General features: G+C 63.2%; 97 protein-coding genes, 4 tRNA genes and 1 riboswitch (2 of these 102 running past the window's edge). Of the genes, 51 read left to right on the top strand and 50 right to left on the bottom strand.

Annotation, left to right across the window (positions count from 1 at the left end):
- The 5 genes from LZA78_RS04280 to LZA78_RS04260 all read right to left on the bottom strand — a co-directional run.
- Positions 1 to 616, bottom strand: the 5' portion of a protein-coding gene (locus LZA78_RS04280; protein ID WP_233675700.1) for a monovalent cation:proton antiporter-2 (CPA2) family protein. The gene continues 1274 nt to the left of window position 1, outside the view; 616 of the gene's 1890 nt are visible here — the first part of the coding sequence; the start codon lies at positions 614 to 616; the stop codon falls past the left edge of the window.
- 151 nt (positions 617 to 767) lie between these two features.
- Positions 768 to 3461, bottom strand: coding sequence for a type II secretion system protein L (locus LZA78_RS04275; RefSeq protein ID WP_233675699.1), 2694 nt, complete (start codon positions 3459 to 3461; stop codon positions 768 to 770).
- 153 nt (positions 3462 to 3614) lie between these two features.
- Positions 3615 to 4898, bottom strand: a complete 1284-nt coding sequence (locus tag LZA78_RS04270; RefSeq protein ID WP_233675698.1) for an O-acetylhomoserine aminocarboxypropyltransferase/cysteine synthase family protein — start codon at positions 4896 to 4898, stop codon at positions 3615 to 3617.
- Between the two features lie 80 nt (positions 4899 to 4978).
- Complete coding sequence (locus LZA78_RS04265) at positions 4979 to 5974, bottom strand: GT-B fold glycosyltransferase domain-containing protein (protein ID WP_233675697.1); 996 nt, start codon at positions 5972 to 5974, stop codon at positions 4979 to 4981.
- A gap of 118 nt (positions 5975 to 6092) precedes the next feature.
- Positions 6093 to 6176: transfer RNA gene (locus LZA78_RS04260), tRNA-Tyr, on the bottom strand.
- A gap of 194 nt (positions 6177 to 6370) precedes the next feature.
- On the opposite strand from LZA78_RS04260, the gene rlmB reads away from it, so the two are divergent.
- Together rlmB and LZA78_RS04250 are read left to right on the top strand one after the other, a co-directional pair.
- The gene (gene rlmB / locus LZA78_RS04255; protein WP_233675696.1) at positions 6371 to 7153 is read left to right on the top strand and encodes a 23S rRNA (guanosine(2251)-2'-O)-methyltransferase RlmB; all 783 of its coding nucleotides are present in this window, start codon (positions 6371 to 6373) and stop codon (positions 7151 to 7153) included.
- A gap of 186 nt (positions 7154 to 7339) precedes the next feature.
- Positions 7340 to 7759, top strand: coding sequence for a CoA-binding protein (locus tag LZA78_RS04250; protein ID WP_233675695.1), 420 nt, complete (start codon positions 7340 to 7342; stop codon positions 7757 to 7759).
- 77 nt (positions 7760 to 7836) lie between these two features.
- On the opposite strand, the gene LZA78_RS04245 is transcribed toward LZA78_RS04250, so the two are convergent.
- Genes LZA78_RS04245 through LZA78_RS04230 form a run of 4 tightly spaced genes read right to left on the bottom strand, consistent with a single transcriptional unit; the run spans position 7837 to position 11856 of the window.
- Positions 7837 to 9141 carry an NAD(P)/FAD-dependent oxidoreductase gene (locus tag LZA78_RS04245; RefSeq protein WP_233675694.1) on the bottom strand — a complete coding sequence of 435 codons (1305 nt, stop codon included), beginning with the start codon at positions 9139 to 9141 and terminating at the stop codon, positions 7837 to 7839.
- Positions 9142 to 9145: 4 nt separating this feature from the next.
- Positions 9146 to 10513 carry a glutamine synthetase family protein gene (locus LZA78_RS04240; protein ID WP_233675693.1) on the bottom strand — a complete coding sequence of 456 codons (1368 nt, stop codon included), beginning with the start codon at positions 10511 to 10513 and terminating at the stop codon, positions 9146 to 9148.
- 39 nt (positions 10514 to 10552) lie between these two features.
- On the bottom strand, positions 10553 to 11173 hold the full coding sequence (locus LZA78_RS04235; RefSeq protein WP_233675692.1) for an FMN-binding negative transcriptional regulator: 621 nt from the start codon (positions 11171 to 11173) through the stop codon (positions 10553 to 10555).
- Between the two features lie 2 nt (positions 11174 to 11175).
- The gene (locus tag LZA78_RS04230) at positions 11176 to 11856 is read right to left on the bottom strand and encodes a type 1 glutamine amidotransferase (protein ID WP_233675691.1); all 681 of its coding nucleotides are present in this window, start codon (positions 11854 to 11856) and stop codon (positions 11176 to 11178) included.
- A gap of 199 nt (positions 11857 to 12055) precedes the next feature.
- Here LZA78_RS04230 and LZA78_RS04225 point away from each other — a divergent pair, with 199 nt between their 5' ends.
- The 4 genes from LZA78_RS04225 (at position 12056) to LZA78_RS04210 (ending at position 15501) form a co-directional block, all read left to right on the top strand.
- Positions 12056 to 12496: a hypothetical protein gene (locus LZA78_RS04225; RefSeq protein ID WP_233675690.1), complete on the top strand. Its 441-nt coding sequence runs from the start codon at positions 12056 to 12058 to the stop codon at positions 12494 to 12496.
- Between the two features lie 115 nt (positions 12497 to 12611).
- Positions 12612 to 13706, top strand: coding sequence for an ABC transporter substrate-binding protein (locus LZA78_RS04220; RefSeq protein WP_233675689.1), 1095 nt, complete (start codon positions 12612 to 12614; stop codon positions 13704 to 13706).
- A complete protein-coding gene (locus LZA78_RS04215) occupies positions 13703 to 14758 on the top strand; it encodes a FecCD family ABC transporter permease (protein WP_233675688.1) in 1056 nt (351 codons plus the stop codon). Before LZA78_RS04220 ends, LZA78_RS04215 begins: the two co-directional genes overlap by 4 nt.
- Entirely contained in the window at positions 14758 to 15501 is a 744-nt protein-coding gene (locus tag LZA78_RS04210; RefSeq protein WP_233675687.1) for an ABC transporter ATP-binding protein, read from the top strand. Before LZA78_RS04215 ends, LZA78_RS04210 begins: the two co-directional genes overlap by 1 nt.
- Positions 15502 to 15524: 23 nt before the next feature.
- Here LZA78_RS04210 and LZA78_RS04205 read toward each other — a convergent pair whose 3' ends face one another.
- The 10 genes from LZA78_RS04205 to hisA all read right to left on the bottom strand — a co-directional run bounded on the left by LZA78_RS04205 (position 15525) and on the right by hisA (position 23118).
- Positions 15525 to 16856 (bottom strand): glutamine synthetase family protein, encoded by a 1332-nt coding sequence (locus LZA78_RS04205; protein ID WP_233675686.1) that lies wholly within the window; start codon positions 16854 to 16856, stop codon positions 15525 to 15527.
- Between the two features lie 4 nt (positions 16857 to 16860).
- Positions 16861 to 17688, bottom strand: a complete 828-nt coding sequence (locus LZA78_RS04200) for an ABC transporter permease (RefSeq protein ID WP_233675685.1) — start codon at positions 17686 to 17688, stop codon at positions 16861 to 16863.
- Positions 17685 to 18566: an ABC transporter permease gene (locus LZA78_RS04195; protein WP_233675684.1), complete on the bottom strand. Its 882-nt coding sequence runs from the start codon at positions 18564 to 18566 to the stop codon at positions 17685 to 17687. The genes LZA78_RS04200 and LZA78_RS04195 overlap by 4 nt, the downstream gene beginning before the upstream one ends.
- A gap of 45 nt (positions 18567 to 18611) precedes the next feature.
- Entirely contained in the window at positions 18612 to 19322 is a 711-nt protein-coding gene (locus LZA78_RS04190; RefSeq protein ID WP_233675683.1) for a transporter substrate-binding domain-containing protein, read from the bottom strand.
- A 35-nt stretch (positions 19323 to 19357) separates the two neighbouring features.
- Positions 19358 to 20134, bottom strand: coding sequence for an ABC transporter ATP-binding protein (locus tag LZA78_RS04185; RefSeq protein WP_233675682.1), 777 nt, complete (start codon positions 20132 to 20134; stop codon positions 19358 to 19360).
- A 133-nt stretch (positions 20135 to 20267) separates the two neighbouring features.
- A complete protein-coding gene (locus LZA78_RS04180) occupies positions 20268 to 20714 on the bottom strand; it encodes a tellurite resistance TerB family protein (protein ID WP_233675681.1) in 447 nt (148 codons plus the stop codon).
- Between the two features lie 40 nt (positions 20715 to 20754).
- Positions 20755 to 21057 carry a DUF1330 domain-containing protein gene (locus tag LZA78_RS04175; RefSeq protein WP_233675680.1) on the bottom strand — a complete coding sequence of 101 codons (303 nt, stop codon included), beginning with the start codon at positions 21055 to 21057 and terminating at the stop codon, positions 20755 to 20757.
- Positions 21058 to 21182: 125 nt separating this feature from the next.
- Positions 21183 to 21494 carry a phosphoribosyl-ATP diphosphatase gene (locus LZA78_RS04170; RefSeq protein ID WP_233675679.1) on the bottom strand — a complete coding sequence of 104 codons (312 nt, stop codon included), beginning with the start codon at positions 21492 to 21494 and terminating at the stop codon, positions 21183 to 21185.
- Positions 21495 to 21506: 12 nt separating this feature from the next.
- On the bottom strand, positions 21507 to 22265 hold the full coding sequence (hisF, locus tag LZA78_RS04165) for an imidazole glycerol phosphate synthase subunit HisF (RefSeq protein ID WP_233675678.1): 759 nt from the start codon (positions 22263 to 22265) through the stop codon (positions 21507 to 21509).
- A 133-nt stretch (positions 22266 to 22398) separates the two neighbouring features.
- Positions 22399 to 23118 (bottom strand): 1-(5-phosphoribosyl)-5-[(5-phosphoribosylamino)methylideneamino]imidazole-4-carboxamide isomerase, encoded by a 720-nt coding sequence (hisA, locus tag LZA78_RS04160; protein ID WP_233675677.1) that lies wholly within the window; start codon positions 23116 to 23118, stop codon positions 22399 to 22401.
- Positions 23119 to 23254: 136 nt separating this feature from the next.
- On the opposite strand from hisA, the gene LZA78_RS04155 reads away from it, so the two are divergent.
- Positions 23255 to 23638 carry a DUF2147 domain-containing protein gene (locus tag LZA78_RS04155; RefSeq protein ID WP_233675676.1) on the top strand — a complete coding sequence of 128 codons (384 nt, stop codon included), beginning with the start codon at positions 23255 to 23257 and terminating at the stop codon, positions 23636 to 23638.
- Between the two features lie 31 nt (positions 23639 to 23669).
- Here LZA78_RS04155 and hisH read toward each other — a convergent pair whose 3' ends face one another.
- Together hisH and hisB are read right to left on the bottom strand one after the other, a co-directional pair.
- Positions 23670 to 24308 carry an imidazole glycerol phosphate synthase subunit HisH gene (gene hisH, locus LZA78_RS04150; protein WP_233675675.1) on the bottom strand — a complete coding sequence of 213 codons (639 nt, stop codon included), beginning with the start codon at positions 24306 to 24308 and terminating at the stop codon, positions 23670 to 23672.
- Entirely contained in the window at positions 24308 to 24895 is a 588-nt protein-coding gene (gene hisB, locus LZA78_RS04145) for an imidazoleglycerol-phosphate dehydratase HisB (RefSeq protein ID WP_218628455.1), read from the bottom strand. The genes hisH and hisB overlap by 1 nt, the downstream gene beginning before the upstream one ends.
- A gap of 130 nt (positions 24896 to 25025) precedes the next feature.
- Between hisB and LZA78_RS04140 the strand changes: the two genes are divergently transcribed.
- Positions 25026 to 25451, top strand: a complete 426-nt coding sequence (locus tag LZA78_RS04140) for a DUF2214 family protein (RefSeq protein ID WP_233675674.1) — start codon at positions 25026 to 25028, stop codon at positions 25449 to 25451.
- Positions 25452 to 25499: 48 nt separating this feature from the next.
- Here LZA78_RS04140 and LZA78_RS04135 read toward each other — a convergent pair.
- From LZA78_RS04135 to LZA78_RS04120, 4 genes are all read right to left on the bottom strand, one after another.
- Positions 25500 to 25574 (bottom strand) — tRNA-Gly (locus LZA78_RS04135).
- A 21-nt stretch (positions 25575 to 25595) separates the two neighbouring features.
- Positions 25596 to 25670: transfer RNA gene (locus tag LZA78_RS04130), tRNA-Gly, on the bottom strand.
- 104 nt (positions 25671 to 25774) lie between these two features.
- Positions 25775 to 26143 (bottom strand): MAPEG family protein, encoded by a 369-nt coding sequence (locus LZA78_RS04125; protein ID WP_233675673.1) that lies wholly within the window; start codon positions 26141 to 26143, stop codon positions 25775 to 25777.
- A gap of 49 nt (positions 26144 to 26192) precedes the next feature.
- The gene (locus tag LZA78_RS04120; protein WP_233675672.1) at positions 26193 to 29627 is read right to left on the bottom strand and encodes a pyruvate carboxylase; all 3435 of its coding nucleotides are present in this window, start codon (positions 29625 to 29627) and stop codon (positions 26193 to 26195) included.
- A gap of 221 nt (positions 29628 to 29848) precedes the next feature.
- Between LZA78_RS04120 and LZA78_RS04115 the strand changes: the two genes are divergently transcribed.
- Positions 29849 to 31297, top strand: a complete 1449-nt coding sequence (locus LZA78_RS04115) for a TrkH family potassium uptake protein (protein ID WP_233675671.1) — start codon at positions 29849 to 29851, stop codon at positions 31295 to 31297.
- Between the two features lie 25 nt (positions 31298 to 31322).
- Here the strand turns inward: LZA78_RS04115 and LZA78_RS04110 are convergent, their stop codons facing one another.
- Positions 31323 to 33080, bottom strand: coding sequence for a serine protease (locus LZA78_RS04110; protein WP_233675670.1), 1758 nt, complete (start codon positions 33078 to 33080; stop codon positions 31323 to 31325).
- 176 nt (positions 33081 to 33256) lie between these two features.
- Between LZA78_RS04110 and LZA78_RS04105 the strand changes: the two genes are divergently transcribed.
- From LZA78_RS04105 to glmM, 8 genes are all read left to right on the top strand, one after another.
- Entirely contained in the window at positions 33257 to 34195 is a 939-nt protein-coding gene (locus LZA78_RS04105) for a glycine--tRNA ligase subunit alpha (protein ID WP_233675669.1), read from the top strand.
- Positions 34192 to 34668, top strand: a complete 477-nt coding sequence (locus LZA78_RS04100) for a DUF6446 family protein (protein ID WP_218628449.1) — start codon at positions 34192 to 34194, stop codon at positions 34666 to 34668. The genes LZA78_RS04105 and LZA78_RS04100 overlap by 4 nt, the downstream gene beginning before the upstream one ends.
- Before the next feature lies 1 nt (position 34669).
- Positions 34670 to 36955: a glycine--tRNA ligase subunit beta gene (gene glyS, locus LZA78_RS04095; protein WP_233675668.1), complete on the top strand. Its 2286-nt coding sequence runs from the start codon at positions 34670 to 34672 to the stop codon at positions 36953 to 36955.
- Between the two features lie 125 nt (positions 36956 to 37080).
- Complete coding sequence (locus tag LZA78_RS04090; protein ID WP_233675667.1) at positions 37081 to 39624, top strand: putative PEP-binding protein; 2544 nt, start codon at positions 37081 to 37083, stop codon at positions 39622 to 39624.
- 224 nt (positions 39625 to 39848) lie between these two features.
- Positions 39849 to 40526 carry a cell wall hydrolase gene (locus LZA78_RS04085; protein ID WP_233675666.1) on the top strand — a complete coding sequence of 226 codons (678 nt, stop codon included), beginning with the start codon at positions 39849 to 39851 and terminating at the stop codon, positions 40524 to 40526.
- A gap of 88 nt (positions 40527 to 40614) precedes the next feature.
- Positions 40615 to 41532 (top strand): dihydroneopterin aldolase, encoded by a 918-nt coding sequence (locus tag LZA78_RS04080; RefSeq protein ID WP_233675665.1) that lies wholly within the window; start codon positions 40615 to 40617, stop codon positions 41530 to 41532.
- Positions 41533 to 41570: 38 nt separating this feature from the next.
- Positions 41571 to 42590: a dihydropteroate synthase gene (folP, locus tag LZA78_RS04075; protein WP_233675664.1), complete on the top strand. Its 1020-nt coding sequence runs from the start codon at positions 41571 to 41573 to the stop codon at positions 42588 to 42590.
- Entirely contained in the window at positions 42587 to 43933 is a 1347-nt protein-coding gene (gene glmM, locus LZA78_RS04070) for a phosphoglucosamine mutase (RefSeq protein WP_233675663.1), read from the top strand. The genes folP and glmM overlap by 4 nt, the downstream gene beginning before the upstream one ends.
- Positions 43934 to 43966: 33 nt before the next feature.
- Here the strand turns inward: glmM and LZA78_RS04065 are convergent, their stop codons facing one another.
- Together LZA78_RS04065 and ilvC are read right to left on the bottom strand one after the other, a co-directional pair.
- A complete protein-coding gene (locus tag LZA78_RS04065; RefSeq protein ID WP_233675662.1) occupies positions 43967 to 44353 on the bottom strand; it encodes a hypothetical protein in 387 nt (128 codons plus the stop codon).
- Positions 44354 to 44433: 80 nt separating this feature from the next.
- A complete protein-coding gene (gene ilvC, locus LZA78_RS04060) occupies positions 44434 to 45456 on the bottom strand; it encodes a ketol-acid reductoisomerase (protein ID WP_233675661.1) in 1023 nt (340 codons plus the stop codon).
- A 125-nt stretch (positions 45457 to 45581) separates the two neighbouring features.
- On the opposite strand from ilvC, the gene LZA78_RS04055 reads away from it, so the two are divergent.
- From LZA78_RS04055 to urtE, 15 genes are all read left to right on the top strand, one after another.
- Positions 45582 to 46040 carry an Lrp/AsnC family transcriptional regulator gene (locus tag LZA78_RS04055; protein WP_233675660.1) on the top strand — a complete coding sequence of 153 codons (459 nt, stop codon included), beginning with the start codon at positions 45582 to 45584 and terminating at the stop codon, positions 46038 to 46040.
- Positions 46037 to 46495 (top strand): Lrp/AsnC family transcriptional regulator, encoded by a 459-nt coding sequence (locus LZA78_RS04050; protein ID WP_233675659.1) that lies wholly within the window; start codon positions 46037 to 46039, stop codon positions 46493 to 46495. The genes LZA78_RS04055 and LZA78_RS04050 overlap by 4 nt, the downstream gene beginning before the upstream one ends.
- A 141-nt stretch (positions 46496 to 46636) precedes the next feature.
- Positions 46637 to 47452 (top strand): urease accessory protein UreD, encoded by an 816-nt coding sequence (locus LZA78_RS04045; RefSeq protein ID WP_438811052.1) that lies wholly within the window; start codon positions 46637 to 46639, stop codon positions 47450 to 47452.
- Positions 47453 to 47465: 13 nt separating this feature from the next.
- A complete protein-coding gene (locus tag LZA78_RS04040) occupies positions 47466 to 47768 on the top strand; it encodes an urease subunit gamma (protein ID WP_233675658.1) in 303 nt (100 codons plus the stop codon).
- Positions 47769 to 47779: 11 nt separating this feature from the next.
- Positions 47780 to 47974, top strand: a complete 195-nt coding sequence (locus LZA78_RS04035; RefSeq protein ID WP_233675657.1) for a hypothetical protein — start codon at positions 47780 to 47782, stop codon at positions 47972 to 47974.
- Positions 47971 to 48276, top strand: a complete 306-nt coding sequence (locus LZA78_RS04030) for an urease subunit beta (protein ID WP_233675656.1) — start codon at positions 47971 to 47973, stop codon at positions 48274 to 48276. The genes LZA78_RS04035 and LZA78_RS04030 overlap by 4 nt, the downstream gene beginning before the upstream one ends.
- The gene (ureC, locus tag LZA78_RS04025; RefSeq protein ID WP_233675655.1) at positions 48276 to 49982 is read left to right on the top strand and encodes an urease subunit alpha; all 1707 of its coding nucleotides are present in this window, start codon (positions 48276 to 48278) and stop codon (positions 49980 to 49982) included. Before LZA78_RS04030 ends, ureC begins: the two co-directional genes overlap by 1 nt.
- Positions 49983 to 49990: 8 nt before the next feature.
- A complete protein-coding gene (locus tag LZA78_RS04020; protein WP_233675654.1) occupies positions 49991 to 50485 on the top strand; it encodes an urease accessory protein UreE in 495 nt (164 codons plus the stop codon).
- Positions 50472 to 51116 carry an urease accessory protein UreF gene (locus tag LZA78_RS04015; protein WP_233675653.1) on the top strand — a complete coding sequence of 215 codons (645 nt, stop codon included), beginning with the start codon at positions 50472 to 50474 and terminating at the stop codon, positions 51114 to 51116. The genes LZA78_RS04020 and LZA78_RS04015 overlap by 14 nt, the downstream gene beginning before the upstream one ends.
- Positions 51113 to 51748: an urease accessory protein UreG gene (gene ureG, locus LZA78_RS04010; protein WP_233675652.1), complete on the top strand. Its 636-nt coding sequence runs from the start codon at positions 51113 to 51115 to the stop codon at positions 51746 to 51748. Before LZA78_RS04015 ends, ureG begins: the two co-directional genes overlap by 4 nt.
- A 260-nt stretch (positions 51749 to 52008) precedes the next feature.
- Positions 52009 to 53271, top strand: a complete 1263-nt coding sequence (gene urtA, locus LZA78_RS04005; RefSeq protein WP_438811055.1) for an urea ABC transporter substrate-binding protein — start codon at positions 52009 to 52011, stop codon at positions 53269 to 53271.
- Positions 53272 to 53332: 61 nt separating this feature from the next.
- Complete coding sequence (gene urtB / locus LZA78_RS04000; protein WP_233675651.1) at positions 53333 to 55321, top strand: urea ABC transporter permease subunit UrtB; 1989 nt, start codon at positions 53333 to 53335, stop codon at positions 55319 to 55321.
- Positions 55322 to 55324: 3 nt separating this feature from the next.
- The gene (gene urtC / locus LZA78_RS03995) at positions 55325 to 56554 is read left to right on the top strand and encodes an urea ABC transporter permease subunit UrtC (RefSeq protein WP_233675650.1); all 1230 of its coding nucleotides are present in this window, start codon (positions 55325 to 55327) and stop codon (positions 56552 to 56554) included.
- Positions 56551 to 57291: an urea ABC transporter ATP-binding protein UrtD gene (gene urtD, locus LZA78_RS03990; RefSeq protein ID WP_233675649.1), complete on the top strand. Its 741-nt coding sequence runs from the start codon at positions 56551 to 56553 to the stop codon at positions 57289 to 57291. The genes urtC and urtD overlap by 4 nt, the downstream gene beginning before the upstream one ends.
- Before the next feature lie 2 nt (positions 57292 to 57293).
- On the top strand, positions 57294 to 57989 hold the full coding sequence (gene urtE, locus LZA78_RS03985; RefSeq protein ID WP_233675648.1) for an urea ABC transporter ATP-binding subunit UrtE: 696 nt from the start codon (positions 57294 to 57296) through the stop codon (positions 57987 to 57989).
- Between the two features lie 145 nt (positions 57990 to 58134).
- Here urtE and LZA78_RS03980 read toward each other — a convergent pair whose 3' ends face one another.
- The 3 genes from LZA78_RS03980 to LZA78_RS03970 form a co-directional block, all read right to left on the bottom strand.
- On the bottom strand, positions 58135 to 59340 hold the full coding sequence (locus LZA78_RS03980; RefSeq protein ID WP_233675647.1) for a UbiH/UbiF family hydroxylase: 1206 nt from the start codon (positions 59338 to 59340) through the stop codon (positions 58135 to 58137).
- A 65-nt stretch (positions 59341 to 59405) separates the two neighbouring features.
- Positions 59406 to 59624: a hypothetical protein gene (locus LZA78_RS03975; RefSeq protein ID WP_233675646.1), complete on the bottom strand. Its 219-nt coding sequence runs from the start codon at positions 59622 to 59624 to the stop codon at positions 59406 to 59408.
- 103 nt (positions 59625 to 59727) lie between these two features.
- A complete protein-coding gene (locus LZA78_RS03970) occupies positions 59728 to 60378 on the bottom strand; it encodes a pyrimidine 5'-nucleotidase (protein WP_233675645.1) in 651 nt (216 codons plus the stop codon).
- Between the two features lie 115 nt (positions 60379 to 60493).
- On the opposite strand from LZA78_RS03970, the gene LZA78_RS03965 reads away from it, so the two are divergent.
- A complete protein-coding gene (locus LZA78_RS03965; RefSeq protein ID WP_233675644.1) occupies positions 60494 to 61132 on the top strand; it encodes a GntR family transcriptional regulator in 639 nt (212 codons plus the stop codon).
- Here the strand turns inward: LZA78_RS03965 and LZA78_RS03960 are convergent.
- Positions 61092 to 63020: a glycosyltransferase gene (locus tag LZA78_RS03960; protein ID WP_233675643.1), complete on the bottom strand. Its 1929-nt coding sequence runs from the start codon at positions 63018 to 63020 to the stop codon at positions 61092 to 61094. The two genes, LZA78_RS03965 and LZA78_RS03960, sit on opposite strands and share 41 nt — an antisense overlap.
- Positions 63021 to 63154: 134 nt before the next feature.
- On the bottom strand, positions 63155 to 64321 hold the full coding sequence (carA, locus tag LZA78_RS03955; RefSeq protein WP_233675642.1) for a glutamine-hydrolyzing carbamoyl-phosphate synthase small subunit: 1167 nt from the start codon (positions 64319 to 64321) through the stop codon (positions 63155 to 63157).
- Positions 64322 to 64491: 170 nt separating this feature from the next.
- Here carA and LZA78_RS03950 point away from each other — a divergent pair, with 170 nt between their 5' ends.
- A complete protein-coding gene (locus LZA78_RS03950; protein WP_233675641.1) occupies positions 64492 to 64950 on the top strand; it encodes a GatB/YqeY domain-containing protein in 459 nt (152 codons plus the stop codon).
- A gap of 252 nt (positions 64951 to 65202) precedes the next feature.
- Positions 65203 to 65820, top strand: coding sequence for a hypothetical protein (locus tag LZA78_RS03945; protein ID WP_233675640.1), 618 nt, complete (start codon positions 65203 to 65205; stop codon positions 65818 to 65820).
- A gap of 37 nt (positions 65821 to 65857) precedes the next feature.
- Here LZA78_RS03945 and LZA78_RS03940 read toward each other — a convergent pair whose 3' ends face one another.
- Positions 65858 to 66343 (bottom strand): DUF2244 domain-containing protein, encoded by a 486-nt coding sequence (locus LZA78_RS03940; protein ID WP_233675639.1) that lies wholly within the window; start codon positions 66341 to 66343, stop codon positions 65858 to 65860.
- Positions 66344 to 66474: 131 nt separating this feature from the next.
- Between LZA78_RS03940 and LZA78_RS03935 the strand changes: the two genes are divergently transcribed.
- A complete protein-coding gene (locus tag LZA78_RS03935) occupies positions 66475 to 66849 on the top strand; it encodes a hypothetical protein (protein WP_233675638.1) in 375 nt (124 codons plus the stop codon).
- Positions 66850 to 66900: 51 nt separating this feature from the next.
- Here the strand turns inward: LZA78_RS03935 and ctaD are convergent, their stop codons facing one another.
- The 3 genes from ctaD to lipB all read right to left on the bottom strand — a co-directional run bounded on the left by ctaD (position 66901) and on the right by lipB (position 69963).
- Positions 66901 to 68571, bottom strand: a complete 1671-nt coding sequence (ctaD, locus tag LZA78_RS03930) for a cytochrome c oxidase subunit I (RefSeq protein WP_233675637.1) — start codon at positions 68569 to 68571, stop codon at positions 66901 to 66903.
- 195 nt (positions 68572 to 68766) lie between these two features.
- Positions 68767 to 69171 (bottom strand): c-type cytochrome, encoded by a 405-nt coding sequence (locus LZA78_RS03925; protein WP_233675636.1) that lies wholly within the window; start codon positions 69169 to 69171, stop codon positions 68767 to 68769.
- Between the two features lie 117 nt (positions 69172 to 69288).
- Positions 69289 to 69963, bottom strand: coding sequence for a lipoyl(octanoyl) transferase LipB (gene lipB, locus LZA78_RS03920; protein ID WP_233675635.1), 675 nt, complete (start codon positions 69961 to 69963; stop codon positions 69289 to 69291).
- A gap of 186 nt (positions 69964 to 70149) precedes the next feature.
- On the opposite strand from lipB, the gene LZA78_RS03915 reads away from it, so the two are divergent.
- The 5 genes from LZA78_RS03915 to LZA78_RS03895 all read left to right on the top strand — a co-directional run bounded on the left by LZA78_RS03915 (position 70150) and on the right by LZA78_RS03895 (position 74104).
- A tRNA-Leu gene (locus LZA78_RS03915) sits at positions 70150 to 70236 on the top strand.
- Between the two features lie 521 nt (positions 70237 to 70757).
- A riboswitch (SAM-I-IV-variant riboswitch) is annotated at positions 70758 to 70860 on the top strand.
- Positions 70861 to 70959: 99 nt separating this feature from the next.
- Positions 70960 to 71322, top strand: a complete 363-nt coding sequence (locus LZA78_RS03910; protein ID WP_233675634.1) for a DUF3293 domain-containing protein — start codon at positions 70960 to 70962, stop codon at positions 71320 to 71322.
- Between the two features lie 84 nt (positions 71323 to 71406).
- Complete coding sequence (gene metK, locus LZA78_RS03905) at positions 71407 to 72603, top strand: methionine adenosyltransferase (protein ID WP_233675633.1); 1197 nt, start codon at positions 71407 to 71409, stop codon at positions 72601 to 72603.
- 3 nt (positions 72604 to 72606) lie between these two features.
- Complete coding sequence (locus tag LZA78_RS03900) at positions 72607 to 73377, top strand: DUF8840 domain-containing protein (RefSeq protein ID WP_233675632.1); 771 nt, start codon at positions 72607 to 72609, stop codon at positions 73375 to 73377.
- Positions 73378 to 73417: 40 nt separating this feature from the next.
- Positions 73418 to 74104: a hypothetical protein gene (locus LZA78_RS03895; protein WP_233675631.1), complete on the top strand. Its 687-nt coding sequence runs from the start codon at positions 73418 to 73420 to the stop codon at positions 74102 to 74104.
- A gap of 719 nt (positions 74105 to 74823) precedes the next feature.
- On the opposite strand, the gene LZA78_RS03890 is transcribed toward LZA78_RS03895, so the two are convergent.
- The 8 genes from LZA78_RS03890 to LZA78_RS03855 all read right to left on the bottom strand — a co-directional run bounded on the left by LZA78_RS03890 (position 74824) and on the right by LZA78_RS03855 (position 85868).
- The gene (locus tag LZA78_RS03890) at positions 74824 to 78306 is read right to left on the bottom strand and encodes an AAA family ATPase (RefSeq protein ID WP_233675630.1); all 3483 of its coding nucleotides are present in this window, start codon (positions 78304 to 78306) and stop codon (positions 74824 to 74826) included.
- 2 nt (positions 78307 to 78308) lie between these two features.
- Positions 78309 to 79556 (bottom strand): metallophosphoesterase family protein, encoded by a 1248-nt coding sequence (locus tag LZA78_RS03885; RefSeq protein WP_233675629.1) that lies wholly within the window; start codon positions 79554 to 79556, stop codon positions 78309 to 78311.
- 48 nt (positions 79557 to 79604) lie between these two features.
- The gene (locus LZA78_RS03880; protein WP_233675628.1) at positions 79605 to 79877 is read right to left on the bottom strand and encodes a hypothetical protein; all 273 of its coding nucleotides are present in this window, start codon (positions 79875 to 79877) and stop codon (positions 79605 to 79607) included.
- Positions 79877 to 80854, bottom strand: coding sequence for a metallophosphoesterase (locus LZA78_RS03875; RefSeq protein WP_233675627.1), 978 nt, complete (start codon positions 80852 to 80854; stop codon positions 79877 to 79879). The genes LZA78_RS03880 and LZA78_RS03875 overlap by 1 nt, the downstream gene beginning before the upstream one ends.
- Before the next feature lie 169 nt (positions 80855 to 81023).
- A complete protein-coding gene (locus tag LZA78_RS03870) occupies positions 81024 to 81728 on the bottom strand; it encodes a hypothetical protein (protein WP_233675626.1) in 705 nt (234 codons plus the stop codon).
- Between the two features lie 915 nt (positions 81729 to 82643).
- Complete coding sequence (locus LZA78_RS03865) at positions 82644 to 84683, bottom strand: VIT domain-containing protein (protein ID WP_233675625.1); 2040 nt, start codon at positions 84681 to 84683, stop codon at positions 82644 to 82646.
- Entirely contained in the window at positions 84683 to 85033 is a 351-nt protein-coding gene (locus LZA78_RS03860; RefSeq protein WP_233675624.1) for a helix-turn-helix domain-containing protein, read from the bottom strand. The genes LZA78_RS03865 and LZA78_RS03860 overlap by 1 nt, the downstream gene beginning before the upstream one ends.
- Before the next feature lie 394 nt (positions 85034 to 85427).
- A complete protein-coding gene (locus LZA78_RS03855) occupies positions 85428 to 85868 on the bottom strand; it encodes a hypothetical protein (protein WP_233675623.1) in 441 nt (146 codons plus the stop codon).
- Between the two features lie 331 nt (positions 85869 to 86199).
- Between LZA78_RS03855 and LZA78_RS03850 the strand changes: the two genes are divergently transcribed.
- Positions 86200 to 86493 (top strand): hypothetical protein, encoded by a 294-nt coding sequence (locus LZA78_RS03850; protein WP_233675622.1) that lies wholly within the window; start codon positions 86200 to 86202, stop codon positions 86491 to 86493.
- 414 nt (positions 86494 to 86907) lie between these two features.
- Here LZA78_RS03850 and LZA78_RS03845 read toward each other — a convergent pair whose 3' ends face one another.
- The 4 genes from LZA78_RS03845 to LZA78_RS03830 all read right to left on the bottom strand — a co-directional run bounded on the left by LZA78_RS03845 (position 86908) and on the right by LZA78_RS03830 (position 90620).
- On the bottom strand, positions 86908 to 88665 hold the full coding sequence (locus LZA78_RS03845; RefSeq protein ID WP_233675621.1) for a DUF5906 domain-containing protein: 1758 nt from the start codon (positions 88663 to 88665) through the stop codon (positions 86908 to 86910).
- Positions 88662 to 89615 (bottom strand): bifunctional DNA primase/polymerase, encoded by a 954-nt coding sequence (locus LZA78_RS03840; protein WP_233675620.1) that lies wholly within the window; start codon positions 89613 to 89615, stop codon positions 88662 to 88664. Before LZA78_RS03840 ends, LZA78_RS03845 begins: the two co-directional genes overlap by 4 nt.
- Positions 89605 to 89838 (bottom strand): helix-turn-helix transcriptional regulator, encoded by a 234-nt coding sequence (locus LZA78_RS03835; protein WP_233675619.1) that lies wholly within the window; start codon positions 89836 to 89838, stop codon positions 89605 to 89607. The genes LZA78_RS03840 and LZA78_RS03835 overlap by 11 nt, the downstream gene beginning before the upstream one ends.
- A gap of 104 nt (positions 89839 to 89942) precedes the next feature.
- A complete protein-coding gene (locus tag LZA78_RS03830) occupies positions 89943 to 90620 on the bottom strand; it encodes a hypothetical protein (RefSeq protein WP_233675618.1) in 678 nt (225 codons plus the stop codon).
- Positions 90621 to 91032: 412 nt separating this feature from the next.
- Between LZA78_RS03830 and LZA78_RS03825 the strand changes: the two genes are divergently transcribed.
- From LZA78_RS03825 to LZA78_RS03805, 5 genes are read left to right on the top strand one after another with little or no spacing between them, the layout of a single operon-like run.
- A complete protein-coding gene (locus LZA78_RS03825; protein WP_233675617.1) occupies positions 91033 to 93984 on the top strand; it encodes a DEAD/DEAH box helicase in 2952 nt (983 codons plus the stop codon).
- A gap of 4 nt (positions 93985 to 93988) precedes the next feature.
- Positions 93989 to 98914, top strand: coding sequence for an N-6 DNA methylase (locus LZA78_RS03820; RefSeq protein ID WP_233675616.1), 4926 nt, complete (start codon positions 93989 to 93991; stop codon positions 98912 to 98914).
- Between the two features lie 22 nt (positions 98915 to 98936).
- Positions 98937 to 99884 (top strand): hypothetical protein, encoded by a 948-nt coding sequence (locus LZA78_RS03815; protein WP_233675615.1) that lies wholly within the window; start codon positions 98937 to 98939, stop codon positions 99882 to 99884.
- A gap of 14 nt (positions 99885 to 99898) precedes the next feature.
- Complete coding sequence (locus tag LZA78_RS03810; RefSeq protein WP_233675614.1) at positions 99899 to 106303, top strand: DEAD/DEAH box helicase; 6405 nt, start codon at positions 99899 to 99901, stop codon at positions 106301 to 106303.
- Positions 106300 to 108468 carry a UvrD-helicase domain-containing protein gene (locus tag LZA78_RS03805; RefSeq protein ID WP_233675613.1) on the top strand — a complete coding sequence of 723 codons (2169 nt, stop codon included), beginning with the start codon at positions 106300 to 106302 and terminating at the stop codon, positions 108466 to 108468. Before LZA78_RS03810 ends, LZA78_RS03805 begins: the two co-directional genes overlap by 4 nt.
- A gap of 76 nt (positions 108469 to 108544) precedes the next feature.
- Here LZA78_RS03805 and LZA78_RS03800 read toward each other — a convergent pair whose 3' ends face one another.
- Positions 108545 to 109714 carry a tyrosine-type recombinase/integrase gene (locus LZA78_RS03800; RefSeq protein ID WP_233675612.1) on the bottom strand — a complete coding sequence of 390 codons (1170 nt, stop codon included), beginning with the start codon at positions 109712 to 109714 and terminating at the stop codon, positions 108545 to 108547.
- Between the two features lie 552 nt (positions 109715 to 110266).
- On the opposite strand from LZA78_RS03800, the gene LZA78_RS03795 reads away from it, so the two are divergent.
- The 4 genes from LZA78_RS03795 to LZA78_RS03780 form a co-directional block, all read left to right on the top strand.
- The gene (locus LZA78_RS03795) at positions 110267 to 111370 is read left to right on the top strand and encodes an ABC transporter ATP-binding protein (protein ID WP_233675611.1); all 1104 of its coding nucleotides are present in this window, start codon (positions 110267 to 110269) and stop codon (positions 111368 to 111370) included.
- Between the two features lie 87 nt (positions 111371 to 111457).
- Positions 111458 to 112531, top strand: a complete 1074-nt coding sequence (locus LZA78_RS03790; protein ID WP_233675610.1) for an ABC transporter substrate-binding protein — start codon at positions 111458 to 111460, stop codon at positions 112529 to 112531.
- Between the two features lie 112 nt (positions 112532 to 112643).
- A complete protein-coding gene (locus LZA78_RS03785) occupies positions 112644 to 113894 on the top strand; it encodes an ABC transporter permease (protein ID WP_233675609.1) in 1251 nt (416 codons plus the stop codon).
- Between the two features lie 11 nt (positions 113895 to 113905).
- On the top strand, positions 113906 to 114563 hold the 5' portion of the coding sequence (locus LZA78_RS03780; protein WP_233675608.1) for an ABC transporter permease. The gene runs 302 nt beyond the window's last position; 658 of the gene's 960 nt are visible here — the first part of the coding sequence; the start codon lies at positions 113906 to 113908; its stop codon lies beyond the right edge, outside the window.

Here is a 114563-nt window from a genome sequence, read left to right as displayed (position 1 = left end):
CCGCCCCAAGCGTGATCAGCGTCACCCCCCAACCCGGCAGCCCGTCTATGAAATGCGCCACCGCATGGTCCGAGACTTCGGCCTTCGATAGCGCCCGCGCCCCGGGCAGCGCCAAGAGCGGCATCAGCGCCAGCATCGGGATGACGGCGATATCCTGCGTCAGCAGCACCGCGAAGGCCGAACGCCCGCCCGCCGTCTGAATCAGCCGCTTTTCATTCAGCGTTTGCAACACGATGGCGGTTGAGGAGAGCGCAAAGATCATCCCAAGCGCCAGCGAGATCCGCAGCGGTTGCCCCAAAAGCATCGCCAGCGTCGTGACCGCCGCGACCGTCACGATCACCTGAAGCCCGCCAAGGCCCAGCAACTTGTCGCGCATGGCCCAAAGTGCGCGCGGTTCAAGCTCGAGTCCGATCAGGAACAGCATCATGACCACGCCGAATTCGGCGAAATGCTGAAGATCGGTCATCTCCGAGCCGGACAGCCCCAGAACCGGGCCGATCAGGATGCCCGCGATCAGATAGCCCAGAACCGACCCAAGCCCCGCGCGCGAGGCAAGCGGGACAGCGATGACCATCGCGAAAAGGTAGAGTGTGGCTTGAAGCAGGAAGCCTTCCATCGGGTGTACTATCTGGTTTGGTCACGCGACGCGCGGCGCGAATGGGGGAGGAAAAATGGTGGACCGGCTCTAAGCCTAGAGAATGCTGGATCGGGTGCAAGGCGAAACGGGCCATGTTTCGAGCCTGTTACCCAAGTTGATCCGGTTCCCCTCAGCTTCCTTTCAGAAGCGTCAGGGTATAATTGCGCGAGCCCTTCTGATAGGTCAGCTGGCCGCTGCCGATGGCGGTCACCTTGCCGCCGTCCAGCCTGTCGCCGACCGAGACCTTGACGAACTTTCCGTTCGACAGACGCACTAGCGCGCGTCGGTTCACTGACGAACCATAAACCCCGATTAGATTGATTTCCTTGAGGTTAATGACGTCTTTCAGCGTTGCCTGCTTGGCCACCGAGGCAGAGGTGGGCAGTTTGGGCGCGACCGAGACGGGCTCGGGCTCGTCCAGTTCCTCGGGGGGCGGCTCGATCGCGGTCTGGCGCGCCGGGGCTGCGGCAACCTGGACTGCGGGGGCGGGGGCCGGGGCGGGTTCGGCGGCGATCGCCGCGGCTAGCGCGTTCTCGACCGAGGCGGTGAAGTTGCGCGGCTTTGCGGGGGGACGGCGCGATACCGAGATTGCCCGGTCGGATGCGCTTGCAAGGGCGGCGGTTTGCGCCTCGGCGGCACGGGCGGCCTCGGCTGCGGCGGCTTCTTCGGCGGCGCGGGCCGTTTCAAAGGCACTGGTGATCGACGCCGGGCGCGCCTTCGGCTTCGACCCCTCCAGAAGCGCAAGGCGGCTGCGTTGCTCGGGCGTCAGCGCTGCGCCATCGTCGGTTGGCGGGGTCGTCGCTTCGGGGGCCGGTTCCGACGCGGCCTTCTGCGCCGCGGCCTCAACCGAGGCGGGGCGCGCCTTGGGCCGCAGGCCAGCCAGTGCCGGGTCGGCATAGGGGGCGGGTTCCTCGGCCACGGTCGGGGTTTGGGGCGCGCCAGCGGCTGCCAGTGCGGCGGCGGTAACAGATTCAGGGCGCGGCGCGGGAAGCTGCGGCGGCTTGCCTGCGTAAAGCGTGAAGCCGCCCGGCATGACCACGCCCTGCGGCGTGGGCTGAATGTCGCCCTCGGGCGTCAGCCGCGCGAGCTGATCGAAGGGCGGCGGCGGCGGCGGCATGACGGGCTGGCTGTCGGCCAGGCTCTCGGCCGGGGGCAGCGTCGCCGTGGCGGCGGTGTCGCGCAGCGCCGGATCTGCCGTCGAGATCGCCGAGAGCGATAGGTTCGGCGCGGGCACAAGCTCGGGGCTCGACTGGCTCGGCTCGGCGGGTTGGGGGACCGCCGGGGCTGGCTCTGCCGTGGCTTGTTCCGTTGCGGGCTCGGCGGCCTCGGGGGCGGCCTGTGCGACAGGAGCGGTGACCGCGGGTTCCGGGGCGGGTGCCTGCGTTTCCTGGCTTGCGACCTCAACGGGTGGCGCATCCTCGCCCAGGAAGCTTGACCAGAGCGCGACGATAGCCAGGAAAAGCACCAATCCCGCAGTCAGCATCAGCCCGAAATGCTTCGGTTTCCCACCAATCGGGGCGGGCTGGAAGGTTCCGAACGGGCTTGCAGCGGGTTCAGCCTCCGCCGGAGCGGCGGCGGGTTCGTCGTCCTGCTTGGGTTTAAGGCTCTTGGCCAGCGCCTTGCCTGCGCTGTCGCCCAGTTTCGCCGTGCCGCGCGCGGCCTTGTCCAGCCCGGCTTTCGCGGCGCGTTTGAGCGTTTCGGCGGCGCCGCGCAGATCCGTTTCGGGCAGCGCAAGGCCGGGTGAAGTAACCCCGGCCGTGCCGCTTTGCATCAGCTTGGCCTTCTGCTCGGGAGGCATGGTGCGCGGGGGCATCGGATGCAGCCGCGCCGCGCCGCCCAAGCGGGGCGTCACGCCGAGATCATCGGCGCGCGCGGCCAGTTCCGGCGTGCGACGCGAGCTAAACGCCGGAACGGGTGCCTGGGGTTCTTCCGGCTGCTCGAGTTCTGCCTGCGGCTCGGGGCCTTCCTGCGGCTCGGGTTCCTCAAGCGTGATGTCCGGCACAGAGGGTTCTTCCGGCGCTTCGGCCAGCGACAGCTCTTGCGGCGCCTCCTCGGCGGGCGGCAGGTCGGGCACGAAAGGCGCATTCAGCGCCAGTTCCAGATCGGTGAGAGCCTCTTCATCGTCGGTATCCTCCGGCTCAGCCAGCGGCGCGGCGGGGGCCTCCGGCTCGGAAGAAAGGGCGACCGGAACCTCCGGTGCGGCGTCTTCATCTATTGGCTCGGGCGCGGGTTCGACAATCGGCTCTTCGGTCGCGGCCAGGAACTCTTCCAGGCTGACCTGTTCGACCACGCGCACCGGGTCCTGGTCGCGGTCAACGCGCGCGCCCTCGGGCAGGTGCTGGGCGGCATTGGCGGTGAGGCCGAACCATGGCTCGCCGCCGAACTGCCCCGGCTCGGGGAGGGCGACGAAGGAGATCGGGCAAAAGCCGTGCGACTCGGCGAAAGCCTCGGCCTCTGCCAGGGTCTCGCGCGCGACAATGGCCACCTGCACGGTCTCGCCATTGCCGGACCAGTCGAAAATGAGATCCTCGACGGGGTAGGGTGTCATCCCCTCAAGCGCGGCGGCGATCTGGCTGCGGCGCTGCGCAGTGCGCGGGCCGGGGGCGCGAACCTCGGTATAGAGGATTTGCGACGCCGGGATGACCAGTTTCGAGGTCAGTCCGCGCGGCTCGGCCAGCAGCGCCGCACGGCGCAAGCCAGTCAGCGCGTCTTGCAGATCTTCGACCTCAAGCGAGACCTCGCCCAAGCGTGCCCAGCCATCGGCCCGGCGATGCAGAAGGCCAATGCCGTCAAGCGAGAGATTGAGCGCGAAGCTGGGTTTCATTCCGGTGGCTCTGGCTGATCGAAAGGGGCGCGGATTCACCCGTCGCGACCCTTCGTAAAGCAGTTTGCCGCCTGTGAAAAGCGCCCCGCCCGAAAGGGGCGGGGCGATGGTCGGGTTTTCGCCGGTCGCGGGCGCGAACTGCCCGCAAAGGCATCACGCCGTGGCGACGGCCAGCGCCTGATCCAGATCGGCGATCAGGTCGGCGGCATTCTCGATGCCGATCGACAGGCGCACCACGTTCGGCGCGGCGCCTGCGGCAACCTGCTGCGCCTCGGTCAGCTGGCGGTGCGTGGTCGAGGCCGAGTGGATGATCAGCGAGCGCGCATCGCCTAGGTTCGCCACATGGCTGAACAGTTTGAGATTGTTCACCAGTTTCACGCAAGCGTCGTAGCCGCCCTTGACCGCCACGGTGAACAGCGCCCCCGCTCCCTTCGGGCAGACGCGGTTCGCGCGCTCATGCCAGGGGGAGCTTTCGAGGCCCGCATAGGTCACGTAGTCGATGCGCGGATCGGCTTCGAGCCAGGCGGCGACGGTCTTGGCGTTGGCGACATGCTTGTCCATGCGCAGGCTCAGCGTCTCGATCCCCATGAGCGTGTAATGCGCGCCCTGCGGGTTCATCGTCATGCCCAGATCCCGCAGGCCGATGGCGATCGAGTGGAAGGTATAGGCCATCGGGCCGAGCGCCTCGTGGAATTTCAGACCGTGATAGGCGGGCTCGGGTTCCGATAGCGAGGGGAACTTGCCCGAGGCCGACCAGTTGAACTTGCCCGAGTCGACGATGACGCCGCCGGTGACGGTGCCGTTGCCGGTCAGGTACTTGGTCGCCGAATGCACGACCAGGGTCGCGCCATGCTCGATCGGCCGGCACAGGTAGGGCGAGGCCAGCGTGTTGTCGACGATCAGCGGCAGGCCCACCTTGTCGGTCACGGCCGAAACGGCGGGCAGGTCGGTCACATAGCCGCCGGGGTTCGAGATCGACTCGCAGAAGATAGCGCGGGTGTTGTCGTCCACCGCGGCCTCAAGCGCCTCCAGATCGTCGAAATCGACGAATTTCGCCGACCAGCCGAAGCGTTTGATGGTCTGGCTGAACTGGGTGATCGTGCCGCCGTAAAGGCGGGTCGAGGCGATGATATTGCAGCCCGGCATCATCAGCGGGAAGAGCGCCATGATCTGCGCGGCGTGCCCAGACGAGCAGCAGACTGCACCGACGCCGCCCTCAAGCGCGGCCACGCGATTGGCCAGCGCCGAAACGGTCGGGTTCGTCAGGCGCGAGTAGATGTAGCCCACCTCTTGCAGGTTGAAGAGGCGCGCGGCGTGCTCGGCGTCTTTGAAGACATAGGCGGTGGTCTGGTAGATCGGCACCTGGCGCGCGCCGGTCGCCGGATCGGGCTCGGTCCCGGCATGCACTTGCAGGGTGTCGAAAGAATAATCGGTCATGGGCCCCTCCCTAAACGAAATCGCAGGGAGCCTAGCCGTGGCCCCGATGGGCTTCAATCACATTCGATTGCACGCATGTTTTAGCGCAGCCAAAGCCCCTCGCGGCGGATCGCGTTGCGCAGCGCCTGCTCGCGCCGGGGCAGGGCGTCGCGGTCGAAAATGGCCCGCAGATCGCGGCCTTTTCCCTGATAGATCAGTTTCTTGGCGGGCTCATAGGTCTTGAGGATCTTCTTCACCGGATTGGGGGCGCAGACCTGCTCGACCATCTCGACAGCGGCATCGCTTTCACGCGCGTAAAGCAGCGGCAGGGCACGGTAATGGCAAGTAACCGCGCCATCGAGCCCCGCCAGTTCGGGCCCCGGACGACCGCCTCCGAACGAGTGGATCACGAGCGGCAGGGCGATCTGGTCGAGCCAGGGATCGAGCGACTGGCAGGCGAGTTCATCGGGCGTATCCCAACGGATCGCGTGGGCGTAATGCAGGAAACGCTCGCCAAAGGCCTGCGCATCGGCGCCAAAGAACCAGCCCGCGTTGAAGTAGAGATACCGCTCCCAATATTCGTCGAACTGGCTCAGATCGAGCGAGCTTTCGAAATCCAGCCCAAAACGGTCGTAAAGCGCCTTCCAGATCCCGGCATAACCGGGGCCGTAGAGCGGCGGTTCCGGCCATGTCCCCTCGCGCCGCATCGAGGCCGAGGGGCGGTTGAAATCGAACCCGACCGCGGCAAGCGGGCCGGTGAACACCGTATCCGTGTCGAAAAAAACGAAGGGCGCGGCGGGCAGGGCGGCCATCGCCTCGATCTTGTTGCCCTGCGGGTAGGACTCGCCAAAGTGCCGGTTCTCGAAAGGAATGAACTCGACCCCCTCGGCCAGCAGCAGTTCGCGCACCGGGCCCGAGATCAGTGTGGGCTGTGACCAGCGCGCTCCCGAGGGCTCGGCCATCAGCAAGCGGCCCTGAAAATCCGGGTTCGCCGCGCGGAACGAGCGCGCGAAGATGATCGCCTCATATTCCAACCGCCCTGCCTGAACGACGCAGAAAACGTTGTAATCGAGAGGGTTGTCCGCCGAAGAGCCCATGGGTCCGCAGTCCTGAATGCAGCGGCACTATAGCGGAATTCGGCAGTGGGAAAAGGCACGCATCAGCCGCGAACGGCAGGGCCTAGGCCCTGTGTGATCACCATTCCTGAGAGGGGGATGGTGGGTGACCCTGGAATCGAACCAGGCATGGGTCTCCCCGGCGGAGTTACAGTCCGCTGCCGCACCTTGCAGCTCGTCACCCGACGTGGGGCGGGGAATACCGAAGGGGGCGGGGGGCGTCAAGGGGGGCAGAACTCGGGGCGCGAAGAAAATCGCGCACATCGGTCGGGGGCCCAAATTTGCCCCGGGAACCCGCCAGATCGACACACGCATCGGCGGCAGGCTTGCGATTTTGCGCATTTGCGCGCATCAACGGCGGCAATGCAGGAGTAAGACATGAAAAAGCCGACCTGGGTAATCGACAAGGAACGCGCCAAACGCGCCGCCGCCGCCGAGACGGTTTGGCTTTTCGGCCTGCACGCGGTGCGTGACGCGCTGATGAACCCCGCGCGGCAAAAGCTGCGCCTCGTGCTGACCAAGAACGCCTCGGACAAGCTGCTCGAGGCGATCGCGGCTAGCGGGGTCGAGCCCGAGATCGTCGATCCGCGCAAGTTCGACAACCATGTCACCCTAGCCCCCGATTCCGTCCACCAGGGCGCGGCGCTTGAGGTCAAGCCGCTCAACTGGGGATCGGTCGAAGAGGTCTGCCTGACGGGCCGCGGAGCGCCGCTGGTGGTGCTGCTGGATCGCGTGACTGACCCGCATAACGTCGGCGCGATCCTGCGCTCGTCCGAGGTCTTCGGTGCGCGCGCGGTTGTCGCACCTGCGCGCCATTCCGCCCCCGAAACCGGGGCGCTGGCGAAAACCGCCTCGGGGGCGCTGGAGCGCCAGCCCTACCTGCGCGTCACCAATCTTGCCGACGCGATGGAGGAACTGCGCGCTATGGGATTCGTGCTGCTCGGCCTTGCGGGCGAGGCCGAAATGACCTTGGCAGAGGGTCTTGCCGAAGTAGGCACCCGGCCCGTTGCACTGGTGCTGGGCGCCGAGGGGCCGGGCCTGCGCGAAAAGACGCGCGAGACCTGCGACAAGCTCGTCAAGATCCCCTTCGCGGGCGAATTCGGCTCGCTCAACGTCTCGAACGCGGCAGCGATCTCCCTCTATGCCGCAGCGAACCGCTGAGTTCACAAGCGCGAGAGATCACCGTGAGGCCCTTTAATCGGGATTTTACATCCCTATCTCATAAGAGTGGAAGCGCGGTTGCGGAACCTCCGCGCTTCAGTTCACTGTCCCTCGTTCCGCCACTTGGCGCCCGGCTCTTTGCTTGGGCGCCTTTTTCTTTAGTGTCGCACCAAAACGGAGCGCGCCATGCAAGACCCTGAAATCCGAAAGATTCTGACCGAAACCCGGAGCATCGCGGTGGTAGGCTTTTCCGCCGATCCCGGCCGCCCCTCGCATTACGTGGCCGAGTTCCTTCAGGCGGCGGGCTACCGCATCATTCCCGTCAATCCCGGCCTCGCAGGTCAGGTGATTCTGGGCGAGACCGTCTACGCCGACCTCGCCGCGATCCCCAAGGAGATCGCCGTCGACATGGTCGATATCTTCCGCCAGTCAAGCGCAGTGCCCGCTATCGTCGAGGCCGCACTGACGAACCTGCCCGCGCTGCGCACCATATGGATGCAAATCGGCGTTCAGCATGACGCAGCGGCTGAAACCGCAATCGCCTCGGGCAAATCCGTGATCATGAACCGCTGCCCCAAGATCGAATACCGCCGCCTGATGGCGTGATCCTTTTCTTCTTGGGCAAAATTCCTTGTAGGGGTGAATGCTCCGTAGGAGCAGAGGGGGGCGCATAGCCCCCCTTCTCAGATACCCAACTTGTCGCGCAGCCCGTAGAAGGTCATCCCCGCCACAAGGATAGGCCAGCGCAGATAGCCGCCGCCGGGGAAGGGATAGGTCGGCACCGAGGCCATCACGTCGAACCCGTCGCCCGTTGCGGTCACCGCCTGCGCCATCAGCTTGCCCGCCAGCGTCGCCATCGCCACCCCATGCCCCGAGAACCCCGATGCCGAGAGGCAGTTCGGCGAAGGCCGCCCGAAATAGGGCATCCGGTTGAGCGTGATCGCCAGCGTCCCGCCCCAGGCATGGGTGATCTTGACGTCACGCAGCTGCGGATAGACCTGCAACATCGGCACCCGCGCCTTGGCAGCGATATCGCGCGGAAAGCGATAGGTTACCGACTCGCCGCCGCCGAACAGCAACCGGTCCTCGTGCAGGCGCCAGTAATTCACCACGAACTTGGTGTCATGCGCGGCGATGTTTTCCGTCAGCACCTCGCGCACCCGGTCGCCCAAGGGTTCGGTGGCAACGATGTAGTTGTTGAGCGGCATCACCCGTGCGGTCACCTTCGGCTCCAGCCGGTCGAGATACCCGTTCGCGGCCAGAATCACATGCTCGGCCTCAACATGGCCCTGCGCGGTCAGAACGCGGCTTTTCTGCGTGCCGGTGCCATGTTCGATCCCGGTCGCGACCGAGTTCTCATGGATCATCGCGCCCGCGGCCTCGGCCAAGCGCGCCATGCCAAGCGTCAGGTTCAACGGATGCACATGGCCCGCACCACGGTCGATATCGCCGCCGATGTAGCGGTCGGACGGGATCAGCGCACGCAGTCCGTCACGGTCGAGCGGCGTGATTTGATCATATCCGTAATGCGTCGCCAGATGCTCGGCCATCTCATGGGCATGGGCCACCTCGGAGGGCTTCAGCGCCGCATGGGCGATGCCGCGATAGGTGGGCACGCCTGCGCGCGCCGCCAGATCATAGGTCAGCGCCTTGGCCTCTTCGGCCAGATCCCACAGCCGCCGGGCGGCGGGCTTGCCCAACATCTTCTCAAGCTCGGTCACCTCGAGCCGCTGGCCCGAGCCGATCTGCCCGCCGTTGCGCCCCGAGGCGCCAAAGCCCACGCGGTGCGCCTCAAGCAGAACCACGCGCCGCCCTGCCTCGGCCAGATGCAGCGCGGCGGATAGCCCCGTGTAGCCCGCGCCGACGATGCAGACATCGGCCTGCACCGCCCCTTTCAGCGCCGCCCGATCGGGCGCTCCATCCCGCGTATCGGCGTAAAAGCTCGCCGGGTAGTGGCCCGGTTTGTCATTCGCGAAAAGCAGGTTCATGACATCACACGTTCAGCAGCAGGTGCTCACGCTCCCAGGGCGAGATCACTTGCAGGAACTCCTTGTATTCGTTGCGCTTCACCGCCTCGTAGACGGTGCAGAACTCGATCCCCAGCACCTCGCGCACCGGCGCGGAATCGGCCAGGATGTCCAGCGCGTCGCCCAAGTTGTAGGGCAGGTCGGTGTCGCCCATATAGGCGTCGCCCAGGCATTCGGGGCGCGGCATCTTGCGCTCCTTGAGGCCCAGATAGACGCAGGCCAGCGTCGCCGCGAGCCCGAGATAGGGGTTGCAGTCCATCCCCGCCAGACGGTTCTCGACCCGCCGCGCGGCCGGGCCCGAAATTGGCACACGCAGGCCGGTGGTGCGGTTGTCGCGGCCCCATTCGAGGTTGATGGGCGCGGCGAAATCCGGAACGTAGCGGCGGTAACTGTTCACGTAAGGAGCGAGCAGCGCGATCACCGCCGGCAGGTGGTTTTGTAGCCCCGCGATGGCATAGAGGAACTCTTCGCTCTCACCGCCATCGGCTTCCGAGAAGATATTCTCGCCGGTCTTGGTGCTTACGATCGACTGGTGGATATGCATGGCCGAGCCGGGCTCGCCCTCGATGGGCTTGGCCATGAAGGTGGCGAAACAGTCGTGGCGCAGCGCTGCCTCGCGGATCAGGCGCTTGAAGAAAAAGATCTGGTCGGCCAGCGCGACGGGGTCGCCATGGGCGAGGTTGATCTCGATCTGACCCGCGCCGCCTTCCTGCAGGATGCCGTCAATCTCGAAACCCTGCATTTCGGCGAAGTCGTAGATGTCGTCGATCACCTTGCCGTATTCGTCCACGGCCGACATCGAATAGGCCTGCTTGCCCGCGGCGCGGCGCCCCGAGCGGCCCATCGGCGGGATGATCGGCTGGTTCGGGTCAAGGTTGCGCGCGACGAGGAAGAACTCCATCTCGGGGGCGACGATCGGCTTCCAGCCCTCGGCCTCGTAGAGGCTGACGATATGCTTGAGCACGTTACGTGGCGCGATTGGCACCGGGTTGCCCTGCTGGTCGTTCACGTCATGGATCACTTGAAGCGTGACGTCGGCGGTCCAGGGCGCGGCGGTCGCGGTCGAATAATCCGGGGTCAGGATCATGTCGGGCTCGGTGAAGGCGCCAATCGGGTTGTCGGCCCACTCGCCGGTGATGGTTTGCAAGAAGATCGAGTTCGGCAGGAAGAAGCGGTCCTGGAACTGGAATTTCGAGGCGGGCATGGCCTTGCCACGGGCAACGCCCGCGATATCGGCGACGATGCATTCCACCTCATCAAGGCGGCGCCCGGCGACATAGTCACGGGCAGCTTGCGGAATTTGATCGAGCCAGTTGTCGGTTTGCGAAGACATTTTTCATAACTTTCCAATGGTTTGCGTGAAGGGTGAACTTCACGGACCAGGATCGGGCATGAGACGGGCGAGAGGGTCGCCTTCGGCCATCATGCCCGCGCGCACTCCGGCGCGGTCTTGCGCGGGCCGGTTTTGCGACAGTTTGAGCTTGCCCTCCATCGTCTCGACAAGGATCTCGAGCCCGACAATCCCACGCATCTGCGCGGCAACAAAACTTTCGGGCGCGTCCGAAACGGCCCAGGGCTCGGCCCGCACGCCTTCTTGCTGGTCGGTCAGGGCGTCCAACTGGTCGCGCAGGAAATCGGTGCTGGTATCAAGGAGCGCCTGTCCGCGCACCTGCACCATGGCGTAGTTCCAGGTCGGCACGACCTTTCCGGTCTCGGCCTTGGTGGGATACCAGGAGGGCGTGACGTAGCTGTTGCCCGCCTGAAACACGACCAGCACCTGCGGCGCGGCGGCCAGTTCCGCCAGTTGCGGGTTGGCCCGCGCCAGATGCGCGCGCAAAACGTGGCCGCCCGCGCGCTCCTCGATCAGGAAGGGGATCGGGTTCGCCATCACGCCCGCCGGACCCGAGGTGATCAGCAGCCCCAGCGGGGCCTGCGCGATCAGCGCGCTCAGCTGCTCGGGGTCGGACTCGGCGAAGGCGGGCAGGCGATACATGATCAGCCCCGCGGTTTGTGGAAGAAATCCGCGATCCGGTCAGCAATGGTTGCGGATTGGTTGGGCTGGTTGAGGCGCGCGCGCGCGGCTTCCATCAGCGGATCTGGCACGAGGCCCTTGCCGCGCGTATGCATCAGGCCATCGACGAAGCTGTCCTGAAACTCGGGGTGGGCCTGCACGGTGAAGGCGGTGTCGCCATAGACCAGCGCGGCGTTCTCGCAGAACTCGTTGCAGCCGGCGACTTCGGCCGCCTCGGGGCGCTCGGTTACCTGGTCGCGGTGCCAGGCGTTAAGGGTGATCTTCTCGCCGCCGAAGTCGTAATCCTGCGGGCCGACCGCCCAACCGCCGTCGAACCGCTCGACCTTGCCGCCCATCGCCTGCGCGATGATCTGGTGGCCAAAGCAGATGCCAACCAGCGGCACCTTTGCCGCGACGACCTTGCGGATGAAGGCTTCGAGCGGCGCGATGAAGGGGTGATCCTCATAGGCGCCGTGGCGCGAGCCGGTGATCAGCCAGCCCTCGCACTCATGGATATCGGCCGGGAACTCCATGTTCTCGACGTGATAGGTGCGGAAGGTCAGGTCGCGATCCGCCAGAAGGCGCGCGAACATGTCGGGGTAATCGCCCGACTCGTCCCGAAGAATATCGGGGGATTGGCCGGTTTGCAGGACGCCGATCAGCATTGTCGTCTCATTGCTTGGATGGGCAAAGCCTAGCCGGGACGATCCCATGCGGCAAGGGGGCTTGCTGAATGATTTGATCAAATATTTTCGACCGGGCGGATAGGGGCCGTTGGCGGGGGCGCGTCGGACCGCCGCAGGGCGGCCAAGAGGCTTGAGGCGGGGCGCCTTCCTGCGTAACCCTATGTGGCTGGAAGGTTATATGCGACAGGTAAAGGCGCATCACCCTCGCTCCACCGGCCCCCGCAAGCTGCGCGGCTTCGCGGTGCGCGCGGTATTTGCGCCTTTGGTGCCGATGCTCCTGCTGGTGTCGATGTTCCTCTCGGGGATCGTCCCGCAGGGGATGATGCGGGTGGCGGATGCCGACTCGACCCGGTTGGTGCTGTGCACGCCCGAGGGACCACGCGATATCTGGATGCGGGCCGATGGCTCGGTCAGCGATCAGGCGCCGCTTCCCGAAGAGAACCACGAGGTTTCGAAATGCCTTGCGGTGACGCTGGCGCTGGCGGCCGTGGAGGATGCGGCGCTTGCCACGCATCGCCATGCGAGTTTCGCGCCCTTCGTTCCCGATCTTGCAACGCCTCGGCCCGTTGCCGCCGCCGAATGGCGCCCGGCGCAACCGCGCGCGCCTCCTCTCGTTTGATCCGCTGAACTGCCGCTGTCGGGCGAGTCCTCGTGACCGCCGTCTTGTAGCGTGCTCATCGCGCATATCGGTGCCGCCACGCCTGCGGCGCCGCGATCAAACCAAGGAAATCGAAATGAAACTCGTCAAATTCGCGGCGCTGTCGGCGCTGCTCATGTCCACGGCCCCCGCCATGGCTGAAATCACCGTGACCGACCTCGACGGGCGCAGCGTGACCCTCGAAAGCGTCCCCGAGCGTGTGGCGCTTGGCTTCTATTACGAGGATTACCTGGCCGTGACCGGCGCCGAGGGGGCGGGTAAGATCGTCTCGCTCTCGCGCGCGCCCTGGGCCGATTGGCGCCCGGGCCAGTGGCAGCGCTACACCGCCGCCTTCCCGGCGCTGGAAACCCTGCCCGATTTCGGCAGCACCGATGACAACAGCTTTTCGGCCGAGGCGCTGATTGCCTCAAAGCCCGATGTGGCGCTTCTGGCAAGCTGGCAGACGGCGTCCCTGGGCGAGCCGGGCGTGAAGCAGCTTGAGGACGCGGGCATCAAGGTCATCGCGCTTGATTACAACGCGCAGACGCTGGAGCGGCACCTGATGTCCTCCCGCGTTCTGGGCGCCGTCATGGGCCAGCCCGAGCGCGCCGAGGCGCTGGCGCGGATGTATCAGGCCAAGACCGAGGACACCGCCGCGCGCATCGCCAAGGCGGGGCCGTCGAACAAGAAGATCTATGTCGAGCTGGCGCAGAAGGGCCCCGGCGAAGTGGGCAACAGCTATGGCAAGGGCATGTGGGCCGGTGTGATCGACCTTGTCGGCGGCGCCAATATCGCCAAGGGCCAGATCGAGAACTGGGGGCCGCTCTCGCCCGAATATGTCATCGCCGAGCAGCCCGACGTGATCCTGTTGGCAGGGTCGGAATGGCTCAACAAGCCCGAGGCGGTGCTCTTGGGCTTTGGCGCCTCGGATGAGGCCGCGCAGCCGAAGATGGCGGGTTACGCCGGACGCGCTGGTTGGGCCGATCTGCCCGCCGTGCGCAACAAGCAGGTCTATGGGATCTACCACGGCGGCAACCGCACGCTGTCGGACTTTGTCTATGCCCGCGCGATCGCCAAGGCGCTTTATCCCGAGGCCTTCGCCGATGTCGATCCGGCGGCCGAGCTGAGCGACTACTACGCCAAGTGGATGCCGGTCGCTGCGGACGGGCTGTTCGTGACGCAGCTGAAATGAGCATGCAGGACCGCCTCGACACTTCGGTTCGGGCGTGGCGGGCGCGGTCTGCGCGGCGCGGGGCGGCGGTTGGCGCCGCCCTGCTTCTGCTGGCCGGGCTGGTGCTGGCCGATCTGATGACCGGCCCCTCGGCGATGTCGCCGGGGGTGCTGTGGCAGACCTTTCTGGCCGGGCCGCAGGGCGCCGACCGGGCGGCGGCGGCGATCCTGTTCCAGATCCGCCTGCCGCAAACGGTGATGGCGCTGATCGTAGGCGGCGCGCTTGGGCTGGCGGGGCTGATGATGCAGACGATCCTCGCGAACCCGCTCGCCTCGCCCTTCACGCTGGGGTTCTCGGCGGCGGCGGGGTTTGGCGCGGCGCTTGCGATCATGTTCGGCTCGGCGCTCGCTGTGCCGGTGCCCGGCTGGCTGCTGGCACCCGCCTGCGCCTTCGTGGCAACACTTAGCGCGACCGCGCTTGTCTGGCTGGTGGCGCGCCTCAAGGGCAGCCAGCCCGAGGTTCTGGTGCTGGCGGGCATCGCGGTTTTGTTCTTCTTCCAGTCGCTGCAATCGCTGGTGCAGTTCATGGCCTCGCCCGAGGTCTTGCAGCAGATCGTCTTCTGGCTGTTCGGCTCTCTGCTCAAGGCGAACTGGACGGCGATCAAGAGGGCGGGGGCGATCGTTGCCCTCTGCCTGCCGCTGATCGCGCGTGAGACCTGGGCACTGACCACGCTGCGCATGGGCGAGGCCAATGCCGAGAGCCTTGGCCTTGATACCGACGCGCTGCGCCGCCGGGTCTTCCTGATCACCGCCGCGCTGACGGCGGCGGTGTCCTTCACCGGCACGATCGGCTTTGTCGGGCTGATCGCGCCGCATGTGGCCCGCGCCATGGTGGGCGAGGATCACCGCTTCGCGCTGCCCTTCGCGGCACTGACTGGGGCGCTGATCCTGGTGTCGGCCTCGGTCGTGTCCAAGCTTCTGTCCTCGGGCGCGGCGATCCCGGTCGGGATCGTGACCGCCGTGGCGGGTATTCCGATGCTGGCCGCCGTCATCCTGACCCATAGGAGGAGCTGATGTTCGAAATCACCCTTCCGGCGCTGCGGCGTGGACGCAGCCTGGTTCTGCAACCGATGGAGCTGCGTCTGCCCGCAGGGTCGCTGACCGGTATCGTCGGGCCGAACGGTGCGGGCAAGTCGACGTTATTGCGCGCCATCGCGGGGCTATCGGCCGAACGCGCGATCTTGCGGCGCGAGGGCCGCGTGCTTGATCGCTCCGCAGTTGGCTTCCTGCCGCAAAGCTTCACCGTGCGGGCCAATCTGTCGGTCCTCGATTGCGTCTTGCTGGGGCGACGCGAGGGCTTGGGCTGGAGCGTCCCGCCCGCGATGATCGCGCAGGCGCGCGATATCCTTGCGTGCTTCGGGTTGGCCGATCTGGCCGCGCGCGGGATGAACTCGCTGTCGGGCGGGCAACAGCAACGCGTTCTTCTGGTGCAGCGGCTGTTTCGCAACCCGCAGCTTCTGGCGCTGGACGAACCTACCTCGGCGCGGGACCTGCATCATCAACTTGGCGCGCTTGCCGCGTTGCGCGCCCATGCGCGGCAAAGCGGTACCGCTGTGATCGCGGCACTGCATGACCTGACGCTGGCCGCGCGCTTTTGCGACCGCGTTCTGGTGCTGGGCGAGGGGCGGCTGATCTGCCAAGACACCCCCGAGGGCGCGCTCACGCCCGAGCGTGTCGCGGCGCATTGGCGCGTGACCCCCGAGCTGCTGCGCGACCGCGATGCCTGTCTGGTCGTGGTGCCGCATACGGTCGAGTAAGCGGCCCAGACCCTGCGCGTCAGTCAGACCGTGTCGAGGTAAAGCTCGGTCTGCTCTTCGTCCGACAGCTCGGCCATGTAATGGACCTCCTGTCGCTTGGTCATCAGGAAGTTCGCGACCAGCTCCTCGGGGAAGATGCGCTTGATGTAATCGCAATTCGCGAAGGTCTCGATGGCGAGGTTCCAGGTCGCGGGCAGTTGCGGCAGGTTCTGCTCATAGGCGTTACCTGCGATCGGATCGTCTGGCTTCATCTTGTCCTCGATCCCGACCAGCGCGGCGCCCAGAACGGCTGCGATCATCAGGTAGGGGTTCACGTCGCCCCCGGCCACGCGATGCTCGATTCGCCGCGCGGCAGGCCCCGAGGCGGGAATGCGCAGCGCCGCGGTGCGGTTCTCATAGGCCCAGCCGATGCCGGTGGGCGCATGGGCATTGGGCACCAGCCGGTCATAGCTGTTTTCATGCGGCGCGAAGATCAGGGTCGAGCCGGGCAGGGCGGCCAGACAACCCGCCACCGCATGGCGCAGCGCGTCCGAGCCCTTTTCGCTGCCGTCGTTGAAGATGTTCTTGCCAGCCTTGTCGAGGATCGAGAAATGCATGTGCATCCCGTTGCCCGACCACAGGTCATAGGGCTTGGCCATGAACGAGGCGGCAAAGCCATGGCTGCGCGCCAGCCCCTTGACCAGCATCTTGAAAAGCCACGCATCGTCGGCCGCCTTCAGCGCATCGTTCGAATGCATCATGTTGATCTCGAACTGGCCCGGCCCGGCCTCGGAAATCGCGGTGTCGGCGGGAATGTCCATCAACTCGCAGGCTTCGTAGAGCGCGGTGAAGTAGCTGTCGAAAGCGTCTAGCGCGCGCAGGGACAGGATCTCGCCCCCGGTGCGGCGCTTGCCCGAGCGGGGCGAGGGCGGCACGCGCAGCGTCTTGCCCGAGTCGTCGATCAGGAAGAATTCCAGCTCGGTCGCGACCACGGGGGTCAGGCCAAGCGCCTTGTAGCGGTCCACCACGCGCGCCAGAACCTGCCGCGGATCGCCGTCATAGGGGCGGCCGTCCATGTGGAACATCCAGATCGGCAAAAGCGCGGTCGGCGCCTCAAGCCAGGGCATCGGCATGAAGCCTCGCTCGGTCGGCATCAGAAGGCCGTCGCAATCGCCGGTCTCGAAGACAAGCGGGCTTTCCTCGATGTCCTCGCCCCAGATGTCGAGGTTCATCACCGAGAAGGGGAAGCGCGTGCCGTCGGTGAATACCTTGTTGGTAAACCGCGAGGGGATGCGCTTGCCCCGTGCCACCCCGTTCAGATCCGCCGCAGCCACGCGAATGGTGCGCACTTCGGGGTGCTCTTTCAGCCAGTCCATATCTTCACCTGATAAGTTGCGGCCTGACCTTCAGCTTGGGGCGGCTTGCGCCCGGGAGGTGCCGGTTCAGGCGGCGGTTGATCACCCCGAAAATCGTGATCAGGACCAGCGTCAGACAGACAAAGTAGAAGGCCGCGATCGGGTAGGGGATGAATGGGTTGAAAGTCTTATCGGCGAAGAACTTCGCGTAATAGAGCGCGTCGCCGCGTTGCTGGAAGGCCGGGAAACCCGAGAAATAGACCAGCGTTGTGGCGTGGAAGAGAAAGATCGCCTCGTTCGTATAGGCGGGCCAGGCAAGCCGCAGCATGGTCGGCCAGACGACCTTGCGGAACTTCTTCCAGCCGGTGAAGCCATAGGCGTCGGCGGCCTCCAGATCGCCCTTGGGGACTGAGCGCAGCGCGCCGTAGAAGATCTCGGCGGCATAGGCGGAGGTGTTGAGGAACAGCACGAACAGCGCCCCGGCCCAGGCCTTAGTCGTCCAGGCGGTCTGGATCGTGATGCCGAACACCTCGATCCCGGCCTTGGGCAGCAGCACCAGGGCCTCATAGGCTAGGAAGAACTGGATGAAGAGCGGCGAGCCACGGAAGACGAAGATGAACCACTCGGCCGGTTTGCGCAGCAGCGGGTTCGACGCGGCCTTGGCCAGTGCGAGGCTGGTGGCCATGAAAAAGCCCAGTGCCAGGGCGAGGAGGCCGAAATAGAGGTTCCAGATCAGCCCCGAACCGATCAGCGTGAACTGGTGGCACAGCGTGAAATCCGAGCGCGGCAGGATCCGCTCACCGATTCCGAGCGAACGCAGGCCGTAATCGGCGATGATGTCATAGCAGCTCATGCGCCCGCCTTTCGCATCGCTTCACCGGCCATCGTGGCCTGCCCGCGCGAGAGCCGCGCTGACAGACGGCCAAGGTAGATCTCGGAAATCCGGGTCATGCCGAGGTAGTAGAACAGCAGCACAAGGAAATACCAAACGCGCCAATCGGGGTGCGGGTAGTCGTAGATCGCGGATTTGGTCGAGCCGAGTTCACGCGCCCAATAGACGATGTCCTCGACCCCCAGCAGGAACAAAAGCGGCGTGGCCTTGATCAGGATCATCCAGAGGTTCGACAGGCCGGGCAGCGCATAGGTCCACATCTGCGGGATCAGGATGCGGCGGCGCACCTGCTTGGGCGACATGCCATAGGCTTCGGCGGTTTCCAGCTGCGCGCGGGGCACGGCGTTCATTGCGCCGTAGAGCACGTTGGCGGCAAAGGCGCCGAACACGATCGAGAAGGCGATGACCGCAAGGGCGAAGCCATAGGCCTCGTGCCAGACTTGCGGGCTGGTCGAGAGCGGCAGCTTGGCCGCAGCGCAGACGTTGAATTCGTTATTGGCCCAGATCGGCGCGTCCGAGGGCGGGCATTTATAAAGGTTGCGCAGGTATTCGAGGCCCTGGTCCATCGCCACCGGCACGAAAAGAAAGAAGATGATGTCGGGCACGCCGCGCACCATCCCGGTATAGCCCTTGCCCAGCCAGCGCAGCGGGGTCACATGGCTGCGCGCGGCCAGCGCCCCGCCAAAGCCGAACATGAGCGCCACCGGCGCCGTGATGACCATCAGGGCCATGACGACTAGGAACGAGGTATAGAACAGCATGTGCTTGCCCGAGGTCAGGTAGCACATGAGCCAGCTCAGGCCCTCGAGTTGGGATGGATCAGCGCAGCTTTCGAACATCGCGGGAACCGGGCAGGCGGCGCAGGGGCCGCCCGCCCATCACTCTCAGAACACGGTGGCTTCGTCGCCGAACCACTTCTTGATCATGGCGTTGAGCGTGCCATCGGCCTTCAGTTCGGTGATCACGGCGTCGAACTTGCCCTTCAGTTCGGTGTCCGACTTGCGCATGCCGATGCCGACGCCGCCGCCAAGCGGAACGTCAGCGCCCGCCCAAGACATGTCGCTGCCCACGAAGGGCGCCAGCGCGTCCTTGTCGGCGAATACCGCGTCGGCCTCGCCGTTCTTCACGGCGGCGACAGTGTCGTCGAGGGTGGCGAATTCCAGCAGGGTCGCGCCCGATTTGGCGACGTAATCGGCCTGGATGGTGCCTACCTGTGCGGCGACAACGCCCGACAGGTCGGCATCAGCGGCCAGCGCCGCATAGGCCGAAGCCGCAGGCGGAATGTAGTTCTGGGTGAAGTCGATGGTCTGCATGCGCTCGTCGGTGATGCTCATGCCGGCGATGATGGTGTCATAGTTGCCCGAGAGCAGGTTCGGGATGATCGAGTCCCACTCGTTCGTCACCCACTCGCAGGTCACACCGACCTTCTCGCACAGCAGGTCGCCCAGTTCGCGCTCGAACCCGTCGACCTCGCCCTTGTCGTTGATGAAGTTGTAGGGAGGGTAGGCGCCCTCGGTGCCCATGCGCACCGTTTCAGCCATCGCAAATCCGGTGCTGAGCGCCAGCGCGGCGGCCGTCAGGATCAGCTTCTTCATAGTCAAGACTCCACTGTTGAGTTTGTTTTGTTGGCTCACGCCGGCGCGGTGGCCGACAGGAACTGTTGCAGGCGTTCGGATTTCGGCGCGCCGAAGAGAGTGGCGGGCGGGCCTTCCTCTTCAATGCGGCCTTGGTGCAGGAAGACGACGTGATCCGACACATCGGCGGCCAGCCGCATGTCGTGGGTCACGAGGATCATCGTGCGGTGCTCGGCCGCGAGATCCTTGATCACCTTGACCACTTCCTGCTGCAATTCCGGGTCAAGTGCCGAGGTCGGCTCGTCGAACAAAAGCGCCTCGGGCTGCATGCAGAGCGCGCGCGCGATGGCGGCACGCTGCTGCTGACCGCCGGAAAGCTGCGCGGGCCAGTTGTCGGCCTTGTCGCCAATGCCCACCTTGTCGAGGAGGCCGCGTGCAAGCGCCTCAACCTCGGCGGCGGGGCGGCCCAGAACGGTAACCGGGGCCTCCATCACGTTTTGCAGGATGGTCATGTGGGACCACAGGTTGAACTGCTGGAACACCATTGACAGGTTGGTGCGGAAGCGCGTGACCTGCGCGCGGTCCGAAGGGTGGCGGCGCAGGCCTTCGCCCGCCCATTTCACGGCCTCGCCCTCGAACAGGATCTCGCCCTTCTGGCTGTCCTCAAGCAGGTTGCAGCAACGCAGAAGCGTCGATTTCCCCGACCCCGAAGAGCCGATAAGGGAGATGACCTGGCCTTTTTCGGCGCGGATGGAGACGCCTTTCAGCACCTCGAGCTGGCCATAGCTTTTGTGGAGATCGCGGATCTCGATGACGGGCGCGGTGTTGGTCACTTGTGGGCTTCTCTTTGTCCGTTCGATCAAGTTGGCGCGATTTCCTGTGCGATTGCAACGGCACAATGAAAGGTGACGCGAGGGTATTGATCAAAAGTTCAGCTTTTGCTGGTCAAATTGACCAAAGGCCTCTTCATTCACCAAGCCGCGCGATGACGCGCTGCCGGGCCAATGCCGAATCGCGGTCGTTGATGCCCAGAAGGTTCGCGGCAAGGCGGATGAGCGAGTCTTCCTCGGCGCCGCGCGCGCCATCGGCCAGGGCAACTTCCCAAAGCGCCTCGATCACGCTCATGCGGTCGTCATGGGCGATGCCGTCTTTCAGCGCGCGGGTGAAGCGCACGGTATCGGCGGCTTCGTCCTCAAGCGCCTCGGCACGTCGGCGCAGCGCGGTGGCCTCGAACGGGCCGATCCCGTTGCGCGCGATCAGCAGGCGATCGATATGCGCCTGCTCGCTTTCCTCATACTGCCCGTCCGAACGCGCAAGCCGCACCAGCAGCGCGGCCAGTGCCAGTTCGACATCGTCGCTGTCAGTAGGTTCGGGGCGGGGATTGGCCAGAAGGCCGAGGAGCGATTTCAACATGCGCCCAATCTAACGCCTCCGGTGCCGGGGGCAAGCAGGCTCAGGCGATCGTGTGGCCTTCGATGATGCTAAGGTCCACCTCGGCCGAGGCGTCTCGCGCGGCGATGGTGGCTTGGTAAGCCGCGCCGAAATAGCACGCCCGCGCGGTGGCCAGATCGGGGAATTCGACGATGACGGTATGCGGCCGCATCTGACCAGAGACAGTCTGCTGAACTCCGCCAAGCGCAAGAATGCGCCCGCCCTGCTCGGCGATGGCGGGGGCGGCCATGGCGCGGTAGGCGGCATATCCCGCTGGGTCGGTCACGGTGACATGGGCCACCCAGTAGCCATTCGCCTCAGCCAAGATAACCCTCGACGATGCTCAGATCATCGACCGTCACATGGCTGATCCAGCATGCCGTGGGTGTGTCGCTCATCGTCGCCTCCGTTTGGCCCAGCATCGCCGGGTGGGGCGGCGGATGCAACCGCTCAGCCGCGCGCGGCCTTCTCGGCGATGCCCGAGGTGCCCTCGCGCCGCGCAAGCTCGGCCAGAACCTCGTCCAGGCTCACATCCCGCGCGGCCAGCATGACCACGAGGTGATAAAGCACGTCGGCGGCCTCATAGACCAGGTTCTCGCGGTCGTTTTTCGCCGCCGCGATGATCGCCTCGATGGCCTCCTCGCCGAATTTCTCGGCGCATTTCTCGGGGCCCTTTGCGAGAAGCTTCGCGGTCCAGCTGCTGTCCGGGTCCGCCCCCTTGCGCGAGGCGACTGTCGCGGCGAGTTGGTCGAGCGTGTGCATGATCGGCTCCTGTCAGAGGCGGACGGGAATACCCGCGGCGGCCATGTGCTCCTTGGCCTGCCGGATCGTGTATTCGCCGAAATGGAAGATCGAGGCCGCAAGCACCGCCGAGGCGCCGCCTTTGGTCACGCCCTCAACGAGGTGATCGAGGTTCCCGACCCCGCCCGAGGCGATGACCGGAATATTGACCGCATCCGAGATCGCGCGGGTCAATGGCAGGTTGAAGCCTGCCCGCGTGCCGTCCCGGTCCATCGAGGTCAGCAGGATCTCCCCCGCCCCCTTCGATTCCACCAGACGCGCGAATTCGACCGCGTCGATGCCCGTAGGCTTGCGCCCGCCATGGGTGAAGATCTCCCACCGGCCCGGCTCCACGGTCTTGGCGTCGATTGCGACGACGATGCACTGGCTGCCGAAACGGTCGGCGGCCTCAGCAACGACATCGGGGTTCGCCACCGCCGCCGAGTTGAACGAGACCTTGTCGGCCCCCGCCAACAAAAGCGCGCGCACGTCCTGCTGCGTCCGCACCCCGCCGCCCACGGTCAAAGGCATGAAACACTGCTCGGCCGTGCGCGTGACCAGATCGAACATGGTCCCGCGGTTTTCATGGGTCGCGTGAATGTCCAGAAAACACAGCTCGTCCGCTCCGGCCGCGTCATAGGCCTTCGCGGCCTCGACCGGGTCGCCCGCGTCGATCAGATTGACGAAATTGACGCCTTTCACCACGCGCCCATCGGCCACGTCGAGGCAGGGAATGATCCGGGTCTTCAGCATGGGTGGCTCCTTTGGCGCCTACATAAGCCCTGAACGCGCCCGTGGGAAGCACTCGAACCGCACAGCCCTTCTTCTTGGCCCAAATACCTCGGGGGTGAGCCCTGCACGGGCGAGGGGGCAGCGCCCCCTTCACTTAAACCTTCAATGCCGCAAGCGCCGCGGTCAGGTCGAGCGCCCCGTCATAGATCGCGCGCCCCGAGATCGCGCCCGCGATCACGCCGGTGTCGCGCAGGGCGATCAGGTCGGGCAGCGAGGACACGCCGCCCGAGGCGATCACCGGGATCGAGACGGCGCGGGCCAGCGCCTCGGTCGCCTCGATATTCGGACCGGTCATCGCGCCGTCGCGCATGATGTCGGTGTAGATGATCGCGGCCACGCCCGCGTCCTCGAAGCTGCGCGCCAGATCGGTGACCATCACGTCGGTCTCTTCGGCCCAGCCTTTCGTAGCCACGCGGCCGTTGCGGGCGTCGATGCCCACCGCGACTTGGTTCGGGAAGGCCCGCGCGGCCTCGCGAACGAGGGTCGGGTTCTCGACCGCCACGGTGCCCAGGATCACGCGGGCAAGGCCCTTGTCCAGCCAGCGCTCGATCGTGGCCATGTCGCGGATGCCGCCGCCAAGCTGGGCCGGCACCTTGATGCGCGCCAAGATCGCCTCGACCGCCGCCGCGTTGACAGGTTCACCGGCGAAGGCGCCGTTCAGGTCCACGAGATGCACCCATTCGCAGCCCGCGGCCTCGAATTTCGCGGCCTGCGCGGCCGGGTCGTCGCCGAACACGGTGGCCTTGTCCATCTCGCCATGCAGCAGGCGCACGCATTGGCCGTCCTTGAGGTCGATCGCGGGGTAGAGGATCATCGGTATCTCCTTCGTCTTGCGCGCCTCTTGCCATGCGATTTCCCTTCGGGCAAGGCGCGGCGGCGCTACGCCACGTCATTCTTGCCGGGAATCGACGCCCATGCCCTCCTGCGCACGGAGTTTTGGAGGAGACACCATGAAAACCACCCTTCTTGCGGCCGCGCTTGCGCTGGCCGCAGGCAACGCTTTCGCAGACCCGATCGAAGGGCTGTGGCGGACCCAGCCCGATGACGGCGCATTCGCCCATGTGAAGATCGCGCCCTGCGGGCCGAACTACTGCGGCATCATCGTCAAAAGCTTCAACGACAAGGGCGAGTACAAATCGCCCAACGAAGGCAAGATGATCGTGATCGACATGGCGTCGAAGGGCGAGGGCGCCTACCAGGGGCAGGTCTGGCGACCGTCGAACGGCAAGACCTACCTAGGCAAGATCGGGCTGAATGGCGATGCGATGAAACTGGCAGGTTGCGTGGCTGGCGGCTTGTTCTGCGCCAAGCAAAGCTGGACGCGGATCAAGTAAGCGAAAAAGGGCGCCTCCGGGCGCCCTTTCCTTATGGTTTCCAGTTCAGGAAGTTCGAGATGATCCGCAGACCCACCGCCTGCGATTTTTCCGGGTGGAACTGGGTGCCCACCATATTGTCGCGCCCTACGATGGCGGTGATCGGACCGGCATAGTCGGCATGGGCGAGCAGGTGCTCGGGGCGTTCTACCACGAAGTGGAAGCTGTGCACGAAATAGGCGTGATCGCCGGTCTGCACGCCCTCAAGCACCGGGTGCGGGCGGTCGATCACCAGATCGTTCCAGCCCATATGCGGCACTTTCAGGGTGGTATCGGCGGGCTCGATATGGCGCACCTCGCCGGGGATCCAGCCGAAGCCCTCGGTCGGTTCGAACTCAAGCCCGCGCGTGGCCATCATCTGCATGCCGATGCAGATGCCCATGAAGGGCTTGCCCTGCTTGTGCACGCCTTCCTCAATCGCCTCGAAGAGGCCCGTGAAGCGGTCAAGCGCGCGGCGGCAGGCCGGAAAGGCGCCGTCGCCCGGCAGCACGATCCGGTCGGCCTTGGCGACCACGTCAGGCTCCGAGGTCACGACGATGGTGCCGTGGCCGGCCTCATGCGCCATCCGCTCGAACGCCTTCTGGGCTGAGTGCAGGTTGCCCGAGTCGTAATCGACCAGCGCCGTCAGCATCAAAGCGCCCCTTTGGTCGAGGGCAGGATGCCAGCTGTGCGCGGATCGACCTCGACGGCCATGCGCAGCGCGCGGGCGACCGACTTGAAGGCCGCCTCGGCGATGTGGTGGCTGTTGAAGCCATGCACGCGGTCGATGTGCAGCGTGATGCCGCCATTGGTCGAGAGCGCCTGGAAGAACTCGCGCACCAGCTCGGTGTCGAACGTGCCGATCTTCGGCGTGGGCATGTCGCAATTCCACACGAGGTAGGGGCGCGCCGAGAGGTCGAGCGCGCATTGCACCTGCGTGTCATCCATCGCCAGGGCGAAGTGGCCGTAGCGGCGGATGCCCTTCTTGTCGCCAAGCGCCTTCACCAGGGCCTGACCGAGCGCGATGCCGGTGTCCTCGACCGTGTGGTGGTCGTCGATATGCAGATCGCCCTTGGCGCGGATCACCATGTCGATCAGCGAGTGCCGGGCCAGCTGATCCAGCATGTGATCGAAGAAGCCCACGCCGGTCTGGTTGTCATAGCTGCCCGTGCCGTCGAGATTGATCTCGACCGAGATTTCGGTTTCGGCGGTTTTCCGGGTGATGGTGGCGGTCCGCATCGTCGTCCTTCCCAAGGGGTTACGGGGCCTTATAGGCCGCGCGCGCGGGCTTGTTAAGCGTTAAGCGCCTGTTGCACGGAGGGCGTCATTCGGGCAATCTGAACTACATAGTTCAGATATTGGGGCGACGATGGATATTCTCTGGATAAAAGCGGCGCATCTGGCGGGGTTTGCGGGCTGCGTACTGGCCTCGGGGGCCAAGAACCTGCTCTTGCGCGCGCGGCGGATCGAGGGGGCGGGGCTCGCGCGGCTGGTGGCGCTCGACAAGGTCTCGGGCCTCTCGGCACTGGTGATCCTGGCAAGCGGGGTGGCGATGGCGGGTTGGCTTGGGCGGATGCCGGGCGAGGCGGCGGGGCTGGGGCTGCTGGCTACCAAAGTCGCGGTGTTCGTGCTGGCCTCGGGCGCGGTCCTTACCACGAAACCTGTGCTGCGCCGCGCGCGGCAGGCGGGCGTTCTGATCCCCGATCGCGGGCTGCGCTTGCGGCTGGGGTTCGATTTCGGCGCCGTTCTCTGCATCGCGCTGCTTGGGCTTTGGCTGGTGCATGGGCTGGCCTAACCACCTGCCGGATAACAAAAAACCTCCCAGAAGGGAGGCTTTTTGTAATGGAGCGGGCGATGAGATTCGAACTCACGACCCTAACCTTGGCAAGGTTATGCTCTACCCCTGAGCTACGCCCGCGTCCTTGGGTACTGTCCGAACTGGAGCGGGCGATGAGATTCGAACTCACGACCCTAACCTTGGCAAGGTTATGCTCTACCCCTGAGCTACGCCCGCGCTACCGGTTCGGTGGAGGCGGATTTAGGGGATAGAGCGGGGGGCTGCAAGAGGAAAATTCGCGCGACCCGCGAAAAAACTTTTCCGCCCCATGCGGGCGGGGATCAGGCCAGAACCGCGGCAAGGGCCGAGGCGGCAAGCGACAGGAAGGTCAGCGCCATTCCGGCCACCCGCGCGGCAAAGGGGCCGCGCCAGCCCACCGCCCATGCGTGCAGCACACGCCCGGCCAGCAGGGCTGCGCCCGCGAAATGCAGCGCCGGGGCAGGGGCCTGCGCAAGCTCGGCCATCAGCAGCAGAACAAGCCCCATCGGTGCGAATTCGGCGCAATTGCCATGCGCCCGCACGCGCCCGCGCAACTCGGGATCATTGCCGTCACCCAGAGAGATTCGCTGCGCCTTGCGGTAATTGATGACCCGCGCAGAGAGCGCGATGAACAGCGCGGTCAGGGGCAGGGCGTAAAGCGGTGTGACCATGGGGCCTCGCGGAAAGGAAACGGCCCGCCGGAGGGGCGGGCCGTGTGGGTCATTCCAATTCGATCAGCAGATCCTTGGCGTCGATCTGCGCGCCGGGGGTGACGTGCAGGGCCTTCACCACCGCCGTTCGGTCGGCATGGATACCGGTCTCCATCTTCATCGCCTCGATGGTCAGCAGCAGATCGCCGGCGTGGACCTTTTGACCCAAAGTGACGGCCACGCTCGCGACCGAGCCGGGCATCGGCGCGCCGATGTGGTTGGCGTTGCCGGTCTCGGCCTTCGGGCGCGCCTTGGTCTGCGCCTTGACCGCCCGGTTCGGCACACGCACCGCGCGCGGCTGGCCATTAAGTTCGAAGAAGACCTTAACCTCGCCCGCCTCGTCGGTCTCGCTCATGGTCTGGTAGCGGATCTCGAGCGTCTTGCCGGGGTCGATCTCGGCCGAGATCTCGTGGCCCTGCTCCATCCCGTAGAAGAAGACCGGGGTCGGCAGGGTGCGCACCGGGCCATACTGGCGGTGGCGGCCCATGTAGTCGAGGAACACTTTGGGATACATCAGGTAGCCCGCCAGGTCCTCGTCATCGACCGCATAGCCATTCAGTTCCGCCGAGAGCTTGGCGCGGGTTTCCTCGAGGTCCACGGCGGGCAGGTGCTTGCCGGGGCGCTCGGTCGAGGGTTTCTCGTCCTTCAGCACCTTGCGGGTGATGCCCTCGGGCCAGCCGCCGGGCGGTTGGCCCAGGTTGCCGCGCAGCATGTCCACGACCGAGTCGGGGAAGGCCACGTCCTTGGCGGGATCGAGCACGTCCGATTTCGAAAGACCCTGCGCCACCATCATCAGTGCCATGTCGCCGACGACCTTCGAGGACGGCGTCACCTTCACGATATCGCCAAAGATCTGGTTGGCGTCGGCATAGGCCTGCGCGACCTCGTGCCAGCGCTCTTCAAGGCCAAGGCTACGCGCCTGCGCCTTGAGGTTGGTGAACTGGCCGCCGGGCATTTCGTGCAGGTAGACCTCGGAGGCTGGGGCCTCGAGCCCGCTTTCAAACGCCGTGTACTGGTGGCGGACGCCTTCCCAGTAGTTCGACATCCGGCGGATCGCGTCGATGTCGAGGCCGGTGTCGCGCTCGGTATGGGCCAGCGCCTCGACGATCGAGCCAAGGCAGGGCTGCGAGGTGCCGCCCGAGAAGGCGTCCATCGCCGCATCGACCGCATCGACGCCCGCGTCGGCTGCCGCAAGGATCGTCGCACCCGCGATGCCCGAGGTGTCATGCGTGTGGAAGTGGATCGGCAGATCGACCTCGTCCTTCAGCGCCTTGATCAGCGCCCGCGCGGCGGCGGGCTTGAGCAGCCCGGCCATGTCTTTCAGGCCCAGAACATGGGCGCCGGCGGCCTCAAGCTCCTTGGCCATGCCGACGTAGTATTTCAGGTCATACTTTGCGCGGTCGGGGTTCAGGATGTCGCCGGTGTAGCAGATCGTGCCTTCGCAGACCTTCTCGGCCTCGACCACGGCATCCATCGCTACGCGCATGTTCTCGACCCAGTTCAGGCTGTCGAAGACGCGGAACACGTCAACCCCGGTGGTCGCGGCCTGTTTCACGAAAAACTGCACCACGTTGTCGGGGTAGTTCGTGTAGCCCACACCATTCGAGGCGCGCAGCAGCATTTGCGTCATGACGTTGGGCATGGCCGCGCGGATGTCGCGCAGGCGCTGCCAGGGGCATTCCTGCAAGAAGCGGTAGGCCACGTCGAACGTCGCCCCACCCCAGCACTCGACCGAGAACAGGTCGCCCAGGTTCGCCGCATAGGCGGGCGCCGCCTTGATCATGTCGATCGAGCGCATACGCGTCGCCAGCAGCGACTGGTGCCCGTCGCGCATCGTCGTGTCGGTCAGCAGCAGTTTCTTCTGCGCTTTCATCCAGTCGGCGACGGCTTTCGGGCCCTGCTCATCAAGCAGGTTGCGCGTGCCGGGCAGGACCGGGCCTTTCAGCTCGGGCAGGCGGGGCGGCTTGGCCTCGGCGGAGGGCTTGGGGCGGCCTGCGGTCTCGGGGTGACCGTTGACCGAGATGTCGGCGATATAGGTCAAGATCTTGGTTGCCCGGTCGCGGCGCTTCTTGAACTGGAAGAGCTCGGGCGTCGTGTCGATGAACTTCGTCGTGTAGCTCATGTCCAGGAAGGTCGGATGCTTGAGCAGGTTGATGACGAAGTCGATATTGGTCGAAACGCCCCGGATCCGGAATTCGCGCAGGGCGCGGTCCATGCGGGTGATCGCCTGCTCGGGCGTTTGCGCCCATGCGGTGACCTTCACCAGAAGCGAGTCGTAGTAGCGCGTGATGACGCCTCCCGCATAAGCAGTGCCGCCATCAAGGCGAATGCCCATGCCGGTGGCCGAGCGATAGGCAGTCAGGCGACCATAATCGGGGATGAAGTTGTTCTGCGGGTCTTCGGTCGTCACGCGGCACTGGAGCGCGTGGCCGTTCAGATGCACGTCGTCTTGCGCGGGCACGCCCGTGGCGGCGGCCAGCGTCGCGCCCTCGGCGATCTTGATCTGGGCCTGCACGATGTCGATGCCGGTGACCTGCTCGGTCACGGTATGCTCGACCTGAACACGCGGGTTCACCTCGATGAAGTAGAACTGCTGGCTGTCCATATCCATCAGGAATTCGACGGTGCCCGCGTTCTGGTAGCCAACCGCGCGGCCGATCTTGAGCGCAAGCTCGCAGACCTCGGCGCGTTGTTCGGCGTTCAGATAGGGGGCGGGCGCGCGCTCGACGACCTTCTGGTTGCGGCGCTGCACGGTGCAGTCGCGCTCATAGAGGTGATAGAGGCCGCCATGCGTGTCACCCAGAAGCTGAACCTCGACGTGGCGCGCGCGCAGGATCATCTTTTCCAGATAGCCCTCGCCGTTGCCAAAGGCGGCCTCTGCCTCGCGCCGGCCTTCGCGGACCTTCTCAACCAGTTCATCGGGGCCAAGGATCGGGCGCATGCCGCGACCGCCGCCGCCCCAGCTGGCCTTGAGCATCAGCGGATAGCCGATCTCGGCGGCTTCCGTCTTGATCGCGTCGAAATCGTTGCCCAGCACTTCGGTTGCGGGGATTACCGGCACGCCCGCAGCGATCGCCACGCGCCGCGCCGAGGCCTTGTCGCCAAGCGCGCGCATGGTTTCGGGCTTGGGGCCGATGAAGGCGATACCCGCCTTGGCGCAGGCCTCGACGAAATCGGGGTTCTCCGACAGCAGGCCGTAGCCGGGGTGAATGGCGTCCGCGCCCGATTCCTTGGCCACCCGGATGATCTCGGGGATGCTGAGATAGGCGCCGACCGGGCTGAGGCCTTCGCCGATGCGATAGGCCTCGTCCGCCTTGAAGCGGTGCAGGGAGAGCTTGTCTTCCTCGGCATAGACGGCGACCGTCTTCTTGCCCAGTTCGTTCGCGGCACGTAGCACGCGGATGGCAATCTCGCCCCTGTTGGCGACCAGAATCTTCCGGAACATGGCAGTTCTCCCCCGTCTTGATGGCGCAAACCCTAGCTCTGCTGCGGTGCGGCGCAAGAAGAAATTGCGAAATTGAGCAAATTAACTGACCAATTTCGAAAAGTTTGCAAAGTTTACCGTGGGTCAGGGGCAGCAGTTGCACCCATTACGACACACCGCGCGCGGAAACGACATGCGGGCCGCTATTGACAGCGCGCCGAGCGCGCGGGCAAGCAGGGCGCATGATTGATTTGCGCCCCGTGGGCTACATCATCGGATTGCTTGCAGCGGTTCTGGGGTTGGCGATGCTGATTCCGGCTCTGGTCGATTACATGTCGGGGGACGAGCATTGGCGCGCCTTCGTCGAGGCCGCGATCATCAGCGCGACGGCGGGCGGGCTGCTGGCAATGGCTTCGGCCAGCGGGATGCGCCAGATGCTGACCATTCCGCAAAGCTTCCTGATGACCTCGACCGTCTGGGCGATTCTGCCCGCCTTCGGCGCCTTGCCCTTCATGATCGGCGCGCCGGGGCTGAGCTTTACCGACGCCTATTTCGAGGCGATGTCGGGCCTGACCACCACCGGCACCACCGCCATCCCAGAGCTGGACACGCTGCCTGCGGGCGCGAACCTGTGGCGGGGTATCCTGCAATGGCTCGGTGGTCTGGGGATCATCATTGTGGCGATGATCTTCTTGCCGGTGATGAAGGTCGGCGGGATGCAGTTCTTCCGCTCGGAGGGCTTCGATACCCTGGGCAAGATCCTGCCGCGCGCCATGGATATCTCGCGTGCGCTGATCCGCATCTATGTGGGGCTGACGCTGGCCTGCGCGCTGGTCTATGGCGCGCTCGGGATGACCGCTTTCGACGCGGCGGTGCATGCGCTGACCACGGTCTCGACCGGTGGGTTCTCGAATTACGATGCCAGTTTCGCGGTCTATTCGGGGGCGCCGGAATATGCGGCGTCGTTCTTCATGCTGCTGGCGGCCATGCCGTTCATCCGGTTTGTCCAGGTGGTGCAGGGCAATGTGGGGCCGCTGTGGCGCGATCCGCAGGTGCGGGCCTTCCTGCGCTGGCACGCCTACGCGATCGGTGTAATCGTGCTTTACCGGCTCTTTCGCCACGAGGCCGAGTTCTGGCCGACCCTGCGCGAGGTGACGTTCAACGTCGTCTCGACCTTCACGGGCACAGGCTATGCGTCCGAGGACATCACGAAATGGGGGCATCTGGCCTTTGTCGTGCTGATCATCACCGGGCTGATCGGGGGCTGCACCTCCTCGACGGGCTGCTCGGTCAAGGTGTTCCGCTACCTGATCCTGTTTGAGGCCATCAAGACCCAGATCCGGCGGTTGCACAGCCCGCATCGCGTGGCGCGCGTGAATTACGCGGGCCGACCCGTCGAGGATGAGGTCGTGAACTCGGTCATCGCCTTCTTCTCGCTGTTCATCCTGACCTTCGGCCTGCTCATCGTGGGGCTGTCGCTGACCGGGCTTGAGACCAAGACTGCCCTGACCGCCGCCTGGACAGCCATAGCCAATGTCGGACCGGCCTGGGGGCCGGAGGTGTCGGGCAACGGCGCCATCAACGCCTTCCCTGAAACCGCCAAATGGCTGATGTCGATCGGCATGTTCCTCGGGCGGCTGGAGCTGATGTCGGTCTTCGTCCTGCTGCTGCCCCGCTTCTGGCGGGCCTGAGGGGCGCGCGGCCCCTCGGGGCAGATCACTTCCAGCAGGCGACGCGGACGGTCAGTTGCTGCGCGCGCGCCGCGATATCCTCGGCCGCGATAGAGCCAGAGGGCTCGGAGGCAACGGGGGCGTAGCCGTTCTCGGTCAGGTGCGCGACGATGTCGAAGCTGCGCAGGGCCTGCGCCAGATCCTCGGGCAACAGCTTGTCGGGCGTGGCCTCGGAGGGCAGCAGCATCCCGACAACCGCGCCGCTCGTATCCAGAACCGGGCCGCCTGCGTCGCCGGCAAGGGTGCGCACCGCAAGGCGCGCGCGACTTGCCTCTCCGGCAAGCCCGCTAAGATCCGACAGGGTCCCGAAGCTGAGGACCGGTGCCGAAAGCGCCTCGGGGTAGGAGAACCCGGCTACCGCGATTTCGCTGCCAAGGCGCGGCTCGGCGGGTTGGAAGGCCGCGACGGCCGCAGGCGCCAGCGGCTTTTGCGGGCGCAACACGGCCAGCCCTAGCACCTCATCTGTATAGGCCAGATCCGCCATGTGATCCTCGACCGTGATCCGACCGCAGGCTTTCAGCCCGGCGGCGGCGGTCAGCACGGCCCCATCGGCCGCGATGAAAAAGCCCGAGCGAGCAAATTCCGGGTGGCGCTGATCCAGCCCGGCCATCAGCGCCGAACGCTCCACCGCCAGCGGCTTGCCAAGCGTGGCATCCAGCGCCTTGTTGCCCAAGGGGCGGAAGCTGGTTTTCATCGCCTCAAGCACCCGCGCCATGCGCTCGGCCTGATCGGCGGGATAGACCAGCGTGAAGCCCTTGATCAGCCCGCCCGACAGCTCGGCCTGGGTATAGGAGTGAATGCGGTCGTTTTGGCCGGTCAGCAGGAAGGACGAGCGTTCACGCTTGCGCTCGCCCGCCATGGGCACGATTTCGAGCGTCTGCATCGCGTCATAGAGGCCAAAGAGGCCGTTCTGGTCGCCCTGCTGCGAGATCAGCAGCACGGTCACGCCCGAGCCATCCTTGGCGCGGTAATGCACGAAGGGCGCGTCGTAATGGTCGAACTCGACCAGTCCCAACGGCAGCTCGATGGCGATCCCGGCCTCGGGCTCGTCGATGGCACTCAGGCCCAGGGCCGCGCGCTCAGCGGTAACGGCGCCCAGAAGTTGCGCCTGCTGTGCCGAGGCCAGAACACCCGTCGCCTCATAACCATTGGCCTGCTGCCAAGCGCCGATCGAGGCGCGGGTGCCGCGGCCAAAAGCGCCGTCAATGGTCGCGCTATAGAAGCCACGCCATTGCAGCGCGGACTGAATTTCCATCCGCGTCTCGGCGCTCAGCGCGGCCTCGAGCCTGCGGGACTCGGCCAGCGTTTCGACCGGGGCGGGGGCCTCGGCCCCGGGGGGCTCTGCGGCCGGGGTGGGTTCGGCTGCAACCGGCGCGGCGGGTTGAGCCACCGGGGCAGGGGCCGCGCCCGTGGGCCAGAACTGCTCGCGGAAGCGGCTGCCGTTCGAGACATAGCTGTCAGGCGGGATCATCCGCTCGCCGCGCAGCACGCGCAGTTGCGAATCGGCCTCGGCCTCATCGGCATAGGGACCAAGCGCGATGGCAAACCAGCCGGTGGACATGGCAAAGCCCGAGACCGCAGGCAGGGTCGAGGACCAGTCGCGGGCGCGCTCTTGCGCCTGATCGAGCGTGGGGCGGGCCTCGATCTGGACCCAGGCGGGTTCCGCCCAGCCGGTTCCGGTCCAGACCATCCCGGTCAGACCTGCCGCTACCACAACCGAAACCGCCCTGCGCACCAATCTCATGCCTCAAAACCTCTTTCTGGCCTTCGCCTTTATGCGGGCAAGTTAGCAACTCTTGCGCCCGCGTCACCCCCAAAGCGCAGCTTTTTGCCCGCAGTGTGGCCACGCGCCCCCTTGCCCCCGTTGACCCCCGCGCGCCCCTTGCCTAGAGAGAGGGCGCTTTCAGCAAAAGGTGAGCCATGACGAAACCCGCAGCCCCCCGTTCGTTCCAGGAAATCATCCTGCGCCTTATGAACTATTGGGCCTCGAAAGGCTGTGCGGTCTTGCAGCCCTACGACATGGAAGTGGGCGCGGGCACGTTCCACCCGGCCACCACGCTGCGCGCGCTTGGCTCGCGCCCCTGGGCTGCGGCATATGTGCAGCCCTCGCGCCGCCCGACCGACGGCCGCTATGGCGAGAACCCGAACCGCTTGCAGCACTACTATCAATACCAGGTGCTGATCAAACCGAGCCCGCCGAACCTGCAAGAGCTGTATCTGGGCTCGCTTGAGGCCATCGGCATCGACCTTGATCTGCACGATATCCGCTTCGTCGAGGATGACTGGGAATCCCCGACCCTTGGCGCCTGGGGTCTGGGCTGGGAGGTCTGGTGCGACGGCATGGAAGTGTCGCAGTTTACCTATTTCCAGCAGGTCGGCGGCCATGACTGCAAGCCCGTCTCGGGCGAGCTGACCTACGGGCTTGAGCGCCTTGCGATGTATGTTCTGGGTATCGACCACGTCATGGACATGCCTTTCAACGCGCCTGACGCGCCGATCCCGCTGAGCTATGGCGACATCTTCCGCCAGACCGAGGAAGAATACAGCCGCCACAATTTCGACGGCGCCACAACCGACATGCTGCTGCGCCACTTCGAGGATGCCGAGGCCGAATGCGAGCGCCTGCTGGCCTTCGAGCCCGCCGACCCGAACTCGGGCAAGCGCATCGTTATGGCGCATCCGGCCTATGACCAGTGCATCAAGGCCTCCCACCTCTTCAACCTGCTCGATGCGCGGGGCGTGATCTCTGTCACCGAGCGGCAGGCCTATATCGGCCGCGTCCGCGCGCTAGCCAAGAAATGCGCCGATGCCTTCGTGCAGACCGAGGCTGGCGGCTGGACCGCCGAGGTGACGGCGTGAATGGCAAGCTGGTCGGGGGTGCGATCGTGCTGAGTGCGCTGATCACGGGGGCCGCGGTCTGGTATCTCCAGGTTTACGGCTTTTACGACAAGCTGGAGGCCACCGCGCCCGCAGCCGAGATCCGGCTGACCTCGGTCGTGACCGGCCAGCCCGAGCCGATCCTGGCCGAGGGCTTTGAGGGCATCGACGCCGACAGCTCGCCCCTGCGGTTCCGCAGCTGCTTCCGCACGCCGCTGTCGCTGGCGCTGCTGACCGAGACATTCGAGGTCTATGAGGCGGCCACCCCTCTCAACGCACCGGGCTGGTTCGGCTGTTTCGATGCCGCGCGTATCGGTGCCGATCTTGAGGCCGGGGCCGCGGTCGCCTTCCTCTCTGAACATGACATCAAGCCCGGCGTTGACCGGGTCGTTGCAATCTATCCCGATGGCCGCGCCTATGCCTGGCATCAGCTGAACGACGAAGCGGAGAAGTGACATGGCTGATCTTCTGATTGAACTCTTCTCCGAGGAAATCCCCGCCCGGATGCAGAAGAAGGCCCGCGAGGACCTGAAGAAACTGGTCACCGACGGGCTGGTCGAGGCCGGGCTGCATTACGCCCATGCCGAGGCGCTCTCGACCCCGCGCCGGCTGTGCCTGGCTATCGAAGGCCTCAGCCTCGAAAGCCCCACCCTGCGCGAGGAACGCAAGGGCCCCGCGACCAGCGCGCCGGAGAAGGCCATCGAGGGCTTCCTGCGCTCGACTGGCTTGACGCTTGAGCAGCTTGAGGTGCGCGACGACAAGAAGGGCCAGGTCTATTTCGCCGTGGTCGAAAAGCCCGGCCGCGCCGCGCCCGAGATCGTGGCCGAGGTGCTGGAAAAGACGATCCGCAACTTCCCCTGGCCGAAGTCGATGCGTTGGGGCGCGGGCAGCCTGCGCTGGGTGCGCCCGCTGCACTCGATCCTGTGCATCCTGTCCAGCGAGGCCGGGGCCGAGGTTGTGCCGCTCGACGTGGACGGTATCGTTTCGGGCAACACCACCGAAGGCCACCGCTTCATGGCGCCGGGCCGTTTCGCGGTGTCGAGCTTTGACGATTACGCCGCCAAGCTGAAGGCCGCCAAGGTCATCCTCGACAGCGCCGAGCGCGAAGAGATGATCTGGCACGAGGCCAAGACGCTGGCCTTCGCGCGCGGGCTTGAGCTGGTCGAGGATGCGGGCCTGCTGGCCGAGGTTGCGGGCCTTGTCGAATGGCCCGTCGCGCTGATGGGCGACATTGCCGATCAGTTCCTCGCGCTGCCGCCCGAGGTGCTGCAAACCTCGATGAAAGAGCACCAGAAATTCTTCTCGGTGAAGAACCCGAAAACCGGCCGGATCGAGGGCTTCGTCACAGTCGCCAACCGCGAAACCGCCGACCATGGCGCGACGATCCTCAAGGGTAACCTCAAGGTGCTCTCGGCCCGTCTGTCGGATGCCAAGTTCTTCTGGGAGCACGATCTGCGCATCGTCAAGACCGAGGGGCTGGAGGGCATGGGCGCGGGCCTGGCCAACGTGACTTTCCACAACAAGCTGGGCAGCCAGGCCGCGCGGATCGAGCGCATTGAGGCGCTGGCGCGCGAGATCGCGCCGCTGGTCGGCGCCTCGCCCGATCTGGCCGCCGAGGCCGCGCGGGTGGTGAAGGCCGACCTGCGCTCGGCCATGGTGGGGGAATTTCCAGAACTTCAGGGGCTGATGGGCAGCTATTACGCCCGCGCGGCGGGCCTGCCCGAGGCAGTTGCGGCAGCCTGCAAGGGCCACTACTCACCGCTTGGTCCCTCGGACGAGGTGCCGAGCGAGCCGGTGACGGTGGCCGTGGCGCTGGCCGACAAGATCGACACGTTGACCGGGTTCTGGGCCATCGACGAGAAGCCTACGGGCTCGAAAGACCCCTTTGCCCTGCGTCGCGCGGCGCTTGGGGTGATCCGGCTGGTGCTGGCGAATGGCGTGCGGGTGAATCTTCTCGCTGTTTTGGAGCAATCTATTCTTCGTCTTCTGGACGAAGCTTTTTCAGCCCGGGCATCGGGTACAAGCGCTGATTGGCTCGAAACATGGAGCCGATTTGGCGCAGAAGACCCCAATGTGCCAGCGAAAATGCTTCGTAACTTTAAGAAGTTTTTGCTGATTGAATTCGCTGGTGAGCGATTGAAAGCAGAGGGCAAAGATGAAATCGCAGAATTGGTTCTTGGAGCGAAGAACTGGAATCCTTCGGCAGCGTATGACGAAGATGACCTCATCTCCTTCTTCCACGACCGCCTCAAGGTCCACCTGCGCGACGAGGGCATTCGCCACGACGTGATCGACGCGGTGCTGGCGATGCCCGGCTCTGATGACCTGACGCTGGTTGTCAAGCGGGCCGAGGCGCTTTCGGCCTTCCTCAAGACCGAGGATGGCGGCAACCTGATCCAGGGCTTCAAGCGCGCCAACAACATCCTGTCCCAGGCCGAGGCCAAGGACGGGGTCGAATACAGCTTTGGCGCCGATGCCAAATTCGCCGAAAGCGATGAGGAACGCGCGCTGTTCGCCGCGCTCGACGCCGCCGAGGCCGCCATCGGCCCCGCGATGCAGGCCGAGGAATTCGGTGCCGCCATGGGGGGCATGGCCGCCCTGCGCGCCCCGATCGACGCCTTCTTCGAGGCCGTTCAGATCAACTCGGACAACGAGATCGTGCGCCGTAACCGGCTCAATCTGCTCTCGCGCATCCGCCAGATCTGCCTGAGCGTGGCCGACCTGACCCGCATCGAGGGCTAAGCCTTTCGGCCCGGCCGTGCCCTAGCGGCAACGGCCGGGCCGCCGCCTTCCCCGGTCATCGAATTGTCGTACTTGCGCGGGGCGGATTTCCGCCTATTCTGCACGGGGCTTAGGGGCGCGCTGCAATGCAGAAAAATGAAGAACTCGAAGATTTCGTGGAGCTTTCGCCGGGCGCGGACGTGATGGTCGCACGCCACGGCTGGCGCGCGAAATGCTTGCAGCGCCTGATCCGGCTTGATCTGCCCGTGCCGCACACCATCGCGCTACCCTGCGAGGCGGTGCGCGCCATCGCCTCGGGCCAGATGCCCGATACCCGCGCGCTTGCCGCGTCTTTCGGGCCGAATTTCCTCGTGTCGGTGCGTTCGAGCCCGGAAAACCCGGAATGGGGCGGGCCGGGGACGGTGCTGAACGTCGGCATGAACGATATCGTGCATCAGGCGCTGATCGAGAGCCACGGGCGCGAGGCGGCCGATGCGCTCTATCTGCGCTTCGTGCAGAATTACGCGACCCACGTGGCGCGGCTTGACCCCGACATGTTCCATGACGAGCCGGGCCCCGATGCGCTGTCGCGCGCCCTTGCGGCCTATGAGGCCGAGATGGACGAGCCTTTCCCGCAAGACCCCGCCCGCCAGATGGGCGAGGTGCTGCGCTCGATGGCCCGCGCATGGGAGGGCACGACCGCGCGCCTCTTGCGTCAGGCCAAGGGTGCGCCGATCGACGCCGTTCTGGGGCTGGTCGTGCAGGAGATGGCGCTTGGCATCGGGCCGGGGCTGTCAGGCTCGGGCACCATGCAATTCGTGGATTCGGTGACCGGCGGGCCGCGCATCACCGGGCGTTTCCGGGGGCAAAGCCAGGGCCGCAAGGCCTCGGTCGAGACGCTCTATCTGACCTGCGACCCGCGCGGTGCCTCGCTTGAGGAGACATCGCCCGAGGTGTTCGAGGAACTCAAGCGATACGGCAATGCCTGCCGCGAGCGGTTGCGCGAGGAAATGCAGCTGGAGTTCGCCATCGAGAGCGGCAAGGTCTCGATCATCGACGCGGTGCGGGTGCAGCGCTCGTCGCGCGCGGCCGTCAAGATCGCGGTGGCGCTGGCCGAGGATGGCGTGATCTCGCGCGAGGATGCGCTGCTGCGCGTCGAGCCGCGGGCGCTGTCGGAACTGCTGCACTACCAGGTCGATCCGCGTGCCCCGCGCGACCGGATCGCGCGCGGGATTGGTGCCTCTCCGGGGGCCGCGACGGGCAAGATCGTGTTTACCGCAGCTGCCGCGCAGGCCGCGGCCGCGCGGGACGAACGTTGTATCCTCGTGCGCCGCGAAACCGTCCCCGAGGATATTCGCGGGATGCATGCGGCCGTTGCCGTGCTGACCGAGCGGGGGGGCATGACCTCGCATGCCGCGGTGATCGCGCGCGGTCTGGGCCTGCCCTGTATCGTGGGCTGCGCCGATATCCAGATCAACCCGCGCGAGCGCGTCTTCCGTGGCCCTGCCGGGCGGCTCTTCCGCGAGGGTGAGGTGATCACCGTCGACGGAACCAACGGCGAGGTTCTGGTCGGCGCCGCCGAGATGCTGGAGCCGGCGCTTGATGACGGGTTCCGCACCCTGCTGCACTGGGCCGACAACGTGCGCGATATCGGCGTGCGCGCCAATGCCGACACACCCGACGACGCCCGCACCGCGCGCATGTTCGAGGCCGAGGGTATCGGCCTTGCGCGGACCGAGCACATGTTCTTCGACGAAGACCGCCTGACGGTGATGCGCGAGATGATCTTTGCCGATACGGCCAATGACCGCCGTGTGGCGTTGGAGCGGCTGTTGCCGATGCAGCGCGCAGACTTCATGGCGCTCTTTGACATCATGGCGGGCCTGCCGGTCTGCATCCGCCTGTTCGACCCGCCGCTCCACGAATTCCTGCCGCATGATCGCGAGGGGATGCGTGAGCTGGCCGAGGCGCTCGACCGTCCGCTCTCCGAGGTGACCCGCCGCGTCGAGGCACTGAGCGAGTTCAACCCGATGCTGGGGATGCGTGGCGTTCGTCTGGGCGTGACCGTGCCTGAGATTTACGACATGCAGGCCCGCGCGATCTTTGAAGCGACCGTCGAGGCCAGCCGGCGCGGCGCCCCCGTGGTACCCGAGGTGATGATTCCGCTCGTCTCCGCCGCGCGCGAGGTCGAGATCGTCAAGACCCGGATCGACGCTGTTGCTTCCGCCGTGAAGACCGAGATGAAGGCCGAGTTCACCTATCGCCTCGGTGTCATGGTGGAAACGCCGCGCGCCGCGTTGCGCGCGGGCGAGATTGCCGAACATGCGCATTTCCTGTCTTTCGGCACGAACGACCTGACGCAGATGACCTACGGCCTGTCGCGCGACGATGCCGGGCGCTTCATGTCGACCTATGTCAATCAGGGCGTCTATGCCGAGGATCCGTTCCACATTCTCGACGTCGAGGGCGTGGGCGAGTTGCTCCTGATCGGGGCAGGGCGGGGCCGTGCGGTGAGCGAAGATGTCACGATCTCGGTCTGCGGCGAACATGGCGGCAACCCCGAATCGATAGCCTTCTGCCGGGCTGCGGGCTTCGATTACGTCTCGTGCTCGCCCTTCCGGGTGCCGGTTGCACGCCTCGCGGCGGCGCATTTCGCGCTGCTCGCGCCGAAGAACCGTACATGGCTCTAATCGTTAAAAAACCCTCCGATTCTACTGGCGCTAACAAAATCTAGTGGGTATTCGTAGGTATGGTCCGCGAAAGCGAATCACCTCCCCCTATAGGCAAGAAACCGCCACTTTTGTGGCGTGAGCCGTCTATTTTCTGATCGCTGGGTGGACATATCCGCCCGAGCGGGATAACGCATGCCGGTCGCGGCTTCGGCCGGGGCGATTGTCCTTATCGGAAGATAAACATGTCAGTGCTGAAAAGCTGGACGGGGGGCGCTGTTGTCCTCCTGGCCCTTGCCGGAGGCTTGCGTGCCGAAGTTACGGTAAGCCAGTCGAATGATCCCTCGGGGATGCCGGCCCAAGAGCTGGTTTCGATGCTGGTGCAGGAGCGCTCGGGTCTGGGCGCACTCTCGGCGAGTCGCATAACCGCGCTCACCACAACCCCTCGTGCGAAGGGCGCCAAAGGCGTGCCGGCGCAAATCACCGCGGAATGGCTGGAGACTCAGCCCGCCGCGACCGGGGGTGAGCAATTCCAATGCCTTGCTCAGGCTGTCTACCACGAGGCCCGCGGTGAGGGCGTCGAGGGGCAGGTGGCCGTGGCCGAGGTGATCCTTAACCGCGTAGATGATCCGCAGTTCCCCAAGACGGTTTGCGGTGTTGTCCATCAGGGCAACAGCCGGGGCTGCCAGTTCAGCTGGGTCTGTGATGGCAAGTCGGACGCGATCCGCAATGCCACCGTCTATGCCTCCATCGAAAAGATCGCCCGTGCAATGCTGGATGGCGCGCCGCGCGATCTGACGGACGGAGCGACCTATTTCCATACGCCCGCCGTGCGTCCCTCCTGGTCCAAGCGTTTCGTGAAAACGGCGCGGATCGGGGCGCATATCTTCTACCGCGCGCCGCTGCGGACGGCCTCGAACTGAGGTCGCGAACGGCCACTTGCGTGACGTTTCGGGGTGGGCCTTGGCCCACCCTTTTTCTATAGTCCCGCCGAACGGAACGGAGCGCCCAGTGACCAGCGATATTTCCCTTGCCTTTGCCCATCCCGAAGAGCGGGCGCTGGCCTCGGCGACGGCGGACCCGCGCGACCGGATCAGCCTGCGTGACCATATCGTTAGCGCTGATATCGGGGCGTTTCAGCAGGAACGCGGCCACACGCAGCGGCTGCGCTTCAACGTCGTGGTAGAAGTGCGCGCCGCGCCGACTCCGCTTGAGGATGACGTGGATCGCATCCTCTCCTATGACCGGATCACCGAAGCAATCGCCTCGGAACTGGCCGACGAGCGTCTTAACCTTCTGGAAACGCTGGCTGAACGCGTGGCCGAGCGTATCCTGGCCGAACCCCAGTCGATGCGCGTCTTCGTGCGGATCGAAAAGCTTGACCGCGGCCCCGGCGCGCTTGGGGTCGAGATCGTGCGCTCGCGCGCCAGCCTTCCGGTGCACACGAGCGATGAGCACGGGGCCGAAGCGCTGCATCCGGTTGTGGCCTATCTGTCGAACGCCGCGATTGCGGCCGAAGATCTGGGCGCGCGGCTCGATGCACTTCAGGCGGGCGGTGCGCCTGTGATCCTGACGGTCGGTCTGCCTGATATTGCGCTGCCCGAGACCGGCCAGCGCCCGACGCAGCGCCGCATCGACCTGCTGGCGATCGAGCAGAACGCCTGGGTTCTGGCCGCGCGCGATCCGCGTTGTGTCGTCGTCGCGACCCGGACCGAGATCGACTGGGCGATGAAGCATGGCCAGATGGTGGTCTGGGCGCCCTCGAAGATCGTTCTTGATGCCGTGGATGGCCCGAAGGGCTCGGCGCGCGATGCGGTGGCACTATCGCTATGGCTGGCCGAGCAGATGGCCGCCGAGCGGCTGGAGCTTCACGGGGATGTTTCAGTTCCGGCAGGAAGCCGCGTGCCGGTGCTGCGCAAGGCGCTCTGAGCCTTGCCAAGGCCGGGCGCTTGCGCTCAAAGGGGCGCATGGAAAAGCTCTATTATCGTCCGATTGTTCAGACCGATGCTGCGCGCCCCGATGAGGCGCTGACCCTTGCCGGCGGCTGGGCCTGGTTCACCGAGGTCGAGCAGATCGCCCGGGGCGGCGCGCGCGAGATCATCCCCGCCGTGCATCTGCCCTTTGACGTGGCCGAGCGCCTGACAGCGCGCCGTGCGCCCGTGGCGGGTCTGGGCATGGAAAGCCCCAAGATCATGGGTATCCTGAACCTGACGCCTGACAGTTTTTCGGACGGAGGGCGTTTCGACGATTTCGACGCCGCGCTGGAACGTGCCGAGACGCTGATCGAGGCGGGGGCCGATATTCTCGATATCGGCGGCGAATCCACCCGCCCCGGCGCGCAGGAAGTGCCCGAGGATGAGGAAATCGAGCGCACGGCGCCGGTCATCGCGGCCCTGCGTGACGAGGGCTTCTCGGCCCCGATTTCCATCGATACCCGCAAGGCGATGGTCGGTGATGCGGCGGTCGAGGCCGGGGCGGATATGCTCAACGATGTCTCGGCGATGGAGTTTGACCCGGCGATGGCGGAATTGGCCGCGATCACCGGTCTGCCGATCTGCCTGATGCATGCCCAGGGCCTGCCCGAGACCATGCAGGATGACCCGAGCTATGGCGATGTGCTGCTTGATGTCTACGACTACCTCGAAGAGCGCATCGAACTGGCCGAGGCCAGCGGCATCCTGCGCGACCGGATCGTGGTCGATCCCGGCATCGGCTTTGGCAAGACGCTCCAGCACAACCTGACGCTCTTGCGCGGGCTGAGCTTGTTTCATGCGCTCGGCTGCCCGATCCTGCTGGGCGTGTCACGCAAGCGTTTCATCGGGACCATCGGCGGGACCGAGGCGGCCGACGCCCGCGCTCCCGGAACCCTGGCGGTCACTCTGATGGGGCTGGGGCAGGGTGCGCAGATCCACCGCGTGCACGATGTGGCCGAAATCGCGCAGGGGCTGCGGCTCTGGCGCGCAATAACAGAGGGTTACGAGGAATGAGCAGAAAGCTTTTCGGCACTGACGGCGTGCGCGGCGAGGCCAACAGCTGGCCGATGACCGCCGAGATGGCGCTGCGTCTCGGCGGCGCGGCGGGGCGCTACTTCCGGCGCGACAGCTCGGACCGGCACCGCGTGGTGATCGGTAAGGACACGCGCCTCTCGGGCTATATGCTGGAGAACGCGCTGACGGCGGGTCTGACCTCGACGGGGATGAACGTGCTGTTGCTCGGCCCGGTGCCGACGCCGGCGGTGGGCTATCTGACCCGCTCGATGCGCGCCGATCTGGGCATCATGATCTCGGCCAGCCACAACCCGGCCAAGGACAACGGCATCAAGTTCTTCGGGCCGGACGGGTTCAAGCTGTCGGATGAGGCCGAGGCCGAGATCGAGGCCATCGTCGCGGGCGAGATCCGTCTGGCGCAGCCGATGAACATCGGGCGCGCGAAGCGCATCGATGACGGGCTGGGGCGCTATGTCGAGTATGCAAAGACCACTTTCCCGGCGCGAGGGCGTCTGAGCGGCCTCAAGGTTGTTGTCGATTGCGCCAATGGCGCCGCCTATAAGGCCGCGCCCGAGGTTCTGTGGGAACTTGGCTGCGAGGTGATCCCGGTCGGCGTCAGCCCGAATGGCACGAATATCAACGATAAATGCGGCTCGACCTACACCCAGACCGCGGCCGAGGCCGTGGTCGCCCATGGCGCCGATCTGGGCATCGCGCTCGATGGCGATGCGGACCGGGTGATGATCCTGGATGAGACCGGGCGCGTGGCTGACGGCGATCAGATCATGGCGCTTTTTGCCTGCCGTTGGGCCGATGCCGGGCTTTTGCGCGGCGGGACGCTGGTGGCGACGGTGATGTCGAACCTTGGGCTGGAACGCTTCCTGGACGGTCGTGGCCTCCGGCTGGAGCGCACGAAGGTTGGCGACCGCTACGTGGTAGAGCGAATGCGCGAGGGCGGTTTCAACCTAGGCGGCGAGCAATCGGGTCATATCGTCATGACCGATTATGCCACCACGGGCGACGGCTTGATGGCCGGGCTGCAATTCCTCGCCGCTATGGCGGAAACGGGGTTACGCGCCTCGGAACTGGTGCGGCAGTTCGAGACTGTCCCACAATTGTTGAAAAATGTGCGTTATCAGGCGGGCCAGGAACCTCTGAGCGCTGATAATGTTCGAAAAGTGATAGCTGAGGCCGAGGCCAGCCTGACCGGAAAGGGCCGGTTGCTGATCCGCAAGTCGGGAACCGAGCCTCTGATCCGCGTCATGGCGGAATGCGAGGACGAGGCGATCCTGACGCAGGCGGTGGATGGAATCGTTGCGGCGGTGGAGGCGGCGACGGCCTGAGGCTGTCTGCCAAATCCCATTTTCGCGAACGGTTTACGCCGAGAGGCTCATCCAAGCATAACCCAGAAGCCCTGCGGCCTCCGCGAGCGTCCAGAGGATGCCGGTGATGCGCCAGCCCTTCGGGCCGGGCGTCGAGACGGTTGCAGCGATCAGCGCCCGCAGGATGGCGATGCGGTAGATCCCCATGATCCCCGCAAAGACCTGTAGCGTCGGCAGCATCGCGACCGGGTTAGACATCGCGAGGATCATCGCCAGCATCACCAGCGCGGGCACGACCCATAGCAGGATGCCATAGTTGCCCAGCCAGAACGTGTCACCAGGGCTCAGGCGACCTGAAAGCAGGCGCGCAAACCATTTCGGCGTAAAGATTTTCGCGCGTTCGGCGGCGATCGCGTCGAGCTCTTTTTGCGGCATGTCCATCGGGTGTCTCCTTTGGCGGCGACCCTAGAAAGAAAAGGGGCGCCCCGCAAGGCGCCCCCGGTGATGCGAATGGCCGTAGCTTAGTTGCGGGCCTTGTCCACCATCTTGCCCTTGGCGATCCAAGGCATCATGGCGCGCAGCTTGGCACCGACCTGCTCGATCTGGTGCTCGTCGTTGATGCGGCGGGTGGCCTTGAAGAAGGGCTGGCCAACAGCGTTTTCCTGCATGAAGTCACGCACGAACTTGCCGGTCTGGATGTCGGTCAGGACGTCCTTCATCGCTTTCTTGGTCTGCTCGTAGGGCAGAATGCGCGGGCCCGAGACATACTCGCCATACTCGGCGGTGTTCGAGATCGAGTAGTTCATGTTCGCGATGCCGCCTTCGTAGATCAGGTCCACGATCAGCTTCACTTCATGCAGGCACTCGAAATAGGCCATTTCCGGCTCGTAGCCAGCTTCCACGAGGGTTTCGAAGCCCATGCGGATCAGCTCGACCAGACCGCCGCACAGCACGGCCTGCTCGCCGAACAGGTCGGTTTCGCATTCCTGACGGAAGTTGGTCTCGATGATGCCCGAGCGGCCGCCACCGATGGCCGAGCAGTAGGACAGAGCGATGTCCTGCGCCTTGCCGGTCGCGTCGTTGTGGACCGCGAACAGGCACGGCACGCCGCCGCCCTTAGTGTATTCGCCGCGCACGGTGTGGCCCGGGCCTTTCGGAGCCATCATGATGACGTCGATGCCGGGCTTCGGCTCGATCAGGCCGAAGTGGACGTTCAGGCCGTGGGCGAACGCGATCGCCGAGCCTTCACGCAGGTTGTCGTGGACGTATTTCTTGTAGGTCTCGGCCTGAAGTTCGTCGGGCATGGTGAACATGATCACGTCACACCAGGCGGCGGCTTCGGCGATACCCATGACGGTCAGGCCCTCGGCTTCGCACTTCTTGGCCGAGGCCGAGCCTTCGCGCAGCGCGATGGCGACGTTCTTGGCGCCCGAGTCGCGCAGGTTCAGCGCATGGGCGTGGCCCTGCGAGCCGTAGCCCAGAATGGCGACTTTCTTGTCCTTGATCAGGTTCACATCGCAATCGCGATCATAGTACACGCGCATGGCGGTCCTCCATTGGTTGATGGCGGCAGAATAGAGAGTCTTCGCCGAAATAGCGTTCAATACTTGCTAATTTTGCCTCATGTAGATAAAAGTCATGCTCGCTATTTATGATAGGTGAAAGATTCATGCAGGTTGACGATACGGATCGGCGCATTCTGCGGCAGATGCTGGCTGATCCCGGTCTGGCCATGGCCGAACTGGCAGAGCGTGCGGGCGTGACCGCCGCCACCTGCTGGCGCCGGGTCGAGAAGATGCGCGAAGGCGGGGTGATCCTGGGCGAACAGGCCGTAATCGACTGGCGCGCCCTTGGTTGGGAGGTCGAGGTGAGCCTGCGCTTCACCCTCGACAAGACGCATCCGCGCGCTTTCGACGAATTCATCGCCGCCGCGCGCGAGGTGCCCGAGGTGCTCGAAATCCAGACCTTCCTAGGTCAGACCGATGTGCGCCTGAACGTCATCGCCCGCGACATGCCGCATTACCAGGAGATCTACCGCACGCGCATCCTGACCCTGCCGCATATCGCCGACACCGATGCTCTGATGCTGATCTCGACGATCAAGGACAGCCCGGAGTTGCCGCTATGATCGCGCTCGACGATACCGACCGAGCGATCCTGCGGGCGCTCTCAGCGGATGCCACGGTCAGCGCCGGGGCCATGGGGCGGCAGTTGGGTCTGTCGCAGCCGGCCTGCTGGCGGCGGATCAAGCGGCTTCAGGATGCGGGCATTCTGGCGGGGCGGCGGCTGTTGATCGACCCGGCGGCGCTTGGCTTTGGCGTGACGGTGTTCCTCGGGATCAAGCTGGCGACCAAGGGGCGTGTCAGCCTTGAGGATTTCGAGCGCGCCGCCACCGCCATCCCCGAGGTGCAGGTCGTGCAGCACGTGTTGGGGCTGTTCGACTACCGCCTCAAGGTGCGCGCCCGCGATATCGCGGATTTTGAGCGCGTGCTGCGGCGGCGTGTGATGACCTTGCCGGGCGTGGGGCAGGTTGAGGCCAACGTGGTGCTGTCCGAGGAACGTCGGCCGGGGCCGTTGGGGTAGTTTGCGCGTCGCTCAAATTTTTCGCTGTTCGCCTTAATGACGGGCATTTGCCGCCTTGCGCCACGCGCGCGCTCGCGGCGTTGTGCCCCGACGATGGACCTATACCCACCGCTGCGGATTGGATCGGGGCGAGAGGGCCCGATGTTCGACGTAACCACCCAGCCAGTTCAGATGCAGCGCAGCCATGGCGAAGCCGCCGTGGCCTTCGCGGGCGCGCGTCTGGCCGGTCTGCGCCAGAAGGGCTCGGCCAAGGCGCTTTTGCCGCGCGTACGCGGCGTGCCCGAGGTCGTGTTTTTGAATACCTCGGGCGGGCTGACCTCGGGCGATACGCTGTCTTATGCGCTCGATCTGACGGAAGGCGCCCGCGCCGTTGCCACGACACAGGCGGCCGAGCGCGCCTATCGTGCCGATCAAGGCCCCGCGCGGGTTAGCGTGACGCATGGCGTGGGGGCGGGCGGATGGCTCGACTGGTTACCGCAAGAGACGATCCTGTTCGACCGCTCAAATCTTGACCGTCAGACGGTGATCGAACTGGCCCCGGATGCGGGTTGTCTGATGCTTGAGGCAGTCGTTCTGGGCCGTGCCGCGATGGGTGAGACAGTTGGTCAGATGACCTTCCGCGACCGGCGCGAAATTCGTCGGGCAGGCCAGCACGTGCTGATCGAGCCGCTACTGTTCGACACCGCGACGCTGGCGCGCGCCGGGAACGGGGCGATCCTGGGCGGCGCGCGGGCCTTCGCCACGCTGGTGCTTTGCGCGCCGGGGGCCGAGGACGCGGTCGGCGCCGCGCGGGCCGCACTGAATGAGCCGGGCGTCGAAGGCGCCGCCTCCGGCTATGACGGAAAATGCGTGGTGCGCCTGTTGGCCGCCGATGGCTGGCCGCTGCGCCGCCAGATTTTGAAACTGATGGGCGCGCTGCGTCGGGGTGCCGCCCCGCCGCGCGTCTGGCAACTGTGACAAGAGGGACAAGATGAACCTGACCCCCCGCGAAAAGGACAAGCTGCTGATCAGCCTTGCCGCGATGGTCGCCCGCAACCGACTGGCGCGCGGCGTGAAGCTCAACCATCCCGAGGCGATCGCCATCATCTCGGATTTCGTGGTCGAGGGTGCGCGCGAGGGCCGCTCGGTCGCCGACCTGATGGAGGCCGGCGCGCAGGTCATCACCGCCGAGCAATGCATGGCCGGCATCCCCGAGATGATCCATTCGATCCAGGTTGAGGCCACCTTCCCCGATGGCACCAAGCTTGTGACCGTCCACCACCCGATCCGCTGAGGAGTTCAGACATGAAGAAACTCGCCGCTCTTGCCGCCCTGCTGCCCTCGGCTGCGCTGGCCCATCCCGATCACAGCCACGAAGCGCTGACCCTGCGCCATTTGCTGAGCGAGCCTGACCATGTCGCCATGGTCGTGATCGGCGCGCTGGTCGTCGCTACCGTGGTCTGGCGGCGGATCGCGCGCAACAAGGACCGCGACCAATGATCCCCGGCGAGATTTTCTCGGCCGAGGGCGACATCACCCTGAATGAGGGTGCCGAGGCGATCACGCTGATGGTGGCCAATACGGGCGACCGCCCGGTGCAGGTGGGCTCGCATTACCATTTCGCCGAGACGAACCCGGGCCTCAGCTTTGACCGCGAGGCCGCGCGGGGATACCGACTGGACATCGCCGCCGGCACCGCCGTGCGGTTCGAGCCCGGCCAGAGCCGCGAGGTTCGTCTGGTGCCCTATGGCGGCGCCCGCAAGGTCTTTGGTTTCAACCAGAAAGTGATGGGGGAACTCTGATGCCCGCCACGATCTCTCGTGCGACTTATGCCGACATGTTCGGCCCGACGACCGGCGACAAGCTGCGCCTGGCCGATACCGACCTGATCATCGAGGTCGAGCGTGACCTGACGATTTACGGCGAAGAGGTGAAATTCGGCGGCGGCAAGGTGATCCGCGACGGTATGGGCCAGTCCCAGATCAGCCGTGCGGGCGGGGCGATGGATACCGTCATAACCAACGCGCTGATCGTGGACCACACCGGCATCTACAAGGCCGACGTGGGGCTGCGCGATGGCCGCATCGCCGGGATCGGCAAGGCGGGGAACCCCGACACGCAGCCGGGGGTGACGCTCATCATCGGCCCCTCGACCGAGATCATCGCGGGCGAGGGCAAGATCCTGACCGCGGGCGGCATGGACGCGCATATCCACTTCATCTGTCCGCAGCAGATCGAGGATGCGCTGGCCTCGGGCGTGACCACCATGCTGGGCGGCGGTACCGGCCCCGCGCATGGCACGTTGGCCACCACCTGCACGCCGGGGCCGTGGCATATCTCGCGCATGTTGCAGAGCTTCGAGGCCTTCCCGATGAACCTCGCACTGTCGGGCAAGGGCAATGCCTCGTTGCCCGAGGGGCTGGTCGAGATGGTGAAGGCGGGGGCGTCCTCGCTCAAGCTGCATGAGGACTGGGGTACCACGCCCGGCGCGATCGACTGCTGCCTGAGCGTGGCCGACGATATGGACGTGCAGGTGATGATCCACACCGACACGCTCAACGAATCCGGTTTCGTCGAGAATACGCTGGCCGCCATCAAGGGCCGCACCATCCACGCCTTCCATACCGAGGGGGCGGGCGGCGGGCATGCGCCCGATATTCTCAAGGTGGTCTCGGCGCCGAATGTGATCCCGTCTTCGACCAACCCGACGCGGCCCTATACGCGCAATACGGTGGAAGAGCATCTCGACATGCTGATGGTCTGCCACCACCTCGACAACAAGGTGCCCGAGGACGTGGCCTTCGCCGAAAGTCGCATCCGCAAGGAGACCATCGCGGCCGAGGACATCCTGCATGACATGGGCGCGATGTCGATCATCTCGTCCGACAGTCAGGCCATGGGGCGCGTGGGCGAGGTCATCATCCGTTGCTGGCAGACCGCCGACAAGATGAAGAAGCAGCGCGGTCGTCTGGCCGAGGAAACCGGCGCGAATGACAACATGCGCGTGCGCCGTTACATCGCGAAATACACGATCAACCCTGCGATCTGCCACGGCATCTCGGCCCATATCGGCTCGGTCGAGGTGGGCAAGCGCGCCGATCTCGTGCTGTGGAACCCGGCCTTCTTCGGTGCCAAGCCCGAGATGGTGCTGATGGGCGGCATGATCATCTCGGCGCAGATGGGCGACCCGAACGGTTCGATCCCGGCGCAACCCTTCTATACGCGCAACATGTTCGGCGCCTATGGCAAGGCGCTGACGGCGACGGCGGCGACCTTCGTGTCGGAGGCCGCGCTGGCCGACGGCATCGCGGGCAAGCTGGGGCTTGAGAAAGAGCTGCTGGCCGTCAAGGGCACGCGCGGCATTGGCAAGGCGCAGATGATGCTGAACACCGCGACGCCGAAGATCGACGTTCACCCCGAGACCTACGAGGTGCGCGCCGATGGCGAGCTTCTGACCTGCGAGCCGGCCGAGGTTCTGCCGCTTGCGCAACGCTACTTCCTGTTCTGAGGTTTGACATGACCGATCTTCCCAAGGCGACGCGGGTGGCCGCCAAAGGCCAGTGGCAAGGTGCGGCAGAGCAGGTGGCGCTGGATTACGAGGGGCGCTTCCTGCGCCGCAAGCGGCTGGTGACGGCCTCGGGTGCGGGGTTTCTGGTGGATCTGCCCGAGGTCACGAACCTGACTGGCGGCGAGGCTTTCGTGCTCGAAGATGGCTGCTTCGTCGAGGTGCGCCCGGCGCTGGAGCCCGTGCTGGTCATCACCGGCGATCTGCCGCGTCTGGCCTGGCACATCGGCAACCGCCACACGCCCTGTCAGATCGAGAAAGACCGGCTGGTGATCCGCGCTGACCACGTCCTTGAAGGGATGCTGCGCGGGCTTGGCGCGAGGGTTTCGGCCTCGGTCGAGCCGTTCCAGCCCGAGGGCGGCGCCTATGGCATGGGCCGGACCATGGGGCATGACCACGGGCACGGCCATTCGCATGGGCCGGGCCAGTTCCATGTCCACGCCTGATCCCTTTGCGCTGCTGAGCCTTGTTCAGTGGCTCTCGCCAGCCTTCCCGACCGGGGCCTTCGCCTATAGCCACGGGCTGGAGCATGCGATTGCCGCCGGTGAGGTGCGCGGCGAGGACGGGTTGGCCGAATGGCTGACCGACATTCTGACGCGCGGCGCGGGATGGAATGACGCGGTGCTGCTGGCCTGCACCCTGCGCGGTGAGAATGCCGAGGAACTGTCGGGCATCGCCCGCGCTTTGGCCGGTTCGGCCGAGCGCCTGCGCGAGACCGAAGAGCAGGGCGCGGCCTTCGCCAAGGCGCGCGCCGAGATGACCGGTGGGGTGCCGATAGCTGCACTATTGCCGGTGGCCGTTGGTATGGCCGCGCGCGATCTGGGGCTGGAGCCGCAACAGGTCATTGCACTTTTCCTGCATTCTTTCGCCTCCAACCTCGTTTCGGCGGGGGTCAGATTTATCCCTTTGGGACAATCGGCGGGGCAGCGCGTGCTGGCGGGGTTGCATGGCGTCATCGCCGAGATTGCCACCCGTGCCACCGGCGCTGGTACCGACCGCCTTGCCTCGTCGGCGTTCCGGGCCGAGATTGGGGCGATGGCGCATGAAACTCTGGACGTAAGGATCTTCAAGACATGACGAACGGACCCTTGCGCGTGGGCATTGGCGGCCCGGTGGGTGTAGGCAAGACCACCCTGACCGAGCAGCTTTGCCGCGCGCTGGCCCATCGCTGCTCAATGGCGGTGGTGACGAATGACATCTATACGCGCGAGGATGCCGAGGCGCTGATGCGTGCGCAGGTCCTGCCTGCCGAGCGGATCCGGGGCGTCGAGACTGGGGGCTGCCCGCATACCGCGATCCGCGAGGATGCCTCGATCAACCTCGCGGCCATCGCCGATCTGAACCGGGCCTTTCCCGATCTCGATCTCGTGCTGATCGAGAGCGGGGGCGACAACCTTGCGGCCACCTTCAGCCCGGAACTGGCCGACCTGACGATCTATGTGATCGACACGGCCGCCGGGCAGGACATTCCGCGCAAGCGAGGGCCGGGGGTGACACGCTCAGACCTTCTCGTGGTGAACAAGACCGACCTTGCGCCTTACGTGGGCGTGGATGTGACCCTGCTGGAAAGTGACACCAAAACGGCGCGCGGGCCGCGCCCTTATGTGCTTGCGCAGCTGCGGCAGGGGAAGGGCGTTGCTGAAATCGTGAGCTTTCTGGAGCGCGAAGGGGGGCTCAAACTGGCGGTTTTGAGCGACCATTCGGGATAGATTCGCGACAGATATCTCATTCCTGAGGTCAATAATTGGGCGGTGCCGATGGTGCTGCCCAAATTTTTTGCAAAATCAACCGGGCCGTGCGCGGGTCGGTTATCCAGTGGTCGCCGATGCTTGCTGCTGCGCTGCGGCAAGGGTTCCCTAGGTGCGCGACGCGAGGTCGCACGGAAAAAAGCTGCCACATTCGCCGCCCGTCGCAGGGACAGGGACGCCGAACAGAACGAGGGACAGAAATGACAGGGATCCGCAAATACATGCTCAGCGCCGCAATGGCCACGCTCTTCACGGCGGGCGGCGCGCTGGCCGAGGGCGACACGATCAAGGTGGGCGTGCTGCACTCGCTGACCGGCACCATGGCCATCTCGGAGACGACTCTGAAGGACACCGTCCTGATGATGATCGACGAGCAGAACAAGAAGGGCGGCATCCTGGGCAAGCAGCTTGAGGCCGTCGTGGTTGACCCGGCTTCGGACTGGCCGCTGTTCGCTGAAAAGGCGCGTGAGCTGCTGACCGTGAACGATGTCGACGTGATCTTCGGCTGCTGGACCTCGGTGTCGCGCAAGTCGGTTCTGCCGGTGATCGAGGAACTGAACGGCCTGCTCTTCTACCCGGTCCAGTACGAGGGTGAGGAATCGTCGAAGAACGTGTTCTACACCGGCGCCGCGCCGAACCAGCAGGCGATCCCGGCGGTGGATTACTTCCTCGAAGAGCTTGGCGTCGAGAAGTTCGCGCTGCTCGGCACCGACTACGTCTATCCGCGCACCACGAACAACATCCTCGAGTCCTACCTGCAGCAAAAGGGCATCGCGAAAGAGGATATCTTCGTGAACTACACGCCCTTCGGTCACTCGGACTGGTCGAAGATCGTGGCTGACGTCAAGGCGCTTGGCGCGGACGGCAAGAAGGTCGGCGTGATCTCGACCATCAACGGCGATGCCAACATCGGCTTCTACAAGGAACTCGCCGCTGCCGGTATCTCGGCCGACGATATCCCGGTTGTCGCCTTCTCGGTGGGCGAGGAAGAGCTGTCGGGTCTCGACACCACCAACCTCGTAGGTCACCTGGCGGCCTGGAACTACTTCCAGTCGGCCGAAAGCGCCGCGAACGAGGAATTCGTCAAGGCGTGGAAAGCCACCATGGGCGAAGAGCGCGTGACCAACGACCCGATGGAAGCCACCTATATCGGCTTCAACATGTGGGTGAATGCCGTCGAGCAGGCCGGAACCACCGAGGTTGACGCCGTTTCGGATGCGATGATCGGCCAGAAGTTCCCGAACCTGACCGGTTCCGAGGCCGAGATGCTGCCGAACCACCACCTGACCAAGCCGGTGCTGATCGGCGAGATCAAGGATGACGGCCAGTTCGACATCATCTCGCAGACCGACCCGGTTCCGGGCGATGCCTGGACCGACTTCCTGCCGGAATCGGCCGTGCTGGAATCGGATTGGAAAGATCTCAAGTGCGGGATGTACAACACCGAGACCAAGACCTGCGTCCAGCTGAAATCGAACTACTGATTTCGTGAGACAGGGGAGGGGGTTCGCCCCCTCCCGCCACCGACTTCCCTTGGGGGCAGGAATGCGCACCACCTTACTCGCGCTGACGGCAAGCCTTTGCCTCGCGCTACCCACCTTCGCGCAGGATAGCGCACCCCAAACACCCGTTCCGGTCGAAACTGTCGAGGCCCCCGCGCTGACCGGGTTGGCCGCCGTCTTGGCCGAGAATGCGGATCAGATTGCCAAGCCCTCGCGTCAGACCATCGGCCCCGTGATCGCGGCCATCGGTGCCGCAGGGCCGGGCGCGCCCGCGTTTCTGGAGGCCTGGGCCGACAAGCGCGTGGGCCAGCGCGCCGATGGCGCCTTCTTCCTCATCGAGAAGACCAAGGACGGCTATGCGCTGACCGACCCGGCGACCGGGGCCGATGCGGGCACGGCACCGAAATCCGAGATTTCGGAACTCAAGCCCAACTCGGGCGTGCGCGGTCTGATCGCCTCGGCGCTGGTCGAGTTCCAGTTGAACGACCCCGATCCGGCCAAGCGCCGCGCCGCGCTGGATTCGTTGGCGCGCGATGGCGGGGCCGAGCATATCGAGCCGCTGCGCGCCGCCATCGACAACGAGACCGACCCGGCCATCCGCGCGCAGAAGGAACGCCTCGAGGGGCTTCTGACCATCCGCTACGGCATCTCGACCGAGCGTCGCGTGGCCGCGATTGAGGGCTTCGGCTCGGACCTCGGGCTGGATTTGCGCGGCGCGATCAACCCGCTCTTGGTCACCACCCGCAAGGCGTTCAAGGGCGCGCCCGAGGGTAATATCGCCGAAGAACTGCGCCCTGGCCGCCATATCAACGAAGAAGAGGCCTATGCCATCCTCGTGGCCGAGGGGCTTGCGCCCGCGCGGCTGACCCGCGCGGCCTTGCGCGCGGCGCTTGAGGCCAATGTCGAGAATGGCGCGGTTGCAGGCATCCCGGTCGCGGAACTTGATGACCCCGCGCGGCGCGACGCGGCCTATACCGCGCTTGAGCAGGCCGGAAAGGTGCCCGCGGGCGCGACCGATGACGAGGTTACTGCCGCCGTCGCCGCGCATCGCTACGCCGATCTTTACGCGGAACCCGACGCCGCCGTCACAACCGCCGCCAGAGAGGCGATGAAGGGGATCGAGATGAAGGTGGGCGTCATGCAGGCCGCCGACCTCGGCCTCGATGCGCTGTCTCTCGCCTCGATCTACTTCCTCGCCGCCATCGGCCTTGCCATCACCTTTGGCGTGATGGGCGTGATCAACATGGCGCATGGCGAGTTCATCACAATGGGCGCCTATACCGGCTATGTCGTGCAGCTCTATATCTCGGATTACACGACTTCGATCCTGGTCGCGCTGCCGCTGGCCTTCGCGGTGACCTTTCTTGCAGGCGTGACGATGGAGCGGCTGGTGATCCGTCACCTCTACAAGCGCCCGCTTGAGACGCTGCTGGCCACTTTCGGCATCTCGATCGCGTTGCAGCAGATCTTCAAGAACATCTTCGGCACGCAGGCCCGCCCGCTGACGGCGCCCTCGTGGCTTGACGGGGCCTGGGTGCTCAATGACGTGGTCTCGATCAGCTATATCCGCATCGCGATCTTCGTTCTGGCGCTGGTCTTCCTAGGGATCTTCCTCTTCGTGATGAAGCGCACCCGGCTGGGGCTTGAGGTACGCGCAGTCACGCAAAACCCCTCGATGGCGGCCTCGATGGGGATCAACCCCGACAAGATCAACATGCTGACCTTCGGGCTTGGCTCGGGCATCGCCGGAATTGCGGGCGTCGCCATCGGGCTGTTCGCCAAGGTGACTTCCGAGCTGGGGTCCGACTACATCGTGCAAAGCTTCATGACGGTCGTCGTGGGCGGCGTGGGCAATATCTGGGGTACGCTCGCGGGCGCTACCCTGATCGGCACGCTGCAAAAGGGGATCGAGTGGCTGAACCCGTCGAACACGCTGGCGGCGCAGACCTACATGATCCTGTTCATCATCGTTTTCATCCAGTTCCGGCCGCGCGGGATCATCGCGCTCAAGGGCCGGGCCGCGGGGGATTGAGCCATGAAACCCGGTTTTCTGTCCAAGAACCCCTCGGTTCTGACCTTCATCCTGATCCTTGCGGTCTTCACCCTTGGCGTGACCTTCCTGTCCGAGGCTTATGGCAGCGGCGTCATCTCGACCTCGATGGTCAAGACGCTCGGCAAAACGCTGTGCCTGTGCCTGATCGCCATCGCGATGGACCTGATCTGGGGCTATACGGGCATCCTGAGCCTTGGGCATTTCGCCTTCTTCGGGCTTGGCGGCTACATGGTCGGCATGTGGCTGATGTATGCCCGCACCCGCGAGATCGTGCTCAGCTCGGCCGGGGGCGTGTTGCCGATGACCCCGCAAGAGCTGCAAGACGCCATCGCCACGCAGATCTTCGGCGTGGTTGGGGCAAGCGAATTGCCTGCCGTCTGGAGCCTTGCCGGATCGCTTCCGGCACAGCTGGCGCTGGTGGTGCTGGTGCCGGGGATTCTGGCCTTCGTCTTCGGCTGGCTCGCGTTCAAGTCGCGCGTGACGGGGGTGTATCTGTCGATCCTGACCCAGGCGATGACGCTGGCGCTCTCGCTCTACCTCTTCCAGAACGACAGCGGCTTGCGCGGCAATAACGGCCTTTCGGGTCTGCAAAACATCCCCGGCCTCGATGCCGTGGGGCAGGATGCGCTGTCGGTGTGGTTCCTCTGGGTCTCGGCGCTGGCGCTTGGTCTGGGCTATCTGGTCGCCGCCTTCATCGTATCGGGCAAGTTCGGCTCGGTCATTCGCGGGATCCGCGATGACGAGGCGCGGGTGCGCTTCCTTGGCTACTCGGTCGAGGGCTACAAGCTTTTCGTATTCACCCTGACCGCCGTGATCGCGGCCATCGCGGGTGCGCTTTATTACCCGCAGGCGGGCATCATCAACCCGGCCGAAATGGCCCCGATCGCCTCGATCTACCTCGCGGTCTGGGTGGCGATTGGCGGGCGCGGGCGGCTTTACGGCGCGGTGGTCGGCGCGGCGTTCGTCTCGCTCGTCTCGACCTGGTTCACCGGTGGGCGCGCGCCCGATCTGAACCTTGGCTTCTACACGGTCAAATGGGTCGATTGGTGGTCGGTGCTTCTGGGCCTCAGCTTCGTGCTGGTGACGCTGTTTGCGCCGAAGGGGCTGGCCGGTCTGGTCGATCTTTTCCAAGGCCTGCGCCCGCCCAAGCGCGGCGGCACGCCAATGGGGCCAAGCGACGGATCGCTGCGTGAACAGGAGGCGGTGGAATGAGCCAGCTTCTCGAAGTGTCCGGTATCTCTGTCACTTTCGACGGCTTCCGGGCGATCAACAATCTGAGCTTTTCGATCGCCGAGGCAGAACTGCGCGCGGTGATCGGCCCGAACGGGGCAGGCAAGACGACCTTCATGGATATCGTCACCGGCAAGACCCGCCCAAACGAGGGTCGCGTGCTCTGGGGCGAGCGGTCTGTGAACCTGCTGCGCATGAACGAGGCGCAGATAGCACGGGCAGGCATCGGGCGCAAGTTCCAGCGCCCGACCGTGTTCGAGGATCAGTCTGTGGCCGAGAACCTGATGATGGCGCTCAAGGCCAATCGCAGCCCCTGGAAGGTGCTGTTCTGGCGCGCGGCTGCCCTAGATCACGCACGGGTCGAGGCGCTGGCGACCGAGGTCGGCCTGGGCGATCAGCTTGAGCGCAAGTCAGGTGAGCTGTCGCATGGTCAAAAGCAATGGCTCGAAATCGGCATGTTGCTCGCGCAGGAGCCGCGCCTGCTGCTGGTCGACGAACCCGCTGCGGGCATGACGCTGGCCGAGCGCGAGCAGACAACGGCGCTGCTCGTTGAACTGGCCAAGACCCGCGCGGTCGTGGTGGTCGAGCATGACATGGAATTCGTGCGGCGGCTGAACTGCAAGGTGACCGTGCTGCACGAGGGCTCGGTTCTGGCCGAAGGCTCGCTTGATCACGTCACGGCCAATCCGCAGGTCATCGAAGTTTATCTGGGGCGATAGGAATGCTGCAAACAAAGGGACTGACGCTCCATTACGGCGGCTCGCAAATCCTGCACGGGATCGACATGGAGGCCCGCGCCGGCGAGGTGACCTGCATCATGGGCACGAACGGGGTCGGCAAGACTTCGCTGCTGAAGGCGATTTCGGGCACTCATCCACGCTCAGGTGGCGAGCTGATCCTGGATGGCGAAAGCGTTGCTCGGGTTCCGCCGCAGGCCATGGCCCGTCGTGGCGTGGGCTATGTGCCGCAAGGGAGGATGATCTTCCCGCTCCTGACTGTGCAGGAGAACATGGAGACCGCCTTCGCCTGCCTGCCGCGCGCGGAGCATTTCATCCCCGATGAGATCTACGAGCTGTTCCCGATCCTGAAGGAGTTCCTGCACCGCCGCGGAGGCGACCTGTCGGGCGGCCAGCAACAACAGTTGGCCATCGCACGGGCGATGCTTACCAAGCCGAAACTCCTGTTGCTGGACGAACCGACCGAGGGCATCCAGCCCAACATCATCCAGCAGATCGGTCGGGTAATCAGCTACCTGCGCGAAAAGGGCGATATGGCGATCATCCTGGTCGAGCAGTATTTCGACTTTGCCCATGACCTCGGCGACCGCTTCTACGTGCTCAAACGCGGCGCTGTGGCGATGGAAGGCACGAAGGAAACGCTGACGCGCGACGCCCTGCGCGAGGTGGTCAGCGTCTGAGGGGCTCTGCCCCTCTTCGACTGCGTCGAATTCACCCCGGGATATTTATTGCAAAGCCGAAAGAGCGTGCGCCTTTCGGCTTTGTTCAAATATCCCGGGGGTAAGGGCGTAGCCCGAGGGGGCAGCGCCCCCTTGCGCGGTCAGTTTAGCGTACACCCAGCCCGGCGCGCATCAGCGTCTTGCGGACGGGCTTGAGGCTGTAGAGCGCACCAAGGGCCGCCGCGCGCAGATCGCGGAGCGGGCGGGCCTCGACCATCGAGGCGCGATTAAGCAGGTCGATGCCAATTTCGCGCGCCTTGACCTCGGGCCAGCGGCGGCGATTGTAGGACGCCAGCATGGCAGGCTCGCCGATCTGGGCGGGGTCTTTTTCGCACAGATCGAGCAGGCAGGTGAGATCAGCGAGCGACATGTTCAGCCCCTGCGCACCGATCGGCGGGATGACATGGGCGGCCTCGGCGATGAGTGCCACGCGTTGCGCGGTGAAGCTCGCCGCGATCTGCGTCATCATCGGCCAGACCGAGCGGCGGGTCGCAAGGGTGAGCTGCCCGAGGACGCCGGTTGAGCGCGCGTTCATCGCGGCTTCGAATTCATCTGTGGGGAGGGCGGCGAGGCGTTCGGCCTCGGCGCCGCGTTCCATCCAGACGATGGCCGACGAGGGGCTGCCATCGCGGTCGGGCAGGGGGACGAGGGTGAAAGGGCCGCCGGAGCGGTGGATCTCGGTCGAGACGTTGTTGTGTGGAACCGGGTGGGTGACGGCGAAGGCAAGCGCCTTCTGGCCGTAGCGCGTGGTCTTGACGGGGATGCCCGATGCCTCGCGGATGAACGAGTTGCGCCCGTCGGCGGCGACGACCAGACGCGCGGTGACGCGGGTTCCGTCGGACAGGGTGACCTCGGCCCCGGTTTCGCGGGTGACAAGGCCGGTGGTCGCGACACCAGGGCGGAAATCGACCAGCGGCAGCTCGGCAAGGCGTGCCACCATCTCGCGGCGCAGAAGCCAGTTTGGGAGGTTCCAGCCAAAGGGTTCGTCCGAGATATCCGAGGCGTCGAAATCGCGGGTCAGGCGGGCTTCGGACTCGGCGCCGCCGGCGTCGATGATCCGCATTATCTGAAGGGGGGCTGCGAAGGGGGCCAGTCGCTCCCACAGGCCCGAGCTTTCGAGCACTTTGCGCGACGGATGTAGGAACGCCGTGGTGCGCAGGTCGGCACCGGGGTCGGTCTCAGTCGTGACCGGGCGGGTCGGGTCCACGCAGATCGTGGTGAAACCGGCCGCTCCGAAGGCGGCGGCTGCGGTCAGGCCCGCCACACCGCCCCCGGAAATCAGTACGTCGGTCTGGATCGCTTGCTCGGCCATGGGCATTCTCCGTTTGCGCGCATTCTAGCGGCGGCGCGGCGGAAGACCAGAGGCGAGGGAGGCAATCAGCCGCCCGCGGTCAGCAGCACGAGGAACGCAAGGATCACCCAGCTTGCGACGACAGCGGTCAGGATCAGGCCGCCGAGGCCGAAGACCGCAACCATGGCGCCGGTGATCACGAGGATCAGCAGGGCGAGCAGGTACATGGTCGAAGCTTTGATTTGCTTGTGCTCTTCCGTGGCGTGCGCAAGCTCTGCGCCGAATTCGGCGGTCGTCATGGTCATGGCAATGTCTCCCAAGGGCTGTCTCCCTGACAGCACGGGTCTTCTAGCGGCCACGCGCGCGTGGGTAACCGCGCCATCTTGTCGCAGGTGCAGAAAGTATGCCTCAGTGATGCCGCAGCGCAGCAAGGAAGCGTGGAAGATCCGCGGTATGGTGCTGAATATGCGGTTCATGGGCCGGATCGGGGGCCACATGCACGGTGCGCATCCCCATGGCATGCGGCGCGGCAAGGTTGCGCGGATCGTCTTCGAACATGGCCGCGCGCGCAGGGGTGATTCCCGCCTTGGCAAAGACGGTCTCGAAGGCGCGCTGCTGCGGCTTGGGGTGAAAGTCGGCATGCTCGACCCCGTAGATGCCATCGAACAGGCCCGACAGGCCACGCGCGCCCAGCACCCGCTCGGCATAGGGTGCGCAGCCGTTGGTATAAACGATCTTGCGCCCCGGCAGTGCGGCGATCGCCTCGCGCAGGGCGAAATCCGGGGTCAGGTGATCAAGCGAGATCTCGTGCACATCCGTCAAATAGGGCGTGGGATCGACGTTATGTTCATGCATGAGGCCCGCGAGCGTCGTGCCGTAAAGCTGCCAGTAATGCCGGCGCAGCCGGTCAGCCTCGAGGCGGTCGATGCCAAGCGTGCGCATGACGTAATCGGTCATCCGCACCTCGATCTGCGCGAAAAGCTGCGCCTCGGGCGGGTAGAGCGTGTTGTCGAGGTCGAAGACCCAATCGGTCACATGGGCGAAATCTTGTGCGGGCATGGCGGAAGGCTAGTCCTGCGCCCGGGCAAGTGCAATCGGCACTGCAACTTATTGGCGTCTTGTCACCGCCCGAGCACGCGCCTAATGTTCGCCGCCTCGGGGCAAGGAAAGACCAATGCAGAAAGACGCTTACACGCTGATCCTCGAAGCGATCGACGCCGGGGTGTACCGGCCGGGCGATCGGCTGGTGGAATCGGAACTCGCCGAACGCTTCGGCGTGTCTCGCACCCCCGTGCGTGAGGCGCTGCAACGCCTTGAAACGCAGTCGATGCTGGCGCGCGACGGGCGGTCCTTGATCGTCGCCTCGCTCGATCATAACCAACTTGCCGAGCTTTACGTGGTTCGCGCCGAGCTTGAAGCGCTGGCCGCGCGGTTGGCGGCCAAGCATGCGGCCCCCGAAGAGGTGCGCGTCCTGCAGGACATGGTCGAGGAGGATCGCAAGCATGTCGGCGATCCAGTTGCTCTTTCGCGGGCGAACAAGCGGTTCCATAAGCAGATCCACCTGGCGTCGCATAATCGCTATCTGGTGCAGCAGCTTGATCTCGTGCACCGCTCCATGGCGCTGGTGGCGACCACCTCGCTTGCGGCCGAAGGCCGGGGCGAGACCGCGCTGGCTGAGCATCAGGCGATTGTGGATGCCATCCGCAACGGTGATGAAGATGGCGCGGCGATGGCCTTGCAGGCGCATATCTCGAAAGCCTTCGAGACGCGGCTCAAGCTCGACGCGGCGAACGGGCGCCAGCGGCGCGGTTGACGCGGCCCCGTGTGGCCTGCGGCGCGTCGTAAAGCCCGTGGGCCGTCTTGTCCCAGTAGAACGGCTTGGCGACGACCTCGTAGATCGCCTTCCAACCCGCCAGCGCCCCGAGCGGGAAATAGAAGTGCAGCATCGGCACCCAGGGGATCAGGAATCGATGCTCTCGCCTACGCAGGGCCCAGATGCCGACGACGATATGAATGACCTCGGTCACGGTGAAGGTGACAAAGAGCGCGCGGATCATCGCCGGGCTCATCAGTGCCTCGACCGGGTGCCAGATGCCAAACGGCATCAGCCAAAAGCTCCAGAGCAGCGGGGCCAGCAGGTATTGCGACAGCCCGCCCAGCATCAGTATCTGAATCCCGATGAACCGTTTCGCCCCAAGTTCGCGCCAGAACCGCACAGGGTTGCGCATATGAACGGCCCAGGTCATCGCATAGCCCTTGAGCCAGCGTGAGCGTTGCCGGATCCAGGGCAGGGCGCGGCAGTTCGCCTCTTCATGCGTGACGGTGGGGATGACCTCGGTGCGGTAGCCGTGCCGCGCGAGGCGTAGCCCCAGATCCGCATCCTCGGTCACGTTATGCGCGTCCCAGCCGCCAAGCTCCTCAAGGATCTCGCGGCGAAAGAACAGGGTGGTCCCGCCAAGCGGAATAACCAGCCCCAACCGCCCGAGACCCGGCAGCATCGCCCGAAACCAGGCCGCATACTCGATGGTGAAACAGCGCGACAGCCAGTTGGTGCGCGGGTTGTAGTAATCGAGCATCCCCTGAAGGCAGGCGAGTTTCGGATCGGCCACGGCGAAATGTGCCGCCACCAAGCGCAGCTGCGCCGGGTCGGGCATGTCCTCGGCGTCATAGACTCCGATGATCGAGCCTCGGCACAGCGTCAGCGCATAGTTCAGGGCGCGCGGCTTGGTCTTGATCGGCCCCTCGGGCACCGAGACGATCCGCATCCAATGCGGCAGGGGCGTTTGCGTCAGCGCGGCCTGCGTCATGCGATCGGCTTCCTCGACGACCAGAACGATATCGAGCCGTTCGCGCGGGTAGTCGAGCCGTTCAAGCCGGGCGATTAGCCGGGGCGCGATATCGGTTTCATGAAACAGCGGCACCATGACCGAGATTGTCGGTAGCTTCGCGACGGGAACACGGGGCGGGGCTGGCCGTGCCTGCGCCCTCATCTCGGCTAGCCAGGAGATCAGTTTGAGGCCCACGGTTGCGATCAGGGTCAGGATCGTCCAGCCGAAGAGGGCCGCGTAAACGATGGGGGGCGCCAGCCAGAGGCCGATCGCCAATGCGACAAGGACGCCAAGAGCCGCGCGGCTGACGCGCCCCCCAGCCAGGGAACGGCAGCTTTCGTGGGGGGCGACGCAGGTCTCGGCCCGGCGGATCAGCGCGGTGCGGCGGCAGGCGAAAATGGCGGCGTCGAGCGCGGATGGTGCGGCAAGCACCATCCGGCAGGGGCCGAGAAGGGCCGAGAGACGCTCGGCGACCCGCGCGAATTCCTCGGGGCGCGCGGTTGCAACGAGGGTGACGCCCGCGATGCGCCGCCAGGGCAGGATGCGATCTTTCAGGCAATGCTCGGCCCCGAGAGCGTCGATCAGGCGCGGGTCCGGGGGCTGCGCGGCAAGGTCAACGACGGATAGGCTGAATAGCTCGGCCTGCGCGGCGATCAGTTGAGTCTCGGTGACCCATCCATGCGCCAGAAGCACTTCGGCGAGCGGAAGATCATGCCGCTTGCGAATTTCGAGCGCGCGCAGCAGGTCCGGCGGCTGAACCGCCCCCTGTTTCAGCAGGACTTGCCCCAAAGAGGGCGGAGGCGGGTGCGTTTCGATCGGAACGACAGGCGGGGTGGCCTGATCCGAAACGAAAGCAACCTGAAGTTGTGTCATTGAGGTGATGCCGCCTATAGTGGCCGCGCGGGGCCTGGGTCGAGCATTCCCAAAGAGGGTTAATAAGTCGTTAACTCAAAAGAAAAGCCCCCTCCGGCGCGGGCCGAAGGGGGCTTTTCGTGGTGTAACTGCAATCAGGCGCTGCGGCGGGCGCGCATGGCCTCGGCGAAGCGGTCGAACAGGTAGTAGCTGTCCTGCGGGCCGGGGCTGGCCTCGGGGTGATACTGCACCGAGAACACCGGGCGATCCTTCATCGCGATGCCGCAGTTCGACCCGTCGAAGAGTGAGATATGCGTCTCGGTCACGCCTGCGGGCAGGGTCTGCGCATCGACTGCGAAACCGTGGTTCATCGAGGTGATCTCGACCTTACCGGTGGTGAGGTCTTTCACCGGGTGGTTCGCGCCATGGTGCCCGTGGTTCATCTTGATGGTCTTGGCGCCAAGCGCCAGCGCCAGCATCTGGTGGCCAAGGCAGATGCCGAAAACCGGCAGGTCTTTTTCCAACACGCCTTGGATCATCGGCACGGCATAGGCGCCGGTCGCCGCCGGGTCGCCCGGGCCGTTCGAAAGGAACACGCCATCGGGATTGAGCGCGAGCACGTCCTCGGCGGTCGCGGTCGCGGGCAGAACGGTCACATCGCACCCCGCCGAGGCGAGGCAGCGCAGGATGTTGCGCTTGGCGCCGTAATCCACGGCCACGACCTTGAGGCCCGGCTCGGTCCGCTTGGAATAGCCCTCGGGCCAGGCCCAACGCTTTTCATCCCAGCGATAGCTTTGCGCGCAGGTGACGTCCTTGGCGAGATCAAGACCGACAAGGCCCTTCCAGTCGCGCGCCTTCTTGACCAGCGCCTCGATGTCGAACTCGCCATTCGGGTTGTGCGCCAGCGCCACATGCGGAGCGCCTTGCTGACGGATCGCGCGGGTCAGTCGGCGGGTGTCGATGCCACCCACGCCGATGCGGCCGCGCTTGACCAGCCAATGCACGAGGTCTTCTGAGGAGCGCCAGTTCGACGGCTCGGTCGGGTCCCATTTGACCACGAGGCCCGCGGCGACCGGATCGGTCGTCTCGTCATCCTCGGCGTTCACGCCGACGTTGCCGACATGCGGGAAGGTGAAGGTGACGACCTGACCGGCATAGGACGGGTCGGTCATGATCTCCTGGTAGCCGGTCATGGCGGTGTTGAACACCAGCTCGGCCACGGTCTCGCCCACGGCGCCGAAGCCCTTGCCGTAGAACAACTGCCCATCTGCCAGCGCGATCAGCGCGGTGGGTTTTTCCGATGACTGGTGGCTTGCAGGCATGGTGCGACTCCCCGGGGCAAAATCTGCTGGAACCTACGGGGGGAGGGCGTCGGGGTCAAGGGGGTAAGGATTATTCCTGTTGCGTAATGAATTCAACAAGTTAGCAAGATTGCGCCCGGCTGCGCTTGCGGTTATTCTGGCGCCCTTGGTTCTGACACGAGGACGACCCTATGGACATGCGCGAGCGAATTGCCACGGCGCTCAAGGATGCGATGAAGATGAAAGAGCAGGAGCGGCTTTCGACGCTGCGCCTGATCAATGCGGCCATCAAGGATCGCGAGATCGCGCTGCGCGGGACCGGCGACGGGGGCTCGGTCGGCGATGCAGAGGTGCTGGCGATCCTGGGCAAGATGGTCAAGCAGCGCCAGGAGTCCGCGCGCGCCTTCGAAGAGGGTGGGCGGCTGGAACTGGCCGAGAAGGAAATGGGCGAAGCCCGCGTCATCGAGGAATTCCTGCCGCGCCAGCTTGAGGCAGAGGAAGTCTCGGAAGCCATCGACAAGGCCATCGCCAAGGTCGGCGCCAGCTCGATCCGCGACATGGGCCGGGTGATGGGCGAGCTGAAGGCGAAATACACCGGCCAGATGGATTTCGGCGCCGTCGGGCCGATGGTGAAAGACAAGCTCGGCTGAGGGTGTTTCGGCCTGTGCAGAACCCATGCACAGGGCATGCAGAAACCACGCATATGAGCAAAGGGGGCCACGGCCCCCTTTTTCATGCCTGCAACCCGGGACGCCGCTTGCGGGCCCATGGAAAATTCGCCGGGAATCGGCTATGATTTCGCGCGTCGGTCGCCTCCGTAGGGAGGGCGAGACGCGAGCGACGTTCCTGTGAGTTGGAGAATTGACGGTGCTGCCGGTTGGCGCGCCTGTTTTTGCGCATCCATGACAGCGTTGTTGCCCGATCTCGGTGCGGGGCGATCCGGCGAGGATTTCGTATTCACTCTGAAAGGGAGGGTAATCATGGGAGTACGATCCGTTTTTGTTACCTTGCCTGCCATCGGGATGCTGGCAGGCGAGGCCTTGGCGCAGAGCGCCGAAGAGATGATCGCGAGCGCGGAATCCGCCGCACCTGCGGCGGTGTCTTCGGCGGCGACGGTGTTTGCGATCGACGAGACTGGCCAGATGAAGACTCTGCGTGATGGCACCAATGGTTGGTGGTGCATGCCGGATTCTCCGGCAACCCCCGGCCCAGATCCGATGTGCGGCGATGCCAATGCGATGGAATGGGCGATGGCCTGGATCGGCAAGACCGAGCCGCCGAAGGGCAAGGTTGGATTCATGTACATGCTTGAGGGGGGGACGGACGCCAGCAACACCGACCCCTATGCGACAGCGCCCGCGGACGGGAACAGCTGGATATCGACCGGCCCGCACGTGATGATCATGAACGCGACCGAATTGATGACGGGCTACCCGACGAATGCAACGCCGGATACCGGCGCGCCATATGTGATGTGGGCAGACACGCCCTATGCGCATCTGATGATACCGGTGCAGTAGATGACGCGGCGCGAGGCGTAAGGGCGCCGCGCGGAGCCTATCGCAGGGCCGCCAACCTTGCGCGCAGCTCCGTCGCCAGCGCCTCGCGCTCTTCTGCGCTGAGGAAGCGCCCGAGTTCCACCTCGCGCCCAGCTCCGCGCAGGGTCAGATAGCTTGGCACGGGCCCGCCCAAAGGGTGCAGCTGAAGCTGGACCCAGTAGGGTTCGGCCTCCCACTGAAGCGGTTCGCTTCCTCGGGGGCGATGGGTCAGCGTGATGCGCTCGGCACTCAGCGTCATTTCCTCGAGCACCTCGCCCGAGCGGTAAGAGCGCGCCAGCGCGAACCACATCGCCCAGATCGTGGCCAGCAGGAAGGGCAGCAGCGCCCAGAGGATCATCGAGCCCAGAACAGCCAGCAGTGGCACGGCAAGGAACGCGGCGGTCGCGCCGATGAAGGCAACGAAGCCGCGCTTGGGCAGCGACCGATAGGGCCAGAGCCTCAGCCTGACCATTCCGGCCTCATCTTCGGACCATCTGTAGGGCATCGCCTCCCTCGTTCGCGCAAGTCGCAGCCTAAGGGCGCGCGGGGGCAGGGCGCAAGCCTTGGCTGGAAACCATGCCGCATCCCGCGAAGGGGCGCGCGGCGCTACCCTGTGGCAAACGGAGGAGGATTTGCATGAGCAGTTCGATGGGGCTGAGAGTGGCCGGCGGCGTCGCGCTGGTCTTCGGCGCGCTGACGCTGTTTTCCGGCGGGGCGGCACTGTTTGGCGGCAAGGACATGGGGGCGGTTGTGCACTTCGTGCTGTGGTTCAACTTCCTTGCGGGCTTTGCCTATATGGTTGCGGGCTGGGGGCTATGGGCGGGGCGGCGCTATGCCCGGCCGCTGTCGCTGGCGGTGTTTCTGGCAAGCCTAGGGGTGGGTGCGGCGCTGGCGTTTCACATCGCGGGTGGCGGCGCCTATGAGATGCGCACGCTGGGCGCGATGAGCCTGCGCATCCTGATCTGGGCGGTGCTTGCGCTGGTTGCGCTCCGGGTGTTGCCGAGGGGCTGAATGCAAACGGCCCCGGATCGCTCCGGGGCCGTCTTTCATTCTGTTCGTGCCTTAGTGGGCGTGCGAGTGATCCCAGTCCTCACGCTTCGGCAGCTGCTCGAACGTGTGCTCGGGCGGCGGCGAGGGCAGGGTCCATTCCAGCGTGTCCGCGTACTCGTTCCAGTAGTTGTTCTCGGTCACGCGCGCACCGCGGGTGAGGGTGTAGAACACGATGCCGATGAAGAACAGGAACGAGGCGAACGAGATGAAAGCGCCGATCGATGAGATCTTGTTCCAGTAGGCGAAGGCCTCCGGATAGTCGATGTAGCGGCGCGGCATCCCCTGACGGCCCAGGAAGTGCTGCGGGAAGAAGATGAGGTTCGAACCGATGAACATCATCCAGAAGTGCACTTTGCCCGCCCATTCCGGATACTGACGGCCCGACATCTTGCCGATCCAGAAGTAGACCCCGGCGAAGATCCCGAAGACTGCGCCAAGCGACATCACGTAGTGGAAGTGCGCCACGACGTAGTAGGTGTCGTGATAGACGCGGTCGAGCGGAGCCTGGCTGAGCACCACGCCGGTCACGCCGCCCACGGTGAACAGGAAGAGGAAGCCGAAGGCCCAGAGCATCGGCGTCTTGAACTCGATCGAGCCGCCCCACATCGTTGCGATCCAGGAGAAGACCTTGACGCCCGTGGGCACCGCGATGACCATCGTGGCCAGCATGAAGTAGCTTTGCTGCTGGAGCGACATGCCCACGGTGTACATGTGGTGCGCCCAGACGACGAAGCCCAGAACCCCGATCGCGACCATCGCGTAGACCATCGGCAGGTAGCCGAAGATCGGCTTGCGCGCGAAGGTGGCGATGACGTGGCTGATGATGCCGAAGCCCGGCAGGATGATGATGTAGACCTCGGGGTGACCGAAGAACCACAGGATGTGCTGATAGAGGATCGGGTCACCGCCGCCTTCCGGGTGGAAGAAGGTCGTGCCGAAGTTACGGTCCATCAGCAGCATGGTGATCGCGCCCGCCAGAACCGGCAGCGACAGCAGGATCAGCCACGAGGTGACGAAGATCGACCAGCCGAACAGCGGCACCTTGTGCATGGTCATGCCGGGGGCACGCATGTTCAGGAAGGTGGTGATCATGTTGATCGCACCGAGGATCGACGAGGCGCCCGAGACGTGGACCGCGAAGATCGCGAGGTCCATCGAATAGCCGGCCTCATTGGTCGAAAGCGGCGGGTAAAGCACCCAGCCCACGCCCGAGCCCGACTGCCCGTTGCCGCCCGGCGCCAGCAGCGAGGCCACGCCAAGCGCCACACCGACAACATAGAGCCAGTAGCTGAGGTTGTTGAGGCGCGGGAAGGCCATGTCCGGCGCACCGATGTGCAGCGGCATGAAATAGTTGCCGAAACCGCCGAACAACGCGGGGATGACGACGAAGAACATCATCAGCACGCCGTGATAGGTGATCATCACGTTCCACAGATGTCCGTTCGGGGTGCATTCCGCATCCGAAGCGATGAAGCGTGCGCCCTCGGCACACATGTATTGCACGCCCGGCTCCATCAGCTCCATCCGCATGTAAACGGTGAAGATCACCGAGATGAGGCCGACGACCCCCGCGGTGAAGAGATAGAGAATCCCGATATCCTTGTGATTGGTCGACATGAACCAACGGGTAAAGAACCCGCGAGTGTCATGGTCGCCGTGGCCGTGAACGGCTGCGTCCGCCATAGTGATCTCCCTTTTCGCACAGCCCGATATCTCCCGTTCACGGGCCGCATCGGCGCAGGGTAATGGGCAAATTGTCGCTCAGCAATCACAGATGCGCGCAAACTGCGAAAAAATGTCGCGGCACTGCGGCATGCGGAAAAAGAAAGGCCCGGCCAGAGGTTGCTCCGACCGGGCCTGTTCCTGCGGGGCAGGAAATTACTGGGCGACCGAAGCCAGGTAGGCCGCGACGTCTTCGCCGCCCTTGGCCAGCTTGAAGGTCATCTTCGACTTGCCTTCGCCGCCATGGGTGTCGATGAACTTGGTCGGATCGACGACGTATTCGGCGATCAGGGCTTCGTCCCAGACCAGGCCGTTCTCGGCGGCTTTCATGATGCCGTCGCCGTATTTGAAGCCTTCAACCGAGGCAGCCGCGCGGCCCACGACGCCGTAGAGGTTCGGGCCGACCTTGCCGCCCTTGACGATCTCGGTGCCATCGGGCGCAACGATCATGTGGCAGGATTTGCACTTGCCAAAGGTCTTCTCGCCGACGGCTGCGTCACCGGCAAAGGAGGGCGTGGCAAGGGCCACAGCGGCGAGGGTGGCGTAAAGGCTGATCTTCATCGCTTCTTCCTTAAATAACTGATCTTGGCCCGGCGATTCCGGGAGGGCGGTTACGCCGCATAAAGGGCGTTGCCCCCTCTTACCACGGGGCAAAAGGTCGCGTCAGCAACATTTCCGTCATTCGCAGCGGTCGGGTATTCGACCATCGTCGAAGACCGGGCCGAAGCTGCGCGCCAGCGCCGCGTCCAGGTCCTCCATGGTGACCGGCAGGCCCAGATCGACAAGGCTGGTGACGCCATGATCGCGGATGCCGCACGGGATGATTCCCCCGAAATGGCTCAGGTCCGGCTCGACGTTGATCGAGATGCCGTGAAAGCTGACCCAGCGACGTAGCTTGACGCCGATGGCGGCGATCTTGTCCTCGGCGGGCTGGCCATCGGGGCCGGTACCTTTCTCGGGGCGGGCCACCCAGACGCCGACACGGCCGTCGCGTATTTCGCCGGTGACGTTGAACTCGGCCAAGGTGTCGATCACCCAGCGTTCGAGCTGGCGCACGAAGCAGCGCACGTCGCGCCCGCGCCGGTTGAGGTCGAGCATGACGTAAACGATGCGCTGGCCGGGGCCGTGATAGGTATATTGCCCGCCGCGACCGGCCTCATAGACGGGGAAGCGGTCGGGATCGACCAGATCCTCGCGCCGGGCCGAGGTGCCGGCGGTATAGAGCGGCGGGTGCTCGAGCAGCCAGATTGCCTCATCCGCCGTGCCAGCGGCGATGGCGGCCACGCGCGCCTCCATGAAGGCCAATGCCTCTTCATAGGGAACGGGGGTGTCGGAACGGATCCACTCGACCATATGCGCCTCCGGTGTCAGGCCTTCTGGGTTAGGGGAAGAGCCGCGCGCGCTCAAGGCAATTACGCTGCAAGCCTTTGCCTGCAAGGGCTGCGCGCGGGGCGCGAAAGAATTTCCGCCAAGAGCGAAAAATCCGCTTTTCATCGGCGAAAGCCTCGGCTAATACCCCGCCACACCAGCCAAGACAGTGCGGTCGTGGCGGAATTGGTAGACGCGCAGCGTTGAGGTCGCTGTGGGGTAACTCCCGTGGAAGTTCGAGTCTTCTCGACCGCACCATTTTTCTTCGAAAAATAGAAGAAAAACATAATGTTATAGGTTTCTACAGGAAGCCTATCCCCCAAAATATCCCCAAGACTATGTTAGGCGTTCATTCGCGTGGAAGCAGCTCTGCAGCAGCTCCAGAAAAGCGTTGCTTATCAAGGGGATTCCGGGATTGATTCGCAGCGTTCTGGGGTGCGTAGGCGCCGACCAGAGCATCTTCAGCATTGATTCCATCGCAAACTCGGGACGTGTGATTTGTTCGCTTTCAAGCCAGCAGTTAGAGCAAGTTCTTGGTGAAGAGACCACGACAGGCTCACATCAGAACAGATAACATTTGGCAGCGCGGACATCCGGGCGTGGTTGGTTGAGTTCGCACGAATTGCTGGTCAGCATCTGTTCGGGTTTCCCTCCGAACTAGGGTGCGAAACGGTCTTGTCGGATTTCTGGCATTTGCTCCGAATTTCTGCCTCGCTCGGGGACTATTCGGAGGCAGGTTTAGCAGCGCTTGACTGCGTTTGGCGGTTGGAGTACCCAAGGATCAGCATCAAGAGTTGGGCTGACGTCCACGCCAACCTGCCGAGACCCGGCAAGGTGGTTCCCGAAAGGGGATGCGGCCGATGGGCAACCAAGGGGTCGTAGGTTACGTCGTCAGCCCTCCTCGCCACAGCGACGGAGGGTTTTTCATTGGGTAGCGCGGCAGAGCTTTTTGCGGCTTACGAGGCGACCGACTACGTGATCATGAGCGAGCCGCCCTGCGTTGCTCAGGTCGGCGTCTGCGATGATCGGATCGACAAACTGCTGCGTAACCATGGCGCAACGACCGGGGAAGTTCTGACCGCCTGGAACCCAGAAAGCCAGCTATGCAGCCTAGCCGAGAACGACGCGGTGCAGCGCCGCCTTGAGGTGAAGCTCGAGGCGATGAAGGTCCAATACCTCGATGCCGAGGGGCGGCGCAGAGATGGCACATGTCGCGCGGAGCGTAGCTTTTGCTGCCTCGGTCTATCCCTCGATACCGCGTTCGAACTGGCGCGCGCATTTGGCCAGAGCGCATTTCTCTGCTTCGAAATCGGCAAGCCCCCATTCATCGCGCTGACGCGTTGAACGATTAACCTCAACTACGGGCATTTGAACTTCAGATTGTGCGCCCAGCCATCCTGGCAAAAGCACTAAAGAGAGGACAACGACATGTTCGAGACTTCGCTATTCACCTCCGAGAGCGTTTCGGCTGGACATCCGGACAAGATCTGCGACCAGATCTCCGATGCGATCTTGGATGCCTGCCTCGCTCAGGATCCCGGGTCGCGCGTCGCCGTCGAGACTGCGATTAAAGGCCATCGGCTCTTTCTGCTCGGAGAGATCTCGACCGAGGCGCGGATCGACGCCGAGGCGATCGCCCGGCACGTTCTAGCGCAGATCGGCTACGGTGATCCGACCTGGGGGCTGGATCTCGATCGGCTCGAGATCCAGTCCGAGCTTTCGGTACAGTCCCCGGAAATCGCAGCGGGCGTCGGGCGTGACGACAGCGGGGCAGGGGACCAGGGGCTGATGTTCGGCTACGCCACCGCAGAGACCCCGAACGCCATGCCGCTGCCGATCGCGCTCGCCCATGCGCTGATGCGCCGCCATGACGTCCTCCGTCGCGGATCGCTCTGCCATGCGCTCGGACCCGACGCGAAAGCCCAGGTCACCGTGGCGCGCGACAGGGGACGCGTTCTGGGGATCACCGACGTCGTCCTGTCGAGCCAGCACGCACTGGACCTACGGCTCGAAGACTTGCGGGAGCTTATGCGCGAAGAGGTCGTCCGACCGACGCTAGGCGATCTCTGGAACGATCAGATTCGCCTGCATCTCAATCCAGCAGGCAGCTTCATCCATGGCGGACCCGCTGCGGATGCCGGGCTCACCGGGCGCAAGATCATCGTCGATACTTATGGCGGCGCTGCACGGCATGGCGGCGGGGCCTTCTCGGGCAAGGACGCCACCAAGGTCGATCGCTCGGCCGCCTACGCCGCGCGCCAGCTCGCGCGCGACGTCATTACGCGGGGATGGGCGCGTAGTTGCGAGGTGCAGATCGCCTATGCGATCGGCCGCGCTGCTCCCGTGAGCCTCGCCATCGATGCGGAGGGCGCGATCTCGGCGCGCGAGATCCTCGGGCGCTACGCCGAGGAGGGCATCGATCTCGAGGCGGCCTTTAAGCCGCAGGCGATCATTCACCGGCTCGGCTTGCGGCGACCGATCTTCGCGCCCACGGCCGTCTTCGGTCATTTCGGGAGAGACGATCTGCCCTGGGAAGCGCCGCTCCGCGCGGGGGAGAGACTTGCCGAGCCGCTTGAAGGGGGGCGCGCGCCCATCGAGCAGTCGTCCGTCGACATGGAGGCCTGAGCGATGTTTACCTTTCGACCCGATGATCCGAGCGATGACTTCGTGGCCTGCTTCACCGCCGCTGGCGAACATCTCGCGTCGTGCCTGCCGCCCGGGTTCCCCTACTGGCTCAAGCGGACGGTGACGCCGCCCTTCCTCGAGCATCTATCGTTCCGGCTCGGCAACCAGCTGTTCTTCATCCGCCTCGAGGATGTCGACAGACGTCTTGCCATGCCGGGGGATCGTTCGCTGCTCGATCGCATCTCCACCGGCTCGCAGGGTCATGCCTGCTTGATGCCGATGCGTCGGGGCGCGGCTGGCTGGCGTCCCGACCTGCCGGGATGGGGGCTCGTCGATGCCTATACCGGTTTGCCGGTCGATCCGCCGGCGCTCGTGAGCGACGCGCTGATCGAGATGACGGATTGGGAGTTGCACAGCATGGCGGTTCAGGTCGTCCAGATGCAGCTCGCCGCTGAGTGCGGGGTGACCAGCCTGACCGTTCAGGTCGATCCGAAAATCGATCCGTCGATCTGGTTCGAAGGTTCCAAGGGGCGCTCCTGGATCGTGTTGCGTGCGAGCCGGGACCTGGAGCCGTTTCCGGCTCGGCCGTCCCATATCCTCGAAATGGTGCGGAGCCCGGCGTTGAGGGGGACGCATGGGTTTTTTGTGGGGGTGCGGCTTTCCGCCGTCGAGCAGGGGTCATCTGCGCAGGCGTCAGGTGCCGCGCGGCCACTCTGGCGCGGTCACGCGCTGCAAGCGGCCTGGACCGGGCTTCAGCCAGCGTATCTGCAGTGATCTGCTGCTCTCATACATCGAGATCATAAGGACCATTTCTATGACCGGCTTCACTCGTCGTGACTGCGTGAAAATCATCCTCGCTTTGGGCCTTCTGCCCTTGGCTTCAGTTCCCTCGGACGCGGAGGCCATACCCGAGACTCTCGCGACTGCATCCGAGCTTCTGCGGCGAGAGCCGCTCCGGTTCGGCGTCAAGGCGGACGGCGATCTCTGGCTTCTGAACTACGAGCCCTCGAGGGATCGCTACACGGCTTATGACGTGGAACCCGAGGAAATCGCCGAGGGAGAATTGCTTTGGGATCTGCTCGATCGCATCGAAGAATTGCGAGGGTATGTCTACAACTTCTCGCAGGAGTTAGAGGACGAGGGTCGCTGGCTCGATGACTGGGGTACGGACGAGGTCCACGAATTCCTGTCCACATTGCGCCCTGAGGAGGACGTAAAGCTTCGCCGAGAACTGCATGCGTGGTTCACGCAAGAGGTCAGCTACGAGGAGGAGGGCGGCAACGATATCGCGCGTCCGATTGATGGGCGAAGGTTCGCCTTCGAATTTTTCGCATACAGTGTCGATGGGGACTTACTCGACGCGCTCGACATCGGCCTCATCGAAGGAGATCAACCAGGGAGCAACTATCGAGGGGCCGAGCTGAATGGCTCCGTCGAAAACGCTCTGCGCGTCGTGCGTGGGCGAGATCTCCCGTTCATTTTCGAGAGAATGGAGGGTTGATCTCGGTCCTAAAGTGCTTCCCTTCAATCCCATGAATGGATCGCACCATATAAATCTGGAATTAAACACCTAGGACAACGAAAGAAGCCGCGTCTCAAAATGATTGGCGAAGTGCATAAAGCCCGTGGCTTCTGTGGCTGGAGCTCGTGCTCTCCATGCCAATAGCTTGCCCGAGCCTTGAGGTTCGGCGACATACTCTATGTTGTTCTTCGGAATTAGGTCTGGACGCCATCCGCTTATTTTAAAGACAAGAATCCAGTTGTCTTCCAGAAAAGCATTTGCTTTCCAGAGTTGCGACAAATCAAAGGTTCTAACTCTGTCGACGAGTTGACCGTATGTGTGATGACTTCTGTCGTTTATACAGGTGACTACCAACGAAGTTGAGTGGAAATTAATGAGAATGGATGGGCGTACCGATATCTTAAAGACGGATCCCTGAGTGCGGCGAAGTTCGGCAAGATTCCTTAAGTCTTTTTCGAAGAAGGAGATCGAGCCTGGATAATACCGGTTGACCCAGGTACTACGCCACGCGTTTCGGCCATATCCTAAATAAAGGAGGTTCTTCCGGCAAAATGCGTGAGGGGAGCTATATGCTGCGTCTAGCGAGGACGTGGGCGCCAAGGTGAGGGAGCAAAATTTTTGCTGATCTTGGTTCTTTTTTTCGTAATCTGCTACCAGGCTTTTATAATCGAATTGTTCTTTCACTTGTTCCTCGAGTTTCAGGAATTATCTGTCAGAGGAGTCGAGGCTAGACTTTTCAGTCCATTATGAGCGAGCTTGTGGATGGTGACATCTTGTCCACAAATATCGCGCGCCAAGTCGACCACATGTTCATGGTGGGTGAAGTAGAGAGCTTGTCCTTGCGAGGCGATCTCGCGAAGGAGGCTGAGCGCCGCGGCCGTTCGCTTGTTGTCAAATGTTTCCATGATGTCGTCGGCGACGAAGGGGAGGGTTGTGCCTCCAGAGGCGTACTGCCGGTACCCCGCGAGACGGAGCGCAAGATAGAGCTGGAATCGCGTTCCTTTGGACATCTCTGCAACGGTAATTGACCGGCCATCACGATTTCTGAGTGCGAGAAGAATTTCTTTCTGGCCGTCTGCCTGCGTTCGAAGATCCTGGTAAGCCCCAGCAGTCAGCTTGCGAAACGCCACTTCCGTGTCGGCGAGCATATTGCTGCGATGCTCCTCGCGAAACGCCACCAGCGCCTGCTCTGCCGCCAGGATGCCAAGCCGGAGCCTCAGCGCTATTTGGGCGTGGTCTTCAATGTCGACGAGCAGGATTTGGCGCCGTTCTTCGAGCCGGGCCGCAGCATCGTCACCGCCAATCTTTTCAAGCGCATCACGCGCTGAGCGGAGATCGCCCACCTTCGTCGCGTAATCTTCTTCGGCGTTTCCGATCTCAGCTTCGAGGCCATCAAGTTGCGCCTTAAGTTCAATCGCGTCCTGATCGGCTAGAAGCGCTTCCGCAGCCTCGAGATCTGCGACGCCAAGACGCATGAGGATGCGTTTGCGCAGTTCATCGGAAGTTTTCCGCAGGGCGGTTGCCTTGTCTGAAATTTCGAGTGCGTCGATCAGTTCATCGAGCGAGCCGATTTCGCATACACCCTCGAAAGAACGGGCTAGATCATCCGTGCGGGACTTGACCGCAGCGAGGTCTCGCTCCGTGGCTTTGACATCCGCCTCCGCCATCTCGATCTGTGAGCAGAGTGCCTCGAATGATTTCTGAGCCGTTTCGGCACGCTCGAGGCGTCTGCGGAGGCGCTCGGCAAGCACGAGAGGCGCGAAGTCATGGGAGTCGTCGACGCGCACAGCAAGCGCTTCTATCGCCTCCGAAAAGCTCTGGAGATCCTGTTGCATGGCTCGAATGCGCCGCTCGAGCTGATCGTGTTCGGTTAGTTTCAAGGCGAGCTTGGCAAGAGAAGACCGCTTCCAGTGAAAGTCGTCCAGGTTGCGAAGAGCATCTGGCACTGACTGGGCTCCTTGGGTCCACGCCTTCTCAAGGGCTGACACTATTTCCGTCAGCCGATTGACCTCAGAGGTGCGCTCGTTGACCTGCGTTTCGGCCGTAGAGATCGCCCGGCGCCGGGCTTCTGCGTCCGCCTGTGTTTTTGCGGTGCGCGTGATCGCATCGCGGGCACGCCTTGTGAGCTCCTGTAGCTCAAGGGCTTCCTCTGAGAGCCCCAACGCCGCGCTTATCTTCTGCGCAGCCTCGCCGAGGTCTTGAACGGCCTCTGCCCGAAGCTTCGTCTTCATCTCAAGATCATTTCGGCGATCGAGAGTGTCGACCAGCGCGGTCTGCCAACCTGGCAAGTCGCGCGCATCGTAAGTCTTCGGCAACCCTAGGCTCTCATGGAGGGCTTGGATCCTGGCCGCGTCAAGTTGACCTGCCGCTTCGATTTCCTCGAGATCGCGTTCACGCGTCGTAAGCGCGCCTTTTGCCTCGGCCGCATCGAGTTGAAGCTCTCGCAGGCGTGCGAGCCTCTCTGCAAAGCCAAGGCGCGCCTCTTGATAGGCATCGTCCTCAGACATCGCCGTCTGAAAGCGCTCAGCTGTCTGCTTGCTCAGTTGCTCGAAGTGCTCTTGCCAAAGAGCATCGCGCGCAGCCCGAGAGTCCTTTGCTTCAGCGTCAACGGTCGCGGCCGCGTCTTTTGCGAACTCATCGAGCCGCGCCGCCAGGCGCGCATGGTCTTCCTGGGCCCGCTTGAGCTCCTTCGTCGCGGCTTCGTGCGCCTCGAGATGTTTGCTCCATGTCTCGGCGATCCGCTTCGCCTCCGCCTCAGTCAGTTCGAGCTGGTCGAGTGTCACGTTCTCCGCGGACCAAGGCCTGAGGTTTTTGAAGGCTTTCTCGAATGCCTTCTCTGCCGTCGAAACATCATCACTTGCCTTCTCGTAGCGAGAAATCAGCGCCTCTGGTTGGAGTCCCCTGAGAAGCGCTTCGATATCCGCGCTCGGCTTTGGCGGCTCCGTCTTCGGCATCTCGGCGAGCAGTTCCTCGAGGCGCTTTCTCGCTTTTCTTTCTTCGTCACGCGCAGATGCCAGGAGCTTGATCTGATCGACGTGGTCGGAAGCTATCGCATCGAGCTGATCGCGCTTTGGCTCCGGAATGCGGCCTTCTTCGACCGAGCCAAGGCCAAGATCAGCGGCAAGATTGGAGAGGTTAATGGAGATCTCTTCGAGCTCGATCTTGCGTTTGGGCAGGTCCTCTTCTGCAGTCTGTGCCCGGGATTTCGGCACGTCCAGGAGCACGGAAAGTTCTTCGACAATCGCGATCATAGCTGGATCGAGCTCCAGTTCTTCTTGCGATTTTCTGGAGCTGTCGAGCCGGAGGGTCTGCTCTCCAAGCTTCGTCTGCGCTTCTACGGCTTTGAGTTTGAGCCCTGTCGCTTCCTGCAGTGCCTCAGGGGAATGGAGCGGATAGGCTTCGACACCCGTCAAATCGGCGCCCACGCCATCCAGCTCTCGTTTGAGCGGGAGACTCTCGATCACGGCCTCGATACGCGCGTGCTTTTGGAGGAGCTCATTACGGGTCGCCTTTGACTGGTTCAGGCGTTTCTCTGCGCCGTCACGCTCGTCCTTAAGACGCCGGAACATACTCGCCGGGACATCGAGTTCCCGAATTTTGCCTTGTAGGTCCAGAAGCGCTTTCTTGGCCTCGGCGAGTTCTGACTTGCGCGCCTTGGCCTTATGAAACTGATCCACTTCGGCGTGGGCAGTCTCCAAAACAGAGCCGAGATCCGACAGGCCGGCGGCTGCCGAGAACAGCAGCTCGCCGAGGTTTCCCTGGCTCGCGAGGATGTCTTCGCCACCTGCCTCAATGGTTTCGTCATCGAGTGAAAACATGGCGCGGTACTGATCGCGATCGATCCCGTCGAGCGCGTGTTGCAAATGCGTGGGATTGAGCGCGTCGCCTGATGGCGAGATGAGATCGCCCTTGTTTCGCTTGATGCGGACGAGTTCGACCGGAGCACTGTCAATCTCGAGAACACCACCCACTCGCATGTTCTCGTAGTCATGCAGGAAGTTGTACTTGCTGCGCGATGGAATGCCGAAGAGCAAGTCGAGATAGCCCTCGAAGGCCGTCGTCTTGCCGGCTTCATTCGGGCCGAAGATGATATGGAGATCCGGCTTCCCTTCATCGCGGGGGCCAAAATCCAACGTGAAATCCGTGAAGTGGCCAAACCGAGTCAGATCGAGTCTGCGCAATCTCATGATGCCATTCCCTGTTCGCCTGCCATCATGCGTGCAACGATGTCTTCGATCCCCTCTTGTAGAAGCTGCCGGAGCAGATCGAACTGCGCTTCCTCGGTTTCACCGAAGGCGCTCCTCAGTTCGGGGGGGAGCGCCGAGATCAACTCTTCCGCATCACGTTTCGCGCGCATCAGAAAGGCCTCGTCCTGAGCCAGGGTTTCCATCAAGGCGCTCAGTTCTTTGCGCGGGTCTTCGCCCTGACTTTGCTGCAACGGTGGGGCAAGGCGATGGACGATCTTGTCAATCCATACCGAACCTTTGGCGTGTGCGAGGTTAGACACCTGCTCCAACAAAAGGTCACCGTCGCGGCGCAGACGCCACGCCAACGGCGTTTGCCCAATGAGTTCGAGGCGCAACACTGTGTGATCTGAAAGGGACATCGCAGCCGATGCGATCGTGGCCTCGATGCACGCCAAGGCATCGCGCCAGTCTTCTACACCGTCGAGAGCAACCTCTCGGCGAAGGAACTCGACCGACGAGGTTACGCGCTCCTCCAGCCTGACAGTTTCTTCATCAATCGTCACGAGCGTGACCGACTTCGTGCCGGCTTCCCCGATGTCGCGGCCCTGCGGCATGCCCGGCATGACAATGAAGGGCGCCTCGCTGTGCACAGTCCGAATGTGCACGTGGCCCAAGGCCCAGTAGTCAAACCCATGTGCTTTTAGCTCGTTCACGCTACAGGGCGCATAAGTGTCATGGCCGGTCGCCCCCGCAAGGCTCGTGTGCAGGAGGCCGATGTTGAACTGTCCCGGAACCGGCGGTTTATACTTCGGTAGAAGGCTTTCAGGCGCCTGGGGTTTCGCGAAGCTCACACCATGGATTGTGACAGCCTTTTCGGAGATCTCGACACTTCCACCGTGGCCCGTGAAGACATGCACGTTCGGGGGAAGTTCCAGTTCGCGCGTCAAGACACTTTCGGCGTCGTGATTTCCGCGGATCATAAAAACACGGATGCCGGCCTCGTTCAGTCGTTCCATTTCGCTAACGAGGAAGGCGGCAGTTTTCATGCTGCGCATGTCGCCGTCATAGAGATCGCCAGCGATCAACAGAGCGTCGACCTGCTCTTCAAAGCATAGATCGACGATGCGCTCGAGCGCGCGGCGGGTCGCGTTGCCGACAAGGTCCGAGAGGTTTTCGTCTTTCAGCGCAAGGCTTTTCAGTGGGGCATCAAGGTGCAGGTCAGCCGTGTGTATAAATCGAAACATTGGTACCGAAGGAAGAAATGGAAAAGGTTCGCGGCGCAAGATCAACAGCTAGGCGGCGGATCCGCCACTCGAGACTAGCCTCTCCACTTCAGCGACATCGTCCTCGGAAGGCAAGAATTTCTTCCAGCCATCCGGGTCGTCCGCGTTATAGAACCACCCAGGGTTCATGCTGGATGTGATCTGCGTGATCTTCGTTTGGAACCAACCGTCGGTGCCCTCGATGAACCATCGATCGTCGCTGGTTCTGACGACCGGATCTCGATCCCAGAGCAGAATATGGTCCACGTAGGGAGCTACGTCTTTCTTCTCTTCAGTGCACATCACTGACGCTCCTTATGATCCTGTTTGGGAAGTTGCGCGTTCTCGTGTCCGCTCAAGTGCTGCAGCGAGAGGGTCTCCTGAGCGGGATCCATTTGGTACGACACCAGTGGCCCGGTCTTCCCGGCCGAATAATCGAGGCAGAGCGCGTTGGGTGCCTGAAGTTCGGGGTCTCCGGTCAACCAATAGTGCCCGAAGAAGACGGGCTTTGCGCCCTGCGGGTAGCTCCGGTCCAGAATGTCCTTAGGTGGGGGGGCTGTGGGAAGGTCAGACAGGTCGGGTACCGAGGCGGCGATCTCGGCCCAACTCGTCGCGTTCTGGGCCCACCAGCGTATGCGAACCTGGTCTCGCCAGGTCCCATCCTTGTCATGAAACCCCCAGCCCCCCGGGAGAGGATATTCGGGACCCTTCGTGGCCGTTTCCACGAGGTCGAATAGCTGGGTCGTCGGGTCTGCTGCGGCGATAAACTGATCGTCGTTCAGGATGCCGTTCGGGGTGTGCGCTCTGAGTTCGGAGATCCGTGCCTCGTCCCAACAGGCGTGGACCACGCGAAAGGTGTCGAACTCCAAGAACAGCGGAAGCGATTTCATCCAGGCAATCAGGTCTCGGGTCCCTGCGCCGCCGAGGGGGAATTCGTTCAGGAAGCTTTGGTGCTGGAGGGAGTTCTTCTTCGAACGTGGCCGGAGGCCGTCGCCCGTACGTGGATCGGTCATATGATAGTGGATGGCGTTCAGTTCGTGATTGCCCATGATGGCCCGCGCCGTTCCCGCGTCCAGCATCCTGCGTACGATGTCGATGACTTCGCCATTCTTGGGGCCGCGATCGATAAAGTCGCCGAGAAAAACGCAGATCCGGTCCGGGTCGGGATGTCTCCATGCGCGGGACCTTTCCCGGTACCCGAGGGCGCTGAGGCGTTGGCGCAGCTTGTCTGCCTGACCGTGAATGTCTGGAATGATGTCGTGCATCGTCTCTTTACTCATCCTAATAGCAGAACGGACTGATCGAGTTCTGTGCATGTCTCGGTATGAGCTGCGCGATCGCGACAGTTTCGCGGGAGGGAAGCGCCGCGAGACGCGCCTCATGCGCGTAAATAGTGGAGAAGAACCGACACTGGATCGCGCCCACCGTTGCTTTACAGCTCATCAAGCTTCAGTCTCCAAAATACTCGGGCGGCCAAAAGAACGCTCGAGACTCTTGCCTAGCCTCTCGTATGCGTTCAATAAAATACCTCTTTTCGCTTGCAGATTCAGTACTGTCGAAGATTTTTTTGACACTCAAAGATTCGCGTCTATCAATAAGATAACTGAAATATTTTTCATTTGATATTTTGTATTTTGCCGGTCCAAATCTGAATAAAGTCTCGATACCATCGAGCAACTTGTCGCCGTCTATTTCCTTTACGTCGTAAGTGCTCAGCGCGAAATCTATGTATCTATTTAAATCTTCGACTTTTCTTCGAAGCTCTCCGCGCCAGCGCCTCATATACAGGCGTTGATCATTTCGATCCGCCACCTTTTCATATGCCTCATTGGCGATTTTTTTCGCCCTGTCGCTATATCCCCGGCTTCGGTGAATTTTCTGGCGTCTCAACTCCTCTTCGAAGTGAATTAACACATCGGCGGGAAGGTCCCACTCAGACCCCTTGAGAATTCCCCCTGCAGCACAGTCCGGCAACTCGACAACCACATCTCCACCAAGACTCTTCAAAACTGCACGCGATCCACCGCACGAACAGAAAATATAATGTTTTGGTCCCGAAGGGGCCTGAATCTCGAGACTCACTTTGGTGAGGTCACTGAATGACACGCGCCCAGAAGATGAACGTACGATTTGAAGGATCTCGGAATAGTTCAATTTCGTTACCTCACATGCTTAATTTTTCTCGTCTCAGGAAGACCATGCCCTACACCCAACTAGTTTCTGCCACTTTGGGTGCCACTGCCATATTCGGACCCGCCGAGAGATCGCGTTGCCGAAAGTACACGTGGCTACTAACAGGGGAGCCCGGCTCTCGAACTGGAGAGTTGACTATTTCACCCTTAGATAGGCTTGTAACGCGCGAATGCGGCGCACAAGCTCAACTTCGCTGATGCCAAGTTGTCGAGCTTGCGTTTCCCTTACCCGTTGAGCCCGTTCTGAACGATTTATGCAAACCGAGTTTCTCTCAGCCGGCATAACTCGCAGATCTGGAACCGCCCTGGTCGCCACTTTTTCAACGGAGCTTGTGTTGGATCTCGATCTAGTTTTCAGTTCGTTTGTCTTCTGCTTTTTCTCACCTCTGCGCTCATGCTCTTTTTTCTGCTTCCCTTTTGTCAATCCCGCCTCGCCGAATAGGCCTGCGCGGTAGAGTGCATCGGTTACGTCCGACTTTACATCAGCCGATTTTCCTAGGTGCCCTTTTGCTTTTCTCTTCTTCACTTGGCACATGGCCGAGCTTGACTGCGCGCGCCGCATAGACGCTCGAGCATGCTCGGCTGCATCGGCTTTCTCTCGGAGCTGTCGTTTCGCTTCCCGTTCATAGTCCGAAAGTGATTTACTCGAATTGCATGAAGACTGTTCAGGAAGCGCTGCAGAGCGTCTGCGCCCGGCATGCTTGTCACCGTCCCCTCCAAATTTAGGCAGCCCTTTTCCCGCACGGGCTCGTGGCCCGCGCCCGCCATAAACATAACTGGTTCGAACGATACCCACCTGCGCGCTCTCCTGAACGATCTGTCCTTATTCACAGTTCGACGTCCCTTCCTGAAGTAGGAGCGATGTCGAGTCACAGCGTCATCTTTCCCTCAAATGATTGTGCCAAAATGTCATGAACTCCACGCCCTGATCATGTGCGAGTTTCATCAGTACGCGATGATAAAACCGAGTTGCATGCGGGACTGTTTTCAAGCTTACCGCTACCAGCGCCAAGGCGATGATCCGTGGATCGATGTGGCTCGCATCGGCGATTTCGATCACAGCGTCATGCACTTCGAGTTCTCGAACTTTCCTTTCGAGCGAGGCGCTGAGCGCCGGGATCGGCGCGCCAGTCTCGAAGGCGACAAGTATCGCCTTCCACATAGCCTCGTTCTCATCGGCGCGATTGTCTACTGCCGATGCTTTCCGGAACAGTGCGTTGCCACCGCTCTTAGATGCCTGGCTGTCGCTGCTCCGCACTATGCACATCCTGACTTCATCGTCGGCAACAACCATCGGCGAAGCATGAATGGGGTGTTTTGCCATACTCGCGGATACCTCGAGAGGCACCTTTCGCATCTGCGGAAGCTCGTCCTGCGACACGCTTTCTTCATCGACGAGCACCAGACTCGTCAGATGCGTGCAAAGGTGATGGCGGATCGCAAATTGAGTTGCGGACGCTTCATCAAGTTGCGTTAGCGCCAAGGAGGCCGCGAAACGGCCCACGGGATCGGAGCCTTCAAGGGACATCGGCTCCCCCCATTCGACGTCGATCTGGATGCCCCCACGGGCGCTTGAGAGGCGTGCGGGAAGCCTCTCGTCGTCAAGCGTAATCGTGCGAGCAGAAATCGCCCTGAGGTTCGGGGATCGAAGGGCCGTAAGCGCGGCCCCTATGCTGTCCGAGACCTCCGCGCCAAGGGTGAAGAACACTTGACCGCCGGTTTCAGCACAAAGGCGCCCGATCGTTACATCCAGGCTCCCGGAACCGATCAGGACGGCACTGACGCGCGCGGGTGAATCTGAGAACTTCTGGACGAGATCGGACCATGTCTGGCCATCGGTGAGCACCAGAATATCACGTGCCCCGTTCGCAATTGCGAAGCTAATGGCTGCCCCCAGCTCCGTTCCACCACGGGGGCCTTCGAGCAGCTCTAGCATGCGGGATGCGCTGCTTGCTGGCTGGGAGCCTAGAAACTCAACGGAACTGTCAAACTGGTAGAGCGAGATCCGATCGGACGCGTGCAAGCTTCTGAAGGCCTGTGAGAGGCCGCTACGCATGCTCTCCCAGATCGAGAGCCCGTTCCTGCCAACGCGAGCCCCCGTTGAGCCAGAGCGATCGACGAGGACTGCAAGATCGAGAGCCGCATCTTCTTGGGTCGGCGCGGTAGTGCAGACACGTACCTGGCGGCCGTGGGCGTCTCTTCCGAACACGACCCCAAAGCGCCCGCCGGAGATCGACAGCTCAATGGCGGCCTTCAACGAGATCTCGACGCTCTGATCGTTGACTAGAATTTCTGTCCCGCTCAGCACAGCATGGCCGTCTTCGCAGGTGACAGAGAGCCTCGCAGCGTGACGAACATTCGCATCGGTTACGAGGTCATCGGCGGGGAGCAGCGGGGAGTTGCCATAGAGCTGACCGCAGGTAACGGGGATGCGCAGAAACGGATTTCCACCAACCATCGCAAGCGGTAGCACCATCGTCGCGATCAACTTGACCATGGCGCCGGGCGCCAGGTTCGCGATCGATACCGCATGAAGGCCCCGAAGGAGTTCTTCATGAAGGACGGCGAGTTTGCCGCGATCAATGGCTTCCTCATATGTTTCTCGAGCGGCCGAGCGGGATTTTGCGACAGCGGTGATGACGCGCTTATCGACGTGCAGCTCAAGGTTCGTGACGGTCGCTTCAAAGCCGACCGGGAACGTCATGATCGCTTCAATCGGCATGTCCTCGTCGTTCTGGAACGTGCGCGTGAGCGTGACGATCGCAAGGCCACGGCGGCATTCGACGCGGTATTCGGTCGCTTTGAGCGGCATCGGGGTGGGCTTGCCGCCGCGAATTGCGGAAACCCCATCGTAAAGCGTTCCAAGATCATGATCGAAGGGAGTGGATGCCGAAGACGGTCGGAAATTCTTGAACATCACTTGGGTTCCTTGGCTGAATAGACGCGCAAGGCGTCGGCGAGGTGTTGAATGACTTTTTCGATGTCGATGGCATCGGGTTGAACATCCGGGTGAACGCGCAGCTCAACGCCATCGATCTGGGCGATCGGCACCGCATCTTCGAAACTCATCAGGACCTTGATAGAGGCAGGCTTCATTCCAAGTCTGTGCAACGCGAGATAGCGCCTGGCTTTCTCAATGTGGGTCTCGTCATAGGCATCCGCACTCCGGCCGGTCTTGTTGGCGGGAGGCAGGATGCCTTCTCCAATCAGGAAGCGAACCTGCCGGGGAGCGATTTCCAGTTGTTCGGCCAGTTCGGACAGGGTCATGTCGCCTCCTAACGGAACAAGATATTTGTCACGTTTTCACGATTTCAAGATCGTGACAAGAAATTTGTTTTGTTTTTTGAGTTGACGCTGTTTCGGCCTGTTGCCCGTCGTTTCACGGAGGCGGTGGCTGGCTACACGCAGGGGAGGCTTGGCGGATGCTCGGGACGACGAAATGATCTTCATCCGGATAGCTCGACGCCACCAGGAACGAGGCTGCGCAAACGATGAAAAATACATCTCGCGCTAACGAGAGAGGTGGGCTCGAGCGTGGCGTGGTCGCCATGAATCGAGGCAAGAACCACGAAACTTTAAGTCGCGGGGAAGTTGTCGCGCCACAAGCACATGGGCATGGATGCCTCAGGGCAGCAGATTTCTGCTGCCCTGAATTTGAAACTCAAGCTTGCTTTTCCACGTCGGGAGCCAGATCCAGGCCGACGATGCATGTCGACGAAATCGGGCCACAGGCAAACCCACTGACGGTGAGAGAATAGATGAGGGGGGCGTTTCCGATGGTTTCCAGATGCTCCGAGAGGATCTCAAAATCATCCATGTCTTCGGCTTCTTCGCCGAGTTCGCGGCGCTTCTCGATGATCTTGTGCTCAAGATCTTTGTGAAGAAAGTTGAACTCGCCCACTTCACTAACGAACGAGAACAAGGCCGTCGGAATTTCTTCCCACTCTGGCTCGTCGATGTCGTCGACAAAGCTGCCATCGACGGGGTCAATGCCTACGAGAACGACCTTGCCGGTGATGGGGCAGCGCAGGGCCGGAGCTGGCTCTTCGAACTCCCAGTCGATCTCGTGCAGGGCGCGCGCGAATGCATCGCTATAAGTCATTGTACTCTCCGTATTCAGATGTCTGGTGATGGTTTGGGTGCACCATCTGTGCCCGCCGTCCGAGCAAGTCCGAACCTGTCGGGCACCATGAGGATCTATGTCTCAAGCCTATGAAGCGCAAATGGAATTATTCGACGTCGCGAGCTTTTTGATCAGCATCGGTTGCGGGTTTTGTCTCGATGATCGAAGCCGTTTTGACTTCTGACGAGGGGTCGCCATCTGGTAGAATGATCCTGCGCTTGAATAAGAAGCGGAGGAATTCAAGTTGACCAGGAACGAGATCGGACACGGCGGAAAACGCGCTGGGGCGGGGCGACCCAGAGGCTCTCGCATGCGGCGCAGCGACGTGCTCGCGGAGGAGTTGATCTCCGCTGGTAAATGCCCCATCGAAGCCCTCGTGAGGCTCGCTCAGCAGGCGGAAGCGGCAGGCGACGTTGGGCAGGCGATCGGCGCCTGGAAGTGCATCCTCCCCTATATCTATCCAAGGCCCAAGGCCGTCGAGACGCAACCCGAACTCGTGGTCGACCTGGCGCGCACACTCGCGAGCGTGCGCAGCGAGGCCCTACGCCACGACATCGCGCAGGAACATGTGGCCTTGCTCGAGAGATACCTCTCCGGAACCTGATCGGTCCCGTTGTGCAGCGAACGGAAAGCAACCCTACGGGCCTGTTGTCGTTGGCGCCCTGGTTCGTGATCTTCTCGTCCCAGCCGAGCACAGGGTCGAAGTGCCTCCCTCCCTTGGTCGTGGGCGTGACGTCGACCCGTTCCAGTGTGCCGGTTCGCGCCCGGGATTTTTATCATCTTGCTCTTCACCCGCCATGCGCATCCTTCCTCCCGAGACAGTGGGGTGAGAGCGTAAGCATTATAATCTCGAAACTGACTGGAACACTGGAACAGGGCCAACCGCCACCCGCTGGGGAGGGCGCGGGCCGCGCTGACCTCGACCCGCGATCGTTTAGGCGAAATTTCGCGCGATTTCGCTCGATCTGGCCGGCCCACGCCGCTCCCTCGCATAGGCCGGCCAGATCACCTGTGAGGCCTAGTGCGCTCTGCCTTTAAGCCCTGTCCCCGCGATGGTTGCCAGGCTAGGTTTAGGCGGCGCCCCCGCACTCGCTTGATCCTCGGCCACATCCAGGAGGTCGGTCGCCAACCCTTTGCAGCCAAGCGCGGTCATGAACAGATCAGCAAGTGCACTTACGGGCGGCAAGATCAGGATATGGGTTGCCACGCCTCTGACCCGCTTCTTGCCCGTCGACGTGTCACCAAGGATGCCTAACAGGCTCTTCCAGAACAGGCGCTGATCCATCGAACGGGGCGCCCGCATTTTCTCTTGCTCCCAGGCGCTGAACGCCTCGAAGACCGTCTTCTTGTAGAAAACTTGATGATCCTCGGGGAGTGTCTGCTGCGTCTCGTCGGAGAGATCTGCACGCGCGATCAAGGCCTGCCTTATCTTGTGTGGCAAATTGCTCTTCTGGACGAGTTCTTCGAGGAACCAGCGGTAGACTGGATCCAGAGAGACCAGCATCTGATCGAGCCGCGCCTTGGTTTGCGGGCGGTCGCGCTGGGCGTCGAACCTGGAGAGGTCACGTTCAAGCAGAAAATGCAGTAAGGCGGCCTTGCCGACCGTGGATTTGGACCAACTCCAGAGATCGTCCCAGTACTGCGCATGCGCGGCGCGCGGGGTCCGGGCATCAGACACGTCGAGTACGACAAAGCGCCGATCTCCAGGCTCCAAACGAACGGCATGCTCGTGGTTCGAGGTCAGGATCAAGGTCATGCGATTTCTCTCGTTCAGGACCGCTTTGTGTTTGCCTTCGAGCCTGAGGACATCCTGTGTGATCAGGCGCTTCATGGCGTCGGCGTCCTTTCTGGAGCCGGCAAAGAGCGCCTCGTCGCCGATCACGAGGCAGGCGTTCAGGAGGTGGTCCGTGAAGCGTCCGACGATGTCGTCCGCGTGGCCGGTTTCGAAGACGTTGCCCCGAAAAAGCGACGCGATTATATCGGTCACGAAAGATTTTCCCGAGCCCTGTCGCCCGCGAAACACGAGGGCTATCTTGAGCGGCACGCCTGGGCGCTGAACCAGATGCGCGAAGCAATCCAGCAGGTAGGCCAGCACGGTCTCTTGGCGGCCGGGCGCTTCTTCCGCGACGATGACGTCCCGAAGATGCCGCAAGAACGGTTCGATGCTCCCTTGCCGCGGGTTAACGGCAAATCCTTCGAAGAGGTTCTCGAAGCCCTGCTTCGCACGTTCGGCGGCTGTTCGGGGATCGGCTTCGAACAGGAAGCCTCTGACTTCACGCCGGCTCGGATCGCGCAGCCAGGCCTCCGCGGCGGGCAGCATCCGTCCTGCGTCCGGCGAGAAGAGCGGAGGCTCCTTCGCCATCAACAGGCGAAAATCCTGTACCTTACGCTGTACGAGTACACGTCGGCCGGACTGAACAGCCCAAGAGCAGATGGTGACGGTATCTGCTCCGGTGAAGACGAAGAATTCCGCGTTCATCCTCTCGATGAATGCCTCATACTTGGTCTGCCCCAGCTCGGCCAGTTCAGACTGCTTCGCGGCTCGACGTAGCGTCTTGAGCCGTTCCCGGATATCTTTCACGGAAAGACTGAGCTTGTGCTGCTTCGCGGTCTGCTTGAGTTGCTCGATCTCCGTACTGTCGTAGATCGGATCGCTCGCGGCGATCCGAAGAAGTTCCTCGTCGAGCCAGTCTTCTGGAGACAGCTTGATGTCGTCAGTGACTTGCTGCGTCGTCGGGGCCTCCATCGCGCCCGTATCCTGGCGTGTGTCCTTCATTGGTCGATCCTCAGCGCGTTCTGGGTTGTTCGTGGGAACTGGTTGCGCAACTCCGCCAACTTCATGCGCATGGCAGCTCGGCGGGTTTCAAAGCGGTGGTACCGCTCTTCGGTTGCGCGAAAGGCGCAGCGCTTTGCCAGGCGCTCGGTGCGGTCATCCCAACCGTCGCGAGCTGCAACGCCATGGGGAAACCGAACCAGGAGCGTCAGGACGATTTCGTCGTAGCTGAAGCGATGTCGGGCAAGCAGCGCAGCCACCGACATGTCACGCCCGCTGGCGCTCGTGTCCGTAAGGCCCTTGATGCCCCCTTCGAAACGCGCGCGCAGCGCCGCACCCTCGGGGTGGGCGAGAAGTCGCGCGAGCTTCGCGTCGAGCGCATCCTCCGAGACATATCCAAAGTCGGGAAGCCGCGCATCCGAGAGCGGCGAGCCCGTGTTGGCCTTGGGTCCACGCAGTTCCTCGCACAGAGCCTTGGGCAGTTCCGTGGGCATCCGGTCGTCAAGGACCCGATAGCGTGCCTCGACATCGCCCCAGACGATGAACCCTCCGTTTCCGCGTGTATCGAGGCCCGGCACGATCGACGCTCGATTTCCAAGCTGTACTGCAGCGGGGAGGCGATAAATCCAGTGCTGGCCCCCCGATGTGGTGCCGTGTACCCGCGTTGCTGGACACTGCCGCTGGTCGACCCAGGCGCGCGCTTCTGAGCCCGGTTTGTAATCGTCGAGATCGATCACGAGGAGGCCGGAGCGCTGGCCGGTGGGCACACCCACGGCGTTTGCCCCAGCCCAGTTCAACTCTCGTGGGTCGCCCGAGACCTGGGACCATTTCACCAAGGGCTTCTTGTTCCACTTGCCGGTGTCGGATTGCGAGATCAGAACCGGGAAAACGGGAACCCCGAAGTCGTCATGGATCTTGCAGGCAAGTTGATACCCGGTCATCTCAGGACGCATCGGACCCTCCCGCGCCGCGGGAAGCGAGCCTGTCTGCGATCCAGGTCTGGAGCTCACGCTCGGAGAAGAAGGTGAGCGCGCCCAGCTTGATCGGCTGTGGGAGCGTCTTGTCGGCGATGAGGCGGTAGGCCGTGCTACGGCTGATGCCGATGATCTTGAGAGCACCGGTAAACGAGACCAGACGATCTCGAGCCAATGCCTCTGGATTTTGGTGTCTGGACATGTTGCCCTCCGTGTCGCTATGCGTCATGGAGACAGCGTATGTTCAGTGCATGTCCGAGCGAAAGCGACGGCGGGGGATAGACGATTTCAGGTTTTGCGAACTGCCTATCCCGCGTCTGAGGGCGGGTCCTGCAGCGAGAGGGCTCTGAGGCGTTCACCCAGTCGGGCGGTTTTTTGGTGGCGCTTCAGAAGCCTCCGGCGCAGGTCTTTCAATGCCGCGTACGAGGCTCCGGTCGGGCTCGGCATGCCGGGAAGATTGAAGACTTCATTCGCGACATACATGAACGGTGTTGGAGGCGCTTTGCCCCGGCGACCTTCCTCGATCCATGGGGGTTCTCCGGTCGCGCGCTGCCACCATGTTTCGAAACCCATGTAGAGATTGTCACGCGAGACATCCTGAAGAAACTGGCCCTCTCGCGGCGTGAACGAAAGGGTCTGCGCGAGCACGCGAAGGGTGGTCTCGAGCTCGTTCAGGGTTGACGGTCCGATGGCATTTTCGATGAACGACGTAAGGTCGCTCTCTTTTACTTTTGCGAGGTCTTCAAGGAGCTTGGAAGACCTCTTTGCCGCCTTGTTCAGAAGGTTTGCATCGCCCTTGTTCAGAAAGCCGCGAAGAAGCGCTGCCTCGCGTTGATACCTTGCAAGTATGGGGGTGAGTTGTTGCCAGGATTCAGCCGAAATCTGGGGAGCCGCCGTCTTGAAATGCCGGTTCAGGCCCGCTTCGATCCGCTTGATTGCCTCTGGTGTCAGGCCGCTCGGAGCCCGCGTGTGTTCGTCTGCCATGAGACTGAAAACCCTCGAAAATCTTTTTGGGCGCTATCCTCTTTTCAATCCATGCGGTCGCCGCTAGCTTGGTTCGGTGAGGCGTGGGATTGATTGCACGGTTTGCTTTGGCTGCTCGGAAATTCTGGCAGAAACGGACAGATGTTGGAAGAACTTACGCTTACGGATCGTTGCCCTTTGGCGCGGGTGCGGCCACGTTCCGAAGACGCGGGTAATCCGTTCTTGATGCTGTCCGGAGGTTCCGCATGGCCGCGGTGAATTGCCGGAGCCTGTCGCGCCGAGAGGCCCGTTCGCTCAGGGGCGCATCTCGTCGTTCCCGGGCGTGCCCGGTGAGTGTCCATGGGCTTGCCCGTGCGGCGCATTTTCAACAATTCCACTCGTTGTCCCAACGAGATTTCCGAGGTCGCGAAACATGAACCCTGTTCCTAATCCCGGATCATTGATCGCGCTCCGGTCCGCAACCTGGAAGGTGCTTGGCACCTCCACGCTCAAGCGCGGTTATCGTGAAGTGCATTGCCGCGGCTTATCCGGCGTCGTACGCGACAAGGAGGCGCGGTTCGTTTGGGACCTCGAGAAGGGAGCCCGAGTGCTTGACCCGACATCGGTCCACCTGGTTCCGGACGCATCCCCCGGGTTGATCGACACGAAGCTGCACCTTGAAGCCGCGTTCCGTAACACCCCGACCACGTCCCGTCGCCCGCTGACGCTTGGACGTGCTGCAATCGACGACCTTTCATTCCAGCATCTGCCAGTCGAGCGAGCCCTGTCACAGGACCGGGTACGGCTGCTGATCGCAGACGACGTCGGCCTCGGGAAAACCCTCGAAGCGGGCCTGATCACGTCGGAGTTGGCTCTTCGGGGGCGGGCAGACCGGATCCTCGTTGTTACGACCCGGGCGATGCTCACCCAGTTCCAGAAGGAATTCTGGACCCGGTTCTCGATCCCGCTGTCGCGTCTGGACAGCGCCGCGATCCGGCGCATGCGGAACCGGATCCCCGCCCACTATAACGTGTTCGATCAGTTCGACCGGTCCATCGTCTCGATCGACACGTTGAAGCGGGACGCCCAGATACGGGATGCGATCAAGCACTCCTACTGGGATCTGATCATCATCGATGAGGCCCATAACGCGGCAGCCCGAAAAGCCGCGGCAGGGTCGAACTCGCAGCGGGCGGAGCTGGCTCAGCTCCTGTCCAGGCGCACGGACTCTCTCCTGCTGCTGACTGCTACCCCGCACGACGGGTCGCAGGAAAGCTTCGCGAGCTTGATCGAGATGCTGGACCCGACCCGGGTCCCGGATCCGACCCGTTTGCACCGGTCTGACATCGAGGACCTGGTGGTCCGCCGGTTTCGGTCCGACCAGAACGTGGCCAAGGATATCGGCAAGCAGGTTCCCGAACGCCAGCTGATCCGCCGCAACTTCCCGCTGAGCGCGGAGGAGGAGGTGGCCTACCAGTCGATCGCCGAGTTACACCTCGATCTCGACGAGCAGTCGACAAGGGGGCGGGCGATCGACCTCTTCCGGACAACGCTTGCGAAGGCGATCTTTTCCAGCCCCGCCGCATGTCTTGAGACACTTCAGCGCCGCATCCGCGGGATCGAAAACGGAACCGCCCGTGGGACTGACGAGGACCGAGATCGGCTGCAGATCCTTGCGGATCAAGTGGCGGGGATCGATACGGGCGCCTTCAGCAAATACCAGGATCTCCTCAGCATGCTGAGAGAGCTGCGTTGGACTGGAAAGGCCCCGAGGGACAGGATTGTCATTTTCTCCGAACGGATCGCCACCGTTTCCTGGCTCGCACAGCGCCTCCAGGCGGATCTGAACCTCACCGAAGATCAGGTTGCTCGCGTTGACGGAGGGAGCGTCGAGGCAGATGTCCATACCCAGGAAGTGATTGATGCATTCGGGCAGGAAAAGTCTCCTATCCGGATTCTGATCGCCTCGGACATGGCATCCGAGGGGCTGAACCTGCACTTCCAGTGCCATCGGTTGATCCACTTTGACCTGCCTTGGTCCCTTTTGCGGTTCCAGCAGCGCAACGGCCGGATTGATCGCTACGGTCAGGACCGGCCGCCGCTGATCACCTATTTCGTGGGGGAAAGCACACACCCCAAGGTGCGCCAGATGTGGGTGCTGGAAAAGCTCGTCGAGAAAGATGAGGCCGCCCAGTCCGGAGTCGGAGATCCGGCCGTCTTTCTCGGCAAAGGGGACGCTGAGGAGGAGGAAGCGGTCGTCGCTGAAGCGGTTGCGTCCGGGATTGGTGCGGATGCGTTTGATGCTCAGATGAACGCGCGTGCCGCCGAGGTGGAGACACATATGTCTCTCGACGACGAGTTCGCGGCTCTTTTCGGGGATTACGCGATCCCGGCTGAACCGAAGGCGGACGTCGGGTCAGCCTTTGATAGCGCCCCACCAAGGCTTTTTTCGGATACGTTCTCATACGCCTCCGCCATGATCGGGCGGCTGTCCAGCCCCGAAGAACGCGCCTTTCCAGCGGCCCCCGACATCTCTCAGGTTGATCGGATGATCCGCATCAGCATACCGGATGATATGCGCGCCCGTGACGGGTTTGGATATGCCAGTGAGGGAGCGGTGGACGGTCGGTTCATGCCCGAGGAAGCGGTCGGGGCCGGGGATCGGATCGAGTTGACCGATCAGGCGCAGGTAATCAACCGGGCGATCGATCATGCGAAGATGCAAGAGCGTTCTTGGCCGAGCGTGCAGTATCTCTGGGATGGACACCCGATACTTGAATGGTTCGCGGACCGGGCCAGCACCTTTTTCCCGGAACATTCAGCCCCGGTGGCCCCGCTGAACGGTCTCGCCAAGGGGGAGGTTGCGGTGGTGATGCACGGGGCAATCCCGAACGCGAATGGCGCCCCCGTTGTGGACCGATGGGCTGTGGTCATCCTGGGCGTGGACGGCGTTCCGCAGATCGAGGAAGTCCCAGATTTCATCGCCAGGGTGCGCCTTGCCCAGGACACGCCAGGTCGGGTGGTCGACGATCTTGCGCCGGCGCAGTCTGCGATCAAGACGGCGGTGGACCGGTTCCAGACCCATCTGCGTGGGCTCGGACAGGAACGAGCGGCCCTGATCCAGCAGGATCTGGATCTGGTCCTTGATCGGCTCGGGGATTTGGAGGGCCGCTTCCGGGCTCAGTTGACTTTGGACCTCGGGGACGAGAGCGATGATCCCTCTGGTCTCAGCCCCACAGAGAAACGACGCCTGACGATCCGACGGGCGAAAGAGCAGAAGATTGAACGACTGTTCCAGGACTGGACAGAATGGTTCGAGCGGACCCGCAGGATGGTCGATGACCCGAACCCCTATGTCGACGTCAAGGCAGTATTTGTGGGGTGAGCGGATGGACCTGATCGGCATTGAAAATGAGGCGGAGTTCTTTCCGTCCGGAACCCTGTCGGACGTTCTGAAGGAGGAGCTTTCCGACATCACCGCACGCTGGGCGGGGCTTGAAAAAGCGGCCCATCCGGTGGAGCGGCTTTCTCGGGTAGCAACCTCCACCGTTGAGGCCCTGCGGCAGGTCCGGAACAGCTCGGACGCGGATCGTCGAGCGGAATTGGTGCGGGAAGCGCATCATGCGCTTCTGGGGGCGCTTGGCTATCCGTGGAAACGGGAGACAGCTTTTACCGCGCTGGAGGGGGCTCCAATCATCCCGCTGATCTCCCGCGTGGCGGATGCCGCGGGCCGGGATGCGCTCTGGATCATCGCAGCGCCGATCCCGGACGCAGAGGATGAGGCGGCGGACCCGATCGGGGCGTGTTTTGCGACGGATCAGTTTCCATCTGATGCAGGCGACGCGGCGCTCCTGGACCGGACCATCGAGTCCGTGCTTGCGGAGGGGGTGTTCGAGCTGCCCGACGGGCCGCGCCATGTCCTGGTGCTGGGGCTTTCCCAGCTCGTTCTGATCGACAAGCGGAAATGGCCTGCCCGGTCCGTCCTCCGGTTCGACCTGCAGGAAATCTTCACGCGGGCGGACCGGGATACGTTGACCGTCATGGCCTGCTTGATTTCCCGCGAAGCGCGGGTCCCGGATCAGGGGTCGCCGATCTCGGATCGGTTGGAAGAAGAGGCGCAGCGGAACGCCAACGCGGTCACGACCTCTCTGAAGCGCACCGTCCGGGATGCCATCGAACTGCTCGGCCAGGAGGTGCTGGCTGTCACCGGAGGAAAGTACAAGGACGTCTGGATAGATGGACCTGAACTGTCGCGCGAATGTCTGCGCTACATGTACCGGCTTCTCTTCCTGTTCTACGCCGAGGCGAACCCGAGGCTGAACTTGCTGGACCTGAAGAATCCGATCTACGCGACCGGGTATTCTCTCGAAACGCTTCGTGACCTCGAATCCGTCCCGTTGCGAACTTCTGCGGACCGTGAGGGGACCTTCCTTTGGGAGAGCCTGCAGCGCACCCTGACACTGCTCTATACCGGCCTTGATCTGGCGGATGAAGAAAAAGGAACAGGGCTGAGGTTGCCCGCAGTCAAGGTATCTCTGCTTGATCCCCAGAGCACGCCTATCCTGAACGCCCTCTCGCTTCGTAACGAAGCGATCCAGAAGGTTATTCGGCTCCTTTCACTGAGGTCCACGGGCAAAAGCACGGGGCGCATTTCCTATGCCAAGCTCGGGATCGGCCAGTTGGGCGCCGTCTACGAAACCCTGATCTCATTTACGGGTGTGGTCGCGAAAACGGATCTGATCGAGCTTAAACCTCGTAAGGGGCGATCGAGTGAAACGTCCGAGGACGAGGGTCAGGGGGAGGCGTCAGAGTCTGACGACGAAGTCGATGAGGACCTTTTCGACGAAGAGGACGCCGAACAGGAGGACGCATTTCGTCGTGACAAGGTCGACAAGCTTGCGCCGAGCTGGTTCGTGTCCCGCAGTCGGATCGGTGAATTTGCTCCGGACGAGATCGTGTTCAACGGGTCGGAGGCTCTGGTTTATCCGAAGGGAACTTTCATCTACAGGCTCGCGGGCCGGGATCGGGAAAAATCTGCCTCCTACTACACGCCGGAACCGCTGGCGCGGCTCCTCGTCAAGCATGCGCTGATGGAGCGGTGCCGGGATCTGACCGCAGACGAACTTCTTGAACTCAAGATCCTCGAGCCCGCCATGGGTTCTGCGGCCTTTCTGGTCGAAACCACAAATCAGCTTGCCGACCTCTACCTTGAGCGGAAGCAGAAGGAGACTGGAAAGACGATCCCGCAGGAGCGGATCGTCTTCGAAAAGCAGAAAGTCCGGGCTTACATCGCGGACCGGAACTGTTTCGGGGTCGACCTGAACCCGATTGCCGTGGAACTGGGGGCGATCTCGCTTTGGCTGAACAGCCTCCACGCCAGCGACTTCTCGCCTTGGTTCGGGGATCAGCTTCATTCCGGAAACTCCCTGATCGGCGCACGTCGGGCCGCCTATGCGCCCACCTGGCTCAGTGCCAGGACGCAAGCGGACCTCTGGCTCAACGCAAAGCCGGACGAGATCGGCTGGCGGAAACGCCTGCCCGAAAACCACGTCTGGCAGTGGCTGCTCCCCGCCAAGGACATGGCGAATTTCGACAAGGACAAGTCGATCAGGCCCTTCGCGGGTGACGCGCAGGACCAGATCAAGGCATGGCGGAAGGACGGCTTCTTCAAAAAGCTGGAACCGCACGAGATCAAGCTGGTTCAAAAGCTCAGCCGGATCGCCGAGGCGCTGTTCGACCAGGTCGCCGACGATCTCGCCAAGACCCGCGCCGCGGCAAATGATGGGATCACGCTCTGGCCGGACAAGGTTATGCCCGGCAACAAGGGGCTGGATTTCCACGCCAAGGAAAAGCTGAACGCCCACCTGATCGGGGCCGATCACGCGACCAATACGCTGCCCTACAAGCGGCTCAAGACGGCGATGGACGCATGGTGCGCGCTTTGGCTCTGGCCGCTGGACAAGGCGGATCTGCTGCCAAGCCGGGCGGAGTTCCTGCAGGGCATGGCGATGATCCTGGAAGGTGGCTTTACCCCGGACGGGTCACTGGCCGCCCCCAGCATGGATGAGTTCGCTGATCCTGCCCCCGACTTTCTGGACATGATGGAGCCCGACGCGCCTGCTCGGGATCTGTTCAAGGCCGCCGCCAAGCGGCAGGACGGGCTGTTCCGCGAGACCAATGTCGAGGCGCTGGTCGAGACCTTTGACTGGCTCGGCGTGGCGGTCGAGGTGGCCGAGCGCGAGCGGTTCGTGCATTTCGACCTGATCTTTGCCGACGTGATGAAGGCGCGGGGCGGGTTCGATGTGATCGTCGGGAACCCGCCTTGGGCCAAGCCGTCGTGGAACGAGGGGCTGGTGCTGGCGGATATCGACCCGCTTTACGCGGGGTTGTCGGCATCGGACGCGAAGAAGGTTCTGCCCGAGGCGCTGCCGAAAGCGCCGTCCGTTCGGCGTGAAGGGCGGATGGTTTCGGCGGAACGGGCCTTCCTACAGGATTTCGTGTCGACTCGTGGGGCGATGGAGGTGACCTCGTCCGAAGTGATGAACCCCTTCGCCGGGGGCGGGTCGAACAACCTCTACCGCTGCTTTATCGATCTTTCATTCCGGCTGGTCGCGCCGCAGGGATATGCCGCGTTGATCCATCAGGATGGGCATCTCGGAGATCCGAAGTCAGGGGCATTCCGGCGGCATTGGTATGCACGGATTGTGAAGCACTTCGATCATAGCAACAAGATAACAAGCAAGAATTTCGCCGAAGTTGTCGATCACGTGCGCTTCAGCCTGAATGTTTATCGGGGAAAGCCGGCCGAAATCAATTTCGATCAATTCACTTTCGCCTTTCTTGCGGGACAAATCGAAGACTCCTACGCCGATCATGATGGAGTCGGGGAAATCCCAGGCATCAAGACTGCCAATGGAAAATGGGATACTCGTGGCCACCGTGACCGAGTTATGCAGATCGACCGTGGTGCGCTCTCTGTAATCCACGCGCTGTCCGAGGATGAAGGTGTCCCAGTCGAAGAAGCCCGCTTCATACAGCCTTATTCGACGCGCACGCTCGACGTGTTCCGTCAGTTGGCGCGTTTCCCGAAATTGGACGCGATTATTCCAAAATCTCAACGAACGGTTCGAACCGGCACAGGTGAGCATGTGGTTGAAATCCCACTGTGGCAGATGTCGTCGCATTGGCACGAAACAGGGGCACAGAAAGACGGAACAATCAGGCGCCGGACATCCTTTCGAGACGCTGACCAAATGATTTTGCAGGGGCCCCTATTTTACGTCGGCAATCCGCTTTACAAAACTGCTAGAAGAAATTCGCGCAGCAATTCTGACTACGATGTAATCGACTTAGTGAATGCGCCAAGTGATTACCTTCCCAGAACGAATTACGAACCTGCAGTGGATATGCAAGAATATCGCAGCCGCATGGCGCGTTGCCGCTGGGATCCGACTAGAACTCATGCTGACTTCTTCAGGATTGCCTTAAGGCGAATGGTAAATCTAAATAGTGAGAGGAGCTTGGTCTCCACGGTTTTTCCTGCCGGAGCAAGTCATATCAATGCCGTTGAGAGCATCGCTTTCAATGATGAAAGAAATGTGATTAATATGGGAGCCTTATTGTTTGCTCTCCCTTACGACTTTTTCATCAAGGCAGCCGGAGTAACGAACCTCTTTCAAGCTGACATTGCGCGACTGCCGTGGGTGAACTGCAATAGGTCTGCATTGTACCGAGTATTGCGTCTGGTTTGCCTTACTTCGGCTTTTGAAAACCTGTGGAATAGACACGCTGTCAATCTTGAACCGCTCCCATGGTCTTCGTCCGACCCGCGCCTCCAACTCGACGGTCCGGTGAAAGGTCAAGAAAAATGGGATCACACTGCCGGTCTCCGCTCCGAATTCGCCCGCCGCATGGCGCTGGTCGAAATCGACGTTCTGGTCGCGCAGGCACTCGGCCTGACCCTCGAGCAGTTGATCGAGATCTATCGGATCTACTTCCCGGTCCTGCAAGAGAACGAGGCAGGCACCTGGTACGACCAGAACGGCCGGATCGTCTGGACTTGCTCCAAGGGCTTGCCCGGCGTCGGCTGGCTCGACGAGCGCGGCAAAAGCCCCGGCCGCGCCGCTTGGGACAAGATCCTCGCCGAGAACCCCTCGGAACTCACCTGCACCGCCATCGACGACACGATGCCCGGCGGCCCGCGCGAGGTCACCCGGCACTTCGTCGGCCCCTTCACCCAATGCGACCGGATCGAGGATTACAAACGCGCCTGGGCCCATTTCGAGCGCCTCAAGACGGCGGAAGTTGCCGAATAAGTGTGAATGACGGAGGTGTCACATGGGCATGAAGTCCAAAGTCCGTTCGATGCAGCGCGGGGCGCAAAAGAGATCCGATGGGGCGCCGGTGACAAATGCGGAACTCTACGGCCAGTCGCCACCGTTGCTGACAGATGATGAGCTCGCCAATTTCAAGTTTGGCAATCGTTCAATCGACGACTTCTTTCTGGGGCTGGACGATATCCTGCGCGCGTGTCACCGCAGTCATCTTGCGGCCGGAGACGTCGCCAAGGTGCTGAACAAGCAACAAGCGCGAACAGCCTGTGGGGCGCCATGGACGCCCCGCCTTGCATGGTTCCTGATGAAGACTTGGAGAACGGTCCATATTCAGAAGCAGGAGGTGGCGCGGCAGAAGCGGCAGGCGTCGGAGCAGTTCAAACGATCTGCCAAGCCCGATCACGCTGACGATAGCCCGATTGAACGTGCCGTCGCACACCAGAAGACCCGTACCTTCCAGAAGGTCCTGCGCAATTACTTCAAGAACCCGACGCTTGGCGAAATCTTCCCCGAACTTGGCGCGCTCAAGCAGACGCTTCTGGATCAAGGAGGCCCCGCGCCTGGTGTTCAGCGGGCGCCCCCCGCGCACCTAGAGCCACCTCTTGCTTCTCGTTCGAAAACAAAGCCAATCAAGCAACAAGACGGTGGACGATCTCGCGCAAAAAAGCCCGAAACCCAAACCAGGGCGAAGACCGTTGCGTCCCAGAACGGTCAGTTCAACGGTTGGTGGAAGGACTTTTTCACCTCTGCGGGCGGCGGGAGTTACCTCGCTGATCTGGTTCGTTCCAACCCGCGGCTCTTGGAGTTGGCCGGTCTTAGGGACGTTCGCTTCCTTGGGGCACTTCGGGCTCGAAAGTCTGCCCACCCCGACGGCCTCTATTGGACTGAGGCGGACGCAGAGCAGGTCCGTCTTGCCATCCTTGCGGGAATGCATCAGCAAGGGGACACGTAAAGAGTGATTTCAGCATGAACCCGATCCTTCTTGCCCGCCACGTGCAGGATAGCCTGCGTGAACAGGTCCACACGACCCTGAACAGCTCCAGCCCCGCCTTCGACGGGGTGGTGGCGCGGTTCATGGCCGAGCCCGGGAACTTCTTGAAGGGGCCGTGGATCTCGGTCGACATGCCGTTTCGGCAGATTGACGGTGCAAAGGAAGGGGCGTGGGCGCAGCCCTTCCCGGAGGTGCCGCTGAAATTCGCGCCTTATCAGCACCAGACGGACGCCTTCGCTCGGCTGAGCGGGGCGGCGATGCGATCGACACTGGTTGCAACCGGCACAGGGTCGGGGAAGACGGAATCCTACCTCTGGCCGATCCTCGACCACTGTCGGCGGAACAAGGAGAAGCCCGGGATCAAGGCGATCCTGATCTACCCGATGAACGCGTTGGCGACAGATCAGGCCCGCCGGATCGCGGCTGCGATTTCCGAGATCGGATCGCTGGACGGTGTGCGCGCCGGTATCTACGCGGATGCGGAGCCGCAGAACCCGACACATGAGGTGACCGCAGACAGCGTGATCACGCATCGCGAGACGATGAGGCAAAATCCGCCCGACATCCTGCTCACCAACTACAAGATGCTCGACTATCTTCTCCTGCGCGGCCGTGACAAGCCGCTATGGGACCAAAACGACCCGGAGACCCTGCGCTTCCTCGTGGTTGACGAGATGCACACCTTTGACGGTGCACAAGGTGCTGACCTCGCCCTCTTGCTACGGCGTCTCAAATATCGCCTGAAGACGCCAAACGGGCACCTTGTCTGCGTCGGCTCCTCGGCCACGCTCGGGGCAGGTGAGGACGCCAGGATCGATCTGCGGCGCTATGCAGAGACGATCTTTGGAGAACCCTTCGACGAGGGCGCGGTCGTTACCGAGACCCGAAAGACGCCGAACGAGGTGTTTGGCGATCCAGAATACCTTGATCGGCCTGAACCGGCAGAAATTCATTCAGCCCTTCAAGAAGCCGCAGAGATGGATCAGGCTGGTGCGGCACTTCGCCTTGCGACCAGCCTTTTCCCGGAGCGAACAGACCCGGATCTCGCTTTCCTCGAAGAGGTGGACCCAGCAGACCCGGCCTGGCGGATCGCGCTCGGGGACCGGCTGAAAGAACATCACCTCTGTCAGCGGGTCCTGAAAATCATTGCCGAGCACAAAGGTCCGGCGCCACTCGAGGCGATCGCAGCCGGACTCGGGCAGGTCCGGATCCTGCGGGACTGGGCGGAAGCCGATCATCGCGCGCTTGCAGAGCTGGTCGTTGCGCTGGTGTCTTGGGCCCGGTCCGGCTCCCCGCAGAGCCCGCGGCCGCTGTTCAATGTTCGGCTCCAGCTCTGGATCCGCGAGATGTCGCGGATGGTGACGAACCTGCCCCGCATGGAAGCGGGCGGGGTCCGATCACAGATGAACCTGTTCCACGCACTGGACCTTGACCGACACGCCCTGCGTCGAGCCCTTCCGGTCGTGAACTGTAACCGCTGTGGCGCGACCGCCCATGTGGGGCGGCTGAACCCGAACTCGACGGCCTGCTGGGCTCCGCTTGAACAACTCTACGAGGAGTTTTTCGACGAGAATGGCGGGCAACGTATCCGGCTCTTCTATCACGAGACGATCGACCGGATGGTCCCTGCGGCCGGCGGTGGTGTGCGGATCGTCAAAGGCCTGCTTGATGCGGAGACGATCGAGTTCACCCCATCCGATCACGATAACCTCGAAGCGGGTCCGGCCGCTCCCGTCTGGATGTACGACCCCTCCGACGCGAACGGTCGGATCGACCGAACTTGCCCCGCTTGCGGACAAGCCCGGGGGCTGCTCCTTTTCGGCATGCGGGCGGCCAGGCTAACGACCGGGATCACCGGAACGCTCTACACCTCGGCTCAAAACGAAGAGCAGCCCGAAGCGAAGCCGCGCTTCCTGATGTTCTCGGATTCGGTTCAGGACGCGGCGCATCGGGCCGCGGTCGCAGAGACGCGCAACGCCCTCTCTGTCTATCAGAAATCCCTCTTCACCGCGCTGGCAGAGTCGGAAACGGGCGGGATGAGTCTTCTTGATGTGATCGAAAACGTCCCCTCTGCGCAGCTTGACGCGCACGGGCCTGATGCGTTCACGGCGCTGTTTATTCCGAAGGAACAGACTTGGCGGGGCCGGTATCAGGACCTGATCCGGGATGGGATATCGATCACGGATCAGGTCTTTCTTGATCACATGAAGCTGCGGCTCGGTTGGGAGTATTTCGTTGACCTCAGCTATCGGGCGCATTTCAGCCACACGCTCGAGGTCAACGGGATGGCCGCGGCAGAGGTCTCAGCCGATCTCCTGAGCGCCTCCGCAACGCGGCTTGCAAGCGAACTGCGCAACGAACTTCCGGGCGCCCCCGACATTGATCCCGGCCTGCTCACCCGATTCCTGTCCGGGGTGGTTCAACGGATGCGTCGTCAGGGCTCCGTCGCACACCCGTACCTCGCAAGCGCGGTCGCGACCGCGAAGGGAACGTACGGGCTGAACTGGTTTGCCGCGGCGATCCAAGTGGGCGTCGGAAAGACCGGGACCCTTCCGGCTCCAGACGGCCGCCGGGGCCTGGCCCCGATCCCGGTGACTCTCGGCAATTCACCGATCGGATTTGAGCGCATCACCAGATCGCAAGGGGCGAGTTGGTATCGCGACTGGCTCTTCCGCTCCCTTGGGACGGAGGATATTCGCTATGCCACCGATCCGGATGCAATTTACCCGATTGTCCTGCGTCGCCTTGAAGCGGACGGGATTCTCCGCGGCGTCAACGGTCCAGACGGGCAGAACCGTCACGCCTGGCTGATCGAACCCGATAAGGTCACCGTGTCGGCTCGCGTGGTCGGCCTCATCTGTGACCGCTGCGGACGGCAGGAGACGACGCTCGCTGAAAACGAGCAGATCGCTGTCGGATCCCCGTGCACCCGGATCGGCTGCGTGGGGCACCTGGGCGAAGCGGACATGCCGCCCCGCCCGGCGCTGCGCCGTTCGCTACGTTCGGACCGCAATCATCGGGTGGTTGCCCGCGAGCACACCGGGATCCTGGAGACCGATGAGCGGCTGCGCGTCGAGACCGGGTTCATCAGGGGCGAGACCCGCTGGGCACCCAATCTGATCTCCGCCACCCCGACGCTCGAGATGGGGATCGATATCGGGGATCTGTCGACCTTGCTTCTGGGCTCGGTTCCGCCCGAGGAGGCAAACTATGTTCAGCGAATGGGCCGGAGCGGTCGGCGCGACGGGAATGCGCTGAACATGGTGCTCGCAAATGCGCGGGCCCACGACCTTCAGTTCTGGGAGGACCCGACGCCGATGCTGGCTGGCCAGGTGCGACCTCCGGGGGTCTTCCTCTCGGCCGAGGAGGTATTGCTGCGTCAGGTAACCGCATTCACGCTCGACGCCTATGTCGCCGCTTCCTCAGAGACAGGCGATTACGGGAAGGTTCGCGACGTGCTGAAACGCCGTGCCGCCGGCGCGAGTGAGGGGTTCCCGATCGAATGGTTGGAGCAGGTCCGTAGCAGGGGGGATGAGTACGCGACGGCGTTTCTGGCCGGGCTTCCGCCGGAAGTTCAGGCGCGAACAGACCTCGCAGATCGTGTGCGCGGCTTCCTGACCGGGACCGACCAGAGATCCATCGGTTGGCGGATCGGGGCGGCCTTCGACGAGGCCGCTTCGGAAAAGGCACGCCTGATCGAGAAACGGGAAGAGGCGACAAAAGAACTCACGCGCCTTCGGAAACGGCGCGCCGAACTGACGGACGAAGAGTTCGAGAAACGTGAGGGCGAGATTTCGCGCGACCGCACGGAGATCAACCGGTTGATCCGTAGCGGGATCGACGACGTGGCGGTGATCAAGTTTCTCACCGACAAGGGCATCCTGCCAAATTACGCCTTCCCGGAAGAAGGTGTGAAGCTCACCTCGATCTTGTCGCGTCGCAATGACACCTCCAGAAACGCGGCTTCCAAGGATGAGGACGGGCTGCTTTATGTGGAATACTCCCGTCCGGCGAGCTCTGCGCTGTCGGAATTCGCCCCGGGCCAGTTCTTCTATGCGAACGGGCGACAGGTTCAGATCGAGCGGATTGAGATCGGTAAGGAGGACCTGACCCCCTGGACTTTTTGCCCGTCGTGCTCGCACGTCGCGAGTCGGCTCGAGGGGATGGAGACGAGCACCTGCCCCCGGTGCGGCGACGAGATGTGGTCAGATACAGGCTCGCATCATGATGTCGTTCAGCTCAAATCTGTGATCTCGGTGAACAGCGAGGAGAAAGCGGCGATCCGGGATGGAGATCAACGGGATCAACGCCAGTTCGATCGGGTTCTGATGCCGTTTCACAAGCCGCAGGATATTGTCTCGTCCTGGTTCACGAGCCGGGAGAACGGCGCGCCCTTCGGGTTTGAGTTCCTTCCTCATTGCACCTTCCGGGATTTCAACTTTGGCCCGAAATCCACCCTTCCAGGACCCAAGATAGCCGGGGAAAAACGCCCAGCGCTGCCGTTCCGGATCTGCCGTCACTGCGGAACGCTTCAGAAGCCGCCCAAGGACGAGGCAGATCGCGGGACGCACCCGCCGAACTGCAAGGTGATGCGTGAACCGGACCTGGCGCGCGACAAGTGGGAAACCGGCGTCTTTCTGATGCGTAAGTTCGACACGGAAGCCATGCGGATCGTGATCCCGGTCGTCGGGGAGGCCGATGACGATGATCTGAAGAGCTTCGTTGCGGCGATCAACCTCGGGATGCGAAAGCATTTCGCCGGCAAGGTGGACCATCTGCGCTCGACCATATTCGCAGCGCATCTCGACGGGATGACCACGGTCCGCAGCCTCTATCTCTATGACGCGGTCCCGGGCGGATCGGGCTATCTGCGTCAGGTCGGCGAGCATCCGGACACGATGCGGGCGGTGATCAGCCGCGCGGCTGAGGCGCTCCGGGACTGTGCCTGCAACCAGGAGCCTGACCGGAATGGCTGTTTCCGGTGCGTCAAGCCGTATCGGTCCCAGTTCGGGCCCGGGGAGCCTGACCGGGATCGGGCACGTCAGATGATGGAGACGATCCTTCAGAAATGGGACAGTCTCAGCCGGACGGAAACCGGGATCGACGAGTCGATCCGTGGTGCGCTGGTGGAGAGTGCCCTCGAGAAGCGTCTCCTCAACACTCTTGTCCACCGTTACGGAGATGAGGCTCTGACCCCGCAGGTTCTCCCTGGTGGGCGCCGGGGCTTCGTGCTGCGCGCTGGCCCCGCGGACGCGTCCCGTCTCTGGACGATCGAGCCACAGGTGCAGATCGACGCCCGCTTCAAGGGGCTCCCCCGAAAGCGGATCGACTTTCTGTTCACTCCGGTCGGCCGAGCAGGTTCCGTTCCGGTCGTTCTCGAGATGGATGGGCTCGAGTATCACGCAGACACGGTTGCGCAGGACCTTCTGGATCGGATGCTGATGATCAGGTCGGGGCGAGTGCGGGTCTGGACCCTTTCCTGGCGGGATCTGGACAAGGACGACCGGTCATACGTCAACCCGCTCGTGGAGCCTGCTCTTGGCCCGGAGAAAGTGGGGCGGCTCGCGATGGTCTGCGCCTTCGCGGGCTTTGCGGCCCATGTTGATGGTGTTCGGGGACTACAGACCGAGAGTTCGCTAGAGGGGTTCTGGCGCCTTCTGGATGGGCGCGCAGAGGACGACGCGCCGCTTCGTTCTATACTGGCGCGCGGCCTCGTTGCGAAGGGTCGGCCGCTCGACCAGCTCCCGCGCCAGGCGTCTTTGACAGAAGAGGGCCGACAGTTCCTTCTCACCCCGGAGCTGACGGACCATGTGGGCGCAGGGACGCTCGACCTCTATCTGGCATGTAACCAGATTTCGCCGACGGATTGGGTTGGATCGGAAGATGATCTCCGGCTTCTTCTGCGGGCAGAACTGCCAGACCCGGGTCACCAGCCTGCAGCAAAAGCATTGTATACGGAGGCTTGGCGCGGCCTCTGGCGGCTCGTCAATCTGTTTCAGGGCGCGCGCGGGTTTCATTTGGAACTGGCCGGCCTCGAAACCCTATCCCCGCCGGACATGTCCTCAGGATCAGGCCCGACGGATGCCGATGCTGAGGCCTGGACAGAGGCTCGCGCGCTTTGTGATGAGGTATTCCATTCCTTGATCGACGCGCTGATTGCAGCCGAAGTGCCGGGACCGGACCGGTTCGGAGACGACCTGCTCGTCGAGGGGCGTGTCGTCGGGATGATGGAGTTCGGATGGGGCGAGGCCCGCCTCGCGGTAGCAGAGACGATGTGTGAGGGGGTGAGCTGGCGGCTTATCCCGTTTGACCCGGAGACGGGCCAGGTCGGTGAGACCGTTACCAAGGTTATTCAGGCACTGCAGGAGACAAAATCATGATGGTTGCGATCAACAAACGGGTCTCCTACGACATCGGTTGTATGAAAAGTCTGCGCAAGCTGCCCGACAAGGTCGCGCTTCGGTTCTTGGACATGATGACGCGCTACATGTCGGATCCCTCGGCCAACGGCTTGAACCTGGAAACGGTTGAGGGGGCGAAGGATAGTTCGCTCAAATCCCTCCGCGTCGATCAGGGATACCGGGCAATTGCCTTCGAAGTGGGCCGAGACATTATGTTCGTCCACGTTAACGAGCATGACAAGGCGTATCGCTGGGCAGTAAATCGGCGTGTCAAACTCGATCCGGACACGAACCGGATCCGGGTGGTCGAGGAAATTGACCTGACAGTCGCGCCGACTGAGGCCTCGACTGCCGCAGAGCCGCGCCTTTTTGCGGAGGTGGCCGACAAGCGGTTACTCGCTCTCGGTGTTGCCCTGGAAGAACTTTCGGCGGTCCGCGCTCTTGCCTCGATCGATGCGCTGGAAGCAGCGGAAGAAGACTTTGATCCGCTGACCTATCAAATCCTTTATGGGCTCGCCGCGGGATATACCGACGAAGAGGTCTATGCCCTGACCGGAGTTCCAGAGGAGCCCGAAGTCGCCTTGGAGAAGGCTGTCCAGGATCTGACCTTCGATCGGATGATCGAGACTGAAGAGAGCCGCCAGACCATTTTCATCCCGGAGGACGAGGCGGAACTGCGTCGCGTCTTCGAAGAGGGGCTCGAGGGGTGGCGGGTCTTCCTGCATCCCGAACAGCGCAAGATCGCCTATCGGGACTACAACGGACCGGCCATGGTTCGTGGCGGTGCCGGGACCGGCAAGACGGTAGTTGCCATGCATCGGGCAAAGCACTTGGCCGATCAGATCGAGCAGGACGCGTCCCGTGCTGGCCAGAGGGTTCTCTTGACCACATTTACGACAAGCCTCGCGCAGGACATCGAGGCGAACCTCCGTACACTGTGTCCAGCGCATCTGGACGCTCGACCTCCCCGTATTGAGGTGATCAACCTGGATCGTTGGGTGTCCCAATTTCTCAAGCGTAAGAACTTCGCTCGAGAGGTCGCTTTCTTCGGGGAAGCACGAGACCGGCTAGATCAGATCTGGCGCGAAGTGCTCGACGATCATGAACTGCCCGAGGGGCTCTCCGAACCCTTCATCCGTGCGGAATGGACGCAGATCGTCCAGGCGAAAGGGTTGACCGACCAACGCGCCTACCTGAAGGCATCCCGGGCCGGACGCGGTACCCCGCTCGATCGGCGTAAGCGCACTGCGCTCTGGGACGTTTTCGCAGATTATCGGGCCCGGATGATAAGCGCGGGGCTCGCCGAGCCGGATGACGCCTACCGGGAGGCGATCGAGATCCTGGCTTCCGAGGCGCCAAATCTGCCCTATGCGGCGGTGATCGTCGACGAGGCGCAGGACATGGGCGAGCAGGCGTTTCGGCTTATCCGGGCAATCGTGCCGGTGACTTCGATCGGGGACCGGAACTCTCTCTTTGTCGTAGGTGACGCCCACCAGCGGATTTACGGGCGTCGTGCCAGCATGTCTGCCTGCGGGATCAACGTGCGCGGTCGTTCTCGACGGCTGCGCCTGAATTATCGGACCACTCAGGAAATCCGGGCGTGGGCCGTCTCCATTCTGGAGGGCGTGAGTGTGGACGATCTTGACGATGGGACCGATTCACTGCGCGGTTATGTGAGCCTGATGCATGGGGTCGCGCCGGAATTGGTTGGCTGCCGATCGGAAGCGGAGGAGTTGGAAGGGCTCGTTGCGTGGCTCCGCGCCTTGCCAGAGGACCAGATCCGGCTCTCGGATATCGGCGTTCTCTGCGCACGACGTTCGGATGTTGCCCGGGTCCATGGCGCCTTCCAGACGGCCGGGATCAAGTCCGTGGTACTTCAGGCGGGAGCGGACGATCGGTCCGTACCCGGCGTGCGAATTACGACCATGCACCGGGCCAAGGGGCTAGAGTTCTTTGCCGTGGCGATCCCGTTCCTTTCCGACGCCGCATTCCCTCCGGCGGGCGCACTGAACGCAGCGGTCGATGCGGCCGATCGGGAGGACATCATGACGCAGTACCGGTCACTTCTTCACGTCGCAGCAACGCGGGCGAAGAAAGCGCTGCGGGTTACGTGGAGCGGGACACCGACCCAGTTGATAAGCTGAGATCTTGTCTGACACCTAGGAGCGCGTGATATGTGCCCGAGGGGGGCGTATTTTGGCGCATATCGCCGAGGTGGTCTCAGCGTGCCTCAGGCGCCGATTTCGACGTGCAGAAATCAGCCCACTCCTGGAGAAGCAGGCGCCGCCGGTCGAGGTAGTCTGTTTGGCGATAGGTTCGGACGACCTTGCTCTCGGACATGTGTGCCAGCATTGCTTCTGCGACCTCATGGGGAGCGTCAGTCATCTCGGCGAGCCAGGTGCGCAGGCTCGAACGGAACCCATGAGGGCGAGCATCCAGTCCCTGCCGCTCCATCAGTCGCGCCATCGTGGCATCGCTGATGACCCCACGTCGAGATGAGGGAAATAGGTAACCCCCGCGCTCCATGCGCTGAGCCAGTTCAATCACGCGAATCGCTTCGTGCGATAAAGGGATGCGATAGTCGCGCTCCGCACCTACGCGCGCCTTCATGTTGGCCGCTGGAATTGTCCAGACGTTACCGTCGAACTCTTCAAGCCGGGCGAATCGGATGGGCTTGGATCTCGCACCGGTCAGGATTAGGAGGCGAAGGGCAAGGTGCGTGACCGTCGGTTCTTCGAGTGTAGCGTAGAAGTCGGGGACCTCGCTCCAGGGCATGCTTGGGATGGACTTGATCTCGTGGCGCTGGTGACCAAGCAGCCGCTTTGCCTTGGCAACCACCTGGAGATCGACATCAAGTCCCAGTGCTGCGGCGTGATCGATCACGATCTTGAGGCGATCAGCGGCCTTTTGCGCTGTGGAGGCCTTGGTGTGCCAAATCGGCTCGAGCGTCGCCCGAATATCTTGCTGATCGATTTGCGACACCGGCTTCTTCCCGAGCTTGGGCAGAACATGGAGTTCGAGGGGGCTAAACCATCGGCCTGCGATACCGTCGCCTTTGAGCGATGCTTTGCGACTTTCAAAGGCATCGTGTGCTACATCTTTAAGCAGATGCTCGTTTCGAGCGGCTTCGCGCCTTTGTTGCTCGCGATATTTGATGGGGTCTATCCCCTTGGCCACGAGTGTACGGAACCCCGACGCCAGCTCCCTTGCATCTTTAAGAGATATCGGGCCGAGGCCCCCGAGGCCCATCTCTCTTCGGCGTCCATTCAGCATATAGCGATAGACCCACTGGCCGCCCCCATCCTCTCGCTTGATGAGACGCAGGCCGTGTCCATCTTCATACTTTCCTGGGGTGGCGTTCTTGATTTGAAGCGCACTTAGTTTTGACATCATATCCCCCAAATTATCCCCCATATGCTATGGGATATGGTGAAATATGACAAGACGCACGGAGACACGTAGTTGGTTATGGGGCAAGAAAATAAGGGCCTTTGGTACACGCTGGGACGTTCTGGGGTGGGTTAACAATGCTTCTCGACCGCACCATTGGCTGAAAGCCGCGAAAGCCCGGACCTTGGTTCGGGCTTTGCTTTTCCGCCCTTCGCACATCGCATTCTTCCCGATGTCTGACCCAGCGTCAGGTCGAATCGGAGAGTGATTCGGATCTGCCGCGCCAGTTTGTGTCGGGGAGCTCGCGTTTTGGTTGCATTACGTAGCGTTACGCGAACTTCCTCCGGTAGAGCATTTTGCACTTGCGGCATGAACAATGTGGTCGCCCGTTGCGCGCGAGGTGACGCTTTTTGACGGTTTTGTGACCGAAACGAAGGGCCCATTGAAGACGTCGAACGAGTTTGGAATTGCGGGTTGAATTCCTGAAAGTCCCTTGCTTTAGTTCGGTGCACGGGAGCTAACGAACTAAAAAAACCGACGGGGAGCCCGAATTTGAATACTGCTGCCACCGACGATGGATTCGTCGTATTCGACCATGTGCAGAAGAGCTATGACGGCGAAACGCTTGTCGTCAAAGACTTGAACCTTTCAATCGGCAAGGGCGAGTTTCTCACGATGCTCGGCCCCTCGGGCTCGGGCAAGACGACCTGCCTGATGATGCTCGCCGGTTTCGAGACCGCGACACATGGTGAGATCCGCCTTGCGGGCAAGAACATCAACGACCTGCCGCCGCATAAGCGGGGCATCGGCATGGTGTTCCAGAACTATGCGCTTTTCCCGCACATGACGGTTGGCGAGAACCTCGCCTTTCCGCTCGAAGTGCGGGGCATGGGCAAATCCGAGCGTGAGGCAAAGGTCATGCGCGCGCTCGACATGGTGCAGATGGGCAAGTTCGCCAACCGCCGTCCGGCCCAGCTTTCGGGCGGCCAGCAGCAGCGGATCGCGCTGGCCCGTGCGCTCGTGTTCGACCCCGAGCTGGTGCTCATGGACGAACCGCTTGGCGCACTCGACAAGCAGCTGCGCGAGCATATGCAGTTTGAGATCAAGCACCTGCACGAGACGCTTGGCATCACGGTCGTTTACGTGACCCACGACCAGGGCGAGGCGCTGACCATGTCGGACCGTGTCGCCGTGTTCAACGACGGTCGCATCCAGCAGCTGGCTCCGCCCGATGAGCTTTATGAGCGCCCGCAGAACTCGTTCGTGGCGCAGTTCATCGGCGAGAACAACAAGTTGCCTGGCAAGGTCGAGTCGCTGGATGGCGACAATTGCACCGTGCGCCTCTCGACGGGCGAGATCATCGACGCCACGCCCGTCAACGTTCGGAGCGTGGGGCAGGAAACCTTGGTGTCGATCCGCCCCGAGCGAGTCGAGTTCAAGCCCGAGATGATGCCCCCGGGCGCCCATATGATCGACGCCGAAGTGCTTGAGGTCATCTACATGGGTGACATCTTCCGCACCCGGATGAAGGTTGCGGGCACCGAGGACTTCGTGATGAAATCGCGCAACACGCTTGGGCAGACCAAGCTGCGCGCCGGTGAACGGATCAAGATCGGCTGGCATCCGCAGGACGCCCGCGCCCTCGATCCGATGTAAGTCAGGAGGGCGGGTCAACCCGCCCCCTTGCCGCGCAAAAGCGGCGTGAATGACAAAAACTAAAGAGAATCAACACGGGAGTTACTGATGAAAAAAGCAATGATGCTGACCACGGCCCTGATCGCGACCGGCTTTGCCGCCAGTGCGCAAGAGCTGAACGTGGTGTCCTGGGGTGGCGCCTACACGGTCAGCCAGGTTGAGGCCTACCACAAGCCCTTCACCGAAATGACCGGCATCAAGGTCAACTCGATCGACGCCGACAACCCGGCCACGCCGCTCAAGGCCCAGGTCGAAGCGGGCAACGTCTCGATCGACCTCGCCGATATCGAACTGTCGGACGCGATCCGTCTGTGCGACGAAGGCCTGCTGGAAGAAATCGACCCGGCAATGCTGCCGGCGGCGCCCGATGGCACCCCGGCTGCCGACGACTTCGTTCCGGGCGCGATCCAGGATTGCGCTGTCGCGAACATCGTCTGGGCCACGGTCGTCGCCTATGACGCCTCGAAGTTCCCCGACAACCCGCCGAGCACCCTGGCCGACTTCTTCGACACCGAGAAGTTCCCGGGCAAGCGCGGTCTGCTGAAAGCCGCCAAGCGTTCGCTCGAGATGGCTCTGGTTGCCGATGGCGTTCCGGGCAGCGAAGTCTATGAAGTGCTGGGCACCGAGGAAGGCGTCGCGCGCGCTCTCGCTAAGCTCGACACCATCAAGGACTCGGTCGTGTGGTGGGAAGCTGGCGCTCAGCCGCCGCAGCTGCTGGCCGATGGCGAAGTCGTCATGACCACCGGCTACAACGGCCGTATCTTCAACGCCATGATCGCCGAGAACAAGCCGTTCAATATCATCTGGGACGGCGCCTACATGGACTACGACCTCTGGGCCATTCCGAAGGGTGCGCCGCACCTGGAAGACGCCAAGAAGTTCCTGGCCTTCTCGACCGACACCCAGCGCCTTGCCGACCAGGCCAAGTACATCTCGTACGGCCCGGCGCGCAAATCCTCCTCGGCTCTCGTTGGTCTCTACCAGGATGGCAAGACCGAGATGGCGCCGCACATGCCGACCAACCCGGACAACCTGATCAACCCGATCTGGACCGATCCGACCTTCTGGGCTGACCACGACGTCGAACTGAGCGAGAAGTTCAACGCCTGGCTCGCCAACTGATCCTGCGCTGGGCGGCACCCCGTTGCGGTGCCGCCCGCCTTTCTTCGTAAAAAATCCCTGATCGCGCGCCCCATGGGGTGCGTTTGGTAGAACTTTTCCCAGAGGGAACCGAATGACCGACGCAACCGGACAACTCACAACGGCCGACGGCAAACCGCTAAAGGCGGCGCTTGCGGCATCGCTCGCGACGCGGCGCCGCCGCGCCTTCCTGCTCGTTGCGCCGCTCTTTCTGTTCATCTTGGTCAGCTTCATCGTGCCGATCGGGCAGATGCTGTACCAGTCGTTCTACAACGACACGTTCAGCGCGACCGCGCCGAACCTGGTCCAGTGGTTCGACGAGCATCCCGCAGGCTCCGAGATCGACGAAAGCGCCTATGCGGCGCTGGCGGCCGACCTTGCGCTGATGAAGCAGGAGAAGACGGCCGGTGCCGCCGGAACCCGGATCAACTACGATGTTTCCGGCTCGCGTTCGATGTTCACCTCGACCGCGCGCAAGGCCGACAAGTTCGAGCCGCCCTTCAAGGAGGCCATTCTGGCCGAGGAAAAGAAGTGGGACGATCCGATCATCTGGCGCGCGATGCGCTCGGCCTCGTCGCCCTTCACCTTTGACTTCTATCTCGCGGCGCTGGACCTGACGCGCGACGACTCCGGGTCGATCGTGCCGGTGGCCGAGGGTCAGGCGATCTACAAGACGCTGTTCTGGCGCACGCTGTCGATGTCGATCGAGATCACCGCGCTCTGCCTGCTCCTGGGTTTCCCTATCGCGCATCTTCTGGCGGTGCTGCCGATGCGTAAAGCAATGCTGTTGATGATCCTGGTGCTGCTGCCGTTCTGGACCTCGCTGCTGGTGCGCACGACCTCGTGGATGGTGCTGCTGCAAAGCCAGGGCGTGCTGAACGACCTGATGGTCTGGATGGGGCTGATCGGCGACGATGGCCGGATACAGATGATGTATAACCAGACCGGCACAATCGTCGCGATGACACATATCCTGCTGCCCTTCACGGTGCTGCCGCTCTACTCGGTGATGAAGACGATCCCGCCCAGCTATGTGCGCGCCGCTCGCTCGCTCGGGGCGACCTCGTGGACCGCGTTCCGCCGGGTGTACCTGCCGCAGACCCTTCCGGGGATCGGGGCAGGGGGGCTTTTGGTCTTCATCCTCGCGATGGGCTACTATATCACCCCCGCCCTTGTCGGTGGCGCCGACGGGCAGATGATTTCCAACATGATCGCCTTCCATATGCAGAAGTCGCTGAACTGGTCGCTGGCCGCGGCCCTGGCGGCGATGCTTCTGGCCATCGTTCTGATCTTCTTCTGGATCTACGATCGCCTGGTTGGCATCGACAAGATGAAGCTCGGCTGAGGAGTAGAGACATGGCGCTTCCCACCTACGCAAGCCCGCTCGAGAAAGCCTGGCATTACAGCTATCTGGTGATCTGCGGACTGATTTTCCTGTTCCTGATCGCCCCGATCGTGATCGTGATCCCGCTTAGCTTCAACGCCGAGCCCTACTTCACCTTCACCGAGAAGATGCTGACGCTCGACCCCGAGGGGTATTCGATGCGCTGGTATGACAGCCTGCTGACCTTCGGGATGCAGAACCCTGAATCCGAGCGCGGCGCCTCGTTCTGGTCGGACTTCTGGGGCAACGCGACCTGGATGCAGGTGACCAAGAACTCGATCATCATCGGCTTCTTCGCCACGATCCTGTCGACGGCGCTTGGCACCATCGCGGCTCTGGGTCTGACCCGCCCTGAGATGCCCTACCGCAAGCAGATCACCGCGGTCCTGATCTCGCCGATGATCGTGCCGATCATCATTTCGGCGACGGGGATGTTCTTCTTCTACTCGTGGATGAAGCTGCCGATGCCGAGCTTCGAAGGCGGTTTCCATATTGAATGGACGCGTCTGGCGGGCTCCTATCTGGGCATCATCCTGGCCCACGCCGCGCTTGGCATCCCCTTCGTGATCATCACCGTGACGGCCACGCTCTCGGGCTTTGACCAATCGCTGGTGCGTGCCGCGGCCAGCC

Source organism: Rhodobacter flavimaris (assembly GCF_021378075.1).
In the GTDB taxonomy this organism is placed as follows: domain Bacteria; phylum Pseudomonadota; class Alphaproteobacteria; order Rhodobacterales; family Rhodobacteraceae; genus Rhodobacter; species Rhodobacter flavimaris.
Note: the sequence above shows the minus strand (reverse complement) of the source record. Positions and strands in the feature narration are given on the sequence as shown.

What these genes read in the sequence shown, in the direction of transcription:
- ilvC (WP_233675661.1), bottom strand. Translation starts at nt 45,456, where the DNA reads ATGCGCGTGTACTATGATCGCGATTGCGATGTGAACCTGATCAAGGAC.
- ureG (WP_233675652.1), top strand. Translation starts at nt 51,113, where the DNA reads ATGACGAACGGACCCTTGCGCGTGGGCATTGGCGGCCCGGTGGGTGTA.
- LZA78_RS04015 (WP_233675653.1), top strand. Translation starts at nt 50,472, where the DNA reads ATGTCCACGCCTGATCCCTTTGCGCTGCTGAGCCTTGTTCAGTGGCTC.
- LZA78_RS04190 (WP_233675683.1), bottom strand. Translation starts at nt 19,322, where the DNA reads ATGAAGAAGCTGATCCTGACGGCCGCCGCGCTGGCGCTCAGCACCGGA.
- hisF (WP_233675678.1), bottom strand. Translation starts at nt 22,265, where the DNA reads ATGCTGAAGACCCGGATCATTCCCTGCCTCGACGTGGCCGATGGGCGC.
- lipB (WP_233675635.1), bottom strand. Translation starts at nt 69,963, where the DNA reads ATGGTCGAGTGGATCCGTTCCGACACCCCCGTTCCCTATGAAGAGGCA.
- hisA (WP_233675677.1), bottom strand. Translation starts at nt 23,118, where the DNA reads ATGATCCTCTACCCCGCGATCGACCTCAAGGACGGCCAATGCGTGCGC.
- urtE (WP_233675648.1), top strand. Translation starts at nt 57,294, where the DNA reads ATGCTGCAAACAAAGGGACTGACGCTCCATTACGGCGGCTCGCAAATC.
- LZA78_RS04245 (WP_233675694.1), bottom strand. Translation starts at nt 9,141, where the DNA reads ATGAACCTGCTTTTCGCGAATGACAAACCGGGCCACTACCCGGCGAGC.
- LZA78_RS03880 (WP_233675628.1), bottom strand. Translation starts at nt 79,877, where the DNA reads ATGTGCACTGAAGAGAAGAAAGACGTAGCTCCCTACGTGGACCATATT.
- LZA78_RS03940 (WP_233675639.1), bottom strand. Translation starts at nt 66,343, where the DNA reads ATGCCCTACAGATGGTCCGAAGATGAGGCCGGAATGGTCAGGCTGAGG.
- LZA78_RS04105 (WP_233675669.1), top strand. Translation starts at nt 33,257, where the DNA reads ATGACGAAACCCGCAGCCCCCCGTTCGTTCCAGGAAATCATCCTGCGC.
- urtA (WP_438811055.1), top strand. Translation starts at nt 52,009, where the DNA reads ATGCTCAGCGCCGCAATGGCCACGCTCTTCACGGCGGGCGGCGCGCTG.
- LZA78_RS03855 (WP_233675623.1), bottom strand. Translation starts at nt 85,868, where the DNA reads ATGACTTATAGCGATGCATTCGCGCGCGCCCTGCACGAGATCGACTGG.
- LZA78_RS04250 (WP_233675695.1), top strand. Translation starts at nt 7,340, where the DNA reads ATGCAAGACCCTGAAATCCGAAAGATTCTGACCGAAACCCGGAGCATC.
- LZA78_RS04170 (WP_233675679.1), bottom strand. Translation starts at nt 21,494, where the DNA reads ATGCACACGCTCGACCAACTCGCCGCGACAGTCGCCTCGCGCAAGGGG.
- LZA78_RS04235 (WP_233675692.1), bottom strand. Translation starts at nt 11,173, where the DNA reads ATGTATCGCCTGCCCGCCTTCGCCGAGTCCGACCCCGAGCAGCTGAGC.
- LZA78_RS04275 (WP_233675699.1), bottom strand. Translation starts at nt 3,461, where the DNA reads ATGAAACCCAGCTTCGCGCTCAATCTCTCGCTTGACGGCATTGGCCTT.
- LZA78_RS03945 (WP_233675640.1), top strand. Translation starts at nt 65,203, where the DNA reads ATGACAGCGTTGTTGCCCGATCTCGGTGCGGGGCGATCCGGCGAGGAT.
- LZA78_RS03895 (WP_233675631.1), top strand. Translation starts at nt 73,418, where the DNA reads ATGACCGGCTTCACTCGTCGTGACTGCGTGAAAATCATCCTCGCTTTG.
- LZA78_RS03835 (WP_233675619.1), bottom strand. Translation starts at nt 89,838, where the DNA reads ATGTCCAGACACCAAAATCCAGAGGCATTGGCTCGAGATCGTCTGGTC.
- LZA78_RS04120 (WP_233675672.1), bottom strand. Translation starts at nt 29,627, where the DNA reads ATGTTCCGGAAGATTCTGGTCGCCAACAGGGGCGAGATTGCCATCCGC.
- LZA78_RS03845 (WP_233675621.1), bottom strand. Translation starts at nt 88,665, where the DNA reads ATGAAGGACACACGCCAGGATACGGGCGCGATGGAGGCCCCGACGACG.
- LZA78_RS03830 (WP_233675618.1), bottom strand. Translation starts at nt 90,620, where the DNA reads ATGGCAGACGAACACACGCGGGCTCCGAGCGGCCTGACACCAGAGGCA.
- LZA78_RS03980 (WP_233675647.1), bottom strand. Translation starts at nt 59,340, where the DNA reads ATGGCCGAGCAAGCGATCCAGACCGACGTACTGATTTCCGGGGGCGGT.
- LZA78_RS03825 (WP_233675617.1), top strand. Translation starts at nt 91,033, where the DNA reads ATGAACCCTGTTCCTAATCCCGGATCATTGATCGCGCTCCGGTCCGCA.
- LZA78_RS03790 (WP_233675610.1), top strand. Translation starts at nt 111,458, where the DNA reads ATGAAAAAAGCAATGATGCTGACCACGGCCCTGATCGCGACCGGCTTT.
- LZA78_RS03810 (WP_233675614.1), top strand. Translation starts at nt 99,899, where the DNA reads ATGAACCCGATCCTTCTTGCCCGCCACGTGCAGGATAGCCTGCGTGAA.
- urtC (WP_233675650.1), top strand. Translation starts at nt 55,325, where the DNA reads ATGAAACCCGGTTTTCTGTCCAAGAACCCCTCGGTTCTGACCTTCATC.
- LZA78_RS04030 (WP_233675656.1), top strand. Translation starts at nt 47,971, where the DNA reads ATGATCCCCGGCGAGATTTTCTCGGCCGAGGGCGACATCACCCTGAAT.
- LZA78_RS03900 (WP_233675632.1), top strand. Translation starts at nt 72,607, where the DNA reads ATGTTTACCTTTCGACCCGATGATCCGAGCGATGACTTCGTGGCCTGC.
- LZA78_RS03785 (WP_233675609.1), top strand. Translation starts at nt 112,644, where the DNA reads ATGACCGACGCAACCGGACAACTCACAACGGCCGACGGCAAACCGCTA.
- LZA78_RS03840 (WP_233675620.1), bottom strand. Translation starts at nt 89,615, where the DNA reads ATGCGTCCTGAGATGACCGGGTATCAACTTGCCTGCAAGATCCATGAC.
- LZA78_RS03925 (WP_233675636.1), bottom strand. Translation starts at nt 69,171, where the DNA reads ATGAAGATCAGCCTTTACGCCACCCTCGCCGCTGTGGCCCTTGCCACG.
- LZA78_RS04180 (WP_233675681.1), bottom strand. Translation starts at nt 20,714, where the DNA reads ATGTTGAAATCGCTCCTCGGCCTTCTGGCCAATCCCCGCCCCGAACCT.
- LZA78_RS03975 (WP_233675646.1), bottom strand. Translation starts at nt 59,624, where the DNA reads ATGACCATGACGACCGCCGAATTCGGCGCAGAGCTTGCGCACGCCACG.
- LZA78_RS04020 (WP_233675654.1), top strand. Translation starts at nt 49,991, where the DNA reads ATGACCGATCTTCCCAAGGCGACGCGGGTGGCCGCCAAAGGCCAGTGG.
- LZA78_RS04045 (WP_438811052.1), top strand. Translation starts at nt 46,637, where the DNA reads ATGTTCGACGTAACCACCCAGCCAGTTCAGATGCAGCGCAGCCATGGC.
- LZA78_RS03805 (WP_233675613.1), top strand. Translation starts at nt 106,300, where the DNA reads ATGATGGTTGCGATCAACAAACGGGTCTCCTACGACATCGGTTGTATG.
- LZA78_RS04220 (WP_233675689.1), top strand. Translation starts at nt 12,612, where the DNA reads ATGAAACTCGTCAAATTCGCGGCGCTGTCGGCGCTGCTCATGTCCACG.
- LZA78_RS04050 (WP_233675659.1), top strand. Translation starts at nt 46,037, where the DNA reads ATGATCGCGCTCGACGATACCGACCGAGCGATCCTGCGGGCGCTCTCA.
- LZA78_RS04215 (WP_233675688.1), top strand. Translation starts at nt 13,703, where the DNA reads ATGAGCATGCAGGACCGCCTCGACACTTCGGTTCGGGCGTGGCGGGCG.
- LZA78_RS04200 (WP_233675685.1), bottom strand. Translation starts at nt 17,688, where the DNA reads ATGAGCTGCTATGACATCATCGCCGATTACGGCCTGCGTTCGCTCGGA.
- rlmB (WP_233675696.1), top strand. Translation starts at nt 6,371, where the DNA reads ATGAAAAAGCCGACCTGGGTAATCGACAAGGAACGCGCCAAACGCGCC.
- LZA78_RS03935 (WP_233675638.1), top strand. Translation starts at nt 66,475, where the DNA reads ATGAGCAGTTCGATGGGGCTGAGAGTGGCCGGCGGCGTCGCGCTGGTC.
- LZA78_RS03820 (WP_233675616.1), top strand. Translation starts at nt 93,989, where the DNA reads ATGGACCTGATCGGCATTGAAAATGAGGCGGAGTTCTTTCCGTCCGGA.
- LZA78_RS03960 (WP_233675643.1), bottom strand. Translation starts at nt 63,020, where the DNA reads ATGACACAACTTCAGGTTGCTTTCGTTTCGGATCAGGCCACCCCGCCT.
- LZA78_RS03875 (WP_233675627.1), bottom strand. Translation starts at nt 80,854, where the DNA reads ATGAGTAAAGAGACGATGCACGACATCATTCCAGACATTCACGGTCAG.
- LZA78_RS04265 (WP_233675697.1), bottom strand. Translation starts at nt 5,974, where the DNA reads ATGGGCTCTTCGGCGGACAACCCTCTCGATTACAACGTTTTCTGCGTC.
- LZA78_RS03970 (WP_233675645.1), bottom strand. Translation starts at nt 60,378, where the DNA reads ATGCCCGCACAAGATTTCGCCCATGTGACCGATTGGGTCTTCGACCTC.
- LZA78_RS04125 (WP_233675673.1), bottom strand. Translation starts at nt 26,143, where the DNA reads ATGGTCACACCGCTTTACGCCCTGCCCCTGACCGCGCTGTTCATCGCG.
- LZA78_RS03850 (WP_233675622.1), top strand. Translation starts at nt 86,200, where the DNA reads ATGCGGCGCAGCGACGTGCTCGCGGAGGAGTTGATCTCCGCTGGTAAA.
- LZA78_RS03910 (WP_233675634.1), top strand. Translation starts at nt 70,960, where the DNA reads ATGAGCGAGCCGCCCTGCGTTGCTCAGGTCGGCGTCTGCGATGATCGG.
- LZA78_RS03865 (WP_233675625.1), bottom strand. Translation starts at nt 84,683, where the DNA reads ATGTTCAAGAATTTCCGACCGTCTTCGGCATCCACTCCCTTCGATCAT.
- carA (WP_233675642.1), bottom strand. Translation starts at nt 64,321, where the DNA reads ATGCCTGCAAGCCACCAGTCATCGGAAAAACCCACCGCGCTGATCGCG.
- glmM (WP_233675663.1), top strand. Translation starts at nt 42,587, where the DNA reads ATGAGCAGAAAGCTTTTCGGCACTGACGGCGTGCGCGGCGAGGCCAAC.
- LZA78_RS04195 (WP_233675684.1), bottom strand. Translation starts at nt 18,566, where the DNA reads ATGTTCGAAAGCTGCGCTGATCCATCCCAACTCGAGGGCCTGAGCTGG.
- ctaD (WP_233675637.1), bottom strand. Translation starts at nt 68,571, where the DNA reads ATGGCGGACGCAGCCGTTCACGGCCACGGCGACCATGACACTCGCGGG.
- ureC (WP_233675655.1), top strand. Translation starts at nt 48,276, where the DNA reads ATGCCCGCCACGATCTCTCGTGCGACTTATGCCGACATGTTCGGCCCG.
- LZA78_RS04055 (WP_233675660.1), top strand. Translation starts at nt 45,582, where the DNA reads ATGCAGGTTGACGATACGGATCGGCGCATTCTGCGGCAGATGCTGGCT.
- folP (WP_233675664.1), top strand. Translation starts at nt 41,571, where the DNA reads ATGGAAAAGCTCTATTATCGTCCGATTGTTCAGACCGATGCTGCGCGC.
- LZA78_RS04115 (WP_233675671.1), top strand. Translation starts at nt 29,849, where the DNA reads ATGATTGATTTGCGCCCCGTGGGCTACATCATCGGATTGCTTGCAGCG.
- hisH (WP_233675675.1), bottom strand. Translation starts at nt 24,308, where the DNA reads ATGCTGACGGCGCTGGTCGATTACGACTCGGGCAACCTGCACTCAGCC.
- LZA78_RS04065 (WP_233675662.1), bottom strand. Translation starts at nt 44,353, where the DNA reads ATGGACATGCCGCAAAAAGAGCTCGACGCGATCGCCGCCGAACGCGCG.
- LZA78_RS04155 (WP_233675676.1), top strand. Translation starts at nt 23,255, where the DNA reads ATGAAAACCACCCTTCTTGCGGCCGCGCTTGCGCTGGCCGCAGGCAAC.
- glyS (WP_233675668.1), top strand. Translation starts at nt 34,670, where the DNA reads ATGGCTGATCTTCTGATTGAACTCTTCTCCGAGGAAATCCCCGCCCGG.
- LZA78_RS03965 (WP_233675644.1), top strand. Translation starts at nt 60,494, where the DNA reads ATGCAGAAAGACGCTTACACGCTGATCCTCGAAGCGATCGACGCCGGG.
- LZA78_RS03860 (WP_233675624.1), bottom strand. Translation starts at nt 85,033, where the DNA reads ATGACCCTGTCCGAACTGGCCGAACAACTGGAAATCGCTCCCCGGCAG.
- hisB (WP_218628455.1), bottom strand. Translation starts at nt 24,895, where the DNA reads ATGCGGACCGCCACCATCACCCGGAAAACCGCCGAAACCGAAATCTCG.
- LZA78_RS03950 (WP_233675641.1), top strand. Translation starts at nt 64,492, where the DNA reads ATGGACATGCGCGAGCGAATTGCCACGGCGCTCAAGGATGCGATGAAG.
- LZA78_RS03885 (WP_233675629.1), bottom strand. Translation starts at nt 79,556, where the DNA reads ATGTTTCGATTTATACACACGGCTGACCTGCACCTTGATGCCCCACTG.
- LZA78_RS04270 (WP_233675698.1), bottom strand. Translation starts at nt 4,898, where the DNA reads ATGACCGATTATTCTTTCGACACCCTGCAAGTGCATGCCGGGACCGAG.
- LZA78_RS04110 (WP_233675670.1), bottom strand. Translation starts at nt 33,080, where the DNA reads ATGAGATTGGTGCGCAGGGCGGTTTCGGTTGTGGTAGCGGCAGGTCTG.
- LZA78_RS04205 (WP_233675686.1), bottom strand. Translation starts at nt 16,856, where the DNA reads ATGGACTGGCTGAAAGAGCACCCCGAAGTGCGCACCATTCGCGTGGCT.
- metK (WP_233675633.1), top strand. Translation starts at nt 71,407, where the DNA reads ATGTTCGAGACTTCGCTATTCACCTCCGAGAGCGTTTCGGCTGGACAT.
- LZA78_RS04085 (WP_233675666.1), top strand. Translation starts at nt 39,849, where the DNA reads ATGTCAGTGCTGAAAAGCTGGACGGGGGGCGCTGTTGTCCTCCTGGCC.
- LZA78_RS04230 (WP_233675691.1), bottom strand. Translation starts at nt 11,856, where the DNA reads ATGCTGATCGGCGTCCTGCAAACCGGCCAATCCCCCGATATTCTTCGG.
- urtD (WP_233675649.1), top strand. Translation starts at nt 56,551, where the DNA reads ATGAGCCAGCTTCTCGAAGTGTCCGGTATCTCTGTCACTTTCGACGGC.
- LZA78_RS04240 (WP_233675693.1), bottom strand. Translation starts at nt 10,513, where the DNA reads ATGTCTTCGCAAACCGACAACTGGCTCGATCAAATTCCGCAAGCTGCC.
- urtB (WP_233675651.1), top strand. Translation starts at nt 53,333, where the DNA reads ATGCGCACCACCTTACTCGCGCTGACGGCAAGCCTTTGCCTCGCGCTA.
- LZA78_RS04090 (WP_233675667.1), top strand. Translation starts at nt 37,081, where the DNA reads ATGCAGAAAAATGAAGAACTCGAAGATTTCGTGGAGCTTTCGCCGGGC.
- LZA78_RS04035 (WP_233675657.1), top strand. Translation starts at nt 47,780, where the DNA reads ATGAAGAAACTCGCCGCTCTTGCCGCCCTGCTGCCCTCGGCTGCGCTG.
- LZA78_RS04210 (WP_233675687.1), top strand. Translation starts at nt 14,758, where the DNA reads ATGTTCGAAATCACCCTTCCGGCGCTGCGGCGTGGACGCAGCCTGGTT.
- LZA78_RS04040 (WP_233675658.1), top strand. Translation starts at nt 47,466, where the DNA reads ATGAACCTGACCCCCCGCGAAAAGGACAAGCTGCTGATCAGCCTTGCC.
- LZA78_RS04225 (WP_233675690.1), top strand. Translation starts at nt 12,056, where the DNA reads ATGCGACAGGTAAAGGCGCATCACCCTCGCTCCACCGGCCCCCGCAAG.
- LZA78_RS03800 (WP_233675612.1), bottom strand. Translation starts at nt 109,714, where the DNA reads ATGTCAAAACTAAGTGCGCTTCAAATCAAGAACGCCACCCCAGGAAAG.
- LZA78_RS03815 (WP_233675615.1), top strand. Translation starts at nt 98,937, where the DNA reads ATGGGCATGAAGTCCAAAGTCCGTTCGATGCAGCGCGGGGCGCAAAAG.
- LZA78_RS04140 (WP_233675674.1), top strand. Translation starts at nt 25,026, where the DNA reads ATGGATATTCTCTGGATAAAAGCGGCGCATCTGGCGGGGTTTGCGGGC.